Genomic DNA, 115,343 nt, shown 5'->3' with positions numbered 1-115,343 from the left:
CCATGTACCTGGCGCCCGGCAGCCCGGCGAGCTTCCTGCTCTCCGGCCGCTCGGCCTCGCCCGAGGCGCTCGCCGCGATCAACGCCCAGTACCACCTCGACGAGCCCTTCCTCGTCCGATACCTCACCTGGCTCGGCGACATGGTCCAGGGCGACTTCGGGCGGTCCATCACGTACCGCACGGACGTGTCCCGGCTCCTCGCCGACCGCCTGCCGACCACCCTGCTGCTGATCGCGATGGCACTCGTCGTGGTCGTGGTCATCGGTCTGGTGCTCGGCTGGGTCTCCGCCGTACGCGGCGGCGCCACCGACTCCGCCGTCCTCGTCACCACCACGTTCGCCGTCGGCACCCCGTCCTTCGTCGCCGCGGTGCTGCTCCAGGCACTGTTCGCCGTCAAACTCGGCTGGTTCCCGAGCGGCGGAGCCGGCGAGGGGTTCCTCGACAAACTGTGGCACCTGACACTGCCGTCGATCGCCCTCGCGCTCTATCTGATCGGCATGCTCGCCCGCGTCACCCGCTCCGCGATGCTCGAAGCGCTCGACAGCGAGCACGTCACGGTCGCCCGCAGCCGCGGCGTGCCCGAGCGCCAGGTGATCCGCCGCCATGTGTTCCGCAACTCCCTGGGCACCGTCCTCACCACCGGCGGCCTCATCGTCTCGACCCTGCTGGTCTGCACGATCCTCGTCGAGACCGCCTTCAGCATCGGTGGCATCGGCCAGCTCCTGGAGCTGTCCACCACGACCAAGGACTTCCCGACCGTCCAGGCCATCTCGCTGATCATCGTCGCCCTGTTCATGATCGTGAACCTCATCGTCGACCTCGTGCTCCCCCTGGTCGACCCGCGGATCACCCTCGGATCGAAGGGGTCCTCCGCATGACCGCCGTCCTCACCCGTCGGCCCGGCCTCGCCAAGATCCGCACGGCCCGGTCCCCGCTCCACCTCCTCAGCCTGGGCTTCGTCGTCCTCGTCGTCGCCGGAGCGCTGCTCGCCCCCCTGGTCGTGCCGTACGACCCCAACGCGGTCGACCTGGGCAACGCGCTCGCCGGACCCTCCGCCGAGCACCTGCTCGGCGTGGACGCCGCGGGCCGCGACACCCTGTCCCGGCTGCTCCTCGGAGCCCGCACCTCGCTCCTCGGCCCCCTCGGGGTGGTCCTCTTCTCCACCCTCGCCGGTGTCGCCGTCGGCACGGCCGCGGCCTGGCGGGGCGGCTGGCTCGACTCGGTCCTGTCCCGCAGCACCGAACTCGTCTTCGCCTTCCCCGGCATGCTCCTGGCGATCCTCATCATCTCGATCTACGGCGAGGGGCTGCTGGCACCCGTCATCGCCCTCGCCGTCGCCTATCTGCCCTACGTCAGCCGGCTGACGCGTTCCCTCGTCCTGGCGGAACGCACCCGCCCCTACGTCAGCGCGTACCAGGTCCAGGGCCACTCGGCACTGCAGATCTGCCTGCGCCACATCCTCCCCAACATCGCGCCCGTCGTCCTCGCCCAGTCCACCATCAACTTCGGTTACGCCCTGATGGACCTGGCCGGCCTGTCCTTCCTCGGCCTCGGCGTACCGCCGCTCACGCCGGACTGGGGCCGCATGGTCTTCGACGGGCAGACCGCCGTCCAGCACGGCTACCCGCTGTCCGCGATCCTGCCGAGCGTCCTCATCGTGCTGACCGTGGTCGCCTTCAATGTGGTCGGCGAGCGCTGGGCCGACCGCGTCGCCAGGAGAGACCGATGAACACTTCCGACAGGCCCGCCCTCGACATCCGAGGGCTCCGGATCACCCTGCCGGGCACCGCCCGGCCCGTTCTCGACGGGGTCGACCTCACCGTCGCCGCCGGCGAGACCGTCGCCCTCGTCGGCGAGTCCGGCTCCGGAAAGAGCCTCACCTCACGCAGCGCCCTGCGCCTGCTGCCGCCGCGCGCGGTCACCGAGGGCACCGTCGTCGTCGACGGCCACGACGTCCTCACCCTGGACACCGACCGGCTGCGCGCACTGCGCACCGGCACCGTGGCCATGATCTTCCAGGACCCGCGGGCGGCCATCAACCCGCTGCGCCGCATCGGCGACTTCCTCACCGAGAGCGTCCGCCTGACCCGGACGATGACCGCCGCGCAGGCGGATGCCCGCGCTGTCGAACTCCTCGAAGCGGTGGGCCTGGACGGCACCGCCCTGGCCAAGTACCCCAGCCAGGTGTCCGGCGGCATGCTGCAACGCGTCATGATCGCCGCCGCGTTGATGGGCGACCCCACCCTCCTGCTGGCCGACGAGCCCACCACGGCACTCGACGTCACCACCCAGGCCGAGGTCGTGGCCCTCCTCGGCCGGCTGCGCGAACGGTTCGGCACCGGGCTGCTGTTCGTCACCCACGACCTCGACCTCGCCGCCGCCATCAGCGACCGGGTGTACGTGATGTACGCCGGGCGGATCGCCGAGAGCGGCCCCGCCGAAGAGGTCTTCGCGCACCCCCGCCACCCCTACACGGCCGCGCTCCTCGCCTCCACCCCCCGCCTGGAGAACCCGCGAGGCCGCCTCGCCGCCATCGACGGTCAGCCCCCCGACCTCCGGACGGCGCTGACCGGCTGCGCCTTCGCCGCCCGCTGCTCGCTGGCCACCGAACTCTGCGCCCAGCGGGCCCCGCTGCCGTCGCCCGCCCCGGGACGGCCCGAACACCAGGCGGCCTGTCACCACAGTGACCGGCTCCGAGGGAGTGCCGTCGATGCCTGAGAACGCCGTGAGAGCCGAGAGCACCGGGCGGGCCGAGGACGTGAGGTACGGCGAGAACGCCGACGACGTGCTGGTCGTCAGGGGCCTGCGAAGGACCTTCGGAGCCGTACGGGCCGTGGACGACGTGTCCTTCACCCTGCCGCACGGCGGATCGCTCGGCATCGTGGGGGAGTCCGGCTCCGGAAAGACCACCACCGCCCGGATCATCGTCGGCCTGGAGCAGGCCGACGAGGGCGAGGTCCACGTACGCGGCCGGTCCCGCACCCTCCGCGGCCGTGGCCGCGCGCAGCGCCTCGCCCGCGCCCGTGAGGTCCAGATGGTCTTCCAGGACCCCTTCCTGTCGCTCGACCCGAGGACCAGCGTCGAGTCGGCCCTCCGCGAGACGCTGCGGCTCCACTTCCCCGAGCGGGACCACGCCAGGCGGGTCCGGGAACTGCTCGACCAGGTCGGACTGGGCACCAGGGCCGCCGACGCGCTGCCGCGCCAGCTCTCGGGCGGCCAGCGCCAGCGCGTGGCCATCGCGCGGGCCCTGGCGGTGGAGCCGGCGGTCCTCGTGCTCGACGAGGCGGTCGCCGCACTCGACGTGTCCGTACAGGCGCAGATCCTCAACCTGCTCGCCGACATCCGGGAGCAGACCTCGGTCGGCTACCTCTTCATCACCCATGACCTCGGAGTGGTGCGGTGCGTCACCGACGACGTCATCGTGATGCGGCACGGGGCGGTCGTCGAAGCGGGGCGTACCGCCGATGTGCTCGCCGATCCCCGACACCCTTACACCCGGCTCCTGCTGGAGTCGGTGCCGCGCCCCGGCTGGGACCCGGAGCGCATCTCGGCCGCTCGCCGGGCGCTCTAGAGGCGGGGAGCGGGCGGCCGGTTCAGGCGTTGGCCGCGAGGGTGAGGACCAAGGTGCGGATGACCGCCCCGGAGTCGACTCCGGCGTCCAGGGACTCCACCGCGGCCAGTCCGTCGACGGCCGCGGCGACGGCCTCGCCCAGGGGGCGTGGGTCGAGGTCCCCGCCGCGCTCGTCGGCCAGAACCTGGAAGAGAGCGACGAAACAGGCGCGCCAGTCCCGGTACTCCACCTCCAGGGACTCCCGTACCCGGTCGTCGTTCAACGCGTGCCAGTGCAGGGCGGAGTGGAGGTGGGCGAGGTCCGTGCCCTCGGGCCTGCCGAGCAGGTCGAGCACCCGCTCGGCGCGCTCCGCGAAGGTGCCGGGGGCGGCGACGGCTTCCTCCAGAGGGGAGATCCACTCGGGGCGGATGTCCGCGATGACCGCGAGCACGAGGTCGGTCCGGTCCTGGAAGTGGTAGTGGCACATCCCGTGCGACACCCCGCACAGCGCCGCGACGTTACGGGTGGTGAACCGCTCGCTCATCTCGCCCGCCAGCAGGGTGCGGGCGGCCGCGATCAGTCGCGCGCGTGTCTGCTCGCCCTTGGCAGAGGCCCGTGACCGCGGTGGCGCGCCCGTCGTCCGGGTCCGGGGCGGGGGAGCGGTGGGATTCCGGGAGTCCTTCGCGGATGCTGCCATGGCCTCACTCTAGTCAGGCTCCGTGCCCGCCACCTGCGGTCTTCACGGCTTCCAGAGAGGTCCGGGGCCGACGATGCCGGCCATCGGGGCCGAGCAATGCCGAGCAGTACTGTCCAAAATATTGACCGAGCGCTCGGTCAGTTTTAGTTTTCCGGCCAACCGCGGACGTTCCGCGGGGAGTTGAAGCAGGAGGCAGCAGTGAACCGATCCGAACCCAGCCGCCACGCCCGACCGGGTCTCAACAGGCGAGGATTCCTGATCGCGGCCGGTGCGACCGCGGCGGCGGCGACCCTCGCGGCGACCCGGTTCCAGGCCGGTGCCGCCCCGGCCGCCGGCACCCTCCGGGTCCCGGTCGAGGACGCCCGGCACACCCGTACGTGGATGGCCTGGCCCGACAGCACGTCGATCTGGGGCGGCAAACTGAGCGGCGTCCAGGCGGACATCGCGCTCATCGCCCGTACGATCGCGAAGTACGAGCCGGTCATCGTGTGCGCCAACTCCGGAAGCGCCGCCAAGGCCCGCCAGCTGTGCGGCTCCTCGGTCACCGTCATCAGCTCGATCCCCGTCGACGACTGCTGGATGCGCGACTCCGGGCCCGTCTTCCGTACCGACGGCGCCGGTGGTCTGGACGCGGTCGGCCTCAACTTCAACGGCTGGGGCAACAAGCAGGCCCACGCCAAGGACGCCCTCGTCGCCGGACGCGTCGCCTCCTACGTGGGCGTGCCGATCACCTACGCCGACCTGGTCGGCGAGGGCGGTGCCATCGAGCAGGACGGTGCCGGCACGCTCATGGCCACCCGCAGCAGCCTCGTGAACCGCAACCGCAACCCCGGGGTGTCGGAGCGCCAGTTGGAGGCGGCCATGTGCGAGGCGTACGGAGCTTCCAAGGTCATCTGGTTCGACGGCGTCCGCGGCCAGGACATCACCGACGACCACGTCGACGCCACGTCCCGCTTCCTGGCCCCCGGCGAGGCCCTCGTGCAGATGCCGCTGTCGTCCGAGACCGACGCCTACGCCCGGGACGCGCGCCAGCAGTTCAGCATCCTGTCCGGCTCCACGGCCGCCGACGGCACACCCATGGACACGATGCGTCTCCAGGGCCCGGACTACTACAAGATCCGGTCCACCAACGAGGACTTCCTCGCCTCCTACGCCAACTTCTACCTCTGCAACGGCGCCGTGATCAGCGCCCACTTCGGGGACACGCGCGCGGACCAGGCGGCGAAGGCCACCCTGGCCCGCCTCTACCCCGACCGTGTCATCGAGCAGCTGAACATCGACCGCCTCGGCACGGGCGGCGGCGGCATCCACTGCGTCACCCAGCAACAGCCCGCCCGGTAGCGCCGGTAGAGCCGGTAGCCCGGGCCACTGGGGACCGCGCGGACGTCGGCGGGCGTCGCGCGTGGTCCCCGGGCCGGCCGAACGGCTCCTGACAGTACGGCCGTTGTCCCACCACCATCGAGGAAAGGCGCACAGGGTGAACGACAGGTCCAGCAGTGGCGGGGGCGGGCTGAGGGCGGGGGCCCTGGGGACCTTCGACTCCGTGGTCATGGCGGTCGCGGGCTGCGGACCGGCGTACATCGTCGTCGCGCTGATTCCCGCGCTCGTCGCGACGGTCGGCTTCGCCGCTCCGGCCGCCCTGCTCTACGGCGCGATCCCCATGGTCGGCATCGCCCTGGCCTTCCGGTACCTGGGGCGGCTCGACGTCAACGCGGGCGCCACGTACTCCTGGGTCGCCAGGACGCTGCACCCCGTCCTCGGCTTCCTCAGCGGATGGGCTGTGGTCGCCGCGACCGTCCTCTTCATCATCGCTTCGACGACGCCCGCGGGGATGGCCACCCTGTCCCTCGTCGACGAGGACCTGGCCGGGAACGACGTCCTGGCCACCGGGGTCGGCCTCGGCTGGTTCCTGCTGATCGCGGCCCTCGTGGCATCGGGTGCCCGGATCGCCGCCGGGGCGCGTGTCGTCGCCGTGGGAACACAACTGGCCCTTCTGCTGGCCGTGGCCGTCACCGCGCTGACACAGGACACCCACGCCGCCGCCTTCTCCTTCTCCTGGTTCGGATTCGGGCACTTCGACGCGACCCACTCCTTCACCGCCGGCGCGCTGATCGTGGGCGCCCTGTACTGGGGCTGGGACGTGACGGCGAACCTCAGCGAGGAGACCCGCAGCGGCCGGGGCGGCTCCGGACTGGGTGGCCTGATCGGCCTTCTCGTCGTCGCCACCACGCTCCTCACCCTGACGGTCAGCGTGAACGTGCTCCTGGGGCCGGGCGCAGTGACCTCGATGGACGCGAGCTTCCTCCTCACGCTCGGCGAGGCCGCCTGGCCCGGAGTGGGCGGCACCCTGCTCGCGCTCGCCGTACCGCTGGCCATGGTCGCCACGCTGGAGACCACGCTCCTGCAGGCGACCCGCACGCTGTTCGCCATGGGACGCGACCGCACGGTCCCCTCGTTCCTCGGCCGAGTCCACCCACGACGGAAGACTCCCGTGGCGTCCACGCTGGTCGTCTGCGCGGTCGCGGTGACGACGTTGGCGCTCATCACGCTCACCGCCCCCGGGTTCGGCATCCTCGAAGACGCCCTGATGGGAATCGGCCTGCTGATCGCCTTCTACTACGCGCTGGCCGGCATCACCGTCACCGTGGCCTTCCGCAGCGTGCTGTTCTCCTCGCTCGGCAATCTGATCCTCCTGGGGCTGTGGCCGCTCGCCGGCGTGGCGTTCAACGTCTGGGTCTTCGCCGCCTCGGTCCGGACCCTGTCCGGGACACAACTGGCCATCGGCCTCGGCGCGTTGGCCGTCGGGCTGATCCCGCTGGGCATCGCCCGCCTCCAGGGCGGGCGGGCGTTCTTCCACCCCCGACCGCTCAATCCGCAGGAAGCGGCCACCGCGGAGGCGTACGCAGCGGACGACCTGCCGGAACTCCGCCCGGCCGACGGCCGACGGGACGGCCTCCTGTCGGACTTCTGAACCGCGCCGCCCGGAATCCGTACGAACGGGAACCCGCACGCAGCGGAGTCCGCACGCGCCGGAACCCGTACGAACCGGACCCGCGCGCACCGGAATCCGCACGCACCGGAACCCGCACGAAGGAGCACCGCCATGGCCGCCTGGATGCGCCGCCGCAGCACCTCAGCGCCCGTCTACGACCCGGCATTCGGCGACACGGCACTCGCCGAGGGGCGCGAGGACATGCTTCTGGGCCGGTGGGAAGGCGCCCGCGACCTGCTCGCCCGGACCCCGGACGACTGGGACCGGCGGGCGCACCGCATCCGGCTGCTCGCCGACGCCGCGGCCGGCAGACGCACCGTGGACCTGTGGCAGGCCTCGGAACCGCAGAACCCCGACGCCGCCGTACTCCGCGCGGAGACCGAGGTGATGCGGCTGTTCGCCGCCGCCCGCGCGGGGCGGACGCCCGACGCCGAACGGCTGGAGAGAGCCGCCGGACTCTGCTACCGAGCGGCCGAGCTCGCGCCCGCCGATCCGCACCCGTGGGTCTCGCTGCTCACCCTGGGTCGGCTCCACCCGCAGGGGCACCCCGAGATGTCGGCCTGGTGGAACGAGATCCTCACCCGGGATCCGTACCACCGCGAGGGTCACCACCAGGCGCTGCGCTACCTTTCCGCCCGCTGGCACGGCTCGTACGGCACGGCCCTCAACTTCGCCTGGGACGTCGCGAGTTCGGCGCCGTACGGATCGCCGCTCGCGATCCTCGCCCAGGTGGCACGTGCCGAGCACTACCAGTACCGGGTGCGGACGGAAGGGAAGGCCGTCCTCGGTCTGACGCATCACTGGAGCGAAGAGCGGGCCCGCGGGGACCTCCGCAACGCGCTGGACAAGTGGGTCGCCCACCGCGTACCCCGGGCACAGGACGTCGCCGACCTCAACTACCTGGCGCACGGCCTCGTCAAGGCCGCGATGGCCGACCGGGCGGGTGTCGTGTTCCGGCTGCTGGACAACCGGGCCACCGAGGTGCCCTGGTCCTACACGGGGGACCCGGAACAGCTCTTCATCCGCTGGCGCGACAAGACCGCTTCGGCATCCGCATAGTCATCGGTACCCCGCCCGGGCGACGGCCCCGGGGCTGTCCGTCGGACAGCCTCGGGGCCGGACCGTGCGAGCCGACGGCGGTCTCAGGACCGGGCCGGTCGCACGATGCGGAGCGCCACCGCCGCCGCCACTCCTACGGCTGTGAGGGCGGCCAGTCCGACGTACAGCGATGCGGGCCCCAAGCCGGGGGCGTTCGCGATACGGACGCCGGCGAAGCTGCCGAACGCCTCGCCGAGGCCCGTGGCGAGGGCCGCCAGGGAGAAGTACACGGCGTGGCGTTCCGAGGGGCCGGCCCCTCCGACGAGGACGTCGAGCGAGGGCATCAGAAGCATCTCGCCGAAGGTGACGAGCACGACCCCGGCGAACAGCCCGACCGTGCCGTGTCCCGCGCCGAGGCAGGCGAAGGCGGCGGCGAAGCAGGCGAACCCGAGAACGCACAGCGTGATCGGCGAGAGCCCCAGACGACCCGTCACCAGGACCAGTGGCATCTGGAGCACGATGATCAGCAGCCCGTTGACGAGGAACACCGTGCCCAGGGAGCCGTCGCCGCCCAGGACACCGTGCGCGTACAGCGGGAGCGTGGCGAAGAGCTGGGTGTACAGGACGAACCCGAGTGCGGTGAGGGCGAGCGGCAGCCGTGGGCCCGGATCCCGGACCAGCAGCTTCAGTTGAGCGCGCAGCGGCACGCCGACAGGCGCCCGGTCGGCGCCTCCGGGCGGCCGTACGGCGAGCACCGGACCCAGTGCCACGAGGTTGGCCCCCGCCGCGGCGAGACAGAACGCGGCCATCCCGAACCGCTGTTGGACGGCGACACCCGCCAACGGACCCAGTGCCATACCGATGTTGACGGCCACGGCCTGCGCTGCGAAGCCCTTCGTACGGCCGGAGGCCGGCGCGGCGGCCGCGATGAGCTTCAACGCCATCGCGTTCATGCCGAACGCCAGGCCGATGACCGGGAGCACGGCTGCCAGCGCCACCGGGTGCCCGTCGGCCACCGCGAGTACGCCGAACGCGGCCGCGCCCAGAGCGAGCGCGATCCGGATCGCCGTGCCGGGCCGCAGCCGGCCCAGCGCCTGCCCCGCGAGGACCCGCATCAGCCGAAGACACACCACGCCCTCCGTCACCAGGACGGCCACCGTGCCCGCACCCAGACGACGGGTCTGGGTGAGGTGCAGCGGCAGCACGGTGAGCAGCGCCCACACCGCGCAGCAGGCCAGCGTCCACTGGGCGAGCACGGCGGCCTGCGCCCCACGGTCCTCGGCCCGGGGCCGCGGGGGTGCCTCCGGGGTCATCGCGGGCCCGCGGAGGATCCGGCCGGTTCCGCGAGGAGGGGGTCCGCCACGTCGGCGGCCCTCCCCAGCACCTCGCGCACGGCGGTGTGGCTGCCGCGGCGCGCGATGACGGAGCCGAGGACGCAGCTCATGTAGTCCGTCGGCGGCAGGGCCACCTTGGTGCCGATGGCCTGGTCGAGCGCGACGTGCTCCACACCGGGGAGTTCGAGCACGGCGTCGAGGCCGCCGAATCCGCTGAAGACGCCCGATGCCGGGCTGATGAGCTGCCGGGAACCGGCGTGGAAGGCCGCGCGCGGGGTGAGGTCGGGGGCGTTCCCCGTGGCCACGGCGACGGTGGCCGCGTAGAAGTCGATCCCGGTGGCGAGCGGGACCAGATGGGAGGTGATGTACCCGCCGCCGATCCGTCCGGCGACCTCAAGGAGCTTGGTCGATCCGTCCGGCAGCACACGGCATTCCAGGTGGAAGGCGCAGTCACGCATTCCGGTGGCGCGTACGGTGACCTCGGTCAGCTCCTCCACGGCCTGCCGGCGGACCGGATCCAGCGCGGTCGGATGGACCTGCAGATACTCGATGGAATAGTCGGGCGTGACCCACTTGTCGGTGATCCCGACGATCCGGAGCCGGTCCCCGACGACGAGGCCCTCGACGCTGTGCTCGCTGCCGTCGAGGAACTCCTCGTAGATCAGCTCGCCGGGCCGCGCACGGAAGATCGGATCCCGCTCCGGCCGGGTGAAGGACCGCAGCAGCCCGTACTCGTCGGTCAGCCCGGCCGCACTGTCGACCCGGTGGATGCCACGGCTGCCCGACGCGCTCGTCGGCTTGAGGATCGCGGGGTACCCGAGGCGCTCCGCCGCCGACCGCAGCGAGGCCTCGTCGTGGACGCGGGCGTATCCGGGCATCAGATCCGGTCGTCCGGCCGCTGCCAGGGCCTCGCGCGTCAGGTACTTGTTGCGGACGGTGCGGGCCGCGTCGGTCGGCAGTCCGGGCAGGCCGAGTTCCGCCGCCAGGGCGGCGACGAACTCGACGTCGCGGTCGCCCCAGGTGAGGACTCCCTGGATGTCGTGGCGGCGGGCGAGATCGAGGGCGGCGGTGCGCGTGGCCGGAGCGTCGAAGGTGTCCACGACACGGGTCTCGGCGAGGAGTTCGGAGGCGAAGAGCGGCTCGCGGTCGGCGAGGAGCACGACCTCGAAGCCGAGTCGGTGCGCCGCGAGCGCGGCGGCGTTGACCTCCAGCGGCGACCGACGGGCATTGACGAACAGGACGGATGGCATGCGATCTCCGGGAGATACGGGACAGTGTTGCGCCGGTGCGCCGGTGCGGCGGTGCGGCGGTGCGGCGGTGCGCGGCGCGGGTCCAGTGGCGCGGGTTCAGCGGGGCTTCGGCGCGAGCGCTCGTACGGCCGCCGCGCTCACGGGGGCGAAGCGCGGCAGGCGCCCGGATACGGGACGACGGCCGGCGTCGGCCGCGAGGAGTTCTCGGGCCACGGTCGGCGCCGGCGTACCGGGGAGTGACAGGCGGCTCCAGACCTCTTCCGCCCATCGGGGCATGAGCGGCGCGCTCAGTGCGGCCAGTACCGCGAGGGTGGCGGTGGCGCCGGACGCTTCGACCGCGGCGGGCGCCACCGCCAGCCAGTCGTCGACCGCCGCTGCCGCCTCCGCGAGGTCCCCGGTGACGAAGGCCTTCCTGTGCCGGTCCGCTGTCGCTTCGTACAGCCCGAGGACGCGCGCCGAGCTCGGAGCCGCGGACAGGGAAGCGGACGCGGCAGGGAACGGGGATGCGGCAGGGGCCGGGGGCGGGGACGCGGCGGTGGGCGGGCACGCGGCGGTGGACGGCAGGCCCTCGCAGAGATCCAGCACCCGGCCGAGACGCCCCACCAGAGTCTCCGCCACATCCTCCGCGAACGCCTCGGGGGTGAAGTCGGTCGGCTTCTCACCGGGATGGCGGCGGGCGAGGTGGAAGCGGAGTGCGTCCGTGTCCAGTCCGGCCGTGACGTAGTCCGACACGCGGATGACATGGTGACGGCTGGTCGAGAACTTCTCCCCGTCCAGGGTCATGAACTGGTTGAAGCGGTACTCGTCCGGTGCCGACGGCACCTCGGCGGCCTCCTGCACGGCGAGCTGCATGAGCAGCGGCAGCGCGCCGTCCATGCCGAAACAGAGGGTGAACCGGGGCCGGGAGCCCCCGTCCGGAAGGAACGGGTTCCGCGGCAGGCCGTGCAGGCGTGCGTGCTGCTGACCGGCGAGCAGGAACATCGCCGTGGTCCCGAGGGCGTACGTCGAGTGGACCTGTCGGGCTGCCAGGGTGCCGCCCGTGGTCCACGGGATGCCCCAGCCGAGGGGATGCGTCAGCCGCCAGACGGGCCCGTTGAGTTCCAGATAGCGGTGGACGAGGTCGACGTAGCCCTCGGGCACCTGTCGCTGATGGGCCATGGCGATGAGCGCGGCGGTGTCCAAGCGGAGGAACGCCGAACGGGTCCGGGTCCCGGTGACCCCGGTGCGGGGGTGCCGGGAGCGGGCGTCGCGCACGAGACCGGGCTGGAACCACATCCCGCACGCCTCGCAGGTGTACCCGGACACGCCCTCGCCGCAGGCCGGACAGCGTCCCGCCAGCCAGCAGGCGACGAGTTCCTCGCCGTCGGCCGCGTCGGCGAGCAGCCGCTCGCCGCGCACCTCGACGCGCCGGCGCTCGTCCAGCCGTTCGGCTAGCCAGTGGTGCCAGGCCCGGTGGTGGTGCGCGGCCGGCTCGTCGTGGAGGTCGAGGAAGACGTCGGGCGCGCAGTCGGTCGCGGCCAGCGCGGCCCGGATGCGTACGTGGTAGTCGTGGGCGGTCTCCTCCGGCGTCCGGTCCTCCCGCCGTGCGGCGTCGAGGACGTACGACTCCCAGCCGTCCGTGGCCGAGAAGACGGTGACCCGGTGGCCCTCGGCGCGCAGATGGCGGGCCAGGGCGTCGGCAGCCAGGAACGGGCCACCGAGATGGCCGAGATGGAGCTCGCCGTTGGGCGTGGGCAGGGCGGACAGAATCAAGTGGTCGGTCATGCGGAATCCGTACGTACGAGGGTCACGGAAGTGGTGCCCCCCGGGCCCGAGGCGCGGAGCCAGGGGCGCGGGGGGAGTGCAGGGGGAGTGCGGAGGGCGCTCACAGCGCCAGCAGTTCGAGCACCCGGTCGGCGATGCCCCAGGAGAAGCGGGCGCCGCCCCCGGAGGCGGCCACTGCGCGGACCACGTTCGGGGCGGGCCGGTCGGTGAGCGGGGTGCGGTCGGGGGTGTAGCCGTCGACGGCCGCCGGGCCGGGGACGGCCGCGAGCGCGAGTTCCGGCAGGCGGCCGGCCAGCACGGTACGGCCCGCCTCCAGGGTCCGCTCGCCGTAAGCGTCCCGTCCGCCGTACGCGTCCCTTCCGCCACCGGGTGCGACGTCCCAGTCCTCGCAGCGGAAACTGGCCCAGGCGCCGCCGGGGCGTTCCGCCGACCCGATGCCTCGCGCTGCCCCGATGGCTCCCGCCGCCCCGGGGCCTTCCGCCGACGGGAGCAGAAACAGGTCGTCGTCGGGAAAGCAGACCATCGGCGCACCTGGCGGCAGCGCCCGGTCGATGCGCAGCGCGGCCATCCTCTTGGTCCGCCAGGGCGATCGGTCGAGGTTCCGGGTGGCGGAGACTCCGCCCGCGGCGGCAGGGAGTTCGGGGCCGGGCCACGGCCCCGTGGCGAGCACAGTACGGCTCGTGGTGATCCGGTCCCCGCCGGCCAGGTGGAGCCGCTGCGCGTGGCCCAGGTGCTCGACCCGCGCCACCCGCGCACCGAGCCTGACCCGGCCGTTCCCGGCGGCCACCGCTGCCAGCAGGGCATCGGCGGCCGCGGCGGTGTCCAGGACGACCATGCCGCCGCGGACGGTGGCCTGCCCGTCGCCTTTCCTCAGCAGCAGTTCGCCGCAGGCCGCGCGGGCCGCGGCGGTCAGTTCGTCGGAAGCGGTCTCCATCCGGGTACCGATCGTGGACCGGGCCAGTGAGTCCAGCGTGCCGGTGCGGGCGACGACGAGGACCGGAACCCGCCGCAGATGGGGGCGGAGCAGTTCGCGGACCGTGCCACCGCCGGTCCAGGTCGCCCCGCGCTCCAGCAGCAGTCGCTGACCGGCGGTGCTCGCCCAGGGGGCCAGGACGCCCAGCGACCGCCGGGTGGCCGAGCCCGAGCCCGGGGTCGCGTCGCCCCGGTCGAGCACCGTGATCCGGCGGCGTGGGAACGCGGCGGACACCCGCAGGGCGACGGCGGCCCCGACGATGCCGGCGCCGACCACCGCCACATCCGTGTCCGGCGCGAGGCGGACAGCGGGCGCGCTGTCGGCCGGAGCGCGGTCAGCACCCATCGGCACCGCCGATGAAGGTGGCCACGACCTCCGTACGCCGCATCCGGCCGGCCCGGTGCTCGTCCCTCAGCACCTCGACCTCGGCCACGTACCTCTCGCCGAGCTCCGGCCCCATCTGCGCGCGCAGCTCGGGCAGCCGACGGGCGAGCGCCGCATGGAGCCGCTCCACGCAGTCCGCGTCGTTCGCGGTCAGGTCCCGTACCTCGACGCGGAACCCCGCCGCGGCCAGAGCTCCTTCCCAGTCCGGGAGCGGCTCGAACAGGCCCTCTTGCAGGGTGAGTTCCAGGTCGCGGGGCGTGGGCGGCCGGAGGATGCGGCTGATCACGACGACCACCGCGGGGTGGTCGCCCCGCAGGAGGGTCCGCCAGTTGCGGACCGCCACGGCCGGATCCGACCAGTAGCCCGAGCCGATGGCGAGCACCGCGTCGAACGATGCGGGCGGGAGGTCGGGGGCCGTCATGTCGCCCACCCGGTAGCTCACCCGGTGGTCCGAATCCCCGCCGTGGGCGGCGTCACCGGCTGAGCCGCCGTCGGCCAGGCGCGTGCGGGCGACCCGTACGGCGGCCGGGCTGGCATCAAGTCCCACCGCCTCGCAGCCCGTTCGTGCGGCGAGCGCCGCGGTCAGACCGCCGGTGCCGCATCCGGCGTCCAGGACCCGGGTGCCCTTCGACCAGCCGAGGCGCGCGGCGAGCAGCTCCAGGTAGTCCGGGGTCGCGCCGCTGAACTGTCCCGCGAACTGATCGCCCAACGCCTCCGCGTACGCCTCGTCGATGGCGGGGACCTCCTGGTACGCGTCCCACTCCTCCGCGATCTCCGCCATGGAGGAACCGGTGTGCGGGGGACGGGTGCGCACCCGCAGGCCGCCGAGCAGGGCCTCGATCCCGCGATCCGCGGCCTCCGCGCTCTCCGCCCCCAGACACACGGTGCCGACGCGGTCGCCGGACGAAGCGGCGGATGGGACGAAGTCTCCCGGAGCCACGGTGAGTTCGGCGTGGACGAGTCCGGGGCTTCCGATCGGCGGATCCCATCCGTCGATGCCGGTGACCACGCCGGGGTCCGGCAGGACGAAGCGCACCGCGGCGCCCCGCGACGGCGAGGTCGGCAGGGACACCGGGTGCCCGAGCAGATCGTCGTGGAGGGCGCCGAAGAGCTCAAGTCCGGGGCAGGCCCACTCGACCATGGCGTGCAGCCAGTCACCGCCGGGCCGCACATGGATCTCGCCCAGGACGGGACCCCGGTCGGTGAGCCAGCACTCGACGTGGAAGATCCCGTGGGTCAGCCCGAGCGCCTTGAGCGCCCGGGTGGCCTCCTGGGCGATCTCCTCGTGCTGACCTTCGGGAAGGGTGACGGGGGTCGTGTGTCCGGCCTCGACGAAGGAGCCCGGCGCGAGGAGCTTCCGGGTGACGGCGAGGGCGTGCGGGGTGCCGCCGGTGAAGACGCCCTCGACGCTGAACTCCGGTCCGTCGACGAACTCCTCGACGAGCACGGCACCGTGCTCCTCGCCCCTGCGGGCCGCGCGCAGCGCGTTCGCCACGTCACCGGCGCCGTCGATCCGTACGACGCCCTCGCTCCCCGCCGCGTCGCGCGGTTTGACCACGGCCGGAGCGCCGTGCCGGGCGAGGAAGCCGGCGATGTCCTCGGCGGAGGAGCACAGCGCCGAGGCAGGTTGCCGGAAGCCGAGGTCCGCAAGGCGCCGCCGGCACAGGTCCTTGGTGCGGACCGTACGGACGAGTTCGGGCCGGTTGCCCGCGAGCCCGAGGGCGTCGGCCACCGCCGCGACCGCCAGGACCGAGTACTCCCGGAATCCCGTCACCGCGTCCACGGCATGCCGCCCGCGGTACTCCAGGGCCCATGCGACACAGGACTCGGGGTCGGCGTAGTCGACGGCGTGCGTCTCGTCCGCGAGGGAGGCGTACTCGGGGGCGGCGGCGAGCGCGTCCGCCGTGTCGGTCACCACGACGCGGCTGCCCCTGGCCTTGAACTGCTGCAGCGCGCGCAGGCTCAGGTCGCGGCCGTGACCGGCCCCTTCGGGGGCCGCCCCACCCAGGATCACGATCGTGCTCATGCCGACCACCACACCGAGAAGACGGTCAGCGGGCCGTTGCCGGTGTTGCGTACCCGGTGGGGCCTGCACGTGGCGAAGTGGAAGGAGTCGCCCGTACGCACCGGGTGCGAAGCGCCCGCGTACTCCACGTGTCCCTCCCCGGCGCCGACGAACCACGTCTCGACGACCTGGTGGACGTCGACATCGGTCGTGGTGCCCGGAGGCAGCACGAACACCGAAGAGGAGAAGGGCGCCGGGATTCCGGACGTGTCGTGCTCGCGGAGCACGATGCCGTCCGGTCCGGCGATCTCCGCGAGGCACGCCACCGGTCCGCCCTCGTGGGCGCGTGTGTCAGGCATGGGTCGTCCTTTCGTCGGTGTGGCGGACGGCTGTGGCGGGCTCCGGCGACCAGGCGACCGTCGTGGTGTCCCCTTCCGTCCGGTAGAGGCGGCGTCCGGCCGCGGCGTTGGCGATCACCGCGTTGCGCCACGCCATCAGGCTGAGGTTGGCGTCGGCCACTCCGTGGGTCCGGGTCGCCGCCCCCTGTACGAAGATCCGGCAGCCGTCGGGGCCGTCGAGGTCGATGGAGTAGTCGTCCCGCACCCGGTAGCCGGCACCGGCGCCGTGCCCCTCCAGCGGGATGAGGTCGCGTAACGGCTCCAGGAATCCCGGGAAGGGGTAGTGGTAGCCGGTGGCGAGGAGGACGATGTCGGCCTGTTCCTGGACGACGCCGTCGGTGTCCATGTCCCGGGTGACCACTCTGAGCGCGCCCTCGGGACCGTCGTCGACGGCGAGCAACTCCTGACCGGGGCTCAGCCGGTAGGCACAGCTGCCCGGACGCAGGGCGTCGAGACGGTAGAGCTGTGCGTGGATCGCGTCGAGGAGATCGGACGACACCCCGTCGCTGGCCATGCTCTGGCTGCGCACCAGTTCCGCCCGCCGTCGCGCGGACAGGCGGGTGAAGTGTCGGACGTAACCGGGGAAGAACCACTCGTTGCTGAACGCGGAGTCGTCCAGCGGGAGGAATCCGTCCCGCCGGGTCGACCACACCAGCGAGGAGGGGAGCATCCGCTCGTCTCCCAGCAGCCAGTGCACGATCTCGGCGCCGGACTGGCCTCCGCCGATCACCACGACCTTTCTGCCGCGGGTGACCGGGCGCCGGTGCATGACGTCGGCGGAGTGGATCACGCCGTCGCCGCGGGGGACGACACAGTCGGGGATGTACGGCTCCTTGCCGGTGCCCAGCACGAGCGTACGGGTCGAGGCGACGGGGCCGTCCGTGCCGGAGACGACGAATTCCCCGCCGTTCAGCCGGACTTCCTCGATTCCGGTGCCGAACTCCAGTTGCGGCATCAGGCCGGACGCCCAGCGGTAGTACTGCTCGAACTCCTCGCGCGGGGTCCCGCTCCGGGAGGCGATGAGGTGCCGGTAGAGCCGGCCCTGCTCGGAGAGGAAGTTCAGGAAGGAGAAGCGGGAGGTCGGATCGACCAGGGTGACGAGGTCCTTCAACGGCGAGACCTGGAGGCTCGCCTCCGGGAGCATCGTCCCCTCGTGCCAGGTGAACTGTGGCCGGCGTTCGAAGAACCGGGTCGTCAGTCCCGGTTCGGGGTCGAGCAGGGCGGCAAGTCCCAGATTCGCCGGCCCGATGCCGATGCCGACGAGGCCGAGAGGTGTTTCGGGCTTCTCGATGGAAGAACTCTTGATTGAAAATTCGGTCATGTGGAACCCGACTCCCATGGCCGTTCCGTGCTGATGAGCATGCTGTCAACTCCCTCTGGACACGGCGGTGTCCATGCCGAAGGGGCTGTTGCCCCACTGCGGCGTGGGGCACAGTCAACAGACTTGATCATGTCCGCGCCCCTACCGGATCGGCGTGGTCGGGGGATCCTGGTTGCCGAAGTGGCGCATTGTGAAAGATTGTTCGACGGATCCTGTGTGAGATGTGTTGACTGAAAATTGAGTCAATCCCTATGGTGGCGCAGCCCTACCAGCTCTGGCTGGCCGGGGCGGTCGGGCGGCCCCGAGGGGCGCCCCTTACCTAGGAGGCCAGATGGGGCCAGTCGCCTCGAAGACCGGGGATTCCGCACCTCCTGCGGGCATCGAGCAGCACTCGATCGACTGGGTGCCCCTCGCGGAACGGCACGGGAAACCTTCGAGCGTCGGTGCCATCTGGTTCGTCGGCAGTCTCAATCTCACCGGTCTCGCGACCGGGGTCGTGACGCTCTCCATGGGGGCCTCGCTCGTCTGGACGGTGATCGCCACCGTCCTCGGCTCGCTCTTCGGTACGTTCTTCATGGCGTTCCACTCGGCCCAGGGTCCTCAGCTGGGCCTGCCTCAACTGGTGCAGTCACGGCCACAGTTCGGGTACGTAGGTGCCGCGCTGACCGTCTGGGTGTTCGCCCTGGTCAACTACGTGGGCTTCAACACCTCCGACGCCCTGCTCTCCGGGCAGGCCGTGAACCTGCTCACCGGGATCCCCAACGGGGTCGGGTATCTGCTGGCCGCCGGGGTGGCGACCGTGATCGCCCTGTTCGGCTACGACTGGATCCACCGCTTGAACAGATGGCTCACCTGGCCCTTCGTCGTGGTCACCGCGGCCATCACCGCCGCCGCCCTGCTCGGCGGAGGGCTGCCCGACGGCGTCTGGGACGCCGGCCCCTTCGAACTCGCGCCGTTCATGCTCGTGTTCGTCTTCGTCGCCGGCTTCCAGCTGGGTTGGGCGCCGTACGTCTCGGACTATTCGCGCTACCTCAGACCCGATGTCTCCGTCCGCAGCACCTTCTGGTGGACCTATCTGCCCAGCGCGGTCTCCGGGATATGGGTGTTCGTCCTCGGTGCCGTCGTCTCGGCCGGAGCGCCCGAGGGAACCGACCCGGTGACCGCGCTGAAGCTCGCGGGGGACCGGCTGTTCAGCGGCTTCGGCACGGTCGCCGTCGTCGTGCTGCTGATCGGGCTGCTCTCGATCATGGCGATCAACCAGTACGGCGGCAGCCTCACCATGATCTCGATCGTGGACTCGTTCCGGCCGGTCAAGCCGACCCGGGCCATCCGGGTCGTGACCATCGGGATCATGCTGGTGGCCGTCGGGTCGATCTCGACCCTCGTCGGAATCGACCGCTTCAACTGGTTCTTCGCCAACGTGGTGGTCGTCCTCACGTACCTGTTCATCCCCTGGACGGCCGTCAACCTGGTGGACTTCTTCTTCGTCCGGCGCGGCCAGTACGTCGTGAAGGAGATCTTCAACCCGCGAGGAATCTACGGCCGTTGGGGATGGCGCGGAAACCTCGCCTACGGGATCGGTCTGGCCTGCATGGCCCCGTTCATGGTCATCACCGGTCTCTACGTCGGACCTGTCGCAGAGATCCTCGGCGGCGTCGACTGCTCGGTCTTCGTCGGCCTGCCGGTGGCCGGCGGCCTGTACTGGATCTCTGCCCGAAGCCTCGATCTGGCCACCGAGCGCCGGATGGTCCGAGAGGAGGGGCTGCTGGCGCCACTTCACTGACCACATCGCGCTGCACGTACGGAACTCCCGGAAGAAGGAGCATCACGTGAAGACACAGCACGACGACGGCGACAAGCCGGGCATCTCCCGCAGAACCCTCCTGGCCCGGACCGGCGCGGCCGCTGCCGCACTGGCGGTGGGGCCCGTACTCGGCGGCGTCCAGCCGGCCATGGCCGCCTCCTGGCGAGTGCCCGGAGAGGACGCGCCGCACAAGCGGACCTGGATGTCCTGGCCGTCCAGCTACACGATCTGGGGCAACCTGCTGTCCAAGATCCAGGCCGACATCGCCAAGCTCGCCAAGGAGGTGGCCAAGTACGAGCCGGTCGTCATGTGCGCGGACGGCTCGTCGGCCGCCTCGCAGGCCAGGACCGCCTGCGGGTCCACGGTCACGGTGATCAGCTCGATCCCCGTATCGGACTGCTGGATGCGCGACACCGGTCCGCTGTTCCGCGTCGACGGAGCCGGCGGCATGGACTCCTTCGGGCTGAACTTCAACGCCTGGGGCGAGAACGCCACGACCTTCTACGGCCTCCCCGCCTCCGCCTACGCCAAGGACCGCGTGGTCGCGCAGCGGGTCGCCGCCTACACGGGTGTCCCGTTCGCGAAGGCCTCCGTGGTCGGTGAAGGCGGCGGCATCGAGTACGACGGCGACGGCACGCTCATGGCGACCGAGAGTTGCTGGCTGAACAGCAACCGCAACCCCGGCAAGTCGCGGAGCCAGGTGGAGGCGGAGCTGCTCTCCCGGTTCGGCGCATCGAAGATGATCTGGCTGCCCGGCGTCACCGGGGAGGACGTCACCGACGGCCACATCGACGGCACCGCCCGCTACATCAAACCCGGTGTGGTCATGGTGCAGTTGGCCGGCGCCGTACGGCCGGACGTCTGGACCGCCAACGCGGAGGCCATCCGCGACGTCCTGGTGAACGCCACCGACGCCAGGGGGCGCCGACTGCAGGTCCTCACCATCGAAGGTCCCGACTCCCTGCCCCGTATCCCGTCCGGCCAACGACGGGACTTCCTCAGTTCCTACATGAACTGGACGGTGACCAACCAGGCGGTGATCACCACCCAGTTCGGCGACACCGCCAAGGACGCGGCGGCCAAGACGGCGATCGCCACCGCCTACGGCAGACCCGTCGTCCAGCTCAACCTCGACAGCCTCTACGGAAACGGCGGCGGCGGCGCGCACTGCGTCACCATGCAAGAGCCCAACCGCTGAGCAACACGCCCGGGTCTCGGCTTCGAGACCCGGGCGTGCTCGTGCGAGACCCGGGAGGTCCCCGTTCGGGATCCGGGCGTGGCCGTTCGGGGTCCGGGCGTGCCCGAGGCCGTACGGCGTCACGCGGCCGTACGGCGTCACCACCTCAGGTGGTGACGCCGTGACCGGTGGGAACAGTCAGTCGGGCAGTGTCACTTGCCGAGCCACGCGTTGTGGATGGTCAGCGTCGACGTGTTGCCCTGCTTGTCCGTGACCACGGCGGACAACGAGATCCCGCTGTCCTTCGCCGGATTCTTCACGGAGATCCTGCCGTTCAGAACCGGCACGAGCTGCCAGGTCTTCCCGTCGTCATAACTGACCGACACCTTAAGCAACTTGAGGTTCTGCCCGGCCGCCGAGCCCTGCACGGTCACCGGGACGACGACCGGCGCGAGAGCCGGGGCGCGCGAGGCGAGGTCGACGGGGGCCGCGAAGCGGACCGTGGACACCGGCAGCGCCGTGGTGGCCGTGACCTGCTTCGAACGGAACGTGAAACTCGTGTCGACACGGGTGGAGGCCGCGGCGGTCTTCGCCGGGCGTTCCGCGGAGGTCACCAGCCGGTACTCGGCGTCGGCCGCGTCGACCGTGAAGGGCTGCGAGCCGCTCAGCGGGTCGTCGTTCCTGCCCACCTCGACGCCGTCGCGGTACAGCGTCGACGTGGCCGTGGTGTCCGGCGTGAGACCCACGTGGCCCGCGCCGTCGGCGAACAGCGGCACGGAGCCGACGAGCTGCTCCTTGCCCGTCGCCGGGTCGGGAGCGGTGCGGAACACGCCCGTCTTCTCGCCCAGGAGCGGGCCGAAGACGCCCGCGTTGAACGTCTCCCGGTACGTCCGGCCGGCCTCGTAGCGCTTCGGGCGGACCATCTCGTAGCCACCCTCGAAGGCCGGGTAGCCCCACTTGTCGGGCTCGCCCAGCTGGTTGAGCCTGGTGAGCCACTCGACGCCGTCACCGGTGGAGACGAGGAACGTACGGGTGCCCGGTGCCGCCTGCGGAGCGGAGAACGCGTTGCCCTCCGGCGCGCCCGGCAGATGCGGGAACGGCGAGGCGAGGGCGTTCTTGCCGGGGGCGGAGGCCCCGAGACCGACCTTGAGCGTGGCCAGCTCGCTCGCCTTCACGTGCTTGGTGTAGCCGGTCGTGACGCGGTTCGTCCCGCCGCCGAAGGCCACCGAGTACTGGGTGGTGGCGTCCTTGAGGAAGTGCGCGTCCCAGGTCTGCAGGAGCGAGCCGTCGGTGACGGCCGGACCCAGGTGGGCGGTGCGGAAGCCGGTGAAGCCCCTGAGGACCCAGCCGTTGCCGACGCGGCCGATGTCGGTGTCGACCTCGTAGTACGTGCCGCCGTAGTCCGCCCGGTCGATGCCGGGCACGGTCAGGTTCACCGGCTTCGTGGTCCGCGCGTCGGCGGTGAGCGCGGTGGCGCCCGAGATCTCCAGCTTCGGCTGGGCGATCCAGTCGGTGCCCTTCGTGTAGTCCTCGGGGTCCTCGTAGACGGCCGTGTTGAAGGTGTACGAGCCCTTGGGCACACGGATCGTCTGGGTGCCCGGCTCGTTGTCGACGCGGGCCTGGAAGCCGGCGGCGGGGCCGCCGACGCCGGTCAGGGAGCTGGAGAAGTTCTGGGCGTCGGCGCCGTCACGGCCGATCGTCCTGACCGTGACGTCGTAGGACTCCACCTCGCGGACCGCCACCGCGGCCGTGCGGACGGACTGGCCCCCACCGGTGGCGGTGACATAGCCGGAGAAGGTGCCGTCGGCGTCGCCGACGCTGGTGTCCGCGACGAGGTCGACCTCGGCCCTGCCGCCGGCGGGCACGGTCACCTTCGAGGCGCCGAGCGTGAAGAACCCGGCCGCGGCGGGCTTGCCGTCCTTGTCCAGGGTGGCCACCGACAGGTCGAGGGTGACGTCGCTGGTCCCGAGGTTGCGGTAGGCGATCTTCCGGGTCTGGGGCCGGTCGTCGGCGTGCGGCCACTGCGCCATGCCGTAGTTCAGCGAGACCGGCTCGGCGACGACGCTCTGGGTCAGCGCCTTGTCGACCTGGACGCGGCCCGAGCCCTGCTGGAAGGCGGTGTAGTCGCCCCCCTTGGTGGACCCGGTAAGCACGCCCTTGAGCTCGGCGGACTTCCAGTCCGGGTGCAGCTGCTTCAGGATCGCGGCGGCGCCCGCGACATGCGGGGTGGCCATGGAGGTGCCGTCGATCTGCAGGTACCCCGGCGCGGGGTGCGGCGTGTCCGGGTTCGTGTCGATGGCACTGCCGGCGGCGGCGGCCGCGGTGATGGCGACGCCGGGCGCGGTCAGGTCCGGCTTGACGGCGCCGTCGCCGACGCGCGGGCCGACGCTGGAGAAGGAGGCGATCCTGTCGTCCTTGTCGACGGCGCCGACGGTCAGCGCGGAGTCCGCGCTGCCCGGTGAGCCCACCGTCTCGGAGCCGTACTCGCCCTCGTTGCCCGCCGCGATGGCGAACAGGATGCCCTTCTCGGCGGTGAGCCTGTCGACCGTGGCTTCGAGCGGGTCGGTGCCGGGGCTGTCGGGGCCGCCGAGGCTGAGGTTGACGACGTCCGCGCCTTCGGCGGCGGCCCACTCCATGCCCGCGATGACGGCGGAGTCGTCACCGAAGCCCTGGTCGTCGAGGACCTTCCCGCTGATCACCTTGGCACCGGGGGCGACGCCCTTGAACCGGCCGCCGGACTTGGCGCCGGTGCCCACGGCGATGGACGCGACGTGGGTGCCGTGTCCGACGCGGTCCACGGCGTCGGGGGAGGTGGAGAAGTTCTTCTCGCCGACGACCTGGGGCGCGAGGTCCTCGTGGGTCCTGTCGACGCCGGTGTCGAGCACGGCGATCTTGACACCCGTGCCGTCGTACCCGGACTCCCACGCCTTGTCGGCGCCGATCTGCCGGACGCTGCGGTCCAGGCTCGCCGCGCGGACCCCGTCCAGCCACACCTTGCCGATGCCGGAGGCGGTGGCGCGCGCGCCGCTCGCCCGGCGGTCGGTCAACGCTTCCCACACCCTGGCGACGTCGTCCTCCGAGGTGCGGATGGCGTCGGCGTTGATGGTCGGGAACGTGCGCCGCAGCTGGGTGTCCCCGGCCGTACGGACCTCGGCCCGTGCGGCACCGGCACCCCCTTCGTACTGCACGATCAGCTTGAGCCCGTCCCGATGGCTCTTGCGCAGCTGCGCGTCGGTGAGCACGTCGAGGTCGAAGAGCCGCTGGTCCAGCTTGCCGGCGGCGATCAGGCGCTGCGCGTCGCTGGGCACCACGAGGGTGTGGCCCTTGAGACGCTGCACCTGTACGGGTATGTGCTCACGGCCCGCGGCGGACTCGAAGCCCACCATTCGGCCCTTGGCGTCGACGACCACGCGGTCGCCCGTGATGAGCGCGATCCGCTGGTTGCCGTCGACGTGTGTGATGTCCGGTGTGGCGGCCGTGTTCGCCGCGTCGGCCGCGTTCGCGACGATCGCCGTCGCGGGGCCGGTCATGCCTGCCACGAGCGCCACCGAAGTGGCTGCCGCGATGGTGAAGGCGCGTGCTCTGTGCACTTGTGCGCGCAAGTCTCCCCCAGGAGCTTGGGATGAGGTCGAGTGGTCTTTCCGGCCGGGGCGCAAGGACGCCCGACGCCGGTCAGCGCAGTATGTGAGGTGATCAACAACGGGGCTGGTGTGGGGGATTGAGGTGCATGGGTTTCAAGCCATCGGGAGAGCCGCGAGTTTGATGGGGCCACGACGGTGGTGTGACGGCACCGTGACGGCGGATCGATGCTTCCGCGACACCGGAGGGCGTCGGCGCGCGTCGACCCCTCCGGATCACAGGCCCCGCACGGGTTTCGAGGGCGGGCGCCCTCGCGGCCGGAGCGTGTCCCTCCCATTGGCCGTATCCGCATCCGGAGGGAGCCGCCCTCGGGCACACGGCGAGGGGCCGTTTCAGAAGGATCTGAAACGGCCCCTCGGTCGGTGGTGCCGACAGGTCTAGTCGAAGGGGTCGAGCGTCACGTACGCCTGCTGCGGGTTGCCGTCGTGGACGAGGGACTCGTGCGCGCCGACGTCGTCGAAGGCGAAGCCGTACGCCTTTCCGTCGGCCATCTGGGCGTGGATCTTGCGGGAGTAGTGGTTGGTCACCGAGTCCTGGTAGAAGCCGGCCGACGAGGCGTCCGGCTGGTTCGGATTGCTGAGCAGGGTGGAACGGTTGTAACCGGCGCAGAGGGTACGGGAGATGGGGCCGCGCACCTGGTCGTTCGGCGCGTCGAGGAGCTTGTAGCAGCCGAAGACGCTGTCGGAGTCGGGCTTCTGGAAGGAGGTGACGACGGCGCCGGAGCTGTTCGTGAAGTTCATGACGTTGCCGGAGACCCGGCCGAAGTACTTCACGGAGGGCTGGTTCGCGAACGGCGTGACGGTCAGGGTCGAGGTGGCGTACTTGCTCCAGACGCGGTTGATGTAGTCGTTCATCACCCCCGACGGCAGGGCGCCGGCCTCGATGCCGTGGCCCGGCGCCAGCGCGCGCAGCACCGTGCCGTCCGCGCGGGTCTGGATGAGGTTGGCCCAGCCGCCCGGCTGCCCGCGCAGCGCGTCGTAGAAGCCCCGGTAGCCGCCGGGCTTGAGGCGCCCCGTGTTCACGACGGTGCCGTCCGGGCGCTTCACGCCGACCGCGTACGGCGCCGAGACCATGTCGACCTGGGTGCTGTTGATCCAGAGGCCCGAGTCGTTGAGCGTGTACTCGGACCAGTTGAAGAGGATGTTCCTGTTCGGGTCGCTCGGGTTCTGCACCGCGGGCTGTACGAGCCCGCCCGTCGCCAGCTTGAACACCAGCTTCTGTCCGTAGCTGAAGTAGATCCGCCCCGAGAACTTCGGCAGCCGGATCGTCATCGACCCGCCGTTGGCCGGACCGGCGATGGCGGCGTCGGGCGCGGGAACGGGCGTGGACCCTCCGGCCGGCCAGGGGTGGAAGGTGCCGTTCGCGTCCGCCCATCCCTGCCGGCCCGTCGAGAGCTCGGTGCCGAGGTTGTAGACGTAGACCTGGTCGCCACGGCCGGAGTTGTTCTTGAAGGTGAGCGGAATGGTCGCGGGGACGGCCGCCTCGACGGAGTCGGAGGGGCCGGCGAGGGTGACGACGGTGCTGATCAGCGCGGCGGCGACCAGCGAGACGAGTGGGGCGCGCGAGCGCCTGCGGCGTGCGGACACGTGGGGGCTCCTGGGGGGTGGGGGAGTGGGGGGGTGGGGGATCTGTGTGGACGGGACGTTTGAGAGCGCTCTCAAGAATGGTGAGAGTGAGATGGACCTGTCAATGGTGTGGACCGGTTGTTCGAGCGCACCGGGCGGGCTCCGGGGCGAGTTCGGAGCGCTCGATCGGCTCAGGCGCGGCGCGCCTCGGCCGCGAGGGCGGTGGCCTGTGGAGGATCGAACCGGGGTCGGCCTCACGACCGGCCGCCCGACACCCTCCGTCCTCCCGTGCGAAGAGATCCGGCCATGAAACTGTTCGAGGACCCGCCGTTCCAGTACCTTGCCGACGGCCGGGAGCCGGAACGCGTCAAGGGCGAGACCCCCGGCGCCACTTCGGGGCGGACGTGACCACCGCGCCGGGCGGGGATGCACCGCGTGAGTACGCGCCGGGCGGGGACGCACCGCGTGAGGGCGCGCCGCGCGGGGGTGTATCGCGTGAGGACACACCGCGTGAGGGCCGCTACGGCGAGACCGTGTTCCCTCCCGGGCGGGCGGGTGAGGGTGAGCGCATCGACTTCGGCGCCCTCGCCTACGACGACATCACCATGGCGCGGCTTCGCGCGCTCGGGGCCGGCCCGGGGTGGCGGTGCCTCGACGTGGGTGCCGGCACCGGCACGGTCTCCTGCCGGCTGCTCGAAGAGGCCGGGGTGACGGGCGTGCTCGCCGTGGACCGGGACGTACGTTTTCTGAGCGAGCGGCCCGTGTCCGGACTCGACATGCTGGAGGCCGACATCACGGCCCCGGACTTCGACCCCGGCCGGTTCCGTCTCGTCCATGCGCGCTTCGTGCTGATGCACCTTCCCGAGCGCGAGCGTCTGATCGCCCGGCTTGCCGAACTCGTCGAGCCCGGAGGTGTGTTGGTCCTCAGCGACGCGGTCGACCTGACGAGTGACCGGGCGCCCGGCACGCCGTACACGGAGGTGATGCGGGCGATGTGGCAGGCGCTGCGGGACACCATCGGCACCGATGTCTCCTGGGTTCCGGCCTACCCCCAGGTGCTGCGCGGTGCGGGCCTCGTCTCCGTCGGGGCCGAGATCCATGTGCCGCCCCTGCTGCCCGGCAGTCCCATCAGCCGTTTCTGGGCGGACACTTGGGAACGCAGCAGGGCGCCGATGCTCGCCACCGGCCTCGTCGACGACGCTGCCGTCGACGAGGCGATCCGATACCTGGGCTCCGACCAATGCGCGGCACTGTCGGCCGGCATGCTCACGGTGTGGGGCTGGAAACCGGAGGAGGGTCGGCGCTGAGCGATGCGCCGTCCGTCGTCGGGGGGCCGGAGTCCGGCGGCCCGACGGCTCCCTCGCCGCGCGCCCGGTGTGTCGCGGGGCCGACATGGTCGACGGTCTGCCCCGGCTGTCGGATCCTTCACCACCTCTCCATGTGATGCGATTTCCCGGTCGTGGGCGCTGGATTCCCCCGGCGGACAGTCCGATGAACGTCGCTGATCCCGGGGAATGATCTCCGCCAGTTGTGACGGGCCTGTCGTCGGCTACCCGGGCGGGGCGGTATGCGTCCTTCCGTGCCCTTGTCATGCGCACATAGCTTGTCCCCGGTCCACAGCCAGGAAGTCAACGGACGGGGGAGTCCGATGCCACCCGCACGCCTGTCGACGCGCGCACGAACACTGCTCATCGGAGCGGTCCTGCTCGCCCTACCGGCCGTCACGGTCACACCGTCGGCCGCCGTGATCGGCGCCGCCGAACACCCCGGAGCGCAGACGGGACCGGCCCAGGAGCAGTCGGATCTGCCGTACCCGAACATCGACGTACGCGGCGACAAGCGCGTCGCGCCCACGGCCGGGCAACTGCGCGCGGCCCAGGAGCTCGACGGCGCGGCGATCCGCTGGGGCCGGTTCGGTACGCCGAGGCTGCTCACCCCGCAGGGCCGTAACGCGCTCACCGCCACCAGTGCCACCGATCCGCGGACCCTCGCGCTGGACCACATACGCGAGCACGCGGCCCTCTACGGCCTGTCCGGCGCCGAGTTGGAAGCCCTCACCGTCGTCAAGTCGTACCGCACCGAGCACAACGGCGTACGGCACGTCTTCATCGGCCAGAGCGACCGGGGCGTCCCCGTCCACGGCGCCCGTCTCTCGGTCGCCGTCGACGCGTCCGGCCGCATCCTCACCGTCACCGGCAGCCTCGTGGCGGAGGCCCGCGCCACGGGGAAGGCCGTCCTCGGCAAGGGCGCCGCACTGGACCGGGCCGCGGCCTCCGTCGGCACCGACTCCCCGTCCGGCACACCGTCCGACTCGCCATCCGGCACGGCCGCGGCCACCGCCGGCCGGGTCACCTTCCCGCTCGCCGACGGCACCGCCCGTCCGGCCTGGCGGACCACGCTCACCGCCGACAACAAGCACCTGTACGACATCGTCGTCGACGCCGGGAACGGCACCGTCCTCCAGCGCATCGACCTCACCAGCAACGAGGGCCCCGAGGGCCGGGTCTTCACCGACCAGAACCCCACCCTCGGCAGCGCGACGACGGTGCCCTTCAGCGGCCTCGGCCGCTCCTGGGTCACCGGCCGGGTCACCACCGGGAACAACGGCGAGGTCTCCCAGGACCTCGACGGCGAGGAGACCCTCGGGCACCAGCCGCAGACCCCGGCGGCCGGAGACCCGGCGTACCAGCACTTCGCCTACACCTTCACGGACGCCTTCCGTACGAGCGGCGGAACCGACCTCACCACCGACCGGGACGCGGTCGTCACCCAGGCCTTCTACTACGCCAACCGCATGCACGACCACCTCTACGGACTCGGCTTCGACGAGGCCTCGGGCAACTTCCAGGAGGACAACCTCGGCGCCGGCGGCGCCGGCGGCGACCGGGTCCAGGTCTACGTCGACTTCGACGCCAACGGGGACTCCGCCTGCAACGCCGACTTCGGCACCCCCGCCGACGGCCAGAACCCGACCATGCGGCTCTTCGTCGGACGCGCCTCCTGCGACAACCACAACGTGCACCGGGCCATGAACGGCGACACCGTCGCCCATGAGTACAGCCACGGCCTGTCCCACCGGCTCGTCGGCGGCGGCGACATGGGCGACGGAGTGCAGACCGGCGCGCTCGGCGAGGGCTGGAGCGACGCGGTGGCCACCTCCCTCTGGAACGACCCCGTGTACGGCGAGTACAACAACGGCCGGCCCACCGGCATACGCCGCGTCGCGTACGACAACAGCCACCTCACCTACGCCGACCTCTGCGACGACGGCACCTGCAGCGTGCACTCCGACGGCGAGATCTGGGCCACCACCATGTGGGACATGCGCACCGCGCTCGTCGGCGCGTACGGATACACCACCGGAAAGCAGCGGCACGAGCAGCTGATGGTCGACGGCATGAAGCAGACGCCGTCCTCGCCGGACTTCCTCGACGCCCGCGACGGCATCCTCGCCGCCGACCGCGCCGACCACGGGGGCGCCAACCAGTGCCTGCTGTGGGGCGTGTTCGCCCGCCGGGGCATGGGCGCGAGCGCCACCTCGCCGAGCCAGGGGCAGGCCGACCCGGCGACCGACTACCCGGCGAGCTGCCGGCCCACCGCCGACGCGGGCGGCCCGTACACCACCAAGGAGGGCTCTGACGTACGGCTCGACGCCGGTGGCTCCACCGTCCCCGGTGGCGGCGGCGGTTACAGCTGGGACTTCGACGGCGACGGCGCCTACGACGACGCGACCGGCGTCAGCCCGCTCTTCGACCGGGTCGGCCAGGACGGCACGTACACCGTCGGTCTGCGCGTCGGCAACGCCGCCGGAGCCGACACCGACACGGCGACCGTGACCGTCACCAACGTGGCGCCCACGGTGAACCTCACCGTCCAGGGCCCGCGCGAGGAGGGCGGCAAGCTCACCGTCTCCGGCACGGTCACCGACCCGGGCTGGCTCGACCCGCTCACCGCCACCATCGACCCCGGTGACGGCAAGCCCGTCGCGCTGCCCGGGCAGTCGGAGAACAACCGCCCCGACGCGACCCTCGCCTTCAGCCGCGAGATCGCCTTCGGCGACAACGGCACCTTCACCGTGAAGATCTGCGGCAGTGACGACGACACGAGCGCCTGCCGAGAGGCCGACGTCACCGTCGCCAACGTCGACCCGTCCGCCGTCATCGACAAGACCGGTGCCGTGCCGCTCGCGGGCGGCCGGACCCTCGTCGTCCGCTCGGGTGAGGAGAAGCGGTACACCGCCCGGATCACCGACCCCGGCAGCGACGACGAGACCATGGGCTGGGCCTGGGGCGACGGGACACCGCCCACCACGACCACCTCGCTCGTCAACCCGCCCGGCACCGACCCCGCCCGCAGCCCCAGCGTCCAGCCGCGCGACCTGACGGACGCCCCGGCCCACACGTACACCAAGCCCTGCCTGTACCAACTGTCCCTCACGGCACGCGACGACGACGGCGGCACCGGGACCGACGGGATGCCCCTCATCGTCCAGGGCCACGCCCCGCTGTCGCTCCTCGCCGACGTCTGGTACGTCAAGTACCTGACCGGCGACCTCACCGGGCTCGGCAAGGAGACGCTGGACTGCTATCTGAAGATCGTCCAGCACTCCAGCGCGGTGTTCTCCGAGAAGGTCGACGTGTCCACCCAGGGCAAGGCCGCGAACGTCCTCTTCCTCAACCTGCTGATGGACCCGAAGCGGTCCCTCGACCGCCAACTCCTTGCGGCCTGGCTGAACTTCGCCAACGGATCCTTCGACCCGTACGAACTCGTCGACACCGACAGCGATCTGAAGGCGGACACCCCCTTCCTGGAGGCCGTCCAGAACGCCGAGAAGGTACGCCTCGACCCCCAGGCCACCAAGCAGCAGCTGTCAGCCCAAGCGGCCATTCTCACCTGCATCAACATCCCGCTCGTATGACACGGATGACGCTTCTGCCACGTGCCGCCGCCACCCTGCTCCTCGGGGTGGCGGCGGCCGCGTGCACCGACGACACCCAGCGGGAGCGGCCGACCCCGCCCGCACGCACGTCCACCCCCGCCCCGGGCTCGACCGCGACACCGCCGACTCCCGCCCCCACCACGACGGCAGCGGCCCCCGCGTCGCCGTCCGCCGCCCCGGCCGCCCTCACCCAGGACGACACCGGCCGCACCTTCACCCTCCCCCTCGGCGACACCACCCAGCTGCGCCTCTCCGGTCGTTGGCGCGCGGCAACCCCCCTCGTCGACGGCACGGCGATCGCCCTCGTGCCGGTCGACTTCGAGTCCGATCCGGGGTTCCGCGCCTGGGACATCCGCGCCGTGGGGCCAGGCGTGGCGGTGCTGCACACCTCCGGACAGGAAGGGGTGCGGATCACCTTTCGGATTCGGTGAGCAGGCGCCCGACCCGCTGAGGCACAGTGGAGCGTTCCCGGTCACCGGCGGCGCGCGTGCAGCTCGGGGTCGGTGAGCGCACGCCATACGGCCCGGGGCGGGTGGGCGATGAACTGGTCGCAGTGGATGGTCCGGAGCTCGGCGGTCATGGGGATTCGTCCTCGGTTCCTGCCGTCGTCGGCGTGGTGGTGGGGTCGCCCTTGTCGCCGTCATCGGTCGGGGCGGTTTCGCCGATGTCGTCCAGTACGTCGCGCAGGGCTCCCATGCGGGCGCGCCAGTAGTGCTCGAAGGGGTGCAGCCAGTCGCCTACCTCCGCGAGCGGCTCCGGGCGCAGGTGGTAGTAGCGGTGGCGCCCTCGGGGCTCCTCGCGTACCAGCCCGGCCTTCCTCAGTACGGCGAGGTGCTCGGAGACGGCCGGTCGGCTGAGGGAGAACTCCCCGGCCAGGTCGCCGGCCGGGCGTGGTCCACCGATCAGCCCTTCGAGCAGTTTGCGCCGGACCGGATTGGCCAGCGCGCTGTAGACGTCGACGGTCGGCATGCCGACAGGATGCGTCGGAGATCTCCGACGTGTCAACTTTTCCCGACACGTCGGGTGGCGAGCGGTGAACTCGGCGGGCGGCGAGCGTTCGATGCGCAGGCGGCGAGCGTTCGAAGCGCGGGCCGCGAGCGGTCGGCGCGCGAGGGGTCCTGTCCGGTGCGAGGCTGAGGGCGTACCTGGCGTGCGTACCCCGGAAACGTGAAAGGCCTTCGCCATGATCACCACCGACTTCGTACCCGGCTCGCCTTGCTGGCTCGACCTCGGCGCCCCCGACGTCCCGGCCGCCGCGGCCTTCTACGGCGGCGTGCTCGGATGGGACTACGAGTCCATGGGGGAGGGGGAGGACATGGAAGGCGGGATGTTCCGGAACGACGGGAAGATCGTCGCGGGACTCGGCAAGCTCACGGAGCAGGGCGCGCGCTCGGCCTGGATGATCTACTACAGCGTCGCCGACGCGGACGCGACGACCCGGGCGGTGGAGGACGCGGGCGGCACGGTCCGGGTGGCGCCGATGGATCTCGACGAGTGGGGCCGGATGGCGCAGTACAGCGACCCGCTGGGCGGGCAGTTCGCCGTCTGGCAGCCGGGCTCGAACAAGGGCGTCGAGCAGGTGGACACGCCGGGCTCACTGTCCTGGACCGAGCTGTACACGAGCGACGCCGCGGCCGCGAAGCAGTTCTACGGCAGTGTCTTCGGCTGGCAGTTCAGCGACATGCCGATGCCCGGCGGGGCGGGCGGCACGTACACCGTCATCACCCCCGCCGGACTGCCCGAGGAGCGGATGCACGGCGGCCTCATGCAGGTGAGCGAGGCGGATCTCGCCCTCGCGCACGGGCGGCCGTACTGGCACCCCGTCTTCGCGGTCACCGACTGCGACACCGCGGTCGCCAGGGTCACCGCGAGCGGCGGCAACGTGCAGATGGGCCCGGACGACGCGGAGGGCGTCGGGCGGCTCGCCGTCTGCCTGGACCCGTCGAAGGCCGACTTCGTGGTGCTCGCCCCGTCGGCCCCCTGAGCGGGGGCCGGTCAGGCGTTCCGCCGTGCCCGCGTCAGCGGGCCAGTCGGGCGTCCAGCCACTGGAGGACCTCCGGCGTCACAGGGTCGGTGATGTCGGCGAACTCCTCGTGCTTCTTCAGGAACTTCGCCACGTACGGGCAGACCGGCACGATCCGCATCCCGGAGGCGCGCACGTCGGTCAGCGCCTGCTCGACGAGGATCGAGGCGAGGCCCTGGCCCGCGTAGGCGTCGTCGATCTCGGTGTGGAAGAAGACGCGCCGGTCGTCGCGGTCGCGGTACGCCGTGAGGCCGGCGCGCCGGTCGTCGACGAGGATCTCGTAGCGGTGGCGCGGGTCGACGTGCCGGACGACGGGGGCGACGGGGGTGGTGGCTTCCTGCTCGCTCATGACGTTCCTTTCGGGGGCGGGAGTGCGAGGGGTGCGAGGGGTCGGGGTGCGGAGGGGGCGTGGGTGGGGGTCGGGGTGCGGGGGTTCAGCCGCGGGGCGGGTTTCCGCGGGGTCTGAGGGCGGCGTTCGGCAGGGCCGGGGCCGGGAGGCGGTCGCCGGGGTAGCCCTCGACGTGCCCGAAGCGCTCGGAGGCGCGCTCCCATTCCTCCCTGGCCTCGACGATGTCCTGGTTGTCGCGGCCGATGAAGTTCCACCACATGACGATCTCCTCACCGAAGGGCGTGCCGCCGATGAGGACCGCCCGCGCACGGTGGTCGGACTCGTTCGTCAGGGTGAGCGTGGTGTGTCCGGTGTCGACGTAGCCGAGTTCGGCCGGGCGCAGGAGGGTTCCGGCCAGACGGACGTCTCCCGCGTCGACGAGCAGGCCGTGCTCGAAGGCAGGGTCGACCGGGAGGGTGACCGTGGCGCCGGGGTCGAGGAGGAGTTCGGCGCCGAGGAGCGGGCTGAAGGTGCGTACGGGGGAGGTCTCGCCGGCCAGTGAGCCGAGGAACACCCGGAGTTCCGCACCTTCGAGCCGTATCGGCCCGGGTGCGTGGTGCTGGAAGTCGCGGTCGGCGTGGCGGTGTTCGTCGGGCAGCGCCACCCACAGCTGCACCCCGTGCAGGACGGTGGTGCCGGGCGTGGAGACCTCGGTGTGGCTGATGCCGTGCCCGCCGGTCATGAGGTTCAGCTCCCCGGGCCGTACGAACGCGTGGCTGCCCAGGCTGTCGCGGTGCTCGATCTCCCCGCTGAAGAGCCAGCTCACGGTCTGCAGACCGGTGTGCGGGTGGGGAGCGACGTCCATTCCGCCGGACTCGGCGACGGCGTCGGGGCCGTAGTGGTCGGCGAAGCACCAGGCGCCGATGAGCGTCCGGGACCGCTGGGGCAGTGTGCGCCGTACGGTCATGGCGCGTGGGCCACCCAGCGGGACGTCCCGCGCGGCGAGGATCTCGACCTCCGTGTCGTCCATGCCCGACCCCTCTCCGTCCGTTCTCGACCCACGATGTAGTTTCGTTTTCAACAACTATGCATGATCATAGCCCCAGAACCCGTGACGCGCACGGATTCCTCGAATCCTCGAATTCCTCGAAGGAGCGCCTGGTGAACGACATGACACACGCCCCCGACGGCCGACGGGTCTACCTCGACAAGCAGAGCCCGACGGCCTACCAGGCCCTGGTCCGTACGGCCGACGCCGTCCGCGCGACCGCGTCCGATGCGGGCCTCGACCGGATCCTGGTGGAGCTGGTCAACCTTCGCGTCTCCCAGATCAACGGCTGCGCCTCCTGCCTGGACATCCACACCAGGGCCGCGCTCCGGGCCGGCGAGACGACCCGGCGCCTCGGCGTGCTCCCCGCCTGGCGGGACACCGAGCTCTTCACCGCACGCGAACGCGCGGCCCTCGCCCTCGCGGAGGCCACGACGGACCCGGCGGACGGCCGCGCGCAGGAACGGGCCTACGAGGCGGCGCGCGCGGTCCTGGACGACGACGAGATCTCCGCGGTGCTCTGGGTGGCCATCACCATCAACGCCTTCAACCGCGTCTCGATCCTGAGCCGTCATCCCGTACGGGAGCCGGGCCGGGCCGTCCGGGAACCGGGGCACCCCGCACCGGAGCCGGGCCAGGCCGTCCGGGACGCCGCGCCCGGACCGCTCGCGGCGGACGTCAGGGCCTGACCCACTCGGCGTCGGTGGCCGCCAGACGTCCCGTGACCACGGCGGCCACCACGAGCAGCCCCAGCGCCACCCCCAGGGTCAGCGAGAGCCCGACATCGAGGAGCAGGGCACCGACGAGGGCGCCGAGCACCATCGCCAGCACGGAGAGGATCCGCCGGGCGGGCCGGGGCCCCACGTCGCCGGCCCCGCCGGACCCCGCGGCCAGTCCGGTCAGCGTCTGGGTCAGCACGGTCGTGGTCAGGTCCGGTACGCCGATGCGCCGGGCGACCGCGGTCTGCGTTCCCATCGCGAGACCTAGGGTCACGATCAGGGCGTACCGGCCCGGCGTGCCCACGCGGCCGTGCGCCACGACGGCGATGACGAACGCCGCCGCGACCAGCACCGCCTGCAGGGCCATCGCCGACGCGAGCAGCCGCCCGCGGTGAGCGGCGAACCGGGTGCCGAACCGGCCACCCGCCACCGCACCGACGAGGAACGCCGCGAGGGACACGACCGAGGCCGACGCGGACAGGCCCGCGGCTCCCGCCAGGGCGAAGCCCAGCAACACCACGTTGCCGGTCATGTTGGCCACGAAGACCTGCCCGAGACCCAGGTAGCTCACCGCGTCCACCAGGCCGGCCAGGACCGTCAGCGTCAGCATGAGGGGCGGCAGCGGCCCGTGCCGGTCCCCCTTCGGCGGCACCAGCGTGTGGGCCGCGTCGACCAGCAGCTTGCGCATCCTCGGATGCTATCCGCGCCGCCGCGCCGGACCGGGTCGCGCCACCCGGACCGGCTGCCCGCGCACCGTGTCGCGGAAGGCGATCGGGGTCTGCCCGGTGCGCTGGTGGAAGAACTTGCTGAAGTGCGTCGCGCTGGAGAAGCCGAGGTGGTCGGCGATGCGGGCGGCCGGCAGGTCACTGTGGGCCAGAAGCCGCCTGGCCTCCAGGACGACGCGGCGGTCGATGAACTCCTTGGCGCCGAGGCCGGTGGCGGCGAGGGTGGCGCGGGAGAGCGTGCGGGGCGCGTAGCCGAGGGTGCGGGCGTACTCCTCGACCCGGTGGGTGCGGGTGAAGTCCTGCTCGACCGCGTCACGGAAGCGTGGATACGTGGCGTCGGGCTCGGCCACGGGGCCGCCGACGGGCGCCGCGAGATGGGCGAGGCGCAGGACGAGGGCGGACAGCACATGGCGCAGGGTCGCGGTGTGGACCTCCAGCGGCAGCTGCCCGAGCGCGCCGAACTCGGCGGCGAGGTGGTCGGCGGCCAGCCGCAGCGCCGCGGCCTCGCCGGGCAGCGGGCGGCGCAGGACAGGGGTGTGCGGGTCTTCGAGGCGGGCGCCCGAGGCGGTGGCCGGGTCGAGGAACTCCCGTCGGAACAGGATCAGCGTGCCCTCGGCATGGGTGAGGTCGCCCCACTGCTGGACCTGGCCGGGGCGCACCCACAGCCACGAGCCGGCGTCGAGCGCGTACGCCGTGAAGTCCACCGTGTGCGAGAGGGCTCCGCCGGAGAGGGCGATCAGATGGTGGAAGTCCGGCCGCTGGGGGAGCGCGAGCCGCTCGGCGGGCACCCGGCGGCGCAGGTCGGCCAGGGGCAGCACCTCGACGCCGGCCGGGGTTCCGGCGGGCGCGGTGAAGGAGATCTCGGGGATCCTCTGGTCGGCGGCATGTCGGTTTTTGACCATCACTGGTCCTCAGCGTATCCAGGTCTGGCTGCTCAGCGCCCCTAGCTTGGAGCCATCGGCTCGTCCGGCTCCTTCGGGACTGCGGAAAAGAGCAAGGCACGACGTCATGAGGAGACTGGTCATGAGTACCGCCAAGAACACCGTCCTGACCGCCGCGGACGAGCTGTTCCGGAAGAAGGACCCGAGCGCCGTGGACCGCTGGGTGGCCCCCGGCTACATCCAGCACAGCGCCCTCGCCGCCGACGGCCCCGAGGCCCTGCGCGGGCTGGTCGCCGCTCTCCCCGACGGCTTCCGTTACGAGGGCGCCCGGGTGATCGCCGACGGCGACCTGGTGGCCCTGCACGGTACGTACCACGGCTTCGGCCCCGACCCGCTGGTCGCCTTCGACGTCTTTCGAGTCGACGGCGACGGCCGGCTCGTCGAGCACTGGGACGCCCTGACGCCACTGGTCGCGGACACCGCGTCGGGCCGCTCGCAGACCGACGGCCCCGCCGGCATCACCGAGCCGGGGACGACGGAGGCCAACCGTGCCCTGGTCGCCGAGTTCGCGCGGAAGGTCCTGATCGGCGGCGACTACTCGGTCCTGACCGACTTCATCTCCACCGAGACCTACCACCAGCACAACCCGGAGGCCGCCGACGGCCTCGACGGATTCGGCGCCGCCGCCGCGAACTGGGCCGCCCAGGGCAAGAACCTCGTCTACCGGACCGTCCACAAGGTCATCGCCGAGGGTGAGTTCGTCCTGCTCCAGTCCGAGGGCGAGTTCGGTGTCCCGGTGGCGTACTACGACCTCTTCCGCGTCGCCGACGGCCGGATCGTCGAGCACTGGGACGTCATCGCCCCGGTCCCGGCCGAACTGCCCCACGCCAACGGCCTGTTCTGATCTCCGAAGCCGCGGCCCCATCCCGTTGGTGGTGCTTTCGGGCGGTGTGGGCGGCCGACGGCCGTGTCCGTCGGCGCGGCGGGCCGTTGTGAGGGTGTGACCTCTACACGACGCATCTCCACAGTCCTCGCCGTCGCCGCCGCCTTCTCGTGCCTCGGCGCCTCCGCGGCACAGGCCGTCGCCACCACCAGCCCGCTCGGTCCGCCGATCAATCCGGTCAGCGAGCTCGACGCCCTCGCCACGACCGGGATTCCCGAGGAGTCCAAGGACCGGTTCCCCGGCATCGCCGGTCAGCTCGGTGGACTCAACCGGCTGAACGACGTGAACCAGCTCCACCAGCTCACCGACCTGGCGGCGCCGGCCACCGGGCTGCTCCCCGAGATCTCCTGACAGACCCTTCGGGGACGGCCGAACCGGCATCGTGCGCCAGGGCGCGGTGCCGGTCTCGTCTGTGTGGCCTTCGTCTGTGTGGCCTTCGTCTGCGTGGCCTTCGTGCGTGCGGCCTTCGTACGTGCGGTTCCGCTGTGCGGGTCTTCTGGGCGGGACTTCTGCGCGGCCTTCTCCGTGCGACCGTGCGACCGCCCCGTGTCACCAGCCGAAGCGGCGGTCCACCAGCGCGGCGAACTCCTCGAACGACAGGACGCGGTCGCCGTTCTGGTCCGCCTGGTCGAACAGCGCCGAGGCGTCGTCGTCGCTCCCCACCGCCCAGAAGGGGATCACTCCCTGTGCGGCGAGGGTGGGGCCCTTGGCCCGCAGGGCGTTGATCACCTCGATGCGCGTCAGGGTGCCGTCGTGGTCGAGGTCGAGCGCGTCGAAGAGAGTACGGGCCTTGTCGCTCATGATCTGTCCTGTTCCCTGTGGCCTGGCCGCGTGTCGGCCGATGCGTCCCTGTGCGGAAGGACGCGGCATGCGGCTCGCACGTTGCCTCCTGGCCCGTCGTCGAGCCTAGTCCGGCGGCGCGGGACGGGTCGGCGGGAGGTTGTCCACAGGTTCCACTCGCTGCGGCCGGGGGTGTCCTCGGCGGCCGATAGGGTGGGTGAATGGTCCTTTCCGACGGTTCCGCCGTGATCTCCGAGGCAGCGCAGGTGCTTCACCGCGTCTTCGGTTACAGCTCCTTCCGAGGCGAGCAGCAAGAGATCATCGAGCAGGTCGTCGACGGCGGCGACGCCCTCGTGCTGATGCCGACCGGCGGCGGAAAGTCCCTCTGCTACCAGATCCCGGCCCTCGTCAGAGACGGCACCGGCGTCGTGATCTCGCCGCTCATCGCCCTCATGCAGGACCAGGTGGACGCGCTCAGGGCCCTCGGGGTGCGGGCCGGATTCCTCAACTCGACCCAGGATCCGTACGAGCGGCAGGCCGTCGAGCAGGCCTTCCTCGCCGACGAGCTCGACCTGCTCTATCTGGCTCCCGAGCGGCTCAGGACCGAGGGCACCCAGCGGCTCCTCGACCGGGGCAAGGTGTCGCTCTTCGCGATCGACGAGGCGCACTGTGTCGCCCAGTGGGGCCACGACTTCCGGCCCGACTACCTCGCGCTGTCCATGCTCCACGAGCGCTGGCCGAAGGTGCCGCGGATCGCGCTGACCGCGACGGCCACCGAGGCCACCCACCAGGAGATCGCCGCGCGACTCGGTCTGGAGGAGGCCCGGCACTTCGTCGCCGGCTTCGACCGGCCCAACATCCAGTACCGCATCGTCTCGAAGAACAGCCCGCACAAGCAGCTGCTCGAACTGATCAGGACCGAGCACGACGGGGACGCCGGAGTCGTCTACTGCCTCTCCCGCGCCTCGGTGGAGAAGACCGCCGCCCTCCTCGTGGAGAACGGCATCGACGCCGTCCCGTACCACGCCGGCATGGACTCCCGTACGCGTGCGGCGAACCAGGCCCGCTTCCTCCGGGAGGACGGGGTCGTCGTGGTGGCGACGATCGCCTTCGGCATGGGCATCGACAAGCCCGACGTGCGCTTCGTGGCCCACCTCGACCTGCCCAAGTCGGTCGAGGGCTACTACCAGGAGACCGGCCGCGCCGGGCGCGACGGCGAGCCGGCCACCGCCTGGCTGGCGTACGGCCTCCAGGACGTGGTCCAGCAGCGCAAGATGATCGACGGCTCCGAGGGCGACGAGCAGCACCGGCGCGCCCTCGCCATGCACCTGGAGGCCATGCTCGCGCTCTGTGAGACGGTCGACTGCCGCCGGGTGCGCCTCCTCGCGTACTTCGGTCAGAAGGGCGAGCCCTGCGGCAACTGCGACACCTGTCTGACCCCGGCCGAGTCCTGGGACGGCACCGTCGCGGCGCAGAAGCTGCTGTCCACCGTGTGGCGGCTGGCCAAGGAGCGGCGCCAGAAGTTCGGCGCCGGCCAGATCATCGACATCCTGCAGGGCAAGAAGACGGCCAAGGTCATCCAGTTCGACCACGACGGGCTCTCGGTCTTCGGCGTCGGCTCGGACCTGGGCACCGCGGAGTGGCGCGGGGTCGTCCGCCAGCTCCTCGCGCTGGGGCTCCTCGCGGTGGAGGGCGACTACGGGACGCTCGTGCTCACGGAGGAGAGCGGAGAGGTGCTCGGTGGACGCCGCACCGTCACGATGCGCAAGGAGAAGGCACCGGCCGCCGCGTCCCGCAAGGAGTCCGGTGCGCGCTCCGGGAAGGGCGCCCGTGTGCCGGTCGACCTGCCCGCGGCCGCGGTTCCGGTCTTCGAGGCGCTGCGCGCCTGGCGCGCGGCGACGGCCCGCGAGCAGGGCGTACCGGCGTACGTCGTCTTCCACGACGCCACGCTGCGGGAGATCGCGACGCGGCTCCCGGCGACGGTCGAGGAGCTCGGCACCGTCGGCGGCGTCGGCGAGGCCAAGCTCACCAAGTACGCCGAGGGTGTGTTGGACGCGCTGGCGGAGTGCGGTGCCGCGGCCGGTGTCACCGGTGAGGCCGCCGCCGCGTCCGCTGTCGCCGCGTCCGCTGTCGCCGCGTCCGCGGCGGTCCCGGCCGCGGCCTCCGCGCCGCCCGCACCGCAGTCCGGCGCTCCGTACGACGAAGCGCCGTACGACGAGGAGCCGCCCTACGACATGGACGGGACGGAAGAACCGCCGCCCTGGGACGACTGGCGGTAGACCGGTGTCGACCGCCTGCCTCAGGCGGGCTGGGGTGTGAGGCGGCGCAGGCCGCGCCGGTCGTAGTAGTGGGTCATGGCGAGACCGAACGCCAGGGCCAGGACCACGCCGACCGCGATCATGATCCAGCCGCGGGCCAGGCCGGCGTCGGCGCGGGCGTCGAAGTACAGGATGGACCGGACGCCCGCGCTGAGCTGGTGCATCGGCTCGAAGACGCCCAGGAAACGGTAGAAGCCCGGGGTGGCCTCCAGGGGGACGGTCGCGCCGGACGAGGGGAGGGCCAGCGCGATGAAGACGAACATGGAGACGAGCTGGCCGATGCCGCCGAACGCGGCGTTGATGGCCTGGACGCCCAGACCGACGGCGACCGTCGCACAGTAGGAGAAGATCCACAGCATCGGCAGGTGCGAGGCGTCCATGCCCAGGACCGAGATCGTCGCCACCATGACGAGCGTGGTGGTGAGGACCGAGATGCCCGCCGTCATCAGCATCTTCAGGACGAGTGTCTGCGTGCGGTCGATGGGCACCGTGGGGTACCGGGAGTGCCAGGGGCCGATCTCGCTGTCGGCATAGCCCAGTGAGGTGTCGACGCCGCTGTTGACGAGGTTGCCGCCGATGAAGCCGCCGAGGACGAGCAGCAGCGTGTAGTAGAAGGCGGTCAGGCCCAGACCGGTGTGCCGGCCGATCGGATGGCCGACCTGGGTGGTGACGGCCACCGGGTCGGCCAGCAGCAGCCGGGTCGTCGGGACCTGGCTGGTGGCCGCCAGCTGTTCGCCGATGGTCAGCGAGGCCTGGTGGGCCGCGCTCTGGTTGATCTGCGCCGTCAGCGACGACCCCAGACTGCCGAGGCCGGGATTGGTGAGGACGGTGAGCGTCGGCCGTACCGTCGCCCGGTTCGTGGTCAGGGCGGCGACGGACGCGGTGAAGTCCTCCGGGACGACGAGGGCGCCGAAGATCTTGCCCGACGCCAGCGCGTCCTGGGCCTCGGCGCGGTCGAGCCGCTGCCAGTCGACGCTGGTCTTCGAGGAACCGGCGGCGACGATCGAGTCGGTGATCTGCTTCCCCAGGTTCTCCCGCTGTCCGGGCAGCGGATCGCCCCGGTCCTCGTCGACCAGGGCGACGGGCAGTCGGTGCAGGTTGTCGTTCGGGTTGAGGATGCCGCCCATGTAGAGGAGCGAGAGGCCCACGGCGACCAGTGCGCTCAGGACGGTCGGTACGAGCCACAGCTTGGGGTTCCGGACGAGGGCCCCGGCGCGGACCTGCGGGCCGGGGGTGTTCGGGGGGATGGCGGACGTCATGGTGTCATCGTCGACGCGGGCGCCGTCGTGGCGGGGATTGCGGCCCGTACGGGTGGGGCGGGCGTGTCGGCGACGGGAGGGCCGCGAACCGCGGGGGTTCGGGTCCGGTTGCGGAGCCCTGTACGTCACGTTTGAGTGGGAAAGACCCCCCATGCGTCTCTGGAGCTGACATGTCGATGGCGTTCGGTTCACCCTTCGGTTCGTCGGACCCGTTCAGCGACATGCTGAACCGGTTCTTCGGAATGTCGCCGGGGTCGTCGCCCCCGGCCGTACAGCGCGTACCGATCGGGCGGCTGCTGACCGAGTCCTCGCACGAGCTCCTCAACCTGGCCGCCCGCAAGGCCGTCGAGGACGGCACCTCCGACCTCGACACGGAACACCTGCTGTGGGCGGCGACCCAGGTCGACCCCTCGCGAAGGCTGCTCGCCCAGGTCGGCGTGGACCCCGAGGCGCTCGCGGCCCAGCTCGACGAGGTGCTGCCCCGGGAGTCCGGCGAGCCCTCCTCGGAGCCCGGACTCACCCCGGCCGCCAAGCGCACCCTGGCCGCCGCCTACGGCCGCTCGCAGGAGGCGGGCGTGTCGTACATCGGCCCCGAGCACATCCTCGCCGCGCTCCTCGACGACGCCGACTCGGGCGCCGGCCGGCTCCTGGGCGCGGACGACCACGACGTGAAGAAGCTCCGCGGCCTCGCCGACCGGGCGACCCGCCCCGACGGCGGCGCCCAGGCGGCCGGGAAGCAGCAGAAGCAGCCGGCGACCACCCTGGACGAGTTCGGCAGGGACCTGACGGACGAGGCGAAGGCGGGCAGGCTCGACCCCGTGGTCGGCCGCGCCGAGGAGATCGAGCAGACCATCGAGATCCTCTCGCGGCGCTCCAAGAACAACCCCGTGCTCATCGGCGAGCCCGGCGTCGGCAAGACCGCCATCGTGGAGGGCCTCGCCCAGCGGATCGTGTCGGGCGAGGTGCCCGACACCCTGAAGGGCAAGCGGGTCGTCTCCCTCGACCTTTCGGGCCTGGTCGCCGGAGCACAGTACCGAGGCCAGTTCGAGGAGCGCCTCAAGAAGGTCATCGAGGACGTCCAGCAGGCCGGCGGCGACATCATCCTCTTCATCGACGAACTCCACACGGTCGTCGGCGCGGGCGCCTCGGGCGAGGGCGCCATGGACGCCGGCAACATGCTCAAGCCCGCCCTCGCGCGCGGCGAGCTGCACGTCGTCGGCGCGACGACGATCGACGAGTACCGCAAGCACATCGAGAAGGACGCCGCACTCGAACGGCGCTTCCAGCCCGTCCTCATCCCGGAGCCGACGGTCGAGGAGACCGTGCAGATCCTCGAAGGACTGCGGGACGCGTACGAGGCCCACCACCAGGTCCGGTTCGCCGACGGCGCCCTGACGGCGGCGGCCGAACTCTCCGACCGGTACATCAGCGACCGCTTCCTGCCCGACAAGGCCATCGACCTGATGGACCAGGCGGGCGCGCGCGTGCGGCTGCGCAGCGCCGGCCGTTCCACCGAGGTCGTCAGCCGGGAGGACGGCCTCGCCAAGCTACGGCGCGAGAAGGACCAGGCGGTGGCCGCCGAGCAGTTCGAGAAGGCCTCGGACCTGAAGCGGCAGATCGCCGAGGTGGAGGGCGAACTGGCGGGCATCGAGGAGCGCCGTGAGGGCGTCGTCTCGGTCACCGCCGCCGACATCGCCGACATCGTCTCGCGCCGCACCGGCATCCCGGTGTCCCAGCTCACCGCCGGCGAGAAGGAGAAGCTCCTCAAGCTGGAGGAGGAGATGCACGCCAGGATCGTCGGCCAGGACGAGGCGGTCACCGCGGTCTCCGAGGCCGTACGCCGCAACCGCGCCGGCATGGGCGACCCGAACCGCCCCGTCGGCTCGTTCCTCTTCCTAGGGCCCACGGGTGTCGGCAAGACGGAACTCGCCAAGACGCTCGCCGAGCTGCTCTTCGGTGTGGACGACCGCATGATCCGGTTCGACATGAGCGAGTTCCAGGAGAAGCACACCGTCGCCCGGCTCGTCGGGGCGCCTCCCGGATACGTCGGCTACGAGGAGGCCGGCCAGCTCACCGAGAAGGTCCGCCGCAACCCGTACAGCGTGGTCCTCTTCGACGAGGTGGAGAAGGCGCACCCCGACGTCTTCAACACCCTGCTGCAGATCCTCGACGACGGGCGGCTCACCGACGGGCAGGGCCGCACGGTCGACTTCCGGCACTGCGTCATCATCATGACGTCCAACATCGGCGCCCACCGGATCCTCGCCCACGAGGGCGACGCGGCCGAGCTCAAGGGCGAGCTGATGGAGGATCTGCGGGGCCGGTTCCTGCCCGAGTTCCTCAACCGCATCGACGACATCATCGTCTTCCACAGCCTCACCGAGAAGGACCTGTCGGAGATCGTCGACCACCTCCTGGACCGCAGCAAGCACCGTGTGCACGCGCAGGGCCTGAACCTGGAGGTCACCGAGGCGGCCAAGAAGCTGCTCGTGGCCCACGGCTACCAGCCGGAGTTCGGCGCCCGGCCGCTGCGGCGCACGATCCAGACGGAACTCGACAACCGCATCGCCTCCCTGCTGCTCGGCGGAGAAGCCGACCCGGGGGACACGATCGTCGCCGATGTCGTCGACGACTCCCTCCACTGCACGATCCACCAGGGTGACGGCGCCGGAGCCGGCGCGACCCCCGAGACGGCCGCGGCGACCGCCACCCCCTGACGGCAAGGAGTGACCGATGGCCCAACACCACCACAAGTCGAACGAACAGGTCGAGGGCGACCCCGGCACCGGCCACAGCCGCGGAATGCCCCGCCGCCCGGACGAGGACGAACTCGCGGCGCGCCTGGAGGAGGACCGCGAGGAAATGGGCCTTCGCCCGGACAGGGAAAGGCAGGCCGACTAGCTCGGTCCCCCGGTTCAGGACGGCAGGCCGACCGGTTCGGTCCCCCGGTTCGGGACGGGCGGGCCGACCGGCTCAGTCCTCGGGCAGCCGCTCCAGAGCGGCCGCCACATCGGTGTGGCCCGCGATCTCACGGAGAGCGCGGGCCATCACCGATCCCGGCTCCCGCGCCAGGGTCACCAACCCGACGGGCACCGTCCGGGTCGGCTCGACCAGAGGCACCGCCCGCATGCCGTGCGGCACGCCGAAGACGTGCAGCCAGGTGTGCGGCACGATGCTGGCCCACCGGCCCGTCCTGACATGGGCGAAGAGCGCCGCCACGGAGTCGGTCTCGACCCGCGGCGACGGCCGCACGCCCGCCTCGGCGAACAGCTCGTCCAGGACCCGGCGCCCCTGCATCGCCTCCGTCAGCAGACAGAGCGGCAGCCGCGCGGCCTCCGCCCAGGTCGCCGTCGTCCGATGGGCGGGGGCGTCGGCGGCGCCGGTGAGGAGCACGTACCGCTCCTCGTACAGCGGCACCGTCCGGAACTGCTCCCCGAGGCCCTCGTGGAGGTACGTGACGCCCGCGTCGATCTCGAAGTTCCGCAGCTGCCGGAGCACGTCCTCCGACTGGAGGTCCGCCCTCACCTCCACCGTGACCAGCGGATGCGCCAGACAGAACGGCGCGGTCAGCAGGGCGACGGCGCCGGACGCCGTGGGGACCGAACCGATCCGCATCCTGCCGCTGAGCCCGGTGCGCAGATGACCGACCTCGCTCTTGAGGGCGTCACGGTCGGCCAGGATCCGCTGTGCCCACACCACGATGCGCTCGCCCTCGGGCGTGAGGCCCTCGTACGTGCGCCCGCGCAGCACCAGCGGGACGTCGAGTTCGTCCTCCAGCTTGCGGATCGCCTCCGACAGCGCGGGCTGGGAGACGTGGCAGGCCTGGGCGGCGCGGGCGAAGTGACGCTCGCGGGAGAGGGCGACCAGGTACTCGAGTTGACGGAACAGCACTCCACGGGTCTACCGGACGGCCTCCCGCAAAGCCAATCGCCACACGTCAGGCCACGGGCAGCGGGTGCAGCCGCTCGTCGCCCGTGTACACGTTCATCGAGGAGCCGCGGAGGAAGCCGACCAGGGTCAGACCGCTCTCCGCTGCGAGGTCCACCGCGAGCGAGGAGGGCGCCGAGACCGCTGCGAGCAGCGGGATCCCGGCCATCACCGCCTTCTGCACCAGTTCGAACGAGGCCCGGCCGCTCACCATCAGGACCGACCCGCGCAGCGGCAGGAGGCCCTCCCGCAGGGCGTGGCCGACGACCTTGTCCACGGCGTTGTGCCGGCCGACGTCCTCCCGCAGGCACAGCAGCTCGCCCTCGGCCGTGAACAGTCCGGCGGCGTGCAGACCGCCCGTGCTGTCGAACACCCGCTGGGCCGCCCGCAGCCGGTCCGGGAGGGCGGCGAGGACGTCCGTCCCGATCCGCAGCGGGTCCTCCGCGACCGACCAGGCGGCCGTCGTGCGCACCGCGTCCAGACTGGCCTTGCCGCACAGTCCGCACGAGGACGTCGTGTAGAAGTTCCGTTCGAGAGACGCGTCGGGGGCGGCCACGCCGGGCGCCAGACCGACGTCGACCACGTTGTACGTGTTGCCTCCGTCGGCCGTCGCGCCCGCGCAGTAGCGGATGCCGGCCACGTCCTCGGCGGTGTGCACCACGCCCTCGCTCACCAGGAAGCCGACCGCGAGGTCGAAGTCGTCGCCCGGGGTCCGCATCGTCACCGTCAGCGGGCGTCCGCCGACCCGGATCTCCATCGGCTCCTCGGCGGCCAGGGTGTCCGGGCGGTAGGAGGAGTCCCCCTCGCGCACGCGCAGGACGCGCCGCCGTACGGTCACTCGTCCCATGGTCGGTTCCTCTCCTCGGATCCCTCGGAGCACCGCTCCGAGGGTGTGGTTGTGATCGTCCCGTTCCGGGCGGCCTCGTACGACTGTGTCATGAGGTGCGTTCGAGGCGGACGACGACTCCCTTCGAGGTCGGGCAGTTGCTGATGTCGGCGACGCTGTCCAGCGGCACCAGGACGTTGGTCTCCGGGTAGTACGCCGCCGCCGAGCCACGGCTCGCGGGATAGGCCACCACCCGGAAGTCCTCCGCCCGGCGCTCCCGTCCGTCGTGCCAGACGCTCACCAGGTCGACGGTGTCACGGTCGGCGAGGCCGAGCTCCGCCAGGTCCGCGGGGTTCACGAGGACGACCCGGCGGGCGTCGTGAATGCCCCGGTAGCGGTCGTTCGGCGCGTACCAGACGGTGTTCCACTGGTCGTGCGAGCGCAGGGTCTGCAACAGCAGATGCCCCTCGGGTATCTCCGGCATCGTGAAGTCGTTGCGGGTGAAGACGGCCTTGCCGCTCGGAGTGGGGAAGACCCGCTCGTTCACCGGGTTGGGGAGATGGAAGCCGCCGGGCACGGACACCCGGGCGTTGAAGTCCTCGAAGCCCGGCACGACCCGGGAGATCCGGTCGCGGACGGTGCCGTAGTCGGCCTCGAACAGCTCCCAGGGGACGGGCGGCTCGTCGCCGAGGGTCCGGCGCGCGAGCCGGGAGACGATCGCGACCTCGCTCAGCAGGTGCGGGGAGGCGGGCGGCAGCTTCCCCCGGGAGGAGTGGACGTCGCTCATCGAGTCCTCGACGGTGACGAACTGCTCACCGGTCGCCTGGACGTCCCGGTCGCTGCGCCCGAGGGTGGGCAGGATGAGGGCGGTGTCGCCGCAGACCGTGTGGGAGCGGTTGAGCTTGGTGGAGATGTGCGCGGTGAGCCGGCACTTCCGCATCGCCGCCTCGGTGACCGCGCTGTCGGGGGTGGCCCGTACGAAATTGCCCGCGACACCCAGGAAGACCTTGGCGCGGCCCTCGTCCATGGCCCGGATGCTGTGCACCGCGTCCAGCCCGTGACGGGCCGGCGGTGTGAAGCCGAACTCGGCCCCCAGGGCGTCGAGGAACTCCTGCGGCATCTGCTCCCACACGCCCATGGTGCGGTCGCCCTGGACGTTGCTGTGGCCGCGCACCGGGCAGACGCCCGCGCCGGGCCTGCCGATGTTGCCCCGGGCGAGGAGGAAGTTCACCACCTCACGGATGGTCGGCACCCCGTGCTTGTGCTGGGTGAGCCCCATCGCCCAGCACACGATGATCTTCTCGCTCTTCAGCACCCGCTCGAAGACCTCCTGGATCTCCTCGCGGGACAGCCCGGTCGCCGCCAGGACGTCCTCCCAGGCGATCTTCCGGGCGTGCGCGGCGAACTCCTCGAAGCCGGTGGTGTACGTACCGATGAACGCGTGGTCGAGTACGGTCCCCGGCGCGGCGTCCTCGGCCTCCAGGAGCAACCGGTTCAGGGCCTGGAACAGGGCGAGGTCACCACCGGCCCGGATGTGCAGGAACTGGTCTGCCATCGGCGTGCCGCGGCCGATGATCCCGCGCGCCTTCTGCGGGTGCTTGAAGCGCATCAGACCGGCCTCGGGCAGCGTGTTGACCGCCACGACCCGGCCCCCGTTGCGCTTGGTCTCCTCCAGTGCCGAGAGCATCCGGGGGTGGTTGGTGCCCGGGTTCTGCCCCACGACGAAGATCAGATCGGCGTGGTGGATGTCGTCCAGGGAGACGCTGCCCTTGCCGATGCCGAGCGTCTCCGACATGGCGAATCCACTGGACTCGTGACACATGTTGGAGCAGTCGGGGAGGTTGTTCGTGCCGTAGGCGCGCGCGAACAGCTGGAGCAGGAACGCGGCCTCGTTGTTCAACCGGCCCGACACGTAGAACAGGGCCTCGTCGGGGGAGTCCAGGCCCCGCAGTTCTTCGGCGAGCAGACCCAGCGCCTCGTCCCAGCCGATCGGCTCGTAGTGCGTCCCGCCCGGCCGCTTCACCATCGGCTCGGTCAGCCGGCCCTGCTGGTTCAGCCAGTAGTCGGACATGCCGTCGAGCTCGGCGATCGAGTGTTCGCGGAAGAACTCTCGGGTGACACGGCGGGAGGTCGCCTCGTCGTTGATGTGCTTCGCGCCGTTCTCGCAGTACTCGTTCATGTGCCGTTCGCCCGGCGCGGGCTCCGGCCAGGCGCAGCCCGGGCAGTCGATGCCCTCGGGCTGGTTGATGTTCAGCAGCGTCAGCGCGGTACGACGCGGGGACGTCTGGCTCAGCGAGTACTCCAGCGCGTGTGTCACCGCCGGCAGACCCGTCGCCCAGGTCTTGGGCGGGGTGACCTTCAGATCGTCGCTCGGATCGTCCTCGATGCGGCTGCTCATGATCGGCTGCGCCTCTTTTTCTGTGTTTCGGCACCCTGCGTTCCGGTGATGGTGAGCCGAATATCCGCTTATTCGCCGCAGGAAGTCAAAGAGGAGAATTCGATGAGCTGACAGGCGCAGCTTATCGTTGTGATGTTCCAGGTCAGAGCGGGTTTGCTGGATCTGATCGGCGCCACCGATCACGTAATAGAGAAACCCTCTTTGACTTCATCCGGGTATCCCCCGAAAGTGGGCAGCGGGTGAGAAATGCGCGACTGCCGCAGGGCAGAGGAAGAAGGCAGCCCCGTGTCCCGACCGCTCCTCGACAGCACCGTCCCGGCTCCGCCGACGGCCGTCCCGTCCCCGCTGACGGACCGCTTCGGCCGGGTCCACACGGACCTTCGGGTGTCCCTCACCGACCGCTGCAATCTGCGCTGCACGTACTGCATGCCCGCCGAGGGCCTCGACTGGCTGCCCCGGCCCGAGCTGCTCACCGACGACGAGGTCGTCAGGCTCGTCCGCATCGCCGCGTGGCGCCTCGGCATCACCGAGGTACGGCTGACCGGCGGCGAACCCCTGCTGCGCCGTGGCCTGCCCGGACTCGTCGCACGACTGCACGCCCTGCCCGACGCGCCCGAACTGTCCCTCACCACCAACGGCATCGGCCTGGCGCGCAGCGCCGCCGCCCTGCGCGAGGCGGGGCTGAGCCGGGTCAACGTCAGCCTGGACACCCTGCGCCCCGAGCGGTTCGCCGCGATCACCCGGCGCGACCGCCTCCCCGACGTGCTGGCAGGACTGCGCGCGGCCCGTGCCGCCGGTCTCGCCCCCGTCAAGATCAACACCGTTCCGGTGCGCGGGGTCAACGACGACGAGATCGCCGACCTGGCGGCCTTCGCCGTCGAGCACGGCTACCGGGCACGGTTCATCGAGTCCATGCCGTTGGACGCGCAGGGCGCCTGGGACCGGGACGGGATGGTCACCGCCGAGGAGATCCTGGACCGCCTCGGCGAGCGCTTCGAACTGATCCCGGTCGGGCGGCGGGACAACGCGCCCGCGGAGGAGTGGCGGATCGCCGGCACCGACACGGTGGTCGGGGTCATCGCGAGCGTGACCCGCCCGTTCTGCGGCAGCTGCGACCGGGTCCGGCTCACCGCCGACGGACAGCTGCGCAACTGCCTCTTCGCCACCGAGGAATCGGACCTGCGGGCGCTGCTGAGGGGCGGTGCCGGTGACGCGGAGCTGGAGGCGGCCTGGCGGAGCTCGATCGGTGGCAAGGGCCCGGGGCACGCGATCGACAGCCCGGAGTTCCGGCGGCCGGAGCGTCCGATGTCGGCGATCGGTGGTTGAGAGCGGACGCCTGAGGACCTGCGGCCCTGAGGCCCCTGAGGAGGCCCGAGGCCTGGCGGCTGGTGGCGGGCGGCTTGTGCCTGATGACTGACGAAGCGCCACGGCCCCACGGACGACAGGAAGCGAGGGAGCGACACATGACTGCGGCACCGATGAGCGGCCCGGGAGGCGGGACCTCCCGGACGAGCCTGGAGCGGGGACACGCGGTGGATCCGGTGCCCGGGCACCCGGAGGCGGAGGACGGCGCGACCGACCCCGTCTCGTCGGGGCCACCGAGGGAGACGGCGGCTGCCCGGCCGACCGGGCACGGCCACGCCGTGGCCTGGGGCCGGGCGCGGGAGGTCGCGCGCGACGTGGCGGCCCTGCCCGTCGTCGACCGCGGCCTCGGCGAGGCGCTCGGTCACGCGCTCGCCGAGCCGCTGACGGCGCTCACCGCCCTGCCGTCGTTCGACACCTCCGCGATGGACGGATGGGCCGTGGCCGGCCCCGGGCCCTGGCGACTGCGGGGCGGCGACGTACTGGCCGGTGGGCGGTCCCGCCCGTTGCGCCCCGGCACCGCCGTCCCCATCGCCACCGGCGCCCGGCTGCCCGCGGGAGCCAGTGCCGTCCTGCGCCGGGAGCACGGGGACGCCGACGCCCGGGAGGCGATGCTGTTCGACCGGTCCACCGGTCCCGGACCACTGGCGGCCGGCCGTGACGTCCGGCCCCGGGGGCAGGAGAGCCAGGAGGGCGAACCCCTGCTCCCCGCCGGTACGACCGTGACCCCCGCCGTCCTCGGCCTCGCGGCGGCGGCCGGGTACGACCGGCTCGCCGTGCACCGCCGCCCGGCCGTCGAACTCCTCATCCTCGGCGACGAGTTGCTGACGGCAGGACTGCCCGGGGACGGGCGTGTGCGCGATGCCCTCGGCCCGCTCCTGCCGCCCTGGCTGAGCGGCCGGGGCGCGGACGTCACCGGCCGCCGCCTGGTGTCCGACGCCTTCGGGCCGTTGTTCGAGGCCGTGCGCGACTCCACCGCCGATGTCGTCGTCACCACCGGCAGCACCGCCGCCGGCCCCGTGGACTTCCTGCACGACGCCCTCGCGAAGCTCGGCGCCCGGCTGCTCGTCGACTCCGTCGCCGTACGGCCCGGCCATCCCATGCTGTTCGCCGAACTGCCGCCGGGCGCCGACGGCCGGCCCCGCCACCTGGTGGGCCTGCCCGGCAACCCGCTCGCCGCCGTCGCCGGCACCGTGACCCTTGCCGTACCGCTGCTCCGCCGGCTCGGCGGGCACCCGGACCCCGAGCCGTTCCGCGCGGCCTGCGCCGCAGCCCTGCCGGGGCACCCGCGCGACACCCGGCTGCTGCCCGTACGCCGATCCGGGCAGCGGGTGGCGCCGCTGCCCTTCGACGGGCCGGCCATGCTGCGCGGCCTCGCCCGCGCCGACGGCCTCGTGGTGGTGCCACCCGGAGGCCTGGCCGCCGGAGCCGACGTCGAGGTGCTCGACGTACCCGGACCCTGACCGTCGTGCGCTCCGCAGCACCCGCACGGAACCACCCGAGGAGGAACAGCCGTGACGACGTCGACCACACCCGCCGGAACGATCCGCTACTGGGCGGCCGCCAAGGCCGAGGCCGGTACGCCCGAGGAGCCCTATCGCGCCACGACCCTCGCGGAGGCACTGGCTCACGCCCGCTCCCTCCGCACCGACCGGCCGCGCTTCGCCCGACTCCTGGGGCACTGTTCGTTCCTGGTCGACGGTCACCCGGTCGGCCACCGGGACCACCGCGCCGTACCGCTGCCCCAAGGGGGCACGGTCGAAGTGCTGCCCCCGTTCGCGGGCGGCTGAGCCCCGCCCCCGAACCGCCGCCGCCCCCACTCCCAGGACCTGGACCCATGACGCACCTGCCCGACGCCCCCGACCCCGTCCGACTGCTCGCCGTACGTGACACCCCGCTCTCCCTCGCCGAGGTGTACGCGGCGGCGGGCGACGATGCCGCCGGCGGCACCGCCCTCTTCGTCGGCACCGTCCGCGACCACGACGGCGGCAGGCCGGTGGCCTCCCTGGAGTACAGCGCCCACCCCGGCGCGGAGGCCGAGCTGCGCCGGGTGGCCGAGAAGGTCGCCGCCGACTTCCCCGTACGCGCGCTGGTCGCCGTACACCGGACCGGTCACCTGGCCGTGGGTGACGTCGCCGTCATCGCGGCCGTCTCCTGCCCGCACCGCGCCGAGGCGTTCGCGGCCTGCGAGCGCCTGGTCGAGGACCTGAAGCACGAAGTGCCGATCTGGAAGCGGCAGATCTTCGTGGACGGCGCCGAGGAGTGGGTCGGCGCGTGCTGAGCGACCGGGGCGAGCCTGACGGCCGGGGCGCGCCGGACGCGGGGCGCGGGCCCAAGGGGCGTGACGCGCCCGGGGGTTGGCGGCGGGCCGCGGTCCGAGCCGGGCGGGCGCTCTCCCCCCGGGGCGCGCTGGCGCTCCAGAGCGTGGACGGCGCCCTGTCCTTCGCCCTGCGCGCCGCACTCGCCATGGCCGTGCCCGCCCTGCCGCTGGCCCTGGCCGGGCGGGCCGACCACGCCGTCTACACGATGCTCGGCTCCTTCACCACGACCTTCGGCCGCAACCTGCCGTACGCGCGGCGGGCCCGTGTGCTGGCGCTCGTCGCGGTGGCCATGACCGCGAGCGTGGGCTGCGGTTCGGCGCTCGCCGCATGGGCGCAGCCCAGGGACGGGGGAGCGGGCGCCGCCGTGACGGTCGCGGCGACGGCCCTGGTGGCCGGTGCGGCGAAGTTCGCCTGTGACGCGGCCCGGCTCAGCGGCCTCGGCGCGGTACTGCTGCTGTTCTCCTTCGCCGTGGCGGCCAACGGCTCCACCGACCCCGCCGACATCCTTCCCCAGACGGCCCTGGCCGCGACGGGCGCGGCCGTGGCCTGGGTCCTCGCCGTCCTCGGGTGGTTCGCGCACCCGGACCGTCCGCAGCGCCTCGCCGTGGCGGCGGCGCTGCGCGAACTGGCGGACCTGTGGGAGGCGGCGGGCGCGGGGAACGGCCGCGGCCTCGTACGGCACCGGGCGACGGCCGCCGTGCTCCAGGCGTACCGGACGCTCGGCGTCCTGCCCCCGAGCGGCGCCCAGCGGGGCGGCCGGGGAGACACCTGCCTGCGCCTCACCGACCTCGCCTGGGCGCTGCTCGTCGGTTCGGCGCGCAGGCTGCCGGACGACCCCGCCGGGCTGGCTCGGAACCTGCGCCGGCAGGTCCGGCTGCTCGTGAGCCGCCGCCGACGGCTTCCGCGGATACTGCCCGAGCTCGCGGTCCCCTCCCTGATCGCCCGGGGCGCCGCCGTCCCGGGGGCGGTCCCGGACGGTTCCACGACGCTGCGGGCCACCGAACTACGGGCCACGGAACTCGTGCTGGGGCGGGGCGGCCAGGGCCGCACGGCGATCCTGCTCGTACCCGCGCTGCGGATGGTCCTCGGCACCGGACTCGCCGGTGGGGCCGCCCTGCTGCTCGGCCTCGGCCACGGCTACTGGGCGGCGATCTCCGCCGCCGCGGTCCTGCACTCGATCAACGTGCGGACGGCGGCGCAGCGGGCCGTACAGCGGACCCTCGGCACGATGGCGGGCCTGATGCTCGCCCTCGGCGTGCTTGCCGCGCACCCCGAACCCGTCGTCCTCGTCCTGGTGATCGTGCTCCTCGAATTCCTCCTGGAGTACGTCGTCGCCCGCAACTACGGTCTCGGCGTCGTCTTCCTCACCCCGCTCGCGCTGCTGCTCACGGACCTGGCCGCCCCCTCACCGACCGGGGACCTCGTCCAGGACCGGGCGCTGAGCAGTCTGCTCGGGGTCGGCATCGCCCTGGTCTGCGCGCTCGTCGTGGTCCACGACCGTGCGGCCGTACGGGCGCAGCGCGCGCTCGCGGCATGTGCGGCGGCGTCGGCGCGCGCCGAACGCGCCCTGGAGGAACGGGCGCAGGACGGCGGCGCGGCGCGGTCGTTCCCGGTCGTCCAGACGCGACTCGCGGCGGCGGTCGTGGAGTTGCGCGAGGCCGACGACGCCGCCGCGGGCGAACTCTGGCCGGCGGAGATCGACCCCACCGAACTCGCCGCGGCGGAACGGCGCGCGTACGCCCTCCTGGACCGGCTCGCCCGCTGGGGGTGAACTCCCCGGGTCCGCGGGGGAGTCAGGCGGCCGGTTCGATCGTCACCTTCACGTGCTTCATGATCGGCTGGTCGCTCTGCGTGCTGTAGTCGACCAGCGCGCACAGCACGTTCATCTCGGGCATGTAGCCGGCCGCGCAGCCCCGGGGGATGTCGTACGGAATCGCGAGGTAGCCGTTCAGGTGCCGCCGGCTGCCGTCCTTCGCGGTGCTCGTGATGTCGACGGGTCCCATGTCGTCGATCCCGCGTTCGCGCATGTCGGCCCGGTTCATGAAGACGAGCGTGCGCAGGTTCTTGATGCCGCGGTAGCGGTCGTTGTCCGAGTAGATGGTGGTGTTCCACTGGTCGTGGGACCGCATGGTGCCCAGGGCCAGCATGCCCGGCTCGGGCACGACGTCGGGCAGCGGGGCGCTGGAGAACTCGGCGCGCCCGGACGGGGTGAGGAAGACCAGTTCGCGGGCCGGCTGCTTGATGCGGAAGCCGAGCGGGAGGCGGACCCGCCGGTTGAAGTCCTCGAAGCCGTCGAGGGCCTTGGCCATGGTGTCCCGGATGCGGTCGTAGTCCTCGATGTACCACTCCCAGGGAGTGGCGCTGTCGGGGAGCGCGGCACGGGCCATGCCGGCGACGATGGCCGGTTCGGACAGCAGCTGCGAGGACGCCGGGCGCTTCATGCCGACCGACAGATGGACCATGCTCATCGAGTCCTCGACCGAGGTGCTCTGGACGCCCTTGCGCTGGTGGTCCTTCTCGGTCCGGCCGAGGCAGGGGAGGATGAGGGCCTGCGCGCCGTGGACGATGTGGCTGCGGTTCAGCTTGGTGCTGACCTGGACGGTGAGGTCGCAGGTGCGCAGCGCCGCGTAGGTGAGCGGGGTGTCGGGTGCGGCGAGGGCGAAGTTGCCGCCCATGCCGACGAACACCTTGATCTCGCCGCGTTGCATCGCCTCGATGGTGCGGACGGTGTCCAGGCCGTGCTCGCGCGGCGGCTCGATCCCGCAGACCTCGGCGAGACGGTCGAGGAACGCGTCGCTGGGGCGGTGGTCGATGCCGCAGGTGCGGTTGCCCTGGACGTTGCTGTGTCCGCGTACGGGGGAGGGTCCCGCGCCCTCGCGCCCCAGGTTGCCGCGGAGCAGCAGCAGGTTGACGATCTCCCGGACGGTGTCGACGCCGTGCTCGTGCTGGGTGAGGCCCAGGCACCAGCTGACGATGGAGCGGTCGGCCTCGCCGTAGACCTGCGCGGCCTTGAGGATGTCGGCGCGGCTCAGCCCGGACTGGAGCTCGATCTCCTCCCACGGCGTGCCCTCGCACAGGGCGCGGTACTCGTCGAAGCCGGAGGTGTGGCGGTCGACGAATTCCTCGTCGAGGGCCTTGGGGTCGGTCGCCGACCGCTCCAGGACCGCCTTGGCCATACCGCGGATCAGCGCCATGTCGCCGCCGATGCGCGGCTGGAGGTTGAGGGTGCTGGTCTTCGTCGTCTTGAAGAGCGCCATGTCCGTGAAGTCGTGCGGGACGATGGTGCGCGTCGCGGCCGCCTCGACGAGCGGGTTGACGTGCACGATCTGGGCGCCGCGGTGGTGGGCCTCGGCGAGCGCGGTGAGCATCCGGGGCGCGTTGGAGGCGGCGTTCACCCCGAAGATGAACAACGCGTCGGCGGTCTCCCAGTCCTTGAGGTCGACGGTGCCCTTGCCCGTGCCCAGGGAGTCCTGGAGGGCTCGGCCGCTGGCCTCGTGGCACATGTTGGAGCAGTCGGGCAGGTTGTTGGTGCCCAGCTCGCGGGCCATCAGCTGGTAGAGGAAGGTGGCCTCGTTGCCGAGCCGTCCCGAGGTGTAGAACGACGCCTGGTCGGGGTCGTCGAGGCCGCGCAGGGCTCGGCCGACCACGTCGAACGCGTCCTTCCAGGTGATCGGGACGTAGTGGTCCGACTCCGGGTCGTAGACCATCGGCTCGGTCAGCCGGCCCTCGTTCTCCAGGTCGTAGTCGGTCCACTCGGCGAGCTCGGACACCGAGTGCGCGGCGAAGAACTCCCTGCCGACGCGCTTACGGGTCATCTCCCAGGTGACGTGCTTGATCCCGTTCTCGCAGATGTCCAGGTGCAGGCCCTTGGTGTCGTCGGGCCACGCGCAGCCGGGGCAGTCGAAACCGGTGTTCTCGTGGTTCATCCGCATGATCGCGCGCGGGCCGTCCACCAGCGCTCCCTCGCGTACGAGGAAGTTGGTCACGCTCTTGGCGGCGCCCCAGCCCGCGGCCGGGTGGTGGTACGGGTGGAACTCGGGGTCGCCCTCGGGGGTCGGGCCCACCCGGGGCTCCAGGGGGTCCTGTGCGTCCCGCCCGCCGGGTGCTTCCTGGTCGGTGCTCAAGGCAGTTCACCCTTTCACCTGCGGATATATGGGGCGCGACGGAACGAAAGGTCGCCCCTTGGGCAGGCTATGCCCGCCCGATCGCGGGTGCCACTCGACCCCCGGAAGGTCGTACGGGCTGCGTACCGGATCACGCGCGCCTACGCTGACGCTGTCCTTTTCATGCCCTTCTGGGTAATTTCCTTTCGGCGGGAGTCCCATGGTCGTCGTCCAACCCGTCGTCGCCCCGCCCTCCCGGGCGGGCGTGTTCCTCGTGGCCACCGTCAACCCCGGCGGCGAGACCGCGGTGCGGGAGGCGCTCCAGGACCTGACCGGCCTGATCAGGTCGGTGTCCTTCCGGTCCCCCGAATCCGCCCTCACCTGCGTCGCCGGGATCGGCTCCGACGGCTGGGACCGGCTCGTCGGCGGCCCGCGCCCCCGGGAGCTCCACCCGTTCCCGGCGCTCCGAGGCCCCCGCCACCGCGCCCCGGCCACCCCCGGTGACCTGCTGTTCCACGTACGGGCCCGGCGCATGGACCTCTGCTTCGAACTGGCCCGGCAGATCGTGGAGAGCCTGGGTGCCGCGGTGACCGTCGTCGACGAGGTGCACGGCTTCACGTACTTCGACGAGCGCGACCTCCTCGGCTTCGTCGACGGCAGCGAGAACCCCGGGGGACAGGTGGCGGCCGCGGCGGTCCACATCGGCGACGAGGACCCCGGGTTCCGCGGCGGCAGCTACGTCATCGTGCAGAAGTACCTGCACGAGATGCCGGCCTGGGACGCGCTCACCGTCGAACAGCAGGAGCACGTCATCGGCCGAGCCAAGGCGTCCAACGTCGAGATGGCCGACGACGTCAAACCGGCGGACTCGCACGTCGCGCTGAACACGATCGTCGACGAGGACGGCGTCACCCGGCAGATCTTCCGCGCGAACATGCCGTTCGGACGGATCGGAGGCGGAGAGTTCGGCACGTACTTCATCGGCTACGCGCGCACGCCCGCCGTCACCGAACGCATGCTGCGCAACATGTTCCTCGGGGACCCCCCGGGCAACACGGACCGCATCCTCGACTTCTCCCGCGCCGTGACCGGCGGCCTCTTCTTCGTGCCGAGCGCCGACCTCCTCGACGACCTGCCCGCCGCGCCGCCGGAAGCCGCCGCACGCCAGGGAGACTCCCTGGGCATCGGCGGCCTGAAAGGAGCCTGACAGCCCATGACGACCCCCGACGCCACGCCCCCCGGTGCCCCGACGGACGCCTACCGCGGAGCCGACACGAACAACCTGCACCGCGAACTCGCCCCGATCACCCCGGCGGCCTGGGCCGAGATCGAGGAGGAGGCCCGCCGCACCTTCCGGCGCAACGTCGCCGGCCGCCGCGTCGTCGACGTCCCCGACCCCGGAGGCCCCGAACTCGCCGCCGTCGGCACCGGACACCTCACCGACATGAGCGCGCCCGCCCCCGGCGTCACCGCCCGCCTGCGCGAGGCGAAATCCCTGGTCGAACTCAGGGTGCCGTTCACCGTCGACCGGGCCGCCGTCGACGACGTCGAGCGCGGCTCGAAGGACTCCGACTGGCAACCCGTCAAGGACGCCGCGCGCGCCATGGCGTTCGTCGAGGACCGGACGATCTTCGACGGGTACGAGGCGGCCGGCGTCGACGGCCTGCGCGCCAGGTCCTCGAACCCGGTCGTCCGGCTGCCCGCCGAACCGCGCGACTACCCCGACACGGTCAGCAGAGCGCTCACCGCGCTGCGCCTCGCCGGTGTCGACGGCCCGTACGCGCTGCTGCTCGGCGCCGACGAGTACCGGGCGGTCAGCGAGACCTCCGACCACGGCTACCCGATCGCGGCGCACCTCGGCCGCATGCTCGACGGCTCCCCGATCTGGGCGCCGGCCCTCAGCGGCGGCTTCGTCCTGTCCACCCGCGGCGGCGACTTCGAGCTGTTCCTCGGCCAGGACCTGGCGATCGGCTACACGGGGCACGACGCGCACAGCGTCCAGCTGTACTTCCAGGAGACGCTGACCTTCCGCACGTACACGGACGAGGCCGTCGTCGTCCTCGAAGCATGAGAGCCGGAGCTGCAGGGAACCCTGGGGGCCGCCATGAACAGTAGGTTGCTGCACGCCGCCGTACCCCGGCTCGTCCTCTCGGCGGCGGTCGCGGCGGCGGCAGGCGCCGTGGTCGGCGCCTTCACCCACGCACCCCTCGGCGTGCTCTCCGCGATCGCCGTGGGGGAGACCCTCTTCGTCGTGTCCGGTTGGATCGCCCTGTGGCCGATGGACGCCACCACCACCCATCGCAACGTACGCCGCGAGGAGTTCCGGCCCGTCGTCGAGGAACTGGCCGTCGTCGGGACGGCCGTGTGCGGACTCGTCGGCATCGTGGTGCTGCTCCTGGTCGGCACATCGGACCTGAGCCACGCCGCCGCGGCGACCGCCCTCGCCGGAGTGTTCATGGCCTGGGCGGCCCTGCACCTGATGTACGCCACCCGGTACGCGTACATCTACTACGAGAACCCCGGCGGCGGGATCGACTTCAACTCCCGGGAACCGCCCCGGTACAGCGACTTCCTCTACTTCAGCTACAACCTCGGCATGACCTATCAGGTCTCCGACACCGACGTCTCCAGCACCACGATCCGCTCGGTCGCCCTCCGCCACTGCCTGCTGTCGTACGTGTTCGGCGCCAGTATCCTGGCCACCACCATCAACCTCGTCACGGGAATCGTCACGGGCTGAGGCAGGCCCGGGTGTGGAGACCGCCTCATGACCACCGCCGTCGTCGTCGGCGCCGGGCCCAACGGACTCGCCGCAGCCGCCCTGCTCGCGCGGGAGGGCCTCGAGGTCACCGTTTTCGAGGCCGCCGAGGAGATCGGCGGCGGCACCCGCAGCTACGAGGCCGTCCTGCCCGGTCTGCTGCACGACCACTGCTCCGCCATCCACCCCATGGCTGTCACCTCGCCCGCCCTCCGGTCGCTCGATCTGGAGCGGCACGGGCTGCGCTGGCGACAGCCGGAGATCGACTGCGTCCATCCCCTGGACGACGGCACGGCCGGTGTCCTGCTGCGGTCGGTGGCGGAGACCGCGGCGGGGCTCGCCGCCGACGGCGGCCGCTACCGGGCCCTGCTGGAGCCTTCCGTACGACGGTGGGACGCGCTCGCCGAGGACGTCATGGGCCCGCTGCTCCGGCTCCCGGCGCATCCCCTGCTGCTCGCCCGCTTCGGTCTGCCGACCGTCCTGCCGGCGACGGCCCTCGCGCGGTTCTTCCGCACCCCGCAGGCGCGGGCGCTGTGGGCGGGAGTGGCGGCGCACTCCTTCCGCCCGCTCTCGGACCCGTTCGGCTCGGCCATCGGACTCGGCATCCTCGTCGCCGGCCATACCGCGGGCTGGGCCGTCGCCGAGGGCGGTTCGCGGTCCATCAGCCGCGGCATGGCCTCCGTACTCCGCGAGCACGGTGCCACGATCCACACCGGCGTACGGATCACCGACCGCCGGCAGCTCCCGCCCGCCGACGTGACTCTCCTCGACCTCGATCCCGGCCAGGTCGCCGACGTCTACGGCGACCTGCTGCCGCCTCGCGTGTCAGCCGCCTACCGACGCTTCCGGCGCGGACCCGGCGCGTTCAAGGTCGACCTCGCCGTCGAAGGCGGTGTGCCCTGGACGGACGAGCGGGCGCGCCGCGCCGGGACGGTACACCTCGGCGGTCCGCTCGACGAAGTGGCCTTCACCGAGAAGGAGGTGACGCGGGGTCGGATGCCCGAGCGGCCCTTCGTCCTCGTCGGTCAGCAGTATCTCGCCGACCCGTTCCGGTCCGTCGGCGACGTCCACCCCGTCTACACCTACGCCCATGTCCCGTACGGCTACGAGGGCGACGCGACGGAGGCGGTCCTCCGGCAGCTCGAACGCTTCGCGCCCGGCGTCCGTGAACGCATCGTCGGCCGACACGTCATCCGCCCGGCCGAGTTCGCGGCCACCAACCCCAACTTCACCGGCGGGGACATCCTTACCGGCGCCAAGACCGTCCCCCAACTCCTCCTGGGCGCCCGGCCCGCGCTCGATCCGTACGCCACCGGGCTGCCCGGCGTGTTCCTCTGCTCGGCGGCCACCCCGCCGGGCCCCGGAGCCCACGGCATGTGCGGCGCCGGGGCGGCGGCCTCCGCGCTGCGTCACCTCGGGGCGCGGCCCACGTGGCGGGACGGTCGGCCGCGCCACCACGGCTCGCGTACGTAAAGGCTCTCGTCACCGGTACAGCGGAGGGACCCTCGGTCGGCGTCCGGGTCTCGGCCTCCCGCAGGCCGGCTAGTCGCCGAGGGACAGCACGACCGCCGTGGTCCGCCCCTCGGGCGTCACATAGGTGACGGTGTCGCCCGCGTGGTGGCCGAGCAGCGCGCCGCCGAGCGGGCTGTCGGCGGTGACCATGGTCCGGTCGAGCACGGCCGCGACCTCGCCGATCTGGACGGTCGTCTCCGTGCCGTCCTCGAACCGCACCTTCACGGTGCTGCCCACGCCGACCGCGTCGGTACGGGGAGCCCCGGCGGCGTCCGCCTCGCGCAGCCGCCCGTCGATCTCGTCGATGCGGCGGTCCAGCCGGTCGAGTTCCGTGGCCCGTTCGAGTTCGTCGGCCTGGTCGGCCCGGTCGCCCGTCTGGTCGCCGCCCCCGCCCCGCAGGGTGACGGCGACGGCCTCGCGTTCGGTGCGCAGATCGTCGAGCTCCCGCTCCAGTGCCTCGCGGGCGACGGCGCTGATGGGCTCGGGTCCACCGGTCATTCCTGCTCCCGTTCTGCGGCGGCACGGTTGCGTGTCGCAGGTCAAAGACGGCATTTCCGACATTATCAGTACGATCGTCGCCCGGAGGCGTGGGCGGTGGTCAGTTCTTGCTCGGGCTCGGGCTGGTCGGTGCCGCCGCCGTGACCGGGATGTCGTAGACGTGGTCCGGGGTCACGATGCGGGTGATGGCCTGGCCGAAGAGGGTGCTGGGCTCCTCGTTGTCGTGCGGCGTGTCCGTGTTGAGGAGGACGACCAGAGTGGCCTGCGGCTCGGGCAGATAGATCGTCAGCGACTCGTAGCCGGGCAGTGAGCCGTTGTGGCCGATCCAGCCCTGGATGTCGAAGATGCCCATCCCGTATCCGGCGCCGGGGACGCCCGACGGATACGTCTTGAGGCGTTCGGCCTGGGTCTCGGGAGTCAGCAGCTCGCCGGTGGCGACCACCCGGGCCCAGGTGCGGAGGTCCTGGAGCTTCGAGATCATCGCGCCCGCCGCCCAGGCCCAGGAGGGATTCCAGTTCGTGGCATCCTCGACCTGGCCCGAGGCGGTCTGGATCGTGTAGCCGTGGGCGTGCGGGCTGGGGAACGCGGCGTCGGTCGGGAAGACGGTGTTGCGCAGGCCCGCCGGGTCCAGGACGTTCTCCTGGATGAACTCGTGCAGCGGCGTGCCGCTGACCTTCTCCACGACCAGCCCGAGCAGGATCAGGTTGGTGTTGCAGTACTCGAACTCGGTCCCGGGCTGGAACTGGATCGGGTGCTTGAACGAGAAGTCGAGCAACTCCTGCGGGGTGAACGGGCGATCGGGGTTCGAGGTGAATGCCTTGTAGAAGCCCTCGTCCGCCGTGTAGTTGAACAGCCCGCTGCGCATGGACGCGAGGTTCCGCAGGGTGATCTTGTCGCCGTTCGGCACGTCGTCGATGTACTTCGAGATCGGGTCGTCGACGCTCACCTCGCCCTGGTCGACGAGTTCGAGCAGGGCGGTCACCGTGAAGGTCTTCGTCTCGCTGCCGATCCGCATGAACAGGTTGGGGGTCATCGGCTGCCCGGTGGCCTTGTCGGCGACGCCGAAGGAGCGGATGTACGTGCCCTTGCCGGGTGCGGAGAGGCCCACCGTGACACCGGGGACGCCCGCCTCCTTCATCACGTCCTGGATCGCCTTGTCCAGGCGGGCGGCGACGGCCGGGGTGAGTTCGGGGAAGTCTCCCTGCGCGGCGGGCGCTCGCGCGGCCAAGTACGGTCCGGGGGAGGGTTGTTCGGCCGTTGCCACGTACGGGCCGGGGACGGGTGGTTCGGCGGCGAGCGCGGTCCCGGCGCCCAGCGGGGCGGCGAAGATCCCGAGAGCCGCGATTCCCGCGCAGAAGCGCCTGCGGCATGTGCGTGAGTACCTCACGGCGGCCTCCTGCCGGCCGGGGACAACACTCCATCTCCAGGCTAGGCCGGGCCGACCGGGCTCGCACGGTGACTCCGTGGCCAGGTCTGTTACGTTGCGGTTCCCGGCGCGCGGAGGATGTGGGCCGGACCGCGAAGGAGAAGGAGACCCGCACGATGGCCGTCATCCACAAGACCACGATGCAGCCCACCAAGCTGGAACTGCTCGCCGCGTGGCTCCCCTCCCGGGAGTGGCACACGGGCGGGGAGGAGGTGCGGCCGGTGAAGGCCGGCGGGTTCCGGCTGGACGACCCGGAGGGCGAAGTCGGCATCGAGTTCATGGTGGTGACCGACGGCGAGGACGACGGAGCGGCGGCGTACCTCGTCCCCATGACCTACCGCGCGGGCCCCCTGGAGGGCGCCGAGAGCGCCCTCATCGGCACCTCCGAGCACGGCGTCCTCGGAACGCGCTGGATCTACGACGGCACCCACGACCCGGTACTGGCCGCCCAGTTGCACGCGCTGTTCACCGGCCGGACCCAGGCGCAGGCCCAGTCCCTGTCGGACGTCCTCGACCCCACCGTCGCCGTCTCGCCCGTGGAGGCGGGCAACGCGGCCGACGCGGAGCTGGTACGGGCCACGGACGCCCCCGACCACACCGACGTGGTGGTACGGACCCCCGGCGCGTCCGCCCCGCTGACCCTCCGCGTACGACGCGTCCTCGGCACCGGTACGGACCCTGCTCAGGCCACCGACGGCCAGGTCACCGCCGAGTGGCGTCGCCCCGACGGAACCACCGTCCGTGAAGTGTTCGCCGAGGCCTTCGCCGAACTCGACTCCCAGAGGGTTTCTTGACTTTATGGGAACGCATATCGACGGAGTGATCGAGACGCGTACGGCGGGCGGGGAGTGGGAGATGGAGGTGGATCTTCTCGACTTCGACCTCTGGAAGCAGCGGGACGAACGCGAGTGCATGTTCGGCTACGGCGGCCGACTCGGTGTGACCCGGCCGCTGTTCGACGCGCGGGGTTGGCCGGAGGACTCCTGCGACGAGGTGCCGAAGGAGAGCAACGAGCTGAACCACAGCCACTCGTACGCGACGTGGGCCGAGATCGCGGCGGTCGACTGGGACGCGCCGGTCTGCGACGTCCCCGCCGCGAGCGAGGTGGGCGAGTGGCGGCCGGGGCCGGACGGCGAACTCGTCCTGCACGGGGTGTGCTTGGCGTCGGCCGAGGTGCGCGAAGCGGTGAAGGGACTCTTCGGTGAGAACCTGTCCCCGGACGAATGGCCACCGGGCGGCGAGGTCCATCTGAACGGTGCCGTCTACCGTCCGGTGATCTACACCGCCGGGATGATCGTTCCGCCGGACGGCGACTGGGCCCCGGTATGGGCGTCGATGCGTACGCTGGCGGGCGAGTACGGCGACGAGAACGTCCGCCTGGTCGTCTGGTTCGGCTGAGCGGTCCACCTCCTAGACCCAGTTGACCTCCGCCGCGGTGAGCAGCGGGTCGTCCAGCAACTCCCAGAGCGGGACGGCGTAGTTGCCCGTGCCGTAGCGGCCGCCGAAGTGGAGGCCGAGGACGCGGTGGTCGTCGAGGTCGAAGACCGGGGAGCCGCTGTTGCCGCCGAGGGTCGAGCAGTCGTGCTTCAGCACCAGGCCGCCCGGTGTGAAGTCGGTGGCCGCGCCCGGCTGGAGGCGCTTCACGTTGTAGACGTCCATGAAGATCCGGCGCATCGACTCGGGTTCGTTGCGCCGGCCGTCCCAGGCCGGGTAGCCGACCACGTACACCGGGCGGCCGGGAACGCTCGCCGGGGCGTCCGCGGCGACCGCGAGCGGCGTGGGCAGGCCGCCGTCCGCCGAGGGCTCGATCCGCAGCAGGGCCATGTCGACGTCCTGGTGGATTCCGATGATCTCCGTGATCTCGTACGGCACGGACGCCCCGGGCGCCTCACCGGCGAGCGGCAGCTCCTCCGCCGGGTCGACCCGCGCCGACATGCCCTGCTCGAAGGTCCACCGGCCGTCGCCGTCCGCCGAGCGGCTGAACTCCACCGCCACATGACGGTTCGTCATCACCGCGCGCGGGCCGACGAGGAAGGCCGTGCCGATCCAGTCCAGCCGGGGGTGGCCGCTGACCTCGACCCGCCCCACGCGGGCCAAGGACTCGCGGATCGCCGGTCGTTTGTCGTCGAGGACCGCCCACTCGTCGTGCTGCGAGGCGAAGTCCTGGCGTTGCACCAGGATCGCCGGGCGGCCCTCCAGGAGGACGATCGCCTCCACGCCGAAGGACTCGTCTCCGTCGAGTTCGTCCTCCCGGTGCGAGGCCAGCTTCTCCAGGCCGCTGACTCCGGCCTCCAGGACGCGCGCCCGCTCCTCGCGGGCGAAGCGGGAGATCTCGGCAGCCGGCGCCACGTCGGCGGGGAGTTCGAACGTGGACTCGGTGATCTCCGCCTCCAGTTGGCCGCGCACCCGTGCGGCGACCTCCGCCAGATCACCGAAGATCCGCTCGGTGGCGGTCGCGACCGGCGACACGCTCTGTTGTCCGTTCGACATGGTTCACTCACCTCGGCTTCCCGTTCCCGTTGGTGGTGTTCGTTCCGCTCATGGGGTTCGTGCCGTTCGGCTGGGTCGTTCCGCTCGGCGGGCTCGGCGGGCTCGTTCCGTTCGGCGGGTGGGTCGGGGCCGGTCGGCCCGACTGGGCGGCCATGATCTCCTCGTACAACTCCGCCCGGAACTCCTTGAGATGGGCGAGAATGCCGCTCATCTGGGTCCCGACGTTCACGAATTTCGTCCTGGCGCCCTGGAACTCGACCTCGTCCACCTTCCGTGTCCCCCGGTGCAGCCCGACCACCGTCCAGTCGTCGAGGCAGACCGGGGAGCCGGAGGAGCCGCCGCGGGTGTCGGTGAAGTACAGGATGTCCTGCTCGTCCGCCCGGTAGACCAGGTTGTTGCGCAGCGCGACCCGCTTCGGAAGGCCGCCCGGGTGCTGGATGATGTTCACCGGCACGCGCTGCCGTTCCCGGACGAGCAGCGGCCGCGTGGAGACCCGGAGCGTCGGACGCTGCTCCTGGTCGGGGGAGAGCCGCACGATGGCGTAGTCGAGCGTCGCGTCCCAGGCCTCCAGCTCACCCGCCGTCGCCTCCGGCGTCGTCGCCGTGTTCTCGACGAAGTCGAAGCGCGAGCGGGACATCAGCGCCTGGAGCCGAAGATCCTCGTCGCTCACGTACGGACGGACACCCGCCTCCCACGAACGGGCCATCACCACATGGTGGTTGGTGATCAGCAGATCGGGGGCGATCATCCAGCCCGTACCGCCGTGCGGATAGGACGGGAGCAGTGGTGCCCCCGACTCGTACGGGGGGATGCGCAGAAGCGCCACGGAGGCACCGGCCCGGATCCCGCCGTGCAGGAACTCGTACGGCACGGTGTCGTCCTGGAGGACGATCTCCTCCTTCATCTCCCCGGGCATCATCTCCGCCGGCAGCTCCGCCTCGCCCGTGATCGAGCGGGCGACGGCGTCGAGGGCACTCTGCAGGACGGCACGCGGACCCGGTTCACGGGTCTGCTCGATCGCGTTGTGCAGCCAGATCTCCAGCGGCACCAGACCGTCGATCAGCCGCTCGACCTGGTTCATCGCGTTCAGGTCGGCGTGGACCTGTTCGCGGGGGTCGTCCAGCGGTTCGAGCGTGGCCGTGAAGTTGCCGGGGATGCCCTTGAGCAGGGACGGGCGAAGCGCCCGGGCGGCGAGTCCGGCCTCCATGGCGGCGTTGCGGACCCGGACGAGTTCCTCCTGCGGCAGGAACGGCTCCTTGCGGAGCGCGGCCCCGGCGGCGTTCGGCGGCGGACGCGTCCACAGCCCCGTACTGCCGTGACGAGGGCGCGGGCCCGCCCAGGGCTCCGACGGTGTTCCGGCGGGGGCGCGGTCGCCCGCGGAGCCGCCCCCGGCCGCGTCCTCCGGCGCGGACCCGCGCGGCACCGGGCCCGCGTCCATCGCGGAGGCGACCCCGAGCAGCAGGTCCCCGCTGCCGTCCCGGAGCGTGAGCGCCTGCCGGGCGACGCTGTCCAGGGTGCCGCGCCGCCGCGCCTCCCGAAGGTCCCCCTCGATCCGCTCGCGATCCAGGTGGGGAGCGTCGCCCGGCAACGCGTCGGGCTTCCCGGCCGCAGTCTCCAGGATGCGGGTCAGCGGCCCGCGGAGTCCGGGCTCGTCGGTGAGGGTGGTGTCGATCCAGCCGGCGAGCTCGGTCACCACCGCCTCCTCGTCCGCCGGAAGCCCCACCAGCCGCAGGGTGTGCTCCAGGAGCTGGGGATCCTCCGGGCAGGCCGTGGCCGCCGCCGTACGCGCCAGGGACGGCTGCCGGGCCAGGTCGGCGTCGGGCATCCCGCGCAGCGTCCGGGCCAGCCGCTCCCGCGCCGGGACGGCGTCGACGTCGGCGAGGTCGGCGAGCCGCGACCGGGCGACGAGGATGCCCAGGGACTCGAACCGCAGCCCCAGACCCGCCGCGATCGCCTCGGCCTCCTGGAGGTCCCGGTCCGCGTCCGCGAAGTCGCCCGTGTCCTGAGCGAGCCGCGCCGACAGCTGCAGCAGTTCCAGCTGGGTCTCCGCGCAGCCGGCCTCCTCCGCCCTGTCCACGGCCCGCTCGGCGCTCGCGAGCGCCTCCGCGGTCCGCCCGGATCGGGCGAGAGTCTCGGCGAGCAGCGCGTGCAGCCGGCTGCACGGCGTCCACGGGCGCCGCTCGGCGAGCCGCTGCGCCGCGTTCTCCACGTACCCCTGGGTGAGCAGGTCCTCGACCTCGCGCGCGGCGATCCGCTCCCAGTCCTCCTGGTCGGCCTCGGTCATGATCTGGTCGGGCACGTGGCCGCCGATCCTGCCGAGGAGGAAGGCGGCGGAGCGGTGCGGCATCTCCAGGTGGGTCGAACCGCCCAGGTAGACGGCGACTCCCGGATCCCAACGCTCCTCCACCGTGCGGGGGTTCTCGCCCAGCCGGAGCCGGTGGTAGATCTCCTCGGCGCGGTTCCTGGCCCCCTCGCGGGTCGCGTAGTACGCGACGGCGCTGCGGTCCACGGCCCGCATCAGATCGGTCCGCGCACTGTCCGAGAGACGCAGCATGATGGCCCGTAGATCGGCCCGGTGCCGGATGGCGTCGGGGCCGGCCGACTCCATCAGGTCGACGCGCGAGGTGAGCAGTCCGTAGAGCCGCCGGGCCTCCGCGGCGGTCTCCACCCGCAGCCCCGCCGGACCGGCGAGGACCTCCCGGACCAGGTCGGGGGTGATGAAGCGGAGGGCGAGGCCCGCCTGGACGAGGGCCCTGACGTCCTCCTCCGCGATGTGCTTGAGGATGCGGTCGTACAGCGTGCCCTGGATGAGCATCTGGTCGACCTGACGGTCGAAGTAGCGCCGCCGGGAGGGGAGTCCGCGCAGGAGTCCACCGAGCGAGGGGGAGTCGCTGCCCACGGTGACCGCCGTGCGGGCCGCCAGCTTGAGGCTCAGCGGATGGCCGCCGATCCGCTCCGCGAGGTCCTCGGCGAGCGCCTCGTCGAGGACCCCGGAGGACATCAGGAGGTCCACGGAGGCCTGGTGGTCGAGCTCGGTGAGCTCCATCGTGCGCGGGGTGAGGACCCGGGCCGGGTGGTCGAACGGTGCGCGCCCGGAGACGATGTACCGGAGGCGTGAGTAGTCCGCCCGCAGCGCCGTCCAGATGGCCCACATGCGGGAGATGAGCGGGGAGCCCCGGTACTGGGACTCCTCGGCGGAGTCGAGCACGACGACGAACGGTGGAGGTGACCCTCCGGGCGTCGGCCGGACGGCCTCGGCGATCAGGGACGCGATCCGGTGGGCGAGTTCCTGCTCCCGGGCGCTGGCGCGGGCGTGGAAGTCGGCCGAGTAGTCGCGGGCGAGAGTGGCTCTGGTACCGGCCAGTTGATGGAGGTCGTCGAGCTCGTTGCGCTCCCCGCGCTGGGCCGCCGCCGTCCGCTCGCACTCGTCGGCGAGCGCTTCGAAGGCGGTGCGCCGGGCGGGATGCTGGACGCCCAGCTGTCGGGCCATCTCCGCGATCATGGTGGCGGGTTCGTGGACGGAGAGGGTGGGACGAGCGAAGTCGATGTAGGCGAAGGGGAATCCGGTGGGCGACGCGGCCAGGGCGTCGACGAGGAACTTGGCGAGCAGGGTGCTTTTGCCGATGCCGCCGATGCCGTGGAGGATCACCGGGGGCTCCGCCGGCTCCTCGGGGAGCGCGATGTAGGCGTGCAGGGCGTCGAGTTCGGCGGTGCGGCCGTGGAAGGTGCCCCGGATCAGCCGGTGCATCGGCTGGAGCAGCCTGGCCGTCTCCAGCCGGTGCTGGACCTCGTCGACGGGGGGCAGTCCGGTGACGCCCGGCACCCGGCTGAGCCAGAGCACGGCCTGGAGGGTGTCGGACAGCTCCGCGACGTCATCGTCGTGGGGCTGGGGTTGGGGCTGGAGCCGGGCCTGGGCGGGGGCCGGGGCCTCGGGGTGCGGGTCGGCGGGCGGCAGGGCCTTGCCGGTGCCGGTGAGGAGCGTCAGGGCCGTGCGTTCCGGGCCGGGGCCCTCGGGCCGCAGCCCGATATTGGTCCGCAGGGCGTCCAGGGCTGCCTCCGGGCCCGCGAGGCCCGTCAGGGCCGCCTCGCGGATCTCGGGCTTGAGCGTCCAGACCGTGGCATCGGGGGAGGGCAGGGCGGTGCAGTCGTCGACGAGTTCGAGGACGGCCCGCCCGGTGGACCGCTCCTCGCCGGGCAGTCGGAGCAGCGCCGGGTCGAACTCCTGGAGCAGACAGGCGGCTTCGCGGTAGGAGAGGCGTGGATCGAGCAGGGTGGCGGCGGGGGCGGTGAGACTCGCGCGCAGGGCGTCGCGCAGGAGGTGGGCGGTCCCGTCGGTCCGCGGCGCCGTCGGTGGCAGCGCCCGGTGGAGCCGTACGACGTCCTCCACGGCCGTACACAGTCTGCGCATGTAACTGTCGCCGTTGGAAGGGCAGTCGACGGCACGTAGCACCTCGGCCACGGCCGTCTCCGTCAGCTCCTGGACGGAGTCCTCCCGCCCGATGGGGGCCGTGTCGGTGAAGAACTCCTCGAAGAAGGCCCGGAGATCGTCCTCGTCGGCGAGGCGCGTGGTGTCACGGCACTCGTTCTTGCGGATCTCGTACGGGAGCTGGCGCATCGTCGTGGCGTACCCCAGCAGCACCAGACGGGGCACCGTCTGGGCGCGTACCGGGGTGTGCTCGTAGATCGCCCGGGCCAGGACGCCGATGGCGTCCCACACGTCCGATTGCGGGTCGAGCCGGTCGCAGTCGTCGAGGACCAGCCAGAAGCGGTCCTCGGCGGCGGTGGCGCGGGCGACGATCCGGTGCGCCGCGTCCTCGAAGCAGGGCAGTGGATCGTTCAACCGTGTGGGGTTCAACGGATATCCGTCGGCCTCCGGGCCCGCGACGAAGGCCGCGAGCCGCTCCATCAGACGCGCCGCCGTCGAGGTGCGGGACAGGGTCACCCGGACCGGCCGGAAGTTCTCGTGCTGGCCGAGATGGCGGATGAACTCGTACGTGTAGGAGCGGCCGCTGTCCGGGGGACCGTCGACGATCAGCACCGTCTGCTCCGGGTCGGAGAGGAAGCCCCGCAGCTTCTCGCGCAGCTCCGACCGGTCCAGGAAGACCGCCGTCCCGTGCTTCAGGAGGTGACTGTGGAAGGGGTCCTCCGGCGAGCGCCGCAGGCTCTCGTCCTCGCGCAGCCGGGTGAGGAGGTTCCGGGCCTCGGCGCCCTGTTCGAAAGCGTGCGGAGCGTCGATGGCGGCCAGCGCGTCGAGGCCGGTGAGGACGGTGAGCAGCCGGCGCTGGTGGGCGATGTCCCGGCGGGCGGCCGCGACCACCAGCAGGGCGTTGCGGTCGGCTTCCGGGGTGAGCGGCAGGTCGTCGACGAAGTCGGCGGGGAGGCCGGAGCGCAGCAGCTTCTCGCGTGGTTCGGGAGTGTCGAGGAGGTGATCCCGTACCCAGCTGGCGACGAGTCCCCACTCGGTTTCGGTGAGCGGCATACCGCACCTGCCCGGCGCTCTTGGCGCAGCGCCGGTCGCTCCGGCGCCGGGACGTGAGATCGGTCAGACGGCCGATCCCTTTCATCGTTCCACCCGGCAGGCGGGGTCGCAATCCCTGCGGGGGCAAGCGGAAGTCAAGGGCGGGGCAGGTCAGGGATGCCGGGCTGGGTCACGTCAGGGGTGCCGGGCACGGGGCAGGTCAGGGATGCAGAACGATGTCCTCGTACGACTCCAGGCGCCGCCAGCGCTCCTCGGGCGCCCGCACCGCCGGCATCACGTCCACGTCCGGCAGCGGCCCGAACTCCAGCTCGGTGATCTCCGCGACGTCCGAGACCGGCACCTGGTACGTACGGAACGGGCCGAGCGGCGGCGGAGCGCCGGCCGTGGCCCCCGCGAGCGCCCGCTCCGCGTCCCGGCTGAGGTCGGGGCTCTGGTCGAGCACGTACGCGGCGGCGGCGAGCGCCCCGTCCTGGAGGAACGCGGCCACCTTCCAGAACCGCATCGGCACCTGGATCCCCCGGTACGGCGGGTCCGAGTCCTGGAGCACCGGGCCGGTGAGGACCGTCAGCTTGCGGTCGAACGCGGCGGCATGGTCGAGGAGGTAGTTCTCCAGGCCCTGCCAGAGCTGTTTTCCCTGGTTGAAGACGTCCGCCTGGGGCGCGGCGTTGGTGAAGTGGAAGGTGTCCTCGTTGGCGCGGAGCGCCGTGGCCGAGGGCCCCCAGACCGGGTCGAGCCGGCGGACGAGATGGCCGCGGTCCAGGCTGTTGTTCCGGTAGACGTCGTCGCCCGCCTGCTGTTCCTCGGGCAGCCGGGGGTCGAACCGCCAGTCGTCGTCCCGGGCCACGTCCTCCTGGAGCTCCCTCCCCTCGATGCACACGGCCGTCGAGGCCGCGAGGCGCCGGTCGGGCCGGAACACCACGGTGAAATGGGTGTACGGCAGGATCACCGTCCCGACCGATTCCCGGGCCGGGAGCGGCAGCGGGACGACCGGGCCGAGGAAGGCCTCGTCGTAGCCGGTGCGGTCGGCGAGCGCGTCACGGCGGCCACCGCGCGGGGCCGGAGGGGGCGGGGGATCGGAAGGGTTCATACGATGTAAGTACCGCGTGGAGAGGGTCGCGCTCGGCGCCGGACCACAGGCCACTCGATCAGACGCCCCGCTTCCCCTTCACAAGCCCTTCGCATCGTCCTGCTTGCCCCCGCTTTCCTCCTCTTCCGTCAGGAGGCACCCCATGGCCACCGGACTCGCCCTTCACGTCGGACTCAACAGCGTCGACCCCGCCCGCTACGAGGGCTGGGAAGGCACCCTGGTCGCCTGCGAGAACGACGCCCACGACATGGCGCGGCTCGCCCGCACCGCCGGATTCGAGAGCACCGTCCTGCTCACTCCGGACGGCACCGTCGCCAACGTCACCGCCGTGCTCGCCGACGCGGCCGCCCGGCTCGGACCCGGCGACATCATGCTCGTCACCTACTCGGGCCACGGCGGCCAGCTGCCCGACGCCACCGGTTCCGACGACGAGCCGGACGCCTTCGACGAGACCCTGGTCCTCTACGACCGTCAGTTCCTCGACGACGAGGTCCATCAGGCCTTCGGCGCCTTCGCCGACGACGTACGGATCGTCACCTTCTTCGACTGCTGCCACAGCGGCAGCAGCATCGAACTCCCCGGCGGACCGGAGGCCGACGGCACGGCCCGCTACATGCCCGAGCCCGAACAGCGGCAGCTGTACGCGCGCGACCGGGAGTTCTACACCGAGCTCCGGCGCACGCTCGCCGAGGCCGCACCCCGCAACGGAGCGGGCCCCGACGTGCTGCTCGTCTCGGCCTGCCAGGACAACCAGGTCGCCTCCGACGGCGACGTCAACGGAGCCTTCACCGAGGCCCTGCTGCGGGTGTGGGACGACGGCGCCTTCAAGGGCGGCTACCGCGACTTCCACCGGGCGATCCAGCGCAGACTGCCCCCGACCCAGAGCCCGAACCTCTACCTCACCGGCACCCCCGACCAGAAGTTCCTGGGCCAACGGCCGTTCACCGTCTGACCGGGACCCACCCGCCGCTACGGTCGGAGCGCCGTCGCCAGTTGCGCCCGCGAGCGGACGTCGAGCTTCTGGTAGATCCGCGTCAGCCGCGCCTCGACCGTCTTCACGCTCAGGTACAGCTTCGCCGCCGCCTCCTGGTTGCTGGCGCCCTGGCTCACGAGGCGGGCGAGCCGCAGCTCCGCCTCCGTGAGCGAGGAGAGAGCGGGCAGCGCCTCCTCGCTGACGGTGCCGCCCCCGGGGTTCTCTCCCGCCGCCCCCGCCGGGGACTCGCTCGCCAGGGCCAGCCACGGGGTCGCGCCGGCCCGCTCGAACACCGAGGCCGCCGTGTGCAGCGCGCTCTGCGCCGCCGACCGGCGCCGTCTGCGGCGCTCGACCCGGGCCAGGGCGATCAGCGCCCGTCCCCGTTCGAGCGGAAGCCCGGCCCGACCGAACGCCTCGGCCGTACGGGTGAGCAACTGCGCCGCCTCGTCCGTCCGCCCCTCCGCCGCGAGCCACAGGGCGTACGCCCGGTCGCAGCCCAGCAGAACCGTGGACCGGCCGAGCCGGGCCGCCACCGGCCGTACCTCGTCGAGGAGCGCCAGGGCCTCGTCGCCCGCGTCGTGGGCGAGCAGCGCCTCGGCCAGCTCCTCGTGCCAGCGCAGCATCGACGGGTCCACGGTCGACTGGGCGCGTTCGTCGGCCTGGACGCGCCGCAGCGTCTCCAGGGCGGCGGCGACGTCCCCGTTGATCAGCTGGACACGGCCGAGCGCGTACCGGCTGCGGGAGAGGAAGACCCGGTCGCCCTCCTCCTCCGAGGCCTGGACGCTGCGCCGGGCATAGCTCGCCGCCCGCGCGAAGCTGCCGCCGGCCGTCTCCGCGAGCGCCAGCGTGTACCAGGCGGGGCCGGGGGACAGGCCGGCCTCCAGGGTGAGCGCGAGGGACTGCCCCGCGTGCGCGAGGGCGGCCGCGCAGGCGCCCCTGCGGGACTCGACGGCGGCCAGCGTGGAGAACAGCTCGATCGTGTCCTCCACCGAACCACGCCGCTGGACCAGGGGCAGGAGCGCGTTCAGTTCGTCCCGGGCGTCCGTCAGCCGGTCGTCGAACAAGGCGTGACGGATCGTCAGGATCTGTGCGGCGTTGCGGATGCCGAGAGGGCGCTCGGCCAGCTCCAGTGCGCGGGCCTGCGCGAGCACCGCCTCCGCGTCCGGTGCGCCGAGGGCCCGCTCCATCCGCGCCTGCACGGTCAGCGCCTGCGCCGCCGTCCGCGGATCCCCCATGGAGGCGGCGAGCGCGGCCGATTCGACGGCCGCCGTCCGCGAGCGGTGCGGATCGCCGTCCGCCAGCACGTACTTGACGGCCAGTCGCAGCTGTACGGCCGCCCGCAGCGCGGTGTCCCCCTCGGAGTCCTCCATGGCGTGGACGTACATCTCGTCGAGCCCGGTCAGCCCCTGCCCCGCCGTGTCGAGTACGGCGAGCCGTGCCCTGACCCGGTCGGAGGGCACCGCGTCCCGGGCGAGCAGATCGGTGGCGGCCCGCATGGCGAGGTCGGCGCGGGCCGCGCGGGCCGCCTCCTCGGCGGCGTCGACGAGCCGTGCGATCCGCTGGGTTCCATGCCGTCCGGGTGTCGACTCGGCGGCCAGCAGGGCGAGTTCGGCGGCGAGCGCGCTGTTGCCGCGGCGCCGCGCCAGGTCGGCGGCGGTCGCGACCTCGGCGGCGAGGTCCTCGTCCGGGCTGTCGGTGGCCAGCGCCCGGTGCCGTACGGCCTCCACGGGGTCGTCCACGACCTCCGCCAGGGCCGCGTGCCCGGCGCTCCGCTCGGCCCAACAGGCGTCGTGCACCAGGGTCGAGGGCAGCAGCCCGGCGGTGAACGTCAGCGAGCCGTCCTCGGAGAGCGACACGAGGCCCGCCCGCTCGGCCGCCGCGAGGTCCGCCTCCGCGTTGGGCCGCCCCGCCCTCCGTACCAGGGTCGACGAGGGACGCAGCGCGAGGGCCGCGAGCAGCAGCGTCTCGCGTACGGCGAGGGGCGCGGCGCCCAGGAGCTGGCGGGCGAGATCGCGGGCGCGCCCGGAGAGTGTCAGCGCCTCCGCGTGGTGCACGGGGGTCCGCGCGTCGGCCAGTGAGCGGCCCACGGCGAGCGCGAGCCGCGGATTGCCGCCGCTGGCGCGGTGGATGCGGCCGGCCATCCGGGAGGGGAGCCGGTGGTGGATGAGGAGTTCGGCGATCTCGTCGGCGTGCAGCGGGGGCACGAGCAGCACGTCCGCCTCGGACGGCACCCAGAGGTGGGCGGCGTGCGGGTCGTCGGGGCGGTGGGGTTCGCGGTAGGGCTCGCCGGCCTCGCCGTACGGCTCCGGCGTCTCGACGGCCACCACCCGCAGCGCGGGCGGCGCCAGGTGCAGGGCGAAGCGCAGCAGGTCCGCGCTGTCCGCGTCGACGTGCTGCACGCCGTCGACGACGAGGAGGACGGGGCCCCGGTAGGTCAGGGTGCGCAGGATCTGCGCGATGCCGAGCCGGAGCGCGATCGGGTCCCAGCCGCCCGCGTCGAGCGGAGCCTCGCGGCAGAGCATGGCGACGGCGGTGCGCTGGGGGCCGGGCAGTTCGTCGAAGACCGCGGAGGCCTCGGGCGGGGCCGAATCCAGTCCCGGCCAGGTCGCGCTCGCCGCCACCGAGGCCACGAGCGCGGCGGCCGAGGCCCCGGGTATCTCGCGGTCGGACGGCAGGGTCGCCAGCCACAGCACGGTCTCGCCGCGTGCCTCGGCGCGGGTCGCCTCGGCGAGCGCGACTTCGGTCTTGCCGACCCCGGCGGGTCCGGTGAGCAGGGCACGGCCGCGGAGGTGGAGGGCACGTTCGAGCCGGGCGAGGAGTTCCTCGCGGCCCACCGGAGCAGAGGGTCCCCCCGGAATCGCCGCGCGCAGGGCGGCGTACGGAGCTGTCGTCACTGTCCACCACCTCCGGCGCGCTCGGGCCCCGGCCCATGAGCCCCGTGGGCAGAGAATACGGAGCCCACCGGCGGAGTCCAGGCCCCTTGTCCGGCATACGGACAGTGCACCCCGGCGGGACGGCACCCCCGAACGCCAGGACGCGCCCGTGGTGTAGACCACGAGCGCGTCGCTGACCAGCAATGATGCTGATGTGGGGGGTGGTTCAGAGGTGGAGCTGTGGTGCCTTAGAAGGTCAGGCTCCACGAGTCGATGTAGCCGGTGTCACCCGTGGCCACATCGCGGACCTGAAGCTTCCAGGTGCCGTTGGCGACCTCGCTCGACGCGTCGACGGTGTACGTGGTGAGTACGTTGTCGGCGCTGTCCGAGGAGGAGGACGCCTTGAGGTTGCGCACCGTGCCGTCGGGGGCGATCAGGTCGATGACCAGGTCCCCGCGCCAGGTGTGCTTGATGTCCACGCCGACCTTGAGGGCGGCGGGAGCGTTGCCGGTGCGGCCGGTGACGGCGATCGAGGACGACACGGTGGTGTTGTCCGGGACCGTCACATTGGTCGCGTTGGTGAAGACGGTGCCGGCCGGCGGGGTGGTGGTGACGGCGTCGACGGTCTTCGCGGAGTCGGCGATGCCGGTGCCGCAGCCGCCGGTGCAGGTGCCGGGCAGCGGGCGGGCGTTGGCCTTGATCGCGGACTCGATCTCGGCCGGGGTGAGCGTGCTCTTGGCCGACTTGAGCAGGGCGGCGAGGCCGGCGATGTGCGGCGCCGCCATCGACGTGCCCTGGTAGGGCTTGTAGTTCTCGGCCGACTGGGTCGTCGCGCCCGAGTTCAGCGTGGAGTAGATGCCGTTCTCGGGGGTGGTGACGGTGCCGGGCGTGTCGGTCGAGCGACGGGTCTCGCCGCCGGGCGCGGCCACGTCCACGATGGCGCCGAAGTTGGAGTAGTACGACCGGTTGCCCTCACGGCTGGTGGACGCCACGTTGATGACGTTCGCGCAGTTCGCGGGGGTGAATCCGGAGGCGTTGGCGTTGCTGTTGCCCGCGGCGACGACGACGGTGGTACCGCGCGAGACGGCGCCGTTGATCGCGGTCTGGTAGACGCTCGGGCAGGTGGCGCTGGCGCCGCCCAGGCTCAGGTTGATGACCTTGGCCGGGGTGGCGTTGGCCGGGACGCCCGGCACGGAGCCGCCGGACGCCCAGGTGATCGCGTCGGCGATGTCGGCGGACGAGCCGCCGCACTTGCCGAGCACGCGCACGGGCTGGATCTTCGCGTTGTACGCGATGCCCGCGATGCCCTTGGTGTTGTTCGTGACGGCGGCGATGGTGCCGGCCACGTGGGTGCCGTGCCAGGAGGAGTTGGACGCCGTGGAGCCGGCGCCGCACTCGCCGGCGGTGGCGTTCCAGTCGCCCTCGTCCTTGGAGTCCGCGTCACGGCCGTTGCCGTCGCGGGCGTCGGCGGAGGTGGAGATGAAGTCGTAACCGGAGACGACGTTGGTCGCCAGGTCCGAGTGGGCCGCGTAGCCGGTGTCGATGACGGCGACGGTGACGCCGGAGCCGGTCGTCTTGTCCCAGGCCGCAGGAACGTTCATGCCGCCGGTGGGCTCGAAGAGGTCCCACTGCTTGGCGTAGTCGGTGTCGTTCGGCGTGACCGCCATCGCGTAGGCGCGGATGTCGGGCTCGACGGAGGCGACGGACGGGTCGGCGCGGAACGCGTCCATGACCTCCGTCAGGTCCTGCTTGGTGGCGCTGTCGCCCAGGTCGACCAGGGCGCCACCGCCGGCGAGGCGACGCTCGAAGGAGAGCTTCTCGCCCGTCTTCGCGGCCTTCTCGGCCGTGTCGCTCTTCGCGGCGGTGTTGGAGCCGGCCTCGGCGGCCTTGCTCTTGTAGGTGACGATGACCTTCTCGACCGGGGCGCTGGGGAGCGCCCGCATGGTCTGCGAAGCCGGTGCGGGCTTCGGGGTGGCAGCGCCCGGGGCGGCGGCGATCGCCCCGGTCGTGGCAGCGGCGCCGAGGATCGCGGCGCTCGCGACCACGGATATGACTCTCCGCCTGGAACCGTTCAAGGTGTGGCCCTTTCGAGTACGACGTAGCTGCGGAGCAGTGGCGGCGGCGCGGGACACACGGGGCGAAGTGGGGTCGCGTCCGGCATTCCCTGGGCTGGGGGGCCCGTGCGCCGCCACCGGCGCGACGGCCCGGGTCAAGGCCGTCACCGACGGATGCCACCCTCCGCATGCACCTGTCAGTGGTGCGGTCGGGGGATGATATCTGCCGGTGCGGAGGACAGTAGGGAACGGGGGGGTGAACCCGATACGGGGAAAACCCTTGTCACCCCTCACGGGCCGGCGGGGGGTCGGTGAGGGGAGGTGCGACCGGGGGTGCGGCGCGGGGTGCCCGGGTGAGAAACCGACGCCGCGTCACGCGCACTCTGAGCGGGGAAAGCGGGCCCGGCTCGGCGGGAAGGTACGTACCTGCTCAGCGGCAAAGGTACACACCTGCCGAGGCGGCACGGCCAGGCGGGTCGACGGGCGGCCCCGCGCCGAGTCCGGCGCCGTCCCCGTGGCCGCCGTGGAGAGGCCTGGACGGTGTGCGGGCGTCGCGCGGAGGATGCGACGCGGGACGGCGTGGACTCAGCCGAGTTCGAGCGTCGTGACGCCGTACACGCGCTCGCGCGCCACCGGACGGACCGGGCCCGTGTACATCCTGGCCGTCTCGAACGTCGGCTGGAGGCCCCGCTCCTCGGCCAGCCGGGCCGCCGCCGGATTCGACTCCGGCATGTCGACCGCGATCCGCGCCGAGCCGAACTCCCGCGCCTCCGCGGCCAGCGCGTCGAGCAGCGCGGCCGCGTCGGCCGGGCCGTCCGCGAACAGCGGCCCCACCCGCGCCTCGTCCTGGGCCGGGCGGACCACCCCGTACCCGGTCGGACGCCCGTCGACGATCCGGACCAGCGCACGATGGCCGGGCGTGGTCAGCCAGGCGGCGAGGAAGCGCGGCCGGTCGGCGTGATGGCAGGCGCTGTCGTACGCGGCGAGGGCGGCGGGGTCGACGGACCCGGCCGGCACGACACCCGACACCGGGCGGTCGGGCGCGGGGACCTCGCCCACGTAACGCGCCGTGCGGTACGCCGTCGTGAAGCCGGAGCGCCGGTAGTTGTCCTGCTGCGACGGCACCCCGTCCAGCCCGACGGACCGGTCCCCGGCATGGGCGAGCGCCGCCCGCCAGGTGGCCAGACCGTGACCGAGGCCGCGGAGCTCGGGGCGTACGAGATAGAAGCCGAGGAACGCGTACGCGTCGTCGTACGTGACCACCGAGACGGCGGAGACCGGCTCTCCGTCGACCCGGCCGAGGAAGAAGCCCCGGGGGTCCTGCGCGAAGAACGCCCCGGCGTCCGAGAGCCCGGGATTCCATCCCTCCTCGGCCGCCCAGGAACGCACCAGCGCCCAGTCCCGCTCCGTGGCGGGGGAGACGGACAGCGGGCCGGAGGAGGCGGAGACCATGGGATTCCTTCAACAGCCGGGGCGGGCGGACGCTCGACGTCTCGAAGTGAGGAACTGTCTGAAACGCGGACAGAACCCCTGCGAAAAACCGGGCAAAGCGCGGCGAGCATAGCGCCACCCGTGACCGGGCCCGCCCGCGGCCGATCGATTCCGGCCGCGGACTCCGCGGCGGGGGAGCCCTCGGTCAGTGGACGAGACGGAGGCGCGGGCCGGCCACCGTGAGCCGGACGGTCTGACCCCACGTCAGCTCCAGCGCGTCCGACTCGACGCCGTCGCCGAAGGCCACCAGACGGTCCGACTCGACGGTGAGACACAGCCCCTGGCCCGGGTCGAGGAGCCCCTCGACCCGGCTCGTGCCGGTGGCCGGCGACGGCCAGGCCTCGCGGACGAACCAGGCGAGCCGGGCATCCGCCGGGGCGGGCAGGGCGAGCGCGCTGGAGCGCTGCTCCCACAGGGACCGCAGCCAGCCCGTGGCCCCGGTGCCGGTGCCGACCAGGACGCCCGAGGAGGCCTGGGCCTCGGGCGCCGGCTCCGTCGCGTCGAGGTCCAGCGTGTACCGGGCGGTCTGATGGCCGCGCGGCCCGACGTAGATCTCGTTCAGCGCCAGGAGCCGCTGCGCGTCGTCGGTGACGGCCTCCACCATCGTCAGCTCGTCGACCGCCGCCCCTGCCCCCGCCGCGTACGGCAGGAGCCGTCGCGCCCGGTCCGCCCGGTGGCGGACCAGAACGCCCGGATTGCGCCCCGGATCGGCGTCGATCCCGATGACCGGCTGCCCGGTGAGGTACTTCGCCGCGTTGGCGACCAGACCGTCCTGGCCGACCACCACGACCACGTCCTCGGGCCCGAACAGGAACCGGTCCAGATCGGCGCGTTCCACCCGGGTCTGCCGCCACGTCAGCGGCACCGCGCCCGCCACCTCGGCCAGCGCCCGGTGGGTGCGCTCGTGCCGCTCGCGAACGGCGTCGACGGACCGGCCGCGCGCGGAGAGGAAGAACGCGGCCTGGCCGTGCGTACCGTGCCGGGCGAGCAGCTCCTCGTACTCCGTGGTCCGGTGCACGAGCACCGCGCGCGGCGCGAGGCTCACGACCGGGCCCCGCCCTCGCCCAGCTTGGCGAGCAGCCCCGTCAGGACGTCCGGCGAGAGCGTCAGGTGCTCGATCCGGGGCAGGTTCTCGGCGGCGCGGGTCACGGCGAGGGCGTGCAGGGTGGCCGGTTCCACCTCGGCGTGCGCCCGCAGCCACTCGGACTGCGCCCCGGCGCGCGCCTCGCCGACCTCGCGCGCCGCCTCCGCCTCGGCCCGTGCGAGGCGGACCTTCCGCACGGCCTCGGCCTCGGCCCGTACGGCGTCGGCTGCGGCGTTCTCCTCCGCCTCGCGGCGCGCGTTGGTACCGCGCTGCTCGACGAGCCGCTCCTCCTGGCGGGCCAGCTCGATCTTGCTGGCGAGCTCGTTCTCCGCGATGGTGCGCTCGCGTTCGACGGCGACCGCGCGGCGCTCGTACGTCGCCCGGTCGGCCTCCTGCTGGATCTGCTCGCGGGCGGGGGTGCGCAGGGCGCGCTCGACCTCGGGCTCGGGCCGGATCGCGACCACCCGGACGGCGACGACCTCGATGCCGGTGGCCGGCAGCCGGGGCTCGGCCGCGAGCCCGGCCGTGACGCGGTCCCGTACCGCCGCCACGCCGTCGACGAGCGCCTCGGCGAGCGCGGTGCGGGCGAGGACGTCGAGGGCGTGCTGCTGGGCGGTCTCGGTGAGGAGGGTGGCGATCTGCTCCAGCGGAGTGCCGCGCCACGCGCCCGTGTCGGGGTCGATGGAGAAGTCGAGCCTGGTGGCGGCGGCGGCCGGGTCGCCGATCCGGTACGTGACGGTGGACTGGACGCTGACGTCCTGGAAGTCGGCGGTACGCGCGTGGAAGGCCATGGCCAGTTCGCGGTCGTTCACCGGTACCTCGGAGAGCGCTGCGGTGAGCGGCCGGAACCAGAAGCTCAGGCCTTCGCCGTCGTGCACGAGCCTGCCTCGGCGCTGGTGGCGGATGTGCGCGGTGGGCGCGGAGCGCAGATGGCGCCAGCCTGCCCGCCGGGTGATGTCGGCCATGAAGAAACCCCCTTGTCGTCATGTTGACGATAGGGGGTCTCCTTGATTGTCGTCAAGATGACGAATTCAAGGTCATCTCCTGCTCCCGACCCCGCGCTCCGAGGTCGGGGACGCGGGGAGACGGGACTGCCTGGAGCTCCCACGCTCCCCGTGCGGGCGTGGACTCCACAGGCGTGGCCAGGGGCACGGCCACGGACTCCGCCACCGGAGCGGCCTCGGGGGAGCCCCCCTTCGTCAGCAGCACCACACCCCGCGCCGCGACCAGTGACGCGCCGGCCGCGACCAGCCAGCCCCACGCGCCCGCGCGGAACGTCTCGCCGAGCAGCGCCACGCCGATCACCGCGGCCGCCGCCGGGTTGGAGAGGTTGACCACGGCGAGCGGCGCCGCGAGGCCGCCCCGGTAGGCGGCCTGGGAGAGCAGCAGACCACCCGTCGCGAAGGCGGAGATGAGCACCGCGAGCAGCGCGGTCTGCCACCAGGTCGGCTTGCCGCCCGGGAGTTCGAGCGCGAGCGCGGCCGTCAGCGTCTGGGTGAGCGCGGAGGCGACGCCCGAGGCGATCCCGGAGGCCGTGGCGTGCCCGAGACCGCGAGGGGCCCGCCCCTTGGAGGTGTGCCGGCCCGAGGCGAGCGCGGCGATGAGCAGCGCCGTCGCCGCGGCGACGACCAGGGACTCGCGCAGGCTCAGCGCCTCACCCGGCGCGGTGGGACCGGTCACGGCGACCAGGCCGACGAGGCCGGCCAGGGTCCACAGCGCCCCGCGCCACTCGGTGCGGGTCACCCGTCGCCGTGCGGCGTACGCGCCGAGCGGCAGCGCCGCCACCAGGGTCAGCGCGCCGAGCGGCTGGACCAGGGTCAGCGGTCCGTAGTGCAGGGCGGCCACATGGGCGAGGGCTCCGGCGGCGTTGAGGCCGACCGCCGACCACCACTGGCCACGGGCCAGCAGCGCGCGCAGCGCCCCGCGCCCGTCCTGGACGGGGGAGGCGGCGGCGAGCCGGGACTGGGCGACGGCGGCGAGCGCGTATCCGGCGGCGGAGACGAGGGAGAGGAGCACCGCGACGACGGTGCCGGTGGCGGGGTTCATCGGAGGGCTCCGACCGGAAGAGGGGCCGTACCGAGCGTGCGGGGTACGGGTGGCGGCGCCGTCCGGCGGCCGGGGGCGCGGACGGCGAGCAGGGCGAGGCCGAGGATCGCGGCGGCGGCGAGCGCGTCGAACCAGTAGTGGTTGGCGGTGCCGACGATGACGATCAGGGTGAGCAGCGGGTGCAGCAGCCACAGGACGCGCCAGCGGGACCGGGTGGCGGCGATCAGCCCGATCGCGACCATCAGGGCCCAGCCGAAGTGCAGGGACGGCATGGCCGCGAACTGGTTCGCCATCGAGTCCGTCTCCGGCGTCGCCCCGTACGCCGAGGGCCCGTAGACCCGGGCGGTGTCGACGAGTCCGCTGGCGGCGAGCATCCGGGGCGGCGCGAGCGGCATCAGCAGGTGCAGCGCGAGCGCGGCGGCGGTGACGAGCGCGAGGACGCGGCGCGACCACACGTAGTGGGCGGGGCGGCGCAGGTACAGCCAGACGAGGAAGGCGAGCGTGGCCGGGAAGTGCACGGCCGCGTAGTACGTGTTCGCGGTCCGGATCAGCGGTTCGCCGTGCAGGAGCAGCTGCTGGATCGTTCCCTCGCCCGGCAGGTGGATCGCGCGCTCGGCGTCCCAGACGCGGTCGGCGTTCCGGAAGGCGCGGGTCTCGTGGCCGTTGGCGAAGAGCCGGCCGAACTTGTAGACGAGGAACAGCGTGGTGACGAGCGCGAGCTCGCGCAGGAGGGGCGGTCTGGCGGTCTCGCCGCCGTCCCCCTCGCCGTTCCCGTCCCCGGCCCCGTGTTCGTCGAGTCCGGCGGCGCCGGGGGTGGGCGTCATCCCCGGTCCTGCAGGACGAGGTCCTCGTATCCCGCGTGTCCCGCCAACCATCGTGCGGCCCTCTAATCAGTCAAATCGCCAACAAACGGAGTGAGCCTAGATCCGAATTCATCGAGACGCAAGCGTCTCGATACGTTTGCGTCTCGATTGTGCACCCCCTACTCTCGTATGTGCAGAGACAGAGGTGTCCTGGAGGGATCGATGTCCACGTCCACGTCCGCGTCCACAGAGGCCGCCACCGCCGCCGCCCGTCGCAGCAAGATCACGCCGGAGCGCGAGACGGAGCTCTACGACGCCGTCCTCTGCCTCCTGCGCGAGGGCGGCTACGACTCCGTGACCATGGAGGGCGTCGCGGCCCGCACCAAGTGCGGCAAGGCCACCCTCTACCGGCAGTGGGGCACCAAACCGCAGCTCGTCACCGCCGCGCTCGCCCAGCGCCGCTGCACCGTCTTCACCGGCATCGACACCGGCACCCTCGCCGGTGACCTGCGCGAGGCGGGCCGGATCGCCGCCTCCCACCGCGAACGCGACGCCGAACTCATGGAGGCCGTCGCCCAGGCCTTCATCCAGCACCCCGACCTGCGCGCCGCACTCCGCGAGACCGTCATCGCCCCCGAGATCGCGGCCATCGACGCGGTCGTGGCACGCGGCGTCGCGCGCGGCGAGATCGACGCCGACAACCCCGCGATCGGCTTCGTCGCCCCCTGCTTCCTGGGCATGCTCCGCATCGAGCGGCTCTTCGAGGACCGCTTCACGGACGTCTCGACCATGCGGACCTTCGTCGACGCCGTCCTCCTTCCGGCGCTGCGCGTCGAGGGGTGAGTCGCGGGCCGGTCCGTCAGGCTTGAACCATGCCCGCAGAACCCACCCAGCCCGCCCGGTCCGCCCCTCGCGTCCGCGTCCGCCGCATCTACGAGACCCCCTCGCCCGACGACGGCGTACGCGTCCTCGTCGACCGGCTCTGGCCGCGCGGACTCGCCAAGACCGACGCCCACATCGACGAATGGCCCAAGGCGCTCACCCCGTCCACGGAACTCCGCCGCTGGTACCACGGGACCGAGGGCGAGTACGAGGAGTTCTGCCGCCGGTACGAGGCCGAACTCGCCGTCCCCGAGGCCGCGGCGGCCCTCGACCGTCTGAGAGGGCTCGCGGCGAAGGGGACGATCACTCTCCTGACGGCCGCCAAGGAACCGTCGGTCAGCCACACGTCGGTACTGCGGCGGGAGCTGGACCGACGGCCGGGGGCGTAGCCGTCAGGACAGGTCCCCCCGCAGCCTCGGCGCCTCGGTGGCCGCGTCGACCACCGCCGGCTCGCCCGCCGCTCCCGTAGGGGCGCCTTCCGCGCGGCCGGCCAACTCCCGTGCCCACGCCACGAGTCCGGCGGCGTCGATCCCGTACGCGGCGGCGGCCGACACGCTCCCCGGCCCGCCCGCGAGCCGCTCGGCGCCACGGCGCAGCAGCCGCGCCCCGCCCGCCGCGTTGCCACGGGCGGCGTGCGTCAGGCCCACGGCGAGCTGCGCGAGGCCCTGCCACAGGTCCCGCTCCGACTCCGGGCCGGACTTCCAGGCGTCCTCGAAGACTTCGTGCGCGTGGAAGGGCATCCCGGCGTCGAGCAGCCGCTGGGCCTCCCGCAGGGTCTCGTCGGGGCCGCGCACGACCCCCTCGGGCTGCCGGGGCACGCCCTCCGCCCCGTACGGCAGCGGCCGGCCGAGCCCGTCGCGGGGGCGCGCGCTGCGGGCCCGCCCCTCCTCGTCACGGTCCCTGCCACGGTCACTCGCTGTCCGGTTCACCCGTCCATTGTCGCCCCCGCGACGATCGGGACCGCTAGGCTCGTCGGTCCGGCGCACCCCGGGTCCGCGTGGGTCGCGCGGGCAGGTCATGACAGCAGCTCTTGTGGGGAGAGTGAGTCACCGGTGCCGTCGGAACCCGAACAGCCGCCGCGCGCACGGCCGTTGAAGACGGCTTCCGTTCCAGGGCGCACGGAGCCCTCCAGCGGCCCGCCGCGAGGGAACCTCCTCGAACGCGAACCGGAACTCGCCGCGGCCGCCCACGCCGTCGACGGTCTCGTGGCCGGGTCCGTGGCCGGGCCCGCCGAGAGGCGTGCCGCCGACGGATCCGCGTACGGCGGTGGCATCCTCGTCTACCGGGGAGAGCCGGGCATCGGCAAGACCGCGCTCCTCGCCGAGATCGGCCGCTCCGCCCGGGGGCGGTGCACCGTCCTGACCGCCCGAGGCGGCGAGACGCTCACCTCGGTCCCCTTCCACCTGACCCGCCAGCTCCTCCAGCCCGCCCTCGACGGCCTCGGCGTCGCGGCGGTCCGCGACCTCCTCCACGACCACTTCGACCTCCTCGCCCCCGCGCTCGGGCTCGCACCGCCGCCCCCGTCCCCGGCCGCGCCCGCCGACCCGCAGGGCGTACGGGACGGACTCGTCCGCCTCCTGGACGGCCTCGCCGAACTGCTGAGGGACCGGCCTCCGGTGCTGCTCGTCGACGACGCCCAGTGGGCCGACGCGGAATCCCTGGCGTGGCTCGACGCCTACACCCGGACCGGTCGGGACGGAGACCTCCCCGCCCTGATCGTCCTGGCCCACCGCCCGCTGCCGAACGAGCCGAGCCCTCCGGGCGAACGGGGCGAACGGGGCGAACCGGGTGACCGGCGTGACCCGGGTGACCGGCGTGAGCCGCGGGACCCGCGTGACCCGCAGGACCGGCGTGAGCCGCGTGACCCGCTCGAATCGCGTGACCCCCGTGCCTCCGGAGTGGCCGCCACCCTCGCCTCGCTCGGCGACCGCGCCGTCCTGACCCTGGGCCTGCACGCCCTCACGGCCGACTCCACCGCCGTACTGGCCCGCGACGCGCTCGGTGAGCACGCGGACGAACCGTTCTGCCACGAACTGTGGACGGTGACCTCGGGGAACCCGTACGAGACGGTCGAGCTGCTCGCCAAGGCCCGCGACCGGATGGTCGAACCCGTCGCCGGATCCGCCGCCCTCCTCCGCGACCTCGGCGCGGGAACGCGCGGCGGAGGCCTCGTCGCCCGCCTGGAGGCGCTCGGTGCCGGTCCGACCCGCCTCGCCTGGGCGGTCGCCGTCCTCGGCGCGGACAGCACACCGCAACTCCTGGCGACGCTCACGGGGATGACCCCGAACGAGGTGGCCGACCACACCGACCGCCTCCGCCGGGCCAGAATCGTGACCGCGCCGCACCACGCGGCCTCACCGGCCGAAGCCGGACCCACCGGCCCCCTGGAGTTCGCGCACCCGCTCATCGCGACCGCCGTGTACGGATCGGTGTCCCCGGCCGTGCGGACCGCCCTGCACGGGCGCGCCGCCTGGGCGCTCGGCGAGGCGGGCCACGGACCGGCCGCCGCCTCCCGGCACCTCCGCGAAGTGCACCCGGACGACGACGAGGACGTCGTGCGACGGCTGCGCGCCGCCGCCGTCGAGCACCTCGCCGTCGGAGCCCCCGACGCGGCTCGCCGCTGCCTGGGCCGGGCCCTCGCGGAGCCGCCGGGCCCCGAGACGTACGCCACCGTCCTGTACGAACTGGGCTGCGCGTCCCTGCTCACCGCGCCCGCCGCCACCGTCCGCCATCTGCGCTCCGCGCTCGACCTGCCCGGCCTCGACGACACCCTCCGCATCGACGCCACCTACCGGCTCGCCCAGGTCCTCGCCCACAGCAACCAGCTTCAGGAGGCCGCGAGGACCGTCGCGGCCGAGGCCGCCCGGACCCCGCCCGGCACCGGCCGACGGCGCCTCCAGGCCGCGCACTTCATGTACGAGGGGTTCCAGGCCGCCGAGGAGGACGGCCCGGGCCGCTCCCGCCGCCTCACCGAACTCACCGCGGACTTCACCGGCGCCGACAACTCCGAGCGGGCCCTGCTCGCCGTCCGCGCCTTCGACGCGATGCTCCGCGGCGAACCCGCCGCCGAGGTCGTACGGCTCTGCGACCGGGCCCTCGCCGACGGCGCACCCGCCCGGGGGCTGGGCTGGACCGACACTTCCTGGGGCTTCGAGATACCGGCGCTCACCGGCATCGCGTACGCGTTCGCCGACCGTCCCGACCGGGCCGAGGCCCTCTTCGGCGAGGCGGTCCGGGCCTTCGAGATCTCCGGCTGGAGCGGTGCCCACCTGGCCTTCGCCCACACCCTCCTGGGCCTGGCCCACCGGAGGCGCGGAAACCTGCCCCGGGCGCAGCACCACCTGGAGGAGGGACTCCGCCTGGCCGACCGGGTCGGCACCGGGCTCCCCGTCCACTGGGACACGGCCTGCCTCCTGGTCGACACTCTGCTCGCCCGGGGCCGTACCGCGGAGGCCCGGAACGTCGCCGACCGCTACCGCTTCGGCCCGCCCTGGCCGGGCGCCATCGTGCTGCCCGACGGCCCCAGCGTCCTGGGCCGGCTCCTGCTCGCCGAGGGCCGGCGCGAGGAGGCGGTCGGCACGCTGGAAGCGGCGGCCGAGGCGCTGACCGTCCGCGGCCGGCACCACGGCGTCTGGGCCCCCTGGCCCTTCGACCTGGCGCGCGCCCTCGCGGAGACGGACCCGGACCGCGCGGCCCGGATCGCCACCGAGGCCCACGCCCACGCCGAAACCCTCGGCACCCCCACCGCCCGGGGCGAAGCCCTCCGCTGCCTGTCCCTCTTCGCCACCCCGCCCGAGCGCCGCCGCCTCCTCACCCGAGCCGTCGCCCACCTGGCCGCCTCACCCTCCCGCTACGAGGAGTCCCGCGCCCGTCTGGACCTCGCCCACGCGACGGGCTCGGCCGCCACCCTCGCCGAGGCGAGGTCCCTGGCCGCCACCTGCGGCGCGGTGACAGCACGTGCGTCAACCCACCCTCCGGAGTGAGGTAATGTTTTCCCTGCACGACGACGTGGGGCCAGCCCCACGGAGACGCGCATCGGGACGTGGCGCAGCTTGGTAGCGCACTTGACTGGGGGTCAAGGGGTCGCAGGTTCAAATCCTGTCGTCCCGACTCGAAAGAGTCGCAGGTCAGAGGCCGTATCGGAGAGATTCGATACGGCCTTTTGATCGTTTCTGGGGACCAGTTGGGGACCAACCCCCCTTGATTGGACCTTTGGCGCACCTTGACCAGGTCAATGTGCGCCACAGATGACAGAACCGCAGGTCAGATGTCTGGGCCGGTCCAGTGGCTGCTGGTGGCGCAGCGGTGTCCTGTCAACTGGGCTGTGTCCATCGGCAAACACTGCTCAGAGGTGCCTCCAGGACTGACTCTGCGGTCGCGTTTCCTTGCGGATGGCGGGGGGCGACTTCGGTGGCCAGGAGTTCGATGGAGTCGTCGACCAGGTGTGTGGGCATGCCGCCGAGGTCGATCTGGCCCATGAAGCGGCTGGTTCCGAGGAGTTCGTGTTCGGTGAGGATCTTGTCGATGACTTCCTGGGTGCTGCTGGTCATGAGTGCGCCGAACGGGCTTGAGACGGCCTGGAATTCGTCGGGGCCGATGAGCCAGCCACGTCCGCCCGGGGTCCTGGGCCGCAGGTACTCCCGGTAGTACGGATACAGGTCCTCGCCGGGCGCCCTGGGGTGTCTTGCCCACGTAGAAGTGGCTGGTGAGGCCCAAATTGAGGGTGTCGGGTGCGTGTCCGACGGCCTGCCCGGCGGGGCGGGACTGGGAGGTGGTCGAGTGCGGCGCGGTGGCGGCCGGACCAGGTGACGTGCTCGTTGTCGCGTATCGCGAGCGCCGGCGATGGCGAGAGTGGGCACGACCAGATCTCTTCCGTGGTGCGGGCGGGTGCGGTCCAGGCACAGTTGATGGCGAGCTTGCCGAGTGCTCCGGAGCCGAAGGCCGAGAACGCGTCGGGGCCTGCTCCAGCGGGTAGGTGGCGGTGACCGCTACGTGCAGCGCACCGGAGACGGCGTTGCCGGAGACCAGCACGGTCTCGCCCTCCTGCGGACCCGCCGCGTTCACGCTGTCCAGTGCGGCGGTGCCGGCCAGGCCCAGGGCCCGAGACCGGTCCCCTCGCCTGCGCCTGCGCCTGCGCCTGTGCCTACGTCCTGGCGACCCGTGCATCCCCCTAAGAGGGGTACCGCCCACCGATGCCCTGGTGGTCGGGCTGTTGCGCGATGGCCCGGCGGGCCGGGTCGGTGAACTCTCGCTCGATCGCCTCCTGCAGCAGGCTGAGCTCCGCTCGCACAGCGGCGTGCTGGGACGGCGGCAGGGTGTCGAGCAGGCCCTCGAGCATGGCGCGGAGCCGACGGCAGACCTGCATGGACGACCCGCCGTACTCGCGGATCTCGCACACGGCGAGCTGAAGGAAGTTCTCCCAGTCACGCCCCGGGAGCACGAGCCGGGCGTGCTCATGGCGATCGGCCAGCACATAACGACCTGCGAGGTGTGTGCTGCCGACCGTGTGCAGGAAGGACTCGATGTAGTTGATCACCTGCACCGCGGTCGTGGGGTCGTTCACCGCTGGGGAGAGGGCCCTGATGGCGATGTCGACGAGGATTCTCAGGGCGAAGGCCGGGTCCTGCTCGATGGTCCGCTCGGCCCCGAGGGCGACGAGGGCGGTCACCCGGTCCGGGTCCGGTTTCGACGTGCCCCCGTGGACCTCGATGAGGACAGTGCCGGGCGGTACGAAGTCGCCGATCAGCCGGGGTACTACGAAGACGCAGTCGTGGCGCGCCGCCTCCGCGATCAGCCCGGCCACGTTGAACGCCTGGATGGCTCCACCGCGCCCGGTACGCAGGCGTAGCACCGGACCGTCGGACGACACGTTCCCGTCTCCGCGTGGCGCCGCGTCCCGGATCGCCGCTGCCCCGCTCGTGAAGACGGCCTCTCCCATGCGGGTGACCAGATCGGCGATGGCCACCGGTCTGAGGCTGTGGGTGAACCGGTTGAGGTAGATGAGCAGGAGCACGAGGCTGACGGACACCGCCACGCCGGCCAGGGTGACCCCGACGTCGGGGACGGAGTCGGTTTCGACGCTGCGCAGCAAGGAGAACGCGAACGCGAACGTCCCGGTGAAGGTCGCCAGCACCGCTTTCTGCAGCCGGTCCCGGTACCACAGGCGCATATAGCGAGGGGAGAGGGTTCCCGTCGCCTGCTGCACGACGAGCACGCCGATGGTGACGACGAATCCGAGCAACGCCACCATCGCCCCCACGATGGCGGAGAGCACACCGCTCGCCGTCGTGGCGGAGTAGTGCCAGCCGCTCGGCCAGTCCGCACCGTCGGCCGCGAGGGCGAGCTCAGCGAGCAGGACGCCGAGGACGAGACCGAACAACGGCACGATCCACAGGCTTGCCTTGACGTATTGCCGCAGCCTGAATCTGGCTGCCCAGGACGTCAGGACACCCACGTCACGCCTCCTTCACCCGGAGGAGTCCGGTGCTCATGAGGCACACGGGGCCGCGGGCCTGAGCGGGAGCACTGCCACCTCACGGTAGAGCCCTTCTGGGGACGGCGCAGCGGGAGAGCAGTCGTCGTCGCCCGGTGCCACCGGCTCGCCAGGACGGGACGACACCGTCGGCCTAAGCTGGCCGAATGGTGCCTGGACCACCATCGGGCGCCGCGTCACGGTGCCCGATGGTTGTCTGCGGGGGCCGAAAGGGGCTCAAGATGGACGACTACCCCCTGATCGAGAACCACGGTCTGATCGGTGATCTGCAGACCGCGGCCCTCGTGACAACCGATGCGACGATCGACTGGTTCTGCTGTCCGCGCTTCGATTCGCCCAGTGTCTTCGGCGCTCTGCTCGACCGGCGGGACGGCGGCCATTTCACGGTCAGGCCGGCCGCGGGTTCCTTCACCACCAGGCAGCTCTACCACCCGGACACCGCCGTTCTGGTGACGCGTTTCATGACCGAGGCCGGGGCGGGCGAGGTGGTCGACTTCATGCCGGTGACCGGCACGACGGCGACGGACCGGCATCGTCTGGTCCGCATGCTGCGCTGTGTGCGGGGCAGCATGACCTTCGAAGGGGAGATCGCTCCGCGCTTCGACTACGGCCGCAAGCCGCACGAGCTGCACATCTCGGAGCACGGGGCCTTGTTCACTTCGGAGGACATGAACCTCGCCGTCCACGCCGTCCGTGAGCCGCAGGACGACCGACTGCTGACCATCCTCTCCGGTGACAAGGACCTGCGTTTCCGTCTGACTCTGCAGGCGGGCCAGCAGCGTGGCCTGATCATGGAGTCGTCCCCCGGCGGGCCGCCGCACGAGGTCCGAGTGGCGGAGTTCGAGCAGCTCTTCGACGAGACGGTCCGCTTCTGGCGTTCCTGGCTGGGCCAGTCCACCTACTCGGGCCGTTGGCGGGAGGCGGTGGAACGTTCGGCCGTGACGCTGAAGCTCATGACCTACGCACCGACCGGCGCTCTGGTGGCCGCCCCCACGGCGGCGCTGCCCGAGCAGTTGGGCGGGGAGCGCAACTGGGACTACCGGTTCACCTGGATCCGTGATGCCTCGTTCTCGGTGTACGCCTTGCTGGGCCTGGGTTTCAAGGAAGAGGCGAAGGCGTTCATCGGCTGGCTGCACGACCGCGTCAAGGAGAAGGCCGGCGAGGGAAACGGCACCGGACCACTGAACATCATGTACCGCGTCGACGGCTCCTCCGACCTGGTCGAGGAGACCCTGGAACACTGGGAGGGGTACTGCGGCTCCGCCCCCGTCCGCATCGGCAACGGAGCGGCGACCCAGCTGCAACTGGACATCTACGGCGAAGCGCTCGACAGCATCTACTTCGCGCACCGGCACGGAATGCACCTCGACAACGGGGGCTGGAAGGCGCTGCACACTCTGCTCGACTGGCTGGTCGACCACTGGGATCAGCCCGGAGAAGGGCTGTGGGAGACCCGGGGCGGCCGGAAGGACTTCACGTACGGCCGGGTGATGTCCTGGGTGGCCTTCGACCGCGCCCTGCGGATCGCCTATGACGACGGCCGTCCCGCGGCCGGCGGCCGCTGGGTGGGCGCGCGCGACGAGATCTACGCGCAGGTGCTCAGCCGGGGATGGGACCCGCAGAAGCAGGCCTTCGTGCAGCATTACGGTGACGACGTCCTCGACTCGTCCTTGCTGCGCATGCCGACGGTCGGGTTCATCACGCCGGGCGATCCGATGTGGAAGTCCACCCTGGACGCGATGGAGCGTGAGCTGGTCAGCGACAGCCTGGTCTACCGCTACAACCCCGAGGCGTCACCCGACGGACTGCGCGGTTCCGAGGGAACCTTCTCTCTGTGTACGTTCATGTACGTCGACGCCCTGGCAAGGGTCGGACGCACCGACATGGCCAGGCTGGTGCTGGAGAAGATGCTCACGTACGCCAACCACTTGGGCCTGTACTCCGAGGAGATCGCCCTGACGGGACGCCAGCTGGGCAATTTCCCGCAGGCTTTCACACACCTGGCCCTGATCGACGCGGCGATCACCCTGGACGCGAAGCTCAACGGGGCGCCCAGGGGCGGGAGGTAGTCGCACGGAACCGTGCGCGAGGTTCACCGCCCGGCCTCCGTCGGGACAGAACCGAGGAGGACGACGGTGTCCCCCTTCTGAGGGACGGTCTCCTGCCGCTCGGTGACCGGAGCCAGCCGGTGGTCGGCCCGCACCACGAAGAGGGTGTCGTGCTCCGCCGGCAGAGGGTCGGAGGCCGGCTGCACGACGAACCGCGCACCTCGCTCGTAGCGCTCCGCCAGGACGTGACGGACGAGGGAACGGCCGAAGAGGATGTCGCCGCCGGTGTAGGGAGCGACCACGCCATGGCTGTCGTGCGGTGGGCCGACCCGGTAGACGGGCCCTTCGACGTTGTCCTGCATCACGACCGAGGCGAGCGCGTTGAAGTCGTCGTCGTCGGTGGCCAGGAACACGGCCGTCACTCCTTCCAGTCGGGCCCCGGGGTTGATGGCCGTGGCCAGCAGATCGCCTGTGGCCAGGTCGATCCCCGTCTCCTTGATGCGTTCGCGCTGCTCGTCGAGGCCCGCCCACATCAGCACGTCCAGTCCCGCGGACCGCAGGGCCCGTCCTAGGTCGACCACCCACGGCTCCCCGCCCACCAGGAGAATGCGCGTGCCCGCCTCTCTGACGACGCCCAGCCGTCTGGCGACGGGTGCCGCCGTCAGCGAGTAGAGCAGCACGGTTCCCACGATCACCAGAAACGTGACGGGAAGGATCCTCGCGGCCCCGCTGATCCCTCGGTCGACGAGGCTGGAGGAGAAGGCCGATGCCGTGGCGGCCGCGACGATGCCGCGCGGGTCCATCCATCCGATGAAGGCCCGCTCGCCTCGTGTCAGACCCGAGTGCGTCGTCGAGAGGTAGGCCACGAGCGGCCGCACCACCAGGACGAGGATCGCGATGAGGGCGAGTGAGGGAAGAAGGACCGGTACCAGGGATGCCGGGGTGACTGTGGAGGAGATGGAGACGAACAGCAGACCGATGATCAGCTGGACGAGGGTCTCGAGGAAGGGGCGCCGAGAGGGCATGTCGAAGCCGCGGATGTTGGCGACGGCCAGTCCCGTGACGATCGCGGCGATGAGCCCCGTGTCGTCCCGCACGATGTCGCAGCCCGCCGATACGGCGATCACCGTGGCCAGTTGAGACAGCGTCCCCAGGGTCTCGCCGAGTCTCAGGGTCCGCAGTGTGAACCACAGCAGGGCGGTTCCCACGGCCCCGCCGACGAGCCCGACGGCGAGGCTGATGGCGAACTGGCCGAGCTGGTATCCCCGGCCGATGTCGATCTGGTGCGTCGTGGCGATGGCGTGGAAGGTCAGCGCGCCGAGAATGCCGCCGATCGGGTCGGTCAGCGTCCCCTCCCAGATCAGGATGCGTCGTACCTTGTCGGTGGGCCGTACGAAGTCGAGCAGCGGAGCCACGACGGTGGGGCCTGAGACGACGAGGATCACGCCGAGCATCGAGGCCACGCGCAGCGGCATGTCGAACATCGCCGGTGACACCGTGGCGATGACCAGGAACGTGAGCAGCACGCCGTACACCAGCAGCCGCCCCACGATCCCCCGGGTGTGGCCCCTGAGCTTGCGCAGGTCGAGCCCCAGACCCGCGTCGTAGAGGATCACCGCGACGGACATCGACACCAGGGCGGAGAAGGTCGGCCCCATCAACCTGTCCGGATGAATGACATCCGTGATCGCACCGGCGGCGAACCCGACCGGAAGCAGGATGATCAGGGCGGGGACGCGCAGCTTGCTCGCCAGGATCTGCGAGCCGGTGGCGAGCACCACCGTCAGGGCGAGTCCGAGAAGGATCTCGTCGTCGGTCACAGCGGTTTCCTTCGTCGGGGTCCAGGCGCGGGGGGATGTGGAGCGGGGTCCGGGCGGTCAGCCGCCGGGCGGCGGGCCCCCACCGTCCGCGCCGCCTCCTCTGCGCAGCTCGGCGTCCGTGAGCTCCTCCAGCTCTCCCCGGGTGTCCAGCCAGTAGAGGAGGACGACGGCCGGCGCGACGACCACGAGGGCCACCAGGGTGACGATCGCCAGCCACGTGAGGGTGGCGGGCGCACCCGCGGCGTCGGCCACGGTCAGCGAGGTGGGGAGGAGGTACGGGCGTTGGGCCATGCCCCAGGCGATGACGGCGGAGGCGACGACCCCGACCGCCGTGACGCGCATCCACGCGCCTGGCGTCCGGCGGAGCAGCCAGGTGGTCGCGAGGGCGGCCACCCCGGCCACGACGACGAAGAGCAGCCCGAGACCGTGGGTGAGCCCGTGCCACACGTAAGGCGAGTCCTCGTGGGTGACGAAGCCGGTGATCACCGCCAGGAGGGTGAGCACGGCGAGGCTGATCAGGGACCGCCGTCTGAAGTAGCCGATCAGATCGGTCGCGTCGAACCGGCGTGCGTCCCCCGTGAGGAAGACGGCGCCGATGAAGGCCGTCGCCGCGATGGCGATCAGCCCGAACATCAGGGAGGTGGGATTGGCCCAGGCGTCCACCGAGGCCTCGGTACCGGGCGACACCCGCCCTGACGCGACCCCGCCGACGGCGGCACCGAGGAAGAACGGCGTGACGACCGAGGCCACGGCGAACACGGCACCGTAGAGCCGCCGGCCGGCCAGCCGTCGGGAGGGCTTGCGGAACGCGAAGCCGGCGCCCCGCAGGACCATGCCCACGGCGGCCAGCGCCAAGGGGAGCCACATCGCAGAGAACACGGTCTGGAACAGAGTGGGGAATCCGGTCCACATGATGACGAGAACGAAGATCAGCCAGACGTTGTTCACCTCCCATACGGGAGCCATGGCGTGGTCGATGAGCCATCGGGGGCGTTTTCCGCGTTCCGTGCCCCCGGCTGTCAGATCCCAGAAGCCGGCCCCGTAGTCGGTGCCGCCCGCGGAGGCGTACGCGGCCACGGCGAGGAGCAGCACCACGGCGATGAGGTCGGCGGTCATCGGCGGCCGCCTTCGGCCCCGGCGGCTCCGCCGTCCGCGGCGGGGGCGTCACCCGCGGGGACGGGCGCCCGTGGCCCGTAGGGAGTGTCCGTCTCCGGCGCGTGAGGCGACGGCCCTCCTGTCGCCCGCTGTTCGTCGGCGAGCCGCCAGCGTGTACGCATCTTGAGGAGGATGGCGAGGAACGAGCCGAAGAGGAACACGTACACCACCATCACCACCGCCAGCATGATCCAGAGTGTGGTCGAGCGGGTGGAGGTCACCGCCTCGGCGACCCGCATGTTCTGGTAGACGATCCAGGGCTGGCGTCCCACCTCGGTGGCGATCCAACCCGACTCGACGGCCACGACGGAGGCGACGCCCGCACAGGCCGCGGAGCGGTAGAACCACTTCGACGCCGGAAGCCGTCGGTGCCGGAGCCAGACCAGGCCGTACCAGAGGGCGAGCAGCACCAGTACGGAGCCGATCAGGACCATGATGTCGAAGGCCCAGTGGGCGATGGTCGCCTGAGTGGCCGTAGGCCGCTGGTCCGCCGGGACGGACGTCAGGCCCACCACCTTCGTGTCCGGGCTGAATCCGGCCAGGACCGAGTCGAGCAGCGGGATCTTGAGGCCGCCCGAGACGGTGCCGTCCTCGTTCAGGCGCCCGAAGAGATACTCCGGTACTCGGGTGTCGGTCTCCCAGACGATCTCCATCGCGGCGAACTTCACCGGCTGCTTGTGGAACACCGACCGGGCGATGGAGTCGCCCAGGACGAATTGCACCGGAGTGGCCACTGCGGCGATGGTGAACGGAACGGCGAAGCCGAGCCGGTGGTAATGGTCCCGGCGGCCGCGCAGCCAGCCCACGGCGTAGACACCCGCCACCACGAACCCCGCGGTGATGATCATCGCCACGACGAAGTGCCAGTACTGCGGCCCGAACATCGGGGTGAAGATCGCCTTCCAGACGTTCACGTCGACCGGGTTGCCCTCGGAGTCCAGGGAGAAGCCCTGTGGTGTGTTCATCCAGGAGTTGGCGGCCAGGATGCCGAACGCCCCGAGCAGTGCGGCGAACGGCAGGGGCAGCCCGAGGAGAAAATGTGTTCGCGGCTTCAGCCGCCGCCATCCGTAGAGGTAGATGGCGATGAGCACGGCCTCCAGGAAGAAGGCCCAGGCCTCGACACCGAATCCGATGCCGAAGACATCACCCCACCTGCCCATCAGCCCCGGCCAGAGCAGGCCGAACTCGAAGGAGAGCACCGTGCCGGTGACGATGCCGAGCGCGAACTGCACCGCCATGACGGCCGACCAGCGCCGCGCCAGGAGCAGTGCCGTGGCGTCCTTGCGGCGCAGCCCGCGGTAGTGCATCACCAGGGTGATGAAGGGAAAGGCCACGCCCAGCGGGACCAGGATGATGTGGGACGCCAGGGTGAAGGCCATGAGTTCCCGGGCCGGCAGGAGTTGGGCCGGGGCATCCGCCAGCAGGTGGAACGAGGTGGGCATACACGCCTTCGCTGTTCGTGACGTCCGGAAGAGGGTCAGCCGCCGGTGGCGAAGCCGGGGAAGAGAGTCATCCCGCCGTCGACGTAGAGGGTGGTCCCCACGACGTAGTCCATGAGGTCGGAGGAGAGGGCGACCACGGCGTTGGCGATGTCCTCGGGGTCGCCGATCCGGTCGTACGGGATCAGCCTCAGGAGGTCCTGCCGGGCCTCGGCCGTCTCCCAGGCGGCACGGTTGATCGGCGTCTTGATCGCCCCCGGGGCGACCGCGTTCACACGGATCTTCTCCGGTGCGAGCTCCTGGGCCAGGGTCTGCATCATCATCTGCACACCGCCCTTGGAGGACGCGTAGTTCACGTGGCCCGCCCACGGGATGATCTGGTGCACCGAACTCATGCAGATGATCTTCCCGGCGGCGCGGGACACCTCGGGGACCACGCCGCGGCGCCGGAACTCCTTGGTCGCCTCCCGGGCGCAAAGGAACTGACCGGTCAGATTGACATCGATGACCTTCTGCCACTGCGCGAGGGTCATCTCGGTGAGCCGGGCGTCCCGCTGCAATCCCGCGTTGGCAACCAGGATGTCGACGGTCCCGAACTCCTTGACCATCCGGTCCATCATGGCCGTGACCTGGTCCTCCTGGGACACATCCGCCTCGTACGCTGCCGCGCGCACCCCGAACGAAGCGATCTCCTCGACCACTTCCTCGGCGGCCTCACGGCCCGCCACGTAGTTCACAACCACGTCGGCACCGGCTCGGCCCAGGCCGATGGCCGTGGCCTTGCCGATGCCCGAGTTGGCTCCGGTGACCAGCGCCTTCTGGCCATGCAGCAGGCGTGCGGGGATCACACCCTGCGGTCCTTCTACGGTGGAACCCATGATGCCCCTGCCTCCTCGTTCCTGCGACTGCGCTCCGTGCCTGCCCGGCTGCCGCCGGGCAGGCACGGAGGTCACGGAACCACCGGCGGCGGCTGCCGGCATGCAGGGGGAACCCCCGTTGGGCCGTTGGGCCGAGCATCTTCGTCCGATCGGACCAGAGGCTCCGCTCTCAGCCCAGCCGGGCCATGAGGTGGTCTCCGACTCGCAGCGCATTGGCGATGGCCGTCAAGGACGGGTTGACCGCGCCGATGCTCGGGAAGAAGCTCGTGTCGACCACGTACAGGTTGTCGAGATCGTGAGCCTTGCAGTCGACGTCCAACGCCGAGGCGGCTGGGTCGGTGCCGAAGCGTACGGTGCCCGCCTGGTGTGCCGTCGCACCGATCGGCATGCCCTTGTGCAGATAGATGCTGTGGGACAGCAGGTGGTGCTCGTGCATGCCCAGGTGGCCGAGCATGCCCTGCAGCTTGTGCCGTAGCCGCTTCAGACCTTCGACGTTGTTCTTCTCGTCGAGAGCGAGGTGGATGCGGGCGTCACCATCAAGGGTGACCCGGTTGTCGGCCAGGGGCAGGTCCTCACCGCACAGCCAGAAGTCGACGGCGTGGTGCGCCAGCACCTCGAACGGCATGTCCGGCGTCACCGCACCGGCCCACCGCGGGGCCTCGCCGTGGATCTGCTCGGCGTCCGACTTGCCCAGCATCTGGATGCCGCCGAGCGGGTATTCCCAGTCGTCCGCCCCGAGATACCAGTCGTGCAGGGCCAGGGTCTTCTGGAACTGAGTGTCGTTGGGCTCCTTCGACACCGCCATCAGGGCCAGGTTGTTGTGGCGCATGTAGAAACGGCCGACCACGTCGGAGCTGTTCGCCAATCCGTTGGGATGATGCTCGTTCGCCGAGGCCAGCAGCAGCGCCGCCGAGTTGACCGCCCCGCAGGAGACGACCACCACATCCGCCGTGAACCGGACCTCCGAACCGTCGGGCAGCCGGCCGACGACCGCACTGACGCTGCGTCCCCTCGCATCGGTCTCCAGGCGGACCACGTGCGTGTTCGTGACCATCTCGACGTTGGGGTGTCGCAGGGCGGGCTCGACGCAGATCACCTCGGCGTCGGACTTGCCACGCACCAGACACGGAAAGCCGTCCACCCGGTTGCAGCGGATGCAGACACTGGAGTGGGTGGCCCGCCCCCCGTCCTCCTGGCTGAGGTTGACACCGATCGGCAGGTGGAAGGGGTGCAGACCGCGCTTCTCGAGGTCGTCGCTCAACTGCTGGATGCGCGGCTCGTGCTCCACGGGCGGATGGGCGTACGGGGCACTCGCCGCGCCCTCGGTCGGATCCTCACCGTGCCGTCCGTGCACGAGGTAGAGGTGCTCGGCCTGCGTGTAGTACCGCTCCAGATCCTCGTACCGGATCGGCCAGGCGGGGGAGAGGCCGCCGTGGTGCCGGAGCTCGCCGAAGTCCTCGGGCCGCAGCCGGAAGAGGGCGGCACCGTAGAACTTGGTGTTTCCGCCGACGTAGTAGTTGACCTCCGGCGGGAACTCACTGCCGTCCTTGTCCAGCCAGAACTCCGGCGCCCGGTACTTGCCCTTGACGAACACGGCCGTCGAATCCCAGTTGTCGCGCTCGCGTGGCAGATAGTCGCCGCGTTCGACGAGGAGTACGCGTTTGCCGGACGGGGCGAGTCGATGGGCGAGAGTGCCACCGCCGGCGCCTGTACCGATGATGACGACGTCGTAGTGAGGGGCGTCGCCCACGGCGACCACCGTCCTTGTGATCATGGCCCTGAACTGGCGTCGGGTCCCTTTTCCCGCGGTGCGGGGCCGAGCGTCCCACCCGTTCGAACGTAGCCGCCCTCCCCCTGAACGGCGACCGGAGCGGTGGTCGCCGACCGGCCCCGTCCGTCACAGCACCGCGATCGGGTTCACCGGCGAGCCAGTGGCTCCGGGCAGCCGAAGCGGGGCGACCGCGCACAGGAAACTCCATCGCCCGGTCTGCGCGCAGACCGGGACCAGGTCCTCGAACTGCAGGTAGTCCATCAGATGGATGCCCATGGCATGGATGGCCAGGACATGCACGGGGAAGGAGATGCCCTGCACGGTGCTGGGCGCGGTGTCGTTGTTGCCGTCTCCGCCCAGGACGGCGACCTTCCGCTCGGCCAGGAACCCCAGGGCCGTCGGGTGGAGGCCGGTCCGAGCCGTCGCCGCGTTCCACGGGCCGAGTTCCGTACGGCGGAGGCGATGCCCCACCCGTACGAACAGCAGATCTCCCGGTCCGACGCTGACCCCTTGTGCGGTCTCGGCCGCGGTCAGATCGTCCGACGTCACCTGGTCGCCCGGTTCCAGCCACGGCACGCCTCGCAGCCGCGGGATGTCCAGGAGCACGCCCCGACCGACGATGCCGTCAGCGGCCAGGGCCACGGAGAGCGCACGGGCGCCCTCGGGCGTCACACTGCTCGCAGGCACCCCACCGTACAGCTCCCCGTCGAGCACCACGTGGCAGAGCGCGTCGAGATGGCTGTCCGCGTCCCCGTGCACGTTCATGGCGAAGCTGTCGGTGGCGAAGTGCAGTCCGTGCGCGCCGAGGTCGTCCGGAGCAGGCCCGGTCATTCGGTGCACCGCGGGCTCCGGGTCGTCGGGGCCCGGCACGGTCTCGATCGGAGCGGCCAGCGACACCGTGCGTCCGAGGCGGACCTCCGCGACGGCGGCCACGACCCGCTCGGGCGTCACGTGTCGGAGTGCGCCAGGCCGACCGTCCTCCGTCGATCGTGCCGCTCCGTGCCGTAGCCGCTCGTAGAGCGCCCGGAACTCGTGCGCGGGCATATCGGGATCGGGCACGGCCGCTGATCGTGCGGACGGAGTCATGGCGGCCCCCAGGGGCTGAGGCCCCACCTGAGCACATGTGTGGCGCCCGGCTCGAGCACGGTGAGGTCCGTGCCGCTGCGAAAGGCGTCCGGCGGGCAGGACATGGCCTCCACGGCGACACCACGCCGCCGCCGCTCGGGTTCCGCCAGTGTGTCGCCCGTGTACACCTGCACGTACCGCGTGCCTTCGCCGAGCCACAGATCGACACCCCGCAGCCCGGAAGGGTGTGCCAGGCGCACGACGGCCCGGTCGTCGAGGGCGCGGTCGAGTCCGGTGAAGGCGGTGTCCAGGTTCAGACCGCCGATGGGGCGGGCTGTGCGGAAGTCGTACGGGGTGCCGTCGACGGACTCCCTGCCGATCGGCAGACCCCGTTCGTCGGTACGCAGCAGATACCGGGCGGGAACGGTCAGCAGGGCACTGTCGACGAGGTCGGTGCCGATCGTGAGATAGGGGTGCTGCCCCACCCCGTAAGGAGCGGGCTCCGTACCGGTGTTGGTGGCGTGGACGGTGGTTCTGAGTCCTTCCGGCCCCAGCCGGTACTCGACACGGACCTCCACGAGGAACGGATATCCGGGCTGAGGACAGAGCGTCGTGCCGAGCATCACCGCGTCATCGGTGCGGGCGAGCGGTTTCCACAGGGTCCAGCGGAGCAGTCCGTGGATCGCGTTGTTCTTGTCGACCTCTGTCAGGGGGAGTTGCAGGCTCCTGCCGCCGAAGTCGTAGCGCCCGTCGCCCACGCGGTTCGGCCAAGGGATGAGCAGTTGTCCTCGTCCGCCCGTGATGGCGGACCCCGCGGAGAACCCGTCGAGCAGAGGTCGGCCGTGCACGACGTAGTCGCGCAGGGCGCCGCCCAGCTGGACGACAACCGCGCTCTGTGCTCCGTGAACCAACCGCCATGACTCGCCCGTGGGGCCGAAGGGCGGGGATGACCCGTTGCGCGCGCCGACGCGGACGGCTTGCTCCGTGTCCGATCCGGCCGCCGGTCTCCCGGAAGCGGATTCCCGGCGCATCAGCGTGAGAACCGCCGTGACGACGGCCTCGGGAGGCTGGTCGATCTCCACCACCAACGGGCGTTCGTCGGGTGCCGGCTCCTGGAGTTCCGCGAGCTGGCTCTCCAGCAGGCCCGCCGGGAAGAAGTGACCGTGCCGAGAGGCCAGCCGCGAGCTCAGCAGCTCGCGCGAGCCGTGCAGGTACACCAGGAGCACTTCGGGGCGCCCGGCCAGCAGTGCGTCCCGGTACGCCCGCTTGAGCGCGGAGCAGGTCACGACAGCCTGGCGACGGCAGGCGATCGCCTCGTCCATCCACTCCCGGATCGCTTGGAGCCACGGTCCCCGGTCGCTGTCCGTGAGGGGATGACCGGCGGCCATCCTGGCGCGGTCGGCCTCTGAATGGAACTCGTCCCCGTCCCGGAACGCCCAGCCGAGACGCTCGGCGAGGAGGCGCCCCACCGTCGTCTTGCCCGACCCGGCGACGCCGACGACGAGCACGAGCCGCGGCAGCTCCTCTGCCGCTGTTCCGCCTGCCACGGGTACGGGTCCCGGGACGTCAGCCACGCACCGGCCGGGGCGCGACGCGCAAGCTGAAGATCATGATGGCGACGGCGCACACCGTCCGTCCGCCGCTGTGCGTGTCCGCTCGCCGACCGGGTGCAGTCGCGTGGGTCGTCATGGAGAGGCTCCTCCGCTCGTCCGGCCTGGCCGCCGAGGCGTCGCCGTCCGGTGGGTCGTACACCTCCAATCTGACCCCCGGCGCCATCCGACGCATGTCGGCCGAGGGCCTTGGTGACTTTTGCCGAGGAACACCCGGCGGCGATGACCGGGAGCAGCATCGGAGACCTGAAATCGAGGTCGTCACAGGCCATGGGGCGTCATCCGCCGGATGGGGTACTTCGGCAGCGTCGCCGAACGCTGCGCACACCATTTGTTTCAGCGACTCGGTAGCTTCTCGACCAGGTGCCCTCGCACAAGGGTGCCCATCGGCGCCCCTGTGAGGGCCTGTCGACGATGGCCCGAGGCGAGGAGAGCGGCGTGTCCCGACCTGTCACTGTGGGGGTGGACGGCTCTGAGGGAAGCGTGGCGGCGGTGGACTGGGCCGCCGACGAGGCGGCGCTGCGCGGCGACGGCCTGCGACTGGTGTACGCCACACGGTGGGCGGAGCATCAGTTGGGGGCGATGAAGGTGTCGCACGAAGACCGCGCCGGCGCGGCGGAAGGTGTGCTGGCCGAGACCGAGCGGCGTGTCGGGTCCCGGCAGCCGGGCCTTGCCATGACCGCTGACGAGGTCGAAGACGCGCCCGTCAGTGTGCTGCTCGCCGCCGCCGCCGAGGCGGATCTGCTCGTCGTGGGCTCTCATGGGCTGGGGAGCGTCCGCGGGTTCATCGTCGGTTCGGTAGGACAGGAGGTCATCGCGGCAGCAGAGCGTCCCGTGGTGCTCGTTCGCCCCGGATACGAGAAGGACAGCTCCGGTGCATCCGAGGGGAACAGCCGCCGGAAGGTGGTCCTCGGTCTGGATGTGAACGAAGCCGAAGAGGAGCTCCTGCACTTCGCGTTCGATTTCGCCGGGCGGCACCGCGTCCCGCTGGAAATCGTGCACACGTGGCATGAATCCTTCGTTCACCACTCCAGCACAGCCGCGAAGGACGAAAGGGCGGCAGCGCTCGCCGGCGCGATTCGACCGTTCCGGGACAGGTTTCCGGCGACGGAGGTGGCGGAGGTGTCCGCCCCGGGGCGGGCGGCCGAGCATCTCATCGAGGCCGCGTCGGACGCGCGCCTCGTGATCGTCGGTCGACGCAGGGCAGCCAGGGGCGCTCACATCGGATCGGTCACCCACGCCGTCATCCACCACGCCTCCTGTCCTGTCGCAGTCGTACCGCACACCTGACAGGTGAGGACACCGGACATTCAGGGTGGTGGGGGTACGAGCCGATGCGTCTGGACTGGCTCAGCACGTTCGTGCTGTTCGCCGGGACGCTCGTGTTCGGAGTCAACCTGCTGGACTCCTTCCTGCAAGGGCTCACCGTCCAGCAGACCAACCGGCTGATCTGGACCCCCGACGTGGTCGGGTGCGTGCTGTTCCTGGTGTCGGGCCATCTCGCGTTCGCCGAGATCTGCCATCGCTCCCGGCCCTGCATCCGCTCGCGCAGCCTCGGCTGGTGGGTGGTCGCAGTCAATCAGTTCGGGTCGGTGCTCTTCATGGTCTCTGCGTTGGCCGCCTTCACCCGGCCCAGCACCCAGAGCCTGGTCAACACCGACATCGCCAACTGGGGGACGTTGTGCGGCGCGCTGTGCTTCGCGCTCGGTGGCGTACTGCAGGCATTCGAACGTCCCCAGAACGCGTGATCCCGGCGTCGCGACGGCTGTCAGATCGATGTCTGTGCGCCGCGCACACTCACCACCGGGATGGCTGTGCTCCGAGCATGGTTCCGGCCGTGATGGCCTGTTTATGGTGCCTCGCATTCACACCGAACCCGATGGTGTGCGTGTCGGTACCAGGAGGGCAGCCGATGAGCGCAGTCTCAGTACAGTCCGGAACCGCCGGAGTCCCGGACGGGGCCGGCGGTCCGCAGCCCGTGGGTGCCTACTTCGAGCGCATGCCGTTCGGGAGGGCCCATGTGCTGATCGCCCTCGCGCTGTTCATGGCCTTCGTCATCGAATCCTGGGAGCAGCTCGCCCTCGTCTACGTCTCCGCCGACCTGGGCAATGCCTTCGCCCTCGACGCCGGACGGATCGGGTGGGTTCTGTCGGCCGTGGCCCTCGGCATGATCCCCGGCGCGCTCGTCTGGGGGCCGGTCGCCGACCGCATCGGACGCCGGGCCGTGTGCCTGTGGAGCCTCGGTTCGTACGGGGCCGTGGCGCTGGCCAGCGCCTTCTCGCCGAACTTCACCACGTTGATGATCACCCGGGTGATCTCGGGGATGGCCCTGGCCGGTATCTACACCGTCACCTTCCCCTACTTCCTCGAACTGCTCCCGGTGAGGCTGCGCGGCCGGGCCGCCGTCTACCTGTCGATCGGCTGGCCCATCGGCGTGCTCGCCGCCGTGGGGGTGACGCAGGCGCTGTCCGGGATGGGCTGGCACGTGGTGGCCGTGGCCAGCGCGCTGGCTGCCCTGTGGGTGTTCGCGATCCGGGCCTGGGTGCCCGAGTCGCCGTACTGGCTGGCCGCCCGTGGCCGGCACTCCGAAGCCCGGGCGGTGCTCCTGAAGCTCGGCGCCGAGGTCCCCGAGGGCACCCGCTTCGCCGTGGTCGAGCCCGAGCGGGCCGGCAACCCCCTCGCCCTGCTGCGAGGCCCGCTGCTCCGCATCACCGTGCTCATGCTGATCGTGAACTTCGCGTTCAACTGGGGCTACTGGGGCCTGCAGACCTGGCTGCCCACGCTGCTCATGGAGAAGGGGCTGAGCATGTCCAGCAGCCTCGGCTTCGTGGCGCTGAGTGCACTCTTCATGATCCCCGGCTACGTCTCGGCCTCGTACCTGACCGGGCGCTTCGGCCGCAAGAAGGTCTTCCTGCCGTACGTGACGGCCGCCGCGGTCAGCGGCGTGCTGTTCGCCTACTCCGGCAGCCTCACCCAGCTGTACGCCGCCAACTTCGCCCTGTCGTTCTTCAGCCTCGGCGCCTGGGGTGTCTGGAACACCTGGAACGGCGAGTTCTACCCGACCGCACTGCGCGCCACCGGATACTCCTGGGCCACCGCGGCTCAGCTGATCTCCACCTCGGTCGCACCGTCGGCCGTCGGGTACCTGCTGGCGCGTGCCACCGGGTTCTCCTCCACCGTGCTGTTCATCACCGCGTTCCTGGTGGTGGCGCTGGTCGTGGCCGTGCCGCTGCCGGAGACCGAAGGCCGCGATCTGGAGTGATATATAGGGGCAGATGGTGACAGGATCATGCGGGTGAGGCTGGGAGTGGACGTGGGACGCGTCACCACCGTCGCCGTGCTGGTCGACCCGGGCGGTCAGACGGTGGCGCGCGCGGTGGTGGACAGCGTTCCCGGCCTCGGCGAGTGTCTGCGCGCGGTGCTCGCCGCGCTGCCCGGGGATCGGATCGGTGAGGTGGACGCCGTCGGCCTCACCACAGACCTGGAGCGCCGCCCGTGGCCGCTGCGACCGGTAGCCGCCATGCGGATCGCCCCGCCCAGTCATCCGTCCCTCGGGCCGCGCGCGGGCTGGCCCCCGCAAGCCGCCCGCGAGGTAGGGCCGCTCCACGCGGTCGTCTCGGGCGGATCCGCGCTCACCGGGCGGCAACTGGATCCGCTCGACCGGGCAGCGGTCGCGGACTTCGCACGGCGGGCCGCCGACGCCGGTGTCACCGCCTTCTCGGTAGCGGCGGCCGGCGCGCTGACCCGCCCCGACCCGGAGCTTGCCGCCGCCGAGGTCATCGCCGAAGTCGTGCCCGGCGCCGAGATCACCTTGTCGCACGAGATCGGGCGGTCGGGGCTGCGGGAACGTGAGAACACCGGCGTCCTCAACGCCGCCCTGCGGCCGTGGGCGGCACGTGTGAGCGATACGGTCGAACGCGCGCTGCGCGTCGGTGGCCTCCGGGCGCCGTTGCACCTGGCCCGCAACACCGGCGGACTGGTTTCCGTCGCGTACTTCCGCCGCTACCCGGTCCTCGCCATCGCCTCGACCACGGCGAGCGCCGTGCGGGGTGCCGCGCTCGCGGCCGGGGCGGACCGCGCCGTGGTCGTCGACGCCGGGGCCGCGGAATTCCGGTGCGCGAGCGTCACCGACGGCGAAGTGGAGAGCTCCGACACCGGCCCCGGGCTCGGCGGCGTCGATCTGGACCTGTCCCGGATCCGTACCGACGTGTTGGCCCGCGCCGACCTGGTCCGGACCGGCGCCGAGCAGGTCGCCGAACTGGTGGCCAGGGTCCGGCGACGGGCCCCCGGCGGTGTGCTCCTCGCGGCGGGCGGCGACTGCGGGCTGGTGCCCGTCCGAGCCCAGGATCCGACGGCCGCCATCGCCGCCGCGGCCTACGGAGCCGCCCGCTCGGACATCGTCGCCGAGGTCGATCAGGTCGCCGTCGCCGGGGGCCGTGCCGAACTCGACCGGCTCCTCGGGCTCGCCGGTGACCAGGCTCTGGCCCGGGTCGTCGCCGCCGGTGCCGCCCCGGCGACCGCCCGCGTCGCGTTCGCCGCCCACACCCCCGTGTCCTACCTGCCCGAGGGCGTTCACCGCCTCCGCGTCCGCGCCGTCGGATCCCCCTCGGGGATCCCGTCATGACCCGTAGCCGCCGCACATGACGCCCGGGGAGGAGACCGCGCTGGACGCGGCACGGCTGGAGGATCTCGCCAAGGGGGCGCTGGTGCTGGCAGCAGGCGCCGAGCATTCCTCGTACCGGGCGAGCCTCGACTGGGCGCGGGCGGCCGTAGCGGAGCACGGGCCGGTGCCGCTGATCCGCCCCGGCGACCTGGGATCCGAGCGGATGTGCGTCACGGTAAGCCTGCTCGGTTCCTCGGCCGCGCTCGCCGAGCAGCTGCCCACGGGCCAGGAGCCGCTCCGGGCGGTCCGGGCGCTGGAGCGCCGCCTGGGCAGGGCCGCGGACGCCGTCGTGGCGCTCAACACCGCGGCCGAGAACGCCCTGCTCGCCGTCGCCACAGCGGCGTCCTGCGGGCTGCCGTTGGTGGACGGGGACGGCTGCGGACGAGTGCTCCCCCTGCTGGAACAGACCACGTTCACCATCGCCGGGGTCGATGTCGCCCCGGTCGCCCTGGCCACGCCCGCCGGGGACGTGGTCGTCGTGGAGGCGGCCGGCAGCCGTGTGGAGGAGCTCGTACGGCCGCTGGTCCTCGCGGCCGGGGGCTGGGCGGTCGCCGCCTGCTACGCCATGGACGGCGAACGACTGGCGGCCGCCGTGGTTCCCGGCACCGTGAGCCGGGCCCTGGCGGCGGGGCGCCCGATGCATGGTGGCCCGTTCGCGCTGTGGCAGCCGCGGCCCCGTCGACTGGGCATCGGGCGGATCACCGCCGTGGAGCACCCCGCGACGCCGGGACCGGACACCGCCGGGGGCACGGCGCTGCCGTCCCGGCCGACCAGTGTGGTCGTCTCCGAGACCGAGGGCCTGCACAGACGGTTCCGCCTGGAAGCACATAACGAGGTACTGCTGGTCCTCGCCGACGGCGCACCGGCCGCGGCCGCGCCGGACCAGATCCTGATGCTGTCGGCAGCCGACCAGCGGGTGCTGGACGTCGAACGTGCCCTACCCGGCATCGAGGTGGAGATCGTCGTGATCCCTGCCGCACCCGCCTGGCACACCCCGCAAGGACGCCGACTGGCGGCTGCCGGCGGGCTCATCCTGCTGAGCCCGGCCCCTGAACCGGATGCGCGGCAGGTGAAACACCCGGACGCGGAACGACCCGAGGAGACCCGGTGGTGAGACGTCCCGACCTGTCCGCACCCATGACCGTCGCGGAGCTGGTGCAGTACGGCCCGTTGCCCGGCGTACGCATACTCGGCATGACGGGGCGCGACGCCCAGGTCCTGGACGTGCGCATCGTCGACCGGCGTGAAGCCCTCGACAACCTGCGTCCACACACCGCGGTCGTCCTCACCGAAGCGCCGGCCCGGTCGGGATGGATCGTGGAGATGGCCCTGCGCAAGGCTTGGGAGCAGGCGGCCGCCTGCGTGGTCGTACCCGAGACGGCGGCCGCCGTGCATCCGCCGGGCGCACTCGCGGACCGCCTCGGCGTTCCGCTGCTGCTGATCGGCGGCGACGCGCTGGAAGGCGCCGTACGGATCGCCTCCGCCGTGTCCCGGCCGGACGCCGGCCGGACCGCGCTGCTGGCCGACGCCGCTCAGCGCCTCGCCGCCGCCGGCCCGCACGTCGAGCGCGTACTGGCCGCGCTGCACGCGGCGCTGCCCTCGACATCCCTGGCCCTCACCGATCCGGTGGGCGGGATGCTGGCCGGGCGGCGGGCGGCACTGGACTCCGCGCACCCGGTGCGGCTGGACGTGCCGGGGCCCGACGGACACCCGCTCGCGATTCTCCTGGCCGACTCCCGCTCCAAGGAGGCGGGTTGGGCATCGACCGTCGAATCAGTCCTGCGGATGGCGGTACCCCCACTGACCGCATGGGCAGCCACCCGCCGCCTCGCGGAAGAACAGCTGGACCGCCGCAGCGAGTTGCTGCTGCACCGACTGACGCATCCCTCCGAGGACGAGGACGAACAGGCCGGTGCCCACGTCCGGGCCGAGGCCGCGGCGCTCGGCTGGCCGCTGGCCGGGCCTCTGATCGCGTTCGCCCTGCGACCGGCCGTCGCCGCGGAGGCCGGGCCCGCACCGGGACCCGCGCTGCGTGCGCTCTGGGCCAGGTACGGCTTCGGCGGACCGCTCATCGCGTACGAGGACTGCTGGGTGTCATGGCGTTCCGCGGCAGCCGGCAGCGCGGCCCCCGACCCGGAGGTGTGGCTGCGGCAGGGCGAGGCACAGCTGCGTACGGCCGTCCGGGCGATCTGTGACCAGCTGCCGCTCGCCGGGGGAGTGGCCGGTCCGGCCGGCGGTACCGGCACGCTGGGCGTGGCGCTCGCCGACGCCAGAGCCGCCGCTGCGGTCGCCGCGGTTCCCGGGTCGGTGGTACGTGCCGACCGTCTGGGGCCCGCCCAACTGCTGTCCGCGTTGCCCGTGGAGGCGCTGAGGCGGCCCGCCGAGGTGGTGCTGGCACCGCTGCTCGCCGCGGACCGGGACGGAACCCTGCTGCGTACGCTGGCGATCGTCCTGGACCAGGGAGCCGCCCCCTCGGCGGCGGCGGAGATCCTCGGTGTCCACCGGAACACGGTCGCGGCGCGCCTGGAACGCATCCGCGCACTCGGCTTCGACCCCGAGGACCCCGCCCAGCGACTCGCGCTGCACCTGGCCTGCCGCGTCCTGCTGGCCGAGTCCTGAGCGGGGAACGGCGATGAACACGCCACCACGCGGGGAGGGCCCGGTCACCGAGGGGGATTCGGCAACCGGGCCCGGTTCAGGGTGGAGGCGGAGCGGTGGGACCTCAGGACTCCACGCCGTAGGCGGACGCTGCCCGCTCACGGCTCAGCAGGCCCTGCCGGAGGTCTTCCCGGACCGCCTCGGCGGGGCGCTCCGCGACGGGACCGAAGCCGCCGCCCCCGCCGCTCTCGCAGCGCAGCACGTCGCCCTGGCGCACGGCCAGCGCGTTCACCTTGAGCAGTTCGCGCTCGCCGTCCCGGCCGGGGTTGAGGACGACGCGGGGCGCCGCGCCGGTGCCGCCGCCGAAGACACCCCACGCGGGGGTCACGGAACGCTCCCACCACAGCGACAGGTTCTGGTCGGCCTCGAACGTGTACTGGCGTACCACGCCGTTGCCGCCGCGGGTGCGGCCCGCCCCGCCGGAGTCGGCACGGATCGCGTACTCGGTGACTCGTACGGGGAACAGCGTCTCCAGCACCTCGACGGGCATGTCCCGCAGGGAGCCGTTGACGTTGTTGATCAGGCAGGACTCGCCGTCGTCGGTCTGCCACGCGCCCCAGCCGCCGACCGTCGCCTCCTGGGAGACGAAGAGCCTGCCGTTGCGCGGGTCGGTCCCGGTGAACTGCACGATCATCGAGTCGCCGTAGCTGGCGGCGGCCGCTCGCGCGGGCACCGCGGGCGCCAGCGCCTTGACCACCAGGTCGATGACCAGACCGAGGTGGGAGTAGTAGTACTGGCACGCCGCCGGCTCGACGGCGGCGAGCATGGTGCCCGGCCGGGTGACCACCTTCAGCGGCCGGAAGGAACCACCGTTGAGCGGGACATCGCCGCTGACCAGCAGCTTGTACCCGACCCGGCAGGCGGCGACGGTCTGCGCCGCACCGCAGTTGACGGGCCCGGTGGCCTGGTCGGCGCAGTCGGTGACGTCCATGGTCATCCGGTCGCCGTCGATCTCGACGCGCACGGTGACGTGGAGCGGGGTACGCAGATCGATGCCGTCGTTGTCCAGGTAGCCGGTCGCCTCGTAGACACCGTCGGGAATGGCGGCGATCTGCTCCCGCTCCAGCCGCTCGGTCTGCGCGAAGATGGAGTCCCGCGCGGCGAGGACGGTCCCCAGCCCCCAGCGGCGGACGATCTCGGCGAACCGCCTCGCGCCGGTACGGGCGCAGGCCACCTGGGCGCGCATGTCCCCGAGGGTGGGCTGCGGGAAGCGGACGTTGCGGGCGATCAACGCGTGCGCCTGCTCGCAGGGTTCGCCGCCCTCGTAGATCTTCAACGGGCCCATCCGCAGGCCCTCCTGGTAGATCGAGGTGGAGTCCATCGAACCGCCGGGGTCCTTGGAGCCCATGTCGATCCAGTGCGCACGGGACGCGGCGAAGCCGATCAGCTCACCGTCGGCGGTGTCCTCGGTGAAGATCGGCGCGTAGACGGTGACGTCGTTGAGGTGGGTGCCGCCGATGTAGGAGTCGTTGAGGACCCACACGTCGCCGGGCTTCCAGACGTCCGCGCCGTACGTCTCCTCGGTGGCCCGGGTGCACACCTCCAGGTTGCCCAGGAAGATCGGCAGGCCCGAGGACTGGCCGAGCACGTTGTGGTCCCGGTCGAGGAGGGCGACCGCGCAGTCCTTCGCCTCGTAGATGGTGGGCGTGTAGGAGGACCGGATGAGGGTGGTGTTCATGTCCTCCGCGGCCTGCAGCAGCGCGCAGCGGATGATCTCGGTGGTGACCGGGTCGACGACCCGGCTGCCGGTGTCGGTCATGCCGTGGCTCCAACTTCGATGACGAGGAAGCCGTTCTCGTCGACGGTGACCGACGAGTCCGGGGGGACGACGGTGGTGGAGGTGGCCTCCACGATCACTGCGGGACCGTCGATGCGCTGCCCGGGTGCGAGCCGCTCGCGGCGCAGAACGGTCGTGTCGTACGAGCGGCCGCCGAACACGACCGGCCGCTGCCGGACGGTGTCGGAGACGTCCTCGTCGGCGGCGTACGGCACTGGTACGGCCTCGGGCAGCGCGCCGAGCGCGGTGCTGCGCAGGGTGACGAACTCGACGGGCGCCTCGGGCGTTGCGTGCCCGTACCGGCGTTCGTGGAGGGCGGCGAAGCGCTCGGCGGCAGGGGCGAGGAAGCCCTCGCCGGCCGGTTCGGCGGCGGAGAGCAGCGGCACGGCGAGGGTGTAGTCCTGGCCCTCGTACCGCATCTCGACGACGTGTTCGACCCGCTGCCGCTCCACGGGGACGCCCTGCTCGGCGAGTGCGGCCAGCGACTCCTCCTCCAGGTCGGCCAGCGCGCGGGCCATGGCCTCGCCGTCCAGGTCGGCGCCCGGGGTGAAGAACTGGCGGGTGAGGTCGCGGCGGACCTCGGTGCCGAGCATGCCCCAGGCGGAGAACGCGCCGGGGAAACGTGGCACGACGACCTCGCCGATGCCGAGCTCGCGGGCGATCTCCACGGCGTGCATCGGGCCCGCGCCGCCGAACGCCAGCAGCACGAACTCGCCCGGCTCCAGGCCGTGTTCGACGGTGAGCGTACGGATCGCCTGGGCCATCTTGGCGTTGGCGACGTCGCAGATCCCGCTCGCCAGTTCCACCGGCTCCAGTCCGAGCTCACCGGCGAGCGTGGTGACGGCCTGCTGGGCCGCGGCCACGTCGAGCGTCATGTGGCCGCCGGCGAACCAGTCCGGGTCGACGCGTCCGAGCACCGCGTTGGCGTCGGTCACGGTGGCTTGGGTACCGCCGCGCCCGTAGCAGGCCGGGCCGGGGACGGCTCCGGCGGACTCCGGGCCCACGCGCAGGCCACCGGCCTCGGCGTAGGCGAGGGAGCCGCCGCCGGCGCCGATGGTCTGCAGGTTGACCAGCGGCATCAGGACCGGGAAGCCGTCCGCCGAGCCCTCGTTGGAGACGTCGGGGCGGCCGTCGAGGACCAGCGACACATCGAAGGAGGTGCCGCCCATGTCCACGCAGATCGCGTTGCGCCGGCCCAGCAGGCTCGCGGCCGCCGCGCCGCCCATGGTGCCGCCGACCGGCCCGGACAGCAGGGTCTGCAAGGGGTGGCGGCGGGCGTAGGAGGCGTTCACGATGCCGCCCGAGGACTGCATCACCTGGACCGGGACGGTCAGGCCGTGCTCCGCGAACCGCCCCTCGATCCGGCCCAGATAGCGGCGCACCACAGGGCCCGTGTACGCCTCCAGGACGGCCGAGGACGTCCGCTCGTACTCGCGCCACTCGCCCGCCACCTGGTGCGACAGCACCACGATGACATCCTCGCCGAGCTCCTGCTCCAGGATCTTCCCGGCCAGCAGCTCGTGGTCCGGGTTGACGTACGAGAACAGGAACGAGACGGCGACCGCGTCGAAGCCCTCGTCCTTCGCACGTCGGGCGGCGGCCCGTACGGCGTCCTCGTCGAGGGGTTCGAGCTCGGTGCCGCGCCAGTCGAAGCGGCCGGCCGCCTCCATCGTGTCGCAGCGCTCGACCAGCGGCTTCGGCTTGCGGTAGTGCAGGTCGAACATCCGGTCCCGGTTGCCTCGGGCGATGTGGTAGACGTCCCGCATCCCGGCCGAAGTGAGCAACAGGACGCGGGCGCCCTTGCGCTCCAGCAGGGCGTTCAGGCCCTGCGTGGTGCCGTGCACGAAGAAGGAGATGTCGCCGGGCGAGTTCACCGCCCGGCCCAGTGAGGCGAAGACTCCCTCGGCCAGGTCGCCCGGGGTGGTGGGCGCCTTTGCCGCGAAGTAGGTACCGCTGTGTTCGTCATAGGCGACGACGTCGGTGAAGGTTCCACCGATGTCCATGGCCACCCGGTATGTCATTGCGCCTCCCGGCTTTCTCAGGGGATCGCCGAGGACGCTAGCCCGAGGCTTCCGAGGAGGGCTGTGCGCGGCGCACGGGTGGCGGCCGGCCGCAGTGCGTAGTGCCCGGTTCAGTGATCGCCGACGGGGACACCGCCCGGCTGCTGCACGTCCTCGTGCAGGTGGACGATGCGCCACTTCGCATCGACGCCCTGCTCCAGGACCGCGGTGTTGCGGACCAGCTCGGGGCGCAGCCCACCGGCCGACGGGTCGGGCGCGAAGTCCACCCACAGCCAGAAGCGCAGCACCGCAATGGCACCGAAGACGTCCACGACCTGCCCGTACGGCTCCAGCCCGCTCTCCACCGGCCCCTCACCACCGGCCGGGCGTTCCTCGCGCACCCGGTCCAGGTCCGGCTTCCCGAAGAGCAGCCCGGCAGTCCCGGAATCCCACACGGTCGCATCCGGGTCCAGGCAGGCGTCGATCCGGGCGCGGTCCCCGGCCGAGTAGGCCTCGTACATGGTGGTGATCACCTGCCACACAGCGGCTGCCGTCTCAGGGGCCGCGCCGGGCCGGGCACCGACGGGGAACGAGGGAAATGCGGCCATGGCGGGGCCTCCTGGAGCTGAAGGGGGGAGAGGTCGCGCCGAGCGGGGCAGCGACGGGCAGCCAACCTACACACCCAGGTCGTGACCCCAGGCCGCCGGTTCGCCTCCGGGGCCGCCTGGAAGGCGTCTGCCACGTTTGCTCCTCCGCGGCGCGCCTGGGGACCGGTTGGGGACCACACGGTGTGCGCGATGGGGGTCAAAAGGTCGCAGGTTCAAATCCTGTCGTCCCGACTTTTCGAAGTCGCAGATCGAGGGGCCGTTTCAGAGCAATCTGAAACGGCCCCTCGGTCGTTCTCGGGGACCGCGTGGGGACCAGCGCACGATGGTCGCGCACACGGCGAAACGGAACTCGGCGGGCACGTCACGGGTGAAGTCCGCCGGCGGTCCTCCCCGTTGGTAGGCGATCTCCCGTTCGGTGAGCAGCACGTCCAGGGGACGACCGCGCGGCGGGTGGGGTCAGGGCTTCGGGACGGTGTTGACGTAGTCGGTGCCGGTGCTGTGGAAGCCGTCCACCGTCGTCTGGACGTCCGCCTCGGAGACGGCCTGGTCGGCCTTGTAGTAGACCCAGTCGACCTTCATGTCCCAGATGCGCGGGCCACTGGTGAAGGGGAGGTCGATGAGCCAGTTGCTGAAGTGGATGTCCATCTGCTCGCGCGGGACGTACCTGCCGGAGCTGGTGAAGAGCTCCTTGCCGTCCAGGGAGTAGGTGACCTTTCCGTCCATGGCGGTGATCACCATGGTGTGCCAGCCGTCGAGGCGCCGCTTGAGGGTGTTGTGGACCCGGTCCGGCGGGTCGGCCCTGTACCAGCTGACGGTGTCGAGCTGCGGACCCACCGAACCCCAGCCGCCGTTCGGCAGGTACTCGAAGTCGAGTTCGCTGTAGTTCTCCGAGGAGTCCGAGGGGGAGATCGGGAAGAAGGTCTGGACGACGTGGTCGCCGTCGCGTCCGTTCGTGGGCTTGTCGCTGAGGTGGACCCGGGCAGCGAAGGTTCCCGTGAAGAAGTTCCGGCTCGTGGTCTGCACCTCGACCTGCGTGGTGCCCTGTTCGGTGCCGTCGGTGGAGGAGCGCAGTCGTAGGACCTTGCCCCCGTTGGCCGTCGGGTCGGAGGGG

The 115,343-nt window shown here is 72.0% G+C and carries 88 protein-coding genes, 1 tRNA gene and 1 pseudogene (2 of these 90 only partly in view); 42 read left to right on the top strand and 48 right to left on the bottom strand.

Features of this window, described 5'->3' with window-relative positions; genetic code table 11:
* The 4 genes in view from OG259_RS07205 to OG259_RS07190 are tightly spaced (each overlapping or abutting the next) and all read left to right on the top strand, a layout consistent with a single transcriptional unit that may run on beyond the window.
* A protein-coding gene (locus OG259_RS07205) for an ABC transporter permease (RefSeq protein WP_328941459.1) crosses the window boundary here: on the top strand, nucleotides 1-878 show its 3' portion. It extends 82 nt beyond the left edge of the window; 878 of the gene's 960 nt are visible here — the last part of the coding sequence; its start codon lies off the left edge, out of view; its stop codon occupies nucleotides 876-878.
* Nucleotides 875-1,729, top strand: a complete 855-nt coding sequence (locus OG259_RS07200; protein ID WP_328941458.1) for an ABC transporter permease — start codon at nucleotides 875-877, stop codon at nucleotides 1,727-1,729. The genes OG259_RS07205 and OG259_RS07200 overlap by 4 nt, the downstream gene beginning before the upstream one ends.
* The gene (locus OG259_RS07195) at nucleotides 1,726-2,718 is read left to right on the top strand and encodes an ABC transporter ATP-binding protein (RefSeq protein ID WP_328941457.1); all 993 of its coding nucleotides are present in this window, start codon (nucleotides 1,726-1,728) and stop codon (nucleotides 2,716-2,718) included. Before OG259_RS07200 ends, OG259_RS07195 begins: the two co-directional genes overlap by 4 nt.
* Nucleotides 2,711-3,571: an ABC transporter ATP-binding protein gene (locus tag OG259_RS07190; RefSeq protein ID WP_328941456.1), complete on the top strand. Its 861-nt coding sequence runs from the start codon at nucleotides 2,711-2,713 to the stop codon at nucleotides 3,569-3,571. Before OG259_RS07195 ends, OG259_RS07190 begins: the two co-directional genes overlap by 8 nt.
* 22 nt (nucleotides 3,572-3,593) lie before the next feature.
* On the opposite strand, the gene OG259_RS07185 is transcribed toward OG259_RS07190, so the two are convergent.
* Nucleotides 3,594-4,247, bottom strand: coding sequence for a TetR/AcrR family transcriptional regulator (locus OG259_RS07185; RefSeq protein ID WP_328941455.1), 654 nt, complete (start codon nucleotides 4,245-4,247; stop codon nucleotides 3,594-3,596).
* A gap of 198 nt (nucleotides 4,248-4,445) precedes the next feature.
* Between OG259_RS07185 and OG259_RS07180 the strand changes: the two genes are divergently transcribed.
* From OG259_RS07180 to OG259_RS07170, 3 genes are all read left to right on the top strand, one after another.
* Nucleotides 4,446-5,588, top strand: coding sequence for an agmatine deiminase family protein (locus tag OG259_RS07180; RefSeq protein ID WP_328941454.1), 1,143 nt, complete (start codon nucleotides 4,446-4,448; stop codon nucleotides 5,586-5,588).
* 136 nt (nucleotides 5,589-5,724) lie between these two features.
* The gene (locus OG259_RS07175; protein ID WP_328941453.1) at nucleotides 5,725-7,218 is read left to right on the top strand and encodes an APC family permease; all 1,494 of its coding nucleotides are present in this window, start codon (nucleotides 5,725-5,727) and stop codon (nucleotides 7,216-7,218) included.
* Nucleotides 7,219-7,350: 132 nt separating this feature from the next.
* On the top strand, nucleotides 7,351-8,298 hold the full coding sequence (locus OG259_RS07170) for a hypothetical protein (RefSeq protein ID WP_328941452.1): 948 nt from the start codon (nucleotides 7,351-7,353) through the stop codon (nucleotides 8,296-8,298).
* 83 nt (nucleotides 8,299-8,381) lie between these two features.
* Here OG259_RS07170 and OG259_RS07165 read toward each other — a convergent pair whose 3' ends face one another.
* The 7 genes from OG259_RS07165 to OG259_RS07135 form a co-directional block, all read right to left on the bottom strand.
* Nucleotides 8,382-9,590 carry an MFS transporter gene (locus OG259_RS07165; RefSeq protein WP_328941451.1) on the bottom strand — a complete coding sequence of 403 codons (1,209 nt, stop codon included), beginning with the start codon at nucleotides 9,588-9,590 and terminating at the stop codon, nucleotides 8,382-8,384.
* Nucleotides 9,587-10,861 carry an ATP-grasp domain-containing protein gene (locus OG259_RS07160; RefSeq protein ID WP_328941450.1) on the bottom strand — a complete coding sequence of 425 codons (1,275 nt, stop codon included), beginning with the start codon at nucleotides 10,859-10,861 and terminating at the stop codon, nucleotides 9,587-9,589. Before OG259_RS07160 ends, OG259_RS07165 begins: the two co-directional genes overlap by 4 nt.
* 96 nt (nucleotides 10,862-10,957) lie before the next feature.
* Complete coding sequence (locus tag OG259_RS07155; protein ID WP_328941449.1) at nucleotides 10,958-12,625, bottom strand: class I tRNA ligase family protein; 1,668 nt, start codon at nucleotides 12,623-12,625, stop codon at nucleotides 10,958-10,960.
* Between the two features lie 100 nt (nucleotides 12,626-12,725).
* A complete protein-coding gene (locus tag OG259_RS07150; RefSeq protein WP_328941448.1) occupies nucleotides 12,726-13,943 on the bottom strand; it encodes an FAD-dependent oxidoreductase in 1,218 nt (405 codons plus the stop codon).
* Nucleotides 13,933-16,008 carry an ATP-grasp domain-containing protein gene (locus OG259_RS07145; RefSeq protein ID WP_328941447.1) on the bottom strand — a complete coding sequence of 692 codons (2,076 nt, stop codon included), beginning with the start codon at nucleotides 16,006-16,008 and terminating at the stop codon, nucleotides 13,933-13,935. Before OG259_RS07145 ends, OG259_RS07150 begins: the two co-directional genes overlap by 11 nt.
* A complete protein-coding gene (locus OG259_RS07140) occupies nucleotides 16,005-16,346 on the bottom strand; it encodes a cupin domain-containing protein (protein ID WP_328941446.1) in 342 nt (113 codons plus the stop codon). Before OG259_RS07140 ends, OG259_RS07145 begins: the two co-directional genes overlap by 4 nt.
* Nucleotides 16,339-17,706, bottom strand: a complete 1,368-nt coding sequence (locus tag OG259_RS07135; RefSeq protein WP_328941445.1) for a lysine N(6)-hydroxylase/L-ornithine N(5)-oxygenase family protein — start codon at nucleotides 17,704-17,706, stop codon at nucleotides 16,339-16,341. Before OG259_RS07135 ends, OG259_RS07140 begins: the two co-directional genes overlap by 8 nt.
* A 331-nt stretch (nucleotides 17,707-18,037) precedes the next feature.
* On the opposite strand from OG259_RS07135, the gene OG259_RS07130 reads away from it, so the two are divergent.
* Together OG259_RS07130 and OG259_RS07125 are read left to right on the top strand one after the other, a co-directional pair.
* The gene (locus tag OG259_RS07130) at nucleotides 18,038-19,489 is read left to right on the top strand and encodes a purine-cytosine permease family protein (protein WP_328941444.1); all 1,452 of its coding nucleotides are present in this window, start codon (nucleotides 18,038-18,040) and stop codon (nucleotides 19,487-19,489) included.
* 46 nt (nucleotides 19,490-19,535) lie between these two features.
* Entirely contained in the window at nucleotides 19,536-20,708 is a 1,173-nt protein-coding gene (locus tag OG259_RS07125) for an agmatine deiminase family protein (protein ID WP_328941443.1), read from the top strand.
* 191 nt (nucleotides 20,709-20,899) lie between these two features.
* Here OG259_RS07125 and OG259_RS07120 read toward each other — a convergent pair whose 3' ends face one another.
* Both OG259_RS07120 and OG259_RS07115 read right to left on the bottom strand, forming a co-directional pair.
* Nucleotides 20,900-24,217 (bottom strand): S8 family peptidase, encoded by a 3,318-nt coding sequence (locus OG259_RS07120; RefSeq protein ID WP_328947020.1) that lies wholly within the window; start codon nucleotides 24,215-24,217, stop codon nucleotides 20,900-20,902.
* Between the two features lie 486 nt (nucleotides 24,218-24,703).
* On the bottom strand, nucleotides 24,704-25,912 hold the full coding sequence (locus OG259_RS07115; RefSeq protein ID WP_328941442.1) for a glycoside hydrolase family 64 protein: 1,209 nt from the start codon (nucleotides 25,910-25,912) through the stop codon (nucleotides 24,704-24,706).
* A gap of 512 nt (nucleotides 25,913-26,424) precedes the next feature.
* Between OG259_RS07115 and OG259_RS07110 the strand changes: the two genes are divergently transcribed.
* The 3 genes from OG259_RS07110 to OG259_RS07100 all read left to right on the top strand — a co-directional run bounded on the left by OG259_RS07110 (nucleotide 26,425) and on the right by OG259_RS07100 (nucleotide 31,261).
* Nucleotides 26,425-27,198 carry a class I SAM-dependent methyltransferase gene (locus OG259_RS07110; RefSeq protein ID WP_328941441.1) on the top strand — a complete coding sequence of 258 codons (774 nt, stop codon included), beginning with the start codon at nucleotides 26,425-26,427 and terminating at the stop codon, nucleotides 27,196-27,198.
* 341 nt (nucleotides 27,199-27,539) lie between these two features.
* Nucleotides 27,540-30,809 carry a M36 family metallopeptidase gene (locus tag OG259_RS07105; protein WP_328941440.1) on the top strand — a complete coding sequence of 1,090 codons (3,270 nt, stop codon included), beginning with the start codon at nucleotides 27,540-27,542 and terminating at the stop codon, nucleotides 30,807-30,809.
* Between the two features lie 5 nt (nucleotides 30,810-30,814).
* Complete coding sequence (locus OG259_RS07100) at nucleotides 30,815-31,261, top strand: hypothetical protein (RefSeq protein WP_328941439.1); 447 nt, start codon at nucleotides 30,815-30,817, stop codon at nucleotides 31,259-31,261.
* 41 nt (nucleotides 31,262-31,302) lie between these two features.
* Here the strand turns inward: OG259_RS07100 and OG259_RS41750 are convergent, their stop codons facing one another.
* Both OG259_RS41750 and OG259_RS07095 read right to left on the bottom strand, forming a co-directional pair.
* Nucleotides 31,303-31,410 (bottom strand): SRPBCC family protein, encoded by a 108-nt coding sequence (locus OG259_RS41750; protein ID WP_443051930.1) that lies wholly within the window; start codon nucleotides 31,408-31,410, stop codon nucleotides 31,303-31,305.
* Nucleotides 31,407-31,799 (bottom strand): ArsR/SmtB family transcription factor, encoded by a 393-nt coding sequence (locus tag OG259_RS07095; RefSeq protein WP_328941438.1) that lies wholly within the window; start codon nucleotides 31,797-31,799, stop codon nucleotides 31,407-31,409. The genes OG259_RS41750 and OG259_RS07095 overlap by 4 nt, the downstream gene beginning before the upstream one ends.
* 214 nt (nucleotides 31,800-32,013) lie before the next feature.
* Between OG259_RS07095 and OG259_RS07090 the strand changes: the two genes are divergently transcribed.
* On the top strand, nucleotides 32,014-32,814 hold the full coding sequence (locus tag OG259_RS07090) for a VOC family protein (protein ID WP_328941437.1): 801 nt from the start codon (nucleotides 32,014-32,016) through the stop codon (nucleotides 32,812-32,814).
* 34 nt (nucleotides 32,815-32,848) lie between these two features.
* On the opposite strand, the gene OG259_RS07085 is transcribed toward OG259_RS07090, so the two are convergent.
* Nucleotides 32,849-33,202, bottom strand: coding sequence for a GNAT family N-acetyltransferase (locus tag OG259_RS07085; protein ID WP_328941436.1), 354 nt, complete (start codon nucleotides 33,200-33,202; stop codon nucleotides 32,849-32,851).
* A gap of 85 nt (nucleotides 33,203-33,287) precedes the next feature.
* Nucleotides 33,288-34,211 carry a pirin family protein gene (locus OG259_RS07080; RefSeq protein ID WP_328941435.1) on the bottom strand — a complete coding sequence of 308 codons (924 nt, stop codon included), beginning with the start codon at nucleotides 34,209-34,211 and terminating at the stop codon, nucleotides 33,288-33,290.
* Nucleotides 34,212-34,351: 140 nt separating this feature from the next.
* On the opposite strand from OG259_RS07080, the gene OG259_RS07075 reads away from it, so the two are divergent.
* A complete protein-coding gene (locus OG259_RS07075; RefSeq protein WP_328947019.1) occupies nucleotides 34,352-34,918 on the top strand; it encodes a carboxymuconolactone decarboxylase family protein in 567 nt (188 codons plus the stop codon).
* Here OG259_RS07075 and OG259_RS07070 read toward each other — a convergent pair.
* Nucleotides 34,908-35,636, bottom strand: coding sequence for a YoaK family protein (locus OG259_RS07070; protein ID WP_328941434.1), 729 nt, complete (start codon nucleotides 35,634-35,636; stop codon nucleotides 34,908-34,910). The genes OG259_RS07075 and OG259_RS07070 overlap by 11 nt on opposite strands.
* A gap of 9 nt (nucleotides 35,637-35,645) precedes the next feature.
* Nucleotides 35,646-36,575 (bottom strand): helix-turn-helix transcriptional regulator, encoded by a 930-nt coding sequence (locus tag OG259_RS07065; protein WP_328941433.1) that lies wholly within the window; start codon nucleotides 36,573-36,575, stop codon nucleotides 35,646-35,648.
* A gap of 121 nt (nucleotides 36,576-36,696) precedes the next feature.
* Here OG259_RS07065 and OG259_RS07060 point away from each other — a divergent pair, with 121 nt between their 5' ends.
* Together OG259_RS07060 and OG259_RS07055 are read left to right on the top strand one after the other, a co-directional pair.
* A complete protein-coding gene (locus OG259_RS07060) occupies nucleotides 36,697-37,458 on the top strand; it encodes a nuclear transport factor 2 family protein (RefSeq protein WP_328941432.1) in 762 nt (253 codons plus the stop codon).
* 96 nt (nucleotides 37,459-37,554) lie between these two features.
* Entirely contained in the window at nucleotides 37,555-37,848 is a 294-nt protein-coding gene (locus tag OG259_RS07055) for a hypothetical protein (RefSeq protein WP_328941431.1), read from the top strand.
* A 198-nt stretch (nucleotides 37,849-38,046) separates the two neighbouring features.
* Here the strand turns inward: OG259_RS07055 and OG259_RS07050 are convergent, their stop codons facing one another.
* Nucleotides 38,047-38,298: an EF-hand domain-containing protein gene (locus tag OG259_RS07050; RefSeq protein ID WP_328941430.1), complete on the bottom strand. Its 252-nt coding sequence runs from the start codon at nucleotides 38,296-38,298 to the stop codon at nucleotides 38,047-38,049.
* A 200-nt stretch (nucleotides 38,299-38,498) separates the two neighbouring features.
* Here OG259_RS07050 and recQ point away from each other — a divergent pair, with 200 nt between their 5' ends.
* Nucleotides 38,499-40,556: a DNA helicase RecQ gene (recQ, locus tag OG259_RS07045; RefSeq protein WP_328941429.1), complete on the top strand. Its 2,058-nt coding sequence runs from the start codon at nucleotides 38,499-38,501 to the stop codon at nucleotides 40,554-40,556.
* Between the two features lie 20 nt (nucleotides 40,557-40,576).
* Here the strand turns inward: recQ and OG259_RS07040 are convergent, their stop codons facing one another.
* Nucleotides 40,577-41,854: a YhgE/Pip domain-containing protein gene (locus OG259_RS07040; RefSeq protein WP_328941428.1), complete on the bottom strand. Its 1,278-nt coding sequence runs from the start codon at nucleotides 41,852-41,854 to the stop codon at nucleotides 40,577-40,579.
* Between the two features lie 170 nt (nucleotides 41,855-42,024).
* Between OG259_RS07040 and OG259_RS07035 the strand changes: the two genes are divergently transcribed.
* Nucleotides 42,025-44,571 carry an ATP-dependent Clp protease ATP-binding subunit gene (locus tag OG259_RS07035; protein WP_328941427.1) on the top strand — a complete coding sequence of 849 codons (2,547 nt, stop codon included), beginning with the start codon at nucleotides 42,025-42,027 and terminating at the stop codon, nucleotides 44,569-44,571.
* A 16-nt stretch (nucleotides 44,572-44,587) separates the two neighbouring features.
* Complete coding sequence (locus OG259_RS07030) at nucleotides 44,588-44,755, top strand: hypothetical protein (RefSeq protein ID WP_328941426.1); 168 nt, start codon at nucleotides 44,588-44,590, stop codon at nucleotides 44,753-44,755.
* A 72-nt stretch (nucleotides 44,756-44,827) separates the two neighbouring features.
* Here OG259_RS07030 and OG259_RS07025 read toward each other — a convergent pair whose 3' ends face one another.
* The 3 genes from OG259_RS07025 to OG259_RS07015 all read right to left on the bottom strand — a co-directional run bounded on the left by OG259_RS07025 (nucleotide 44,828) and on the right by OG259_RS07015 (nucleotide 49,005).
* Nucleotides 44,828-45,745, bottom strand: coding sequence for a LysR family transcriptional regulator (locus tag OG259_RS07025; RefSeq protein ID WP_328941425.1), 918 nt, complete (start codon nucleotides 45,743-45,745; stop codon nucleotides 44,828-44,830).
* 46 nt (nucleotides 45,746-45,791) lie between these two features.
* Nucleotides 45,792-46,628, bottom strand: coding sequence for a formate dehydrogenase accessory sulfurtransferase FdhD (gene fdhD, locus OG259_RS07020; RefSeq protein ID WP_328941424.1), 837 nt, complete (start codon nucleotides 46,626-46,628; stop codon nucleotides 45,792-45,794).
* 88 nt (nucleotides 46,629-46,716) lie between these two features.
* Complete coding sequence (locus OG259_RS07015; protein WP_328941423.1) at nucleotides 46,717-49,005, bottom strand: FdhF/YdeP family oxidoreductase; 2,289 nt, start codon at nucleotides 49,003-49,005, stop codon at nucleotides 46,717-46,719.
* 285 nt (nucleotides 49,006-49,290) lie between these two features.
* Between OG259_RS07015 and moaA the strand changes: the two genes are divergently transcribed.
* The 5 genes from moaA (at nucleotide 49,291) to OG259_RS06990 (ending at nucleotide 54,459) form a co-directional block, all read left to right on the top strand.
* Nucleotides 49,291-50,331, top strand: a complete 1,041-nt coding sequence (moaA, locus tag OG259_RS07010) for a GTP 3',8-cyclase MoaA (RefSeq protein WP_443051929.1) — start codon at nucleotides 49,291-49,293, stop codon at nucleotides 50,329-50,331.
* 137 nt (nucleotides 50,332-50,468) lie between these two features.
* A complete protein-coding gene (locus OG259_RS07005) occupies nucleotides 50,469-51,830 on the top strand; it encodes a molybdopterin molybdotransferase MoeA (protein WP_328941422.1) in 1,362 nt (453 codons plus the stop codon).
* A 51-nt stretch (nucleotides 51,831-51,881) separates the two neighbouring features.
* Nucleotides 51,882-52,157, top strand: a complete 276-nt coding sequence (locus tag OG259_RS07000) for a MoaD/ThiS family protein (protein ID WP_328941421.1) — start codon at nucleotides 51,882-51,884, stop codon at nucleotides 52,155-52,157.
* Between the two features lie 47 nt (nucleotides 52,158-52,204).
* Complete coding sequence (locus OG259_RS06995) at nucleotides 52,205-52,648, top strand: molybdenum cofactor biosynthesis protein MoaE (RefSeq protein WP_328941420.1); 444 nt, start codon at nucleotides 52,205-52,207, stop codon at nucleotides 52,646-52,648.
* Nucleotides 52,649-52,833: 185 nt separating this feature from the next.
* Nucleotides 52,834-54,459: an FUSC family protein gene (locus tag OG259_RS06990; RefSeq protein ID WP_328947017.1), complete on the top strand. Its 1,626-nt coding sequence runs from the start codon at nucleotides 52,834-52,836 to the stop codon at nucleotides 54,457-54,459.
* 22 nt (nucleotides 54,460-54,481) lie between these two features.
* Here OG259_RS06990 and OG259_RS06985 read toward each other — a convergent pair whose 3' ends face one another.
* Nucleotides 54,482-56,812 carry an FdhF/YdeP family oxidoreductase gene (locus OG259_RS06985; protein WP_443051928.1) on the bottom strand — a complete coding sequence of 777 codons (2,331 nt, stop codon included), beginning with the start codon at nucleotides 56,810-56,812 and terminating at the stop codon, nucleotides 54,482-54,484.
* Between the two features lie 199 nt (nucleotides 56,813-57,011).
* Between OG259_RS06985 and OG259_RS06980 the strand changes: the two genes are divergently transcribed.
* Genes OG259_RS06980 through OG259_RS06965 form a run of 4 tightly spaced genes read left to right on the top strand, consistent with a single transcriptional unit; the run spans nucleotide 57,012 to nucleotide 61,022 of the window.
* Entirely contained in the window at nucleotides 57,012-57,998 is a 987-nt protein-coding gene (locus OG259_RS06980) for a Dyp-type peroxidase (RefSeq protein ID WP_328941419.1), read from the top strand.
* A gap of 6 nt (nucleotides 57,999-58,004) precedes the next feature.
* Nucleotides 58,005-58,862, top strand: a complete 858-nt coding sequence (locus tag OG259_RS06975; protein ID WP_328941418.1) for a family 1 encapsulin nanocompartment shell protein — start codon at nucleotides 58,005-58,007, stop codon at nucleotides 58,860-58,862.
* 33 nt (nucleotides 58,863-58,895) lie between these two features.
* Nucleotides 58,896-59,531: a DUF1345 domain-containing protein gene (locus OG259_RS06970; protein ID WP_328941417.1), complete on the top strand. Its 636-nt coding sequence runs from the start codon at nucleotides 58,896-58,898 to the stop codon at nucleotides 59,529-59,531.
* Nucleotides 59,532-59,558: 27 nt separating this feature from the next.
* On the top strand, nucleotides 59,559-61,022 hold the full coding sequence (locus OG259_RS06965) for a phytoene desaturase family protein (protein WP_328941416.1): 1,464 nt from the start codon (nucleotides 59,559-59,561) through the stop codon (nucleotides 61,020-61,022).
* 69 nt (nucleotides 61,023-61,091) lie between these two features.
* On the opposite strand, the gene OG259_RS06960 is transcribed toward OG259_RS06965, so the two are convergent.
* Together OG259_RS06960 and OG259_RS06955 are read right to left on the bottom strand one after the other, a co-directional pair.
* Nucleotides 61,092-61,559, bottom strand: a complete 468-nt coding sequence (locus tag OG259_RS06960; protein ID WP_328941415.1) for a GreA/GreB family elongation factor — start codon at nucleotides 61,557-61,559, stop codon at nucleotides 61,092-61,094.
* 100 nt (nucleotides 61,560-61,659) lie between these two features.
* Nucleotides 61,660-62,946, bottom strand: coding sequence for a serine hydrolase domain-containing protein (locus OG259_RS06955; protein ID WP_328941414.1), 1,287 nt, complete (start codon nucleotides 62,944-62,946; stop codon nucleotides 61,660-61,662).
* Between the two features lie 155 nt (nucleotides 62,947-63,101).
* Here OG259_RS06955 and OG259_RS06950 point away from each other — a divergent pair, with 155 nt between their 5' ends.
* Together OG259_RS06950 and OG259_RS06945 are read left to right on the top strand one after the other, a co-directional pair.
* Nucleotides 63,102-63,779 carry a maltokinase N-terminal cap-like domain-containing protein gene (locus OG259_RS06950; protein WP_328941413.1) on the top strand — a complete coding sequence of 226 codons (678 nt, stop codon included), beginning with the start codon at nucleotides 63,102-63,104 and terminating at the stop codon, nucleotides 63,777-63,779.
* Nucleotides 63,780-63,783: 4 nt separating this feature from the next.
* On the top strand, nucleotides 63,784-64,383 hold the full coding sequence (locus OG259_RS06945) for a hypothetical protein (protein WP_328941412.1): 600 nt from the start codon (nucleotides 63,784-63,786) through the stop codon (nucleotides 64,381-64,383).
* A 12-nt stretch (nucleotides 64,384-64,395) separates the two neighbouring features.
* Here OG259_RS06945 and OG259_RS06940 read toward each other — a convergent pair whose 3' ends face one another.
* The 3 genes from OG259_RS06940 to OG259_RS06930 form a co-directional block, all read right to left on the bottom strand.
* The gene (locus tag OG259_RS06940; RefSeq protein WP_328941411.1) at nucleotides 64,396-65,475 is read right to left on the bottom strand and encodes a trypsin-like serine peptidase; all 1,080 of its coding nucleotides are present in this window, start codon (nucleotides 65,473-65,475) and stop codon (nucleotides 64,396-64,398) included.
* A gap of 7 nt (nucleotides 65,476-65,482) precedes the next feature.
* Nucleotides 65,483-70,954 (bottom strand): trypsin-like peptidase domain-containing protein, encoded by a 5,472-nt coding sequence (locus OG259_RS06935; RefSeq protein WP_328941410.1) that lies wholly within the window; start codon nucleotides 70,952-70,954, stop codon nucleotides 65,483-65,485.
* A gap of 199 nt (nucleotides 70,955-71,153) precedes the next feature.
* Nucleotides 71,154-72,041 carry a DNA/RNA non-specific endonuclease gene (locus OG259_RS06930; protein ID WP_328941409.1) on the bottom strand — a complete coding sequence of 296 codons (888 nt, stop codon included), beginning with the start codon at nucleotides 72,039-72,041 and terminating at the stop codon, nucleotides 71,154-71,156.
* Between the two features lie 142 nt (nucleotides 72,042-72,183).
* Here OG259_RS06930 and OG259_RS06925 point away from each other — a divergent pair, with 142 nt between their 5' ends.
* Nucleotides 72,184-72,993, top strand: a complete 810-nt coding sequence (locus OG259_RS06925; RefSeq protein WP_328941408.1) for a caspase family protein — start codon at nucleotides 72,184-72,186, stop codon at nucleotides 72,991-72,993.
* 17 nt (nucleotides 72,994-73,010) lie between these two features.
* On the opposite strand, the gene OG259_RS06920 is transcribed toward OG259_RS06925, so the two are convergent.
* The 7 genes from OG259_RS06920 to OG259_RS06890 form a co-directional block, all read right to left on the bottom strand.
* Nucleotides 73,011-75,908 (bottom strand): LuxR family transcriptional regulator, encoded by a 2,898-nt coding sequence (locus tag OG259_RS06920; RefSeq protein ID WP_328941407.1) that lies wholly within the window; start codon nucleotides 75,906-75,908, stop codon nucleotides 73,011-73,013.
* Nucleotides 75,909-76,135: 227 nt separating this feature from the next.
* The gene (locus OG259_RS06915; protein WP_328947015.1) at nucleotides 76,136-77,830 is read right to left on the bottom strand and encodes a S8 family serine peptidase; all 1,695 of its coding nucleotides are present in this window, start codon (nucleotides 77,828-77,830) and stop codon (nucleotides 76,136-76,138) included.
* A gap of 696 nt (nucleotides 77,831-78,526) precedes the next feature.
* Nucleotides 78,527-79,393: a GNAT family N-acetyltransferase gene (locus OG259_RS06910; protein WP_328941406.1), complete on the bottom strand. Its 867-nt coding sequence runs from the start codon at nucleotides 79,391-79,393 to the stop codon at nucleotides 78,527-78,529.
* 184 nt (nucleotides 79,394-79,577) lie between these two features.
* Nucleotides 79,578-80,477, bottom strand: coding sequence for a hypothetical protein (locus tag OG259_RS06905; protein ID WP_328941405.1), 900 nt, complete (start codon nucleotides 80,475-80,477; stop codon nucleotides 79,578-79,580).
* A complete protein-coding gene (locus OG259_RS06900) occupies nucleotides 80,474-81,481 on the bottom strand; it encodes an SPFH domain-containing protein (protein ID WP_266899108.1) in 1,008 nt (335 codons plus the stop codon). Before OG259_RS06900 ends, OG259_RS06905 begins: the two co-directional genes overlap by 4 nt.
* Before the next feature lie 52 nt (nucleotides 81,482-81,533).
* Entirely contained in the window at nucleotides 81,534-82,562 is a 1,029-nt protein-coding gene (locus tag OG259_RS06895) for a DMT family transporter (RefSeq protein ID WP_328941404.1), read from the bottom strand.
* A complete protein-coding gene (locus tag OG259_RS06890; protein WP_328941403.1) occupies nucleotides 82,559-83,386 on the bottom strand; it encodes a phosphatase PAP2 family protein in 828 nt (275 codons plus the stop codon). Before OG259_RS06890 ends, OG259_RS06895 begins: the two co-directional genes overlap by 4 nt.
* A gap of 201 nt (nucleotides 83,387-83,587) precedes the next feature.
* Between OG259_RS06890 and OG259_RS06885 the strand changes: the two genes are divergently transcribed.
* Both OG259_RS06885 and OG259_RS06880 read left to right on the top strand, forming a co-directional pair.
* Nucleotides 83,588-84,208 carry a TetR/AcrR family transcriptional regulator gene (locus OG259_RS06885; RefSeq protein ID WP_328941402.1) on the top strand — a complete coding sequence of 207 codons (621 nt, stop codon included), beginning with the start codon at nucleotides 83,588-83,590 and terminating at the stop codon, nucleotides 84,206-84,208.
* Between the two features lie 29 nt (nucleotides 84,209-84,237).
* Nucleotides 84,238-84,636, top strand: coding sequence for a DUF488 domain-containing protein (locus OG259_RS06880; RefSeq protein WP_328941401.1), 399 nt, complete (start codon nucleotides 84,238-84,240; stop codon nucleotides 84,634-84,636).
* A gap of 3 nt (nucleotides 84,637-84,639) precedes the next feature.
* On the opposite strand, the gene OG259_RS06875 is transcribed toward OG259_RS06880, so the two are convergent.
* The gene (locus OG259_RS06875) at nucleotides 84,640-85,176 is read right to left on the bottom strand and encodes a DUF309 domain-containing protein (RefSeq protein WP_328941400.1); all 537 of its coding nucleotides are present in this window, start codon (nucleotides 85,174-85,176) and stop codon (nucleotides 84,640-84,642) included.
* A gap of 123 nt (nucleotides 85,177-85,299) precedes the next feature.
* Between OG259_RS06875 and OG259_RS06870 the strand changes: the two genes are divergently transcribed.
* Together OG259_RS06870 and OG259_RS06865 are read left to right on the top strand one after the other, a co-directional pair.
* Nucleotides 85,300-88,230 (top strand): AAA family ATPase, encoded by a 2,931-nt coding sequence (locus OG259_RS06870; protein ID WP_443051927.1) that lies wholly within the window; start codon nucleotides 85,300-85,302, stop codon nucleotides 88,228-88,230.
* A 53-nt stretch (nucleotides 88,231-88,283) separates the two neighbouring features.
* Nucleotides 88,284-88,357, top strand: a tRNA-Pro gene (locus OG259_RS06865).
* Nucleotides 88,358-88,560: 203 nt separating this feature from the next.
* On the opposite strand, the gene OG259_RS06860 is transcribed toward OG259_RS06865, so the two are convergent.
* Nucleotides 88,561-88,797, bottom strand: a complete 237-nt coding sequence (locus OG259_RS06860; RefSeq protein WP_328941399.1) for a hypothetical protein — start codon at nucleotides 88,795-88,797, stop codon at nucleotides 88,561-88,563.
* Between the two features lie 620 nt (nucleotides 88,798-89,417).
* Nucleotides 89,418-90,701, bottom strand: coding sequence for a DUF2254 domain-containing protein (locus OG259_RS06855; RefSeq protein ID WP_328941398.1), 1,284 nt, complete (start codon nucleotides 90,699-90,701; stop codon nucleotides 89,418-89,420).
* 260 nt (nucleotides 90,702-90,961) lie between these two features.
* Here OG259_RS06855 and OG259_RS06850 point away from each other — a divergent pair, with 260 nt between their 5' ends.
* The gene (locus OG259_RS06850; RefSeq protein ID WP_328941397.1) at nucleotides 90,962-92,809 is read left to right on the top strand and encodes a glycoside hydrolase family 15 protein; all 1,848 of its coding nucleotides are present in this window, start codon (nucleotides 90,962-90,964) and stop codon (nucleotides 92,807-92,809) included.
* Nucleotides 92,810-92,832: 23 nt separating this feature from the next.
* Here the strand turns inward: OG259_RS06850 and OG259_RS06845 are convergent, their stop codons facing one another.
* From OG259_RS06845 to OG259_RS06815, 7 genes are all read right to left on the bottom strand, one after another.
* The gene (locus tag OG259_RS06845) at nucleotides 92,833-94,608 is read right to left on the bottom strand and encodes a cation:proton antiporter (RefSeq protein WP_328941396.1); all 1,776 of its coding nucleotides are present in this window, start codon (nucleotides 94,606-94,608) and stop codon (nucleotides 92,833-92,835) included.
* Between the two features lie 57 nt (nucleotides 94,609-94,665).
* Nucleotides 94,666-95,724 carry a cytochrome d ubiquinol oxidase subunit II gene (locus OG259_RS06840; RefSeq protein ID WP_328941395.1) on the bottom strand — a complete coding sequence of 353 codons (1,059 nt, stop codon included), beginning with the start codon at nucleotides 95,722-95,724 and terminating at the stop codon, nucleotides 94,666-94,668.
* On the bottom strand, nucleotides 95,721-97,205 hold the full coding sequence (locus OG259_RS06835) for a cytochrome ubiquinol oxidase subunit I (protein WP_328941394.1): 1,485 nt from the start codon (nucleotides 97,203-97,205) through the stop codon (nucleotides 95,721-95,723). The genes OG259_RS06840 and OG259_RS06835 overlap by 4 nt, the downstream gene beginning before the upstream one ends.
* A 35-nt stretch (nucleotides 97,206-97,240) precedes the next feature.
* The gene (locus OG259_RS06830) at nucleotides 97,241-98,080 is read right to left on the bottom strand and encodes an SDR family oxidoreductase (RefSeq protein ID WP_328941393.1); all 840 of its coding nucleotides are present in this window, start codon (nucleotides 98,078-98,080) and stop codon (nucleotides 97,241-97,243) included.
* Between the two features lie 169 nt (nucleotides 98,081-98,249).
* Nucleotides 98,250-99,854: a GMC oxidoreductase gene (locus OG259_RS06825; protein WP_443051926.1), complete on the bottom strand. Its 1,605-nt coding sequence runs from the start codon at nucleotides 99,852-99,854 to the stop codon at nucleotides 98,250-98,252.
* Between the two features lie 123 nt (nucleotides 99,855-99,977).
* Nucleotides 99,978-100,895: a cyclase family protein gene (locus OG259_RS06820; protein ID WP_328947013.1), complete on the bottom strand. Its 918-nt coding sequence runs from the start codon at nucleotides 100,893-100,895 to the stop codon at nucleotides 99,978-99,980.
* Between the two features lie 38 nt (nucleotides 100,896-100,933).
* Nucleotides 100,934-102,463: a gluconokinase, GntK/IdnK-type gene (locus tag OG259_RS06815; protein ID WP_328941391.1), complete on the bottom strand. Its 1,530-nt coding sequence runs from the start codon at nucleotides 102,461-102,463 to the stop codon at nucleotides 100,934-100,936.
* 501 nt (nucleotides 102,464-102,964) lie between these two features.
* Here OG259_RS06815 and OG259_RS06810 point away from each other — a divergent pair.
* The 6 genes and pseudogenes from OG259_RS06810 (at nucleotide 102,965) to OG259_RS06785 (ending at nucleotide 109,808) form a co-directional block, all read left to right on the top strand.
* Nucleotides 102,965-103,816, top strand: a complete 852-nt coding sequence (locus OG259_RS06810) for a universal stress protein (RefSeq protein ID WP_328941390.1) — start codon at nucleotides 102,965-102,967, stop codon at nucleotides 103,814-103,816.
* A gap of 26 nt (nucleotides 103,817-103,842) precedes the next feature.
* Nucleotides 103,843-104,274: pseudogene (locus OG259_RS06805) on the top strand (hypothetical protein); the annotation flags it as partial.
* 164 nt (nucleotides 104,275-104,438) lie between these two features.
* Nucleotides 104,439-105,788, top strand: coding sequence for an MFS transporter (locus OG259_RS06800; protein WP_328941389.1), 1,350 nt, complete (start codon nucleotides 104,439-104,441; stop codon nucleotides 105,786-105,788).
* 33 nt (nucleotides 105,789-105,821) lie between these two features.
* Nucleotides 105,822-107,150 (top strand): hydantoinase/oxoprolinase family protein, encoded by a 1,329-nt coding sequence (locus OG259_RS06795; protein ID WP_328941388.1) that lies wholly within the window; start codon nucleotides 105,822-105,824, stop codon nucleotides 107,148-107,150.
* Nucleotides 107,151-107,166: 16 nt separating this feature from the next.
* Nucleotides 107,167-108,303, top strand: coding sequence for a DUF917 domain-containing protein (locus tag OG259_RS06790; protein WP_328941387.1), 1,137 nt, complete (start codon nucleotides 107,167-107,169; stop codon nucleotides 108,301-108,303).
* Nucleotides 108,300-109,808, top strand: coding sequence for a helix-turn-helix domain-containing protein (locus tag OG259_RS06785; protein ID WP_328941386.1), 1,509 nt, complete (start codon nucleotides 108,300-108,302; stop codon nucleotides 109,806-109,808). The genes OG259_RS06790 and OG259_RS06785 overlap by 4 nt, the downstream gene beginning before the upstream one ends.
* 103 nt (nucleotides 109,809-109,911) lie before the next feature.
* Here the strand turns inward: OG259_RS06785 and OG259_RS06780 are convergent, their stop codons facing one another.
* From OG259_RS06780 to OG259_RS06765, 4 genes are all read right to left on the bottom strand, one after another.
* Nucleotides 109,912-111,606 (bottom strand): hydantoinase B/oxoprolinase family protein, encoded by a 1,695-nt coding sequence (locus OG259_RS06780; protein ID WP_328941385.1) that lies wholly within the window; start codon nucleotides 111,604-111,606, stop codon nucleotides 109,912-109,914.
* Nucleotides 111,603-113,645 (bottom strand): hydantoinase/oxoprolinase family protein, encoded by a 2,043-nt coding sequence (locus OG259_RS06775; RefSeq protein ID WP_328941384.1) that lies wholly within the window; start codon nucleotides 113,643-113,645, stop codon nucleotides 111,603-111,605. Before OG259_RS06775 ends, OG259_RS06780 begins: the two co-directional genes overlap by 4 nt.
* 110 nt (nucleotides 113,646-113,755) lie before the next feature.
* Nucleotides 113,756-114,232 carry a YybH family protein gene (locus OG259_RS06770; protein WP_328941383.1) on the bottom strand — a complete coding sequence of 159 codons (477 nt, stop codon included), beginning with the start codon at nucleotides 114,230-114,232 and terminating at the stop codon, nucleotides 113,756-113,758.
* Between the two features lie 456 nt (nucleotides 114,233-114,688).
* Nucleotides 114,689-115,343, bottom strand: partial view of a glycoside hydrolase family 16 protein gene (locus OG259_RS06765; protein ID WP_328941382.1) — the 3' portion only. 296 nt of this gene lie beyond the right edge of the window; only the last 655 of its 951 coding nucleotides appear in the window; its start codon lies off the right edge, out of view; its stop codon occupies nucleotides 114,689-114,691.

Origin of the sequence: Streptomyces sp. NBC_00250, assembly GCF_036192275.1 — a bacterium.
Lineage (GTDB): Bacteria > Actinomycetota > Actinomycetes > Streptomycetales > Streptomycetaceae > Streptomyces.
This window is presented reverse-complemented; position numbering and strand designations above follow the sequence as displayed.

Coding starts and splice junctions, on each gene's coding strand:
- OG259_RS07200 (WP_328941458.1), top strand. CDS start 875: ATGACCGCCGTCCTCACCCGTCGGCCCGGCCTCGCCAAGATCCGCACG.
- OG259_RS07195 (WP_328941457.1), top strand. CDS start 1,726: ATGAACACTTCCGACAGGCCCGCCCTCGACATCCGAGGGCTCCGGATC.
- OG259_RS07190 (WP_328941456.1), top strand. CDS start 2,711: ATGCCTGAGAACGCCGTGAGAGCCGAGAGCACCGGGCGGGCCGAGGAC.
- OG259_RS07185 (WP_328941455.1), bottom strand. CDS start 4,247: ATGGCAGCATCCGCGAAGGACTCCCGGAATCCCACCGCTCCCCCGCCC.
- OG259_RS07170 (WP_328941452.1), top strand. CDS start 7,351: ATGGCCGCCTGGATGCGCCGCCGCAGCACCTCAGCGCCCGTCTACGAC.
- OG259_RS07165 (WP_328941451.1), bottom strand. CDS start 9,590: ATGACCCCGGAGGCACCCCCGCGGCCCCGGGCCGAGGACCGTGGGGCG.
- OG259_RS07160 (WP_328941450.1), bottom strand. CDS start 10,861: ATGCCATCCGTCCTGTTCGTCAATGCCCGTCGGTCGCCGCTGGAGGTC.
- OG259_RS07155 (WP_328941449.1), bottom strand. CDS start 12,625: ATGACCGACCACTTGATTCTGTCCGCCCTGCCCACGCCCAACGGCGAG.
- OG259_RS07150 (WP_328941448.1), bottom strand. CDS start 13,943: ATGGGTGCTGACCGCGCTCCGGCCGACAGCGCGCCCGCTGTCCGCCTC.
- OG259_RS07145 (WP_328941447.1), bottom strand. CDS start 16,008: ATGAGCACGATCGTGATCCTGGGTGGGGCGGCCCCCGAAGGGGCCGGT.
- OG259_RS07140 (WP_328941446.1), bottom strand. CDS start 16,346: ATGCCTGACACACGCGCCCACGAGGGCGGACCGGTGGCGTGCCTCGCG.
- OG259_RS07135 (WP_328941445.1), bottom strand. CDS start 17,706: ATGACCGAATTTTCAATCAAGAGTTCTTCCATCGAGAAGCCCGAAACA.
- OG259_RS07130 (WP_328941444.1), top strand. CDS start 18,038: ATGGGGCCAGTCGCCTCGAAGACCGGGGATTCCGCACCTCCTGCGGGC.
- OG259_RS07120 (WP_328947020.1), bottom strand. CDS start 24,217: ATGACCGGCCCCGCGACGGCGATCGTCGCGAACGCGGCCGACGCGGCG.
- OG259_RS07105 (WP_328941440.1), top strand. CDS start 27,540: ATGCCACCCGCACGCCTGTCGACGCGCGCACGAACACTGCTCATCGGA.
- OG259_RS07100 (WP_328941439.1), top strand. CDS start 30,815: ATGACGCTTCTGCCACGTGCCGCCGCCACCCTGCTCCTCGGGGTGGCG.
- OG259_RS41750 (WP_443051930.1), bottom strand. CDS start 31,410: ATGACCGCCGAGCTCCGGACCATCCACTGCGACCAGTTCATCGCCCAC.
- OG259_RS07095 (WP_328941438.1), bottom strand. CDS start 31,799: ATGCCGACCGTCGACGTCTACAGCGCGCTGGCCAATCCGGTCCGGCGC.
- OG259_RS07090 (WP_328941437.1), top strand. CDS start 32,014: ATGATCACCACCGACTTCGTACCCGGCTCGCCTTGCTGGCTCGACCTC.
- OG259_RS07085 (WP_328941436.1), bottom strand. CDS start 33,202: ATGAGCGAGCAGGAAGCCACCACCCCCGTCGCCCCCGTCGTCCGGCAC.
- OG259_RS07080 (WP_328941435.1), bottom strand. CDS start 34,211: ATGGACGACACGGAGGTCGAGATCCTCGCCGCGCGGGACGTCCCGCTG.
- OG259_RS07075 (WP_328947019.1), top strand. CDS start 34,352: ATGACACACGCCCCCGACGGCCGACGGGTCTACCTCGACAAGCAGAGC.
- OG259_RS07070 (WP_328941434.1), bottom strand. CDS start 35,636: ATGCGCAAGCTGCTGGTCGACGCGGCCCACACGCTGGTGCCGCCGAAG.
- OG259_RS07065 (WP_328941433.1), bottom strand. CDS start 36,575: ATGGTCAAAAACCGACATGCCGCCGACCAGAGGATCCCCGAGATCTCC.
- OG259_RS07060 (WP_328941432.1), top strand. CDS start 36,697: ATGAGTACCGCCAAGAACACCGTCCTGACCGCCGCGGACGAGCTGTTC.
- OG259_RS07050 (WP_328941430.1), bottom strand. CDS start 38,298: ATGAGCGACAAGGCCCGTACTCTCTTCGACGCGCTCGACCTCGACCAC.
- recQ (WP_328941429.1), top strand. CDS start 38,499: ATGGTCCTTTCCGACGGTTCCGCCGTGATCTCCGAGGCAGCGCAGGTG.
- OG259_RS07040 (WP_328941428.1), bottom strand. CDS start 41,854: ATGACGTCCGCCATCCCCCCGAACACCCCCGGCCCGCAGGTCCGCGCC.
- OG259_RS07035 (WP_328941427.1), top strand. CDS start 42,025: ATGTCGATGGCGTTCGGTTCACCCTTCGGTTCGTCGGACCCGTTCAGC.
- OG259_RS07030 (WP_328941426.1), top strand. CDS start 44,588: ATGGCCCAACACCACCACAAGTCGAACGAACAGGTCGAGGGCGACCCC.
- fdhD (WP_328941424.1), bottom strand. CDS start 46,628: ATGGGACGAGTGACCGTACGGCGGCGCGTCCTGCGCGTGCGCGAGGGG.
- OG259_RS07015 (WP_328941423.1), bottom strand. CDS start 49,005: ATGAGCAGCCGCATCGAGGACGATCCGAGCGACGATCTGAAGGTCACC.
- OG259_RS07005 (WP_328941422.1), top strand. CDS start 50,469: ATGACTGCGGCACCGATGAGCGGCCCGGGAGGCGGGACCTCCCGGACG.
- OG259_RS06995 (WP_328941420.1), top strand. CDS start 52,205: ATGACGCACCTGCCCGACGCCCCCGACCCCGTCCGACTGCTCGCCGTA.
- OG259_RS06990 (WP_328947017.1), top strand. CDS start 52,834: ATGGCCGTGCCCGCCCTGCCGCTGGCCCTGGCCGGGCGGGCCGACCAC.
- OG259_RS06980 (WP_328941419.1), top strand. CDS start 57,012: ATGGTCGTCGTCCAACCCGTCGTCGCCCCGCCCTCCCGGGCGGGCGTG.
- OG259_RS06975 (WP_328941418.1), top strand. CDS start 58,005: ATGACGACCCCCGACGCCACGCCCCCCGGTGCCCCGACGGACGCCTAC.
- OG259_RS06970 (WP_328941417.1), top strand. CDS start 58,896: ATGAACAGTAGGTTGCTGCACGCCGCCGTACCCCGGCTCGTCCTCTCG.
- OG259_RS06965 (WP_328941416.1), top strand. CDS start 59,559: ATGACCACCGCCGTCGTCGTCGGCGCCGGGCCCAACGGACTCGCCGCA.
- OG259_RS06960 (WP_328941415.1), bottom strand. CDS start 61,559: ATGACCGGTGGACCCGAGCCCATCAGCGCCGTCGCCCGCGAGGCACTG.
- OG259_RS06950 (WP_328941413.1), top strand. CDS start 63,102: ATGGCCGTCATCCACAAGACCACGATGCAGCCCACCAAGCTGGAACTG.
- OG259_RS06945 (WP_328941412.1), top strand. CDS start 63,784: ATGGGAACGCATATCGACGGAGTGATCGAGACGCGTACGGCGGGCGGG.
- OG259_RS06940 (WP_328941411.1), bottom strand. CDS start 65,475: ATGTCGAACGGACAACAGAGCGTGTCGCCGGTCGCGACCGCCACCGAG.
- OG259_RS06935 (WP_328941410.1), bottom strand. CDS start 70,954: ATGCCGCTCACCGAAACCGAGTGGGGACTCGTCGCCAGCTGGGTACGG.
- OG259_RS06930 (WP_328941409.1), bottom strand. CDS start 72,041: ATGAACCCTTCCGATCCCCCGCCCCCTCCGGCCCCGCGCGGTGGCCGC.
- OG259_RS06925 (WP_328941408.1), top strand. CDS start 72,184: ATGGCCACCGGACTCGCCCTTCACGTCGGACTCAACAGCGTCGACCCC.
- OG259_RS06915 (WP_328947015.1), bottom strand. CDS start 77,830: ATGCGGGCGCTCCCCAGCGCCCCGGTCGAGAAGGTCATCGTCACCTAC.
- OG259_RS06910 (WP_328941406.1), bottom strand. CDS start 79,393: ATGGTCTCCGCCTCCTCCGGCCCGCTGTCCGTCTCCCCCGCCACGGAG.
- OG259_RS06900 (WP_266899108.1), bottom strand. CDS start 81,481: ATGGCCGACATCACCCGGCGGGCAGGCTGGCGCCATCTGCGCTCCGCG.
- OG259_RS06895 (WP_328941404.1), bottom strand. CDS start 82,562: ATGAACCCCGCCACCGGCACCGTCGTCGCGGTGCTCCTCTCCCTCGTC.
- OG259_RS06890 (WP_328941403.1), bottom strand. CDS start 83,386: ATGACGCCCACCCCCGGCGCCGCCGGACTCGACGAACACGGGGCCGGG.
- OG259_RS06885 (WP_328941402.1), top strand. CDS start 83,588: ATGTCCACGTCCACGTCCGCGTCCACAGAGGCCGCCACCGCCGCCGCC.
- OG259_RS06880 (WP_328941401.1), top strand. CDS start 84,238: ATGCCCGCAGAACCCACCCAGCCCGCCCGGTCCGCCCCTCGCGTCCGC.
- OG259_RS06860 (WP_328941399.1), bottom strand. CDS start 88,797: ATGACCAGCAGCACCCAGGAAGTCATCGACAAGATCCTCACCGAACAC.
- OG259_RS06850 (WP_328941397.1), top strand. CDS start 90,962: ATGGACGACTACCCCCTGATCGAGAACCACGGTCTGATCGGTGATCTG.
- OG259_RS06840 (WP_328941395.1), bottom strand. CDS start 95,724: ATGACCGCCGACCTCATCGCCGTGGTGCTGCTCCTCGCCGTGGCCGCG.
- OG259_RS06835 (WP_328941394.1), bottom strand. CDS start 97,205: ATGCCCACCTCGTTCCACCTGCTGGCGGATGCCCCGGCCCAACTCCTG.
- OG259_RS06830 (WP_328941393.1), bottom strand. CDS start 98,080: ATGGGTTCCACCGTAGAAGGACCGCAGGGTGTGATCCCCGCACGCCTG.
- OG259_RS06825 (WP_443051926.1), bottom strand. CDS start 99,854: ATGATCACAAGGACGGTGGTCGCCGTGGGCGACGCCCCTCACTACGAC.
- OG259_RS06820 (WP_328947013.1), bottom strand. CDS start 100,895: ATGCCCGCGCACGAGTTCCGGGCGCTCTACGAGCGGCTACGGCACGGA.
- OG259_RS06800 (WP_328941389.1), top strand. CDS start 104,439: ATGAGCGCAGTCTCAGTACAGTCCGGAACCGCCGGAGTCCCGGACGGG.
- OG259_RS06790 (WP_328941387.1), top strand. CDS start 107,167: ATGACGCCCGGGGAGGAGACCGCGCTGGACGCGGCACGGCTGGAGGAT.
- OG259_RS06780 (WP_328941385.1), bottom strand. CDS start 111,606: ATGACCGACACCGGCAGCCGGGTCGTCGACCCGGTCACCACCGAGATC.
- OG259_RS06775 (WP_328941384.1), bottom strand. CDS start 113,645: ATGACATACCGGGTGGCCATGGACATCGGTGGAACCTTCACCGACGTC.
- OG259_RS06770 (WP_328941383.1), bottom strand. CDS start 114,232: ATGGCCGCATTTCCCTCGTTCCCCGTCGGTGCCCGGCCCGGCGCGGCC.